This is a genomic window from Streptomyces mutabilis, from assembly GCF_046628145.1.
Taxonomy (GTDB): domain Bacteria; phylum Actinomycetota; class Actinomycetes; order Streptomycetales; family Streptomycetaceae; genus Streptomyces; species Streptomyces mutabilis.
The window spans coordinates 3,584,364-3,692,768 of record NZ_CP176874.1 but is presented as its reverse complement, the minus strand read 5'-3'; the positions used below and the strand labels follow the sequence as shown (position 1 = coordinate 3,692,768).

The following is a 108,405-nucleotide window of genomic DNA, read 5'->3' as shown; positions in this document are numbered from 1 at the left end:
TGGATGGACGCCGGACGGGTGTTCGCCTTCAGGGCGGTGAGCAGGGCGCCGAAGGCGGTCGGGGTGGCGGTGAGTATGGAGCCGGTGGGGTCGCTGCTTTCGGTGAGATGGACTGCGCCGGGGGTCGCGGCGACGTGGACGCAGGCCTCGCCTTCTCCGCAGTAGGAGGACTTCTGCCAGTCGACGGTGGGCATGTGGTTTCCTCTCACAGTTCCTGATCGATGGCTCGGATGAGCTCGCGGGACTCTCTCGGGGGTAGAGCGATGCCCTCCATGCGGTCCAGGAGGACCCGGTACTTGTCGAGCTGGGCTTCGGCGTCGATGAGCGCGGAGCCGTGGGACTGGTCGAGGTGCACGGTGTCGAGCGGCGGTACTGGCCCGTAGGCGTACAGGATCGACTGGCCCGAGCCGGGGAACGCACCGGCTGCGAACGGGATGACCCGCACGGTGATGTGGCTGCGCTCGCTCATGTTGATGACGTGCTGTAGCTGTCGCCGGGTCACGTGGCGTCCGCCGAACTGCATCCGGAGGGCGGCTTCATGGATGTAAGCCCGATAGGGCGTCGGCGACTCGCTGAACAACACGGCCTGCCGCTTGATGCGGAAGGACAGTCGGTGCTCGATGTCCGGGGGTGACAGCTCCGGTACGACTTGGCGGAACACCTCGCGGGCGTGGTCATGGATCTGAAGCAGTCCCGGGATGTGTGCAGTGATCCCCGCGCGGAGTTGCGTCGCGTGGTGCTCCATTTCGGCGAGGTCCAGCAGAGTGTTGGGGAGCGTCTCGCGGTACTCCTCCCACCACCCGCGTGAGCGCTCGCTGGTCATCTCGCTCAGTGCCTGTACGAGCGACTGGTCGGCACAGTCGTAGTGGCAGGCCAGGGCGCGCACCCGCTCAGGGCTGACGCCCACCCGCCCGGCCTCCATGTTGCTGATCTGGGCCTGCTTGACGCCAAGGAGTTGACCGGCCTCAGTGGCGGTCAGGCCGGCGCGCTCGCGGAGTTTGCGCAGCTCAGCGCCGAAGCGCAACTGGCGACCCGTCGGGTTTCTCACGGGGTGCGGCCTCCTCGCTGTCACCCATGCGGGTGTCAGTGAATGCAATTCCTCGAAACCAGTAAATGCATTCACTACCTTACTTGTGGCGCCCCGCTCAGAAGCGCACCGGTCGACGGACCGGCAGGCCACTGGGCACCCCTGTCCATCGACCAACTGTCCGCACTGACCGGAGACTTCCATGGCCACCGTAAACCCGTCCTGGGGATACACCCTTCATCTCCCGCACGATCCACGCGCACCGGGGATCGCCCGCACAACCCTCCGTGCCGCCCTCGCCGCGCACGGCCTCGGCGAGCTCACGCCCACCGCCGAACTGCTGGCCGCCGAACTCCTCGCCAACGCCCACCTGCACACCAACGGCCCCTATTCGCTCCGCATCATGTCGCGCGAGCCGGGGCGGGTGCGGGTCGGCGTGTGGGACACCGACTGGCGGGTGCCGCCGGGCTTCCGGGACGGGGAACAGACCGTCACCGCGCCCCCGGCGGACGCCGAGAGCGGGCGGGGACTGCAACTGGTGCGGGCCTGCGCGGACGCGGTCGGCGTCTCCTTGCTGCGTGAACTCGGCGCGTCGAAGGGCGGGAAGCTGCTGTGGGCCGAGTGCCGGCGGGACGGCTTCGAAAGCGCACGCGACATGGCTGGAAAGTGTTATTGAACGGCCCGGAGATGGGGGAAAGTTGGGCCATGCGCAAGTTGTGGGTCGGTGCCGGTGTCGCGGTCGCCCTGGGAATGGGCTTCGTGATGCTGCTCGTCGTGGGCGTCTACGTGGTCGCCGGGAACCTGGCCAACGGCATCGGGGGCGGGTCGAAGAAGCTGGCCAAGGGCTCGGTGCCCGCGGCGTACCAGGCGCTGGTGCAGAAGTGGGGCAACCTCTGTCCGGCCATCAACCCCGCGCTGCTCGCCGCCCAGCTCTACCAGGAGAGCGGCTTCAACCCGAAGGCGCAGAGCCACGCGGCGGCGCAGGGGATAGCGCAGTTCATCCCCGGTACGTGGGCCACGCACGGGATCGACGGGGACGGTGACGGCGACCGGGACGTGTGGGACCCGGCGGACGCCATCCCGTCGGCGGCGTCGTACGACTGCACGCTCGCGTCGTACGTGAAGGACGTACCCGGGAATCCGACGGAGAACATGCTGGCCTCCTACAACGCGGGGGCCGGCGCCGTGATCCAGTACCAGGGCGTGCCGCCGTACAAGGAGACCCAGAACTACGTCAAGGTGATCACGACCCTGGAGAAGAGCTTCGCGGCGCCCGAGACCCGGGTCGACCCCTCCGAGCAGGCCGCCGGGGCCATCGCCTACGCGCAGGACAAGCTCGGGACGCCCTATCTGTGGGGCGGGACCGGTACGGCGGGACAGGGCGGGCGCTTCGACTGTTCGGGGCTGACCCAGGCCGCCTACGAGAGCGTGGGGATCAAGCTGCCGCGGGTCGCGAACGACCAGTACAACGCGGGGCCGCACCCGAGCCGGGAGGAACTGCTCCCCGGGGACCTGGTGTTCTTCTCGGACGACCTCACCAATTCGCGGGCCATCCGGCACGTGGGGATCTACGTCGGCGGCGGGTACATGATCGACGCGCCGCGGACGGGGGCCGTGATCCGGTTCGACAAGATCGACACCCCGGACTACTTCGGGGCGACCCGGGTGACGGAAGATGGCGCGAAAGCGCTGCCCACCACGGTGTGAATGCGATGGTTTGAACGCAGCGTGAACCCATGCCCTGAGCTGCGACGACGTGTCTCTCTTCGATAACGTCTGCGTGATCATTCAGTGGAACGTGGAACGTATCAACGTGGGCCGTGCGTTCCTGTTGTCGTGTAGGTGTGCGGGACAGGAAGTGTCGGCATCTACGTCCACGGGGGTGGTGGAGGAAAGGCGTGCGCACGGTGCGCCGCAGGACATGACGAAGGGGCCGCAGCACCATGGCTGGACTCGCCGAATCCGGTTCGAACCCCGACGTCGAGCTGCTCTACGACATCAACGGCCTGGCCAAGGACGCACCGCACTGGTTCGACCGGGTCATGGAGTTCGTGGGTGAGTACGGACTGCTGTTCGCGATCGTGCTGCTGGTGCTCTGGTGCTGGTGGTCCGTGCGGCGGCGGGGCGGCGAGGACGCGGCATCGAGCGTGGCGGCCCTGGTGTGGGCGCCGCTCGCGGCCGGTGTCGCGGTACTGGTCAACGTGCCGATACGGGGTTTCGTCGAGCGGCCCCGGCCGTTCAAGACCCATGACGGGCTGGAAGTACTGGTCGCGGGGAAGGACGACTTCTCCTTCGTGAGCGATCACGCCACCCTCTGCATGGCCATGGCCGCCGCCCTGTTCGTCGCCAACCGGAAGTTCGGGCTCGGCGCGATCGTGCTGGCGCTGTTCGGCGGCTTCATCCGCGTCTACATGGGCGTGCACTATCCGACGGACGTCATCGGCGGGTTCGCGCTCGGTACGGCGGTCGCGCTGCTGCTGTCGCCGGTCGCCATGGCGCTGCTGACGCCGCTGACCCGCGCCGTCGAGCGGTCGCCCAGGGTGGGCCGGCTGGTGCGTGCGCGGGGGCGAGGCGACGCCGCCGGGCGGGGGGCCGTGATTCCGGGCGCGCGCAAGGAGAGCACCGAGGCCGGGGAGCGGGATCTCGCCGCGTAGGGCGGCCCCGTAGCGACCGGAGCGGCGGCCTTCAGGCCGCCGCGTGCGTCTTCGCGTCCGTCCGGGCCTGGCTTCTCGCCCTGCGGGCCGGGCCCCGCCAGCCGCAGCTGCAACGGGCCAGGCAGAAAGGGCCCTGTTCGACCGTCGTCGTGAGGTGTTCCGGTACTTCCCGGGGAGCTTCGAGACCGTCCTGCTGCGCCACGCCGTCAACGTTACCGGGGTCACCTGCCCCTCGTTAACCGGGTCGGCAGGGGCTCCGGAGCGGGCGTGACGGCGGGTAGGTGGCGATGGTCGGGTGGGCGAGGGAGCGGTGGGGCAGGAGGGCGGCCGGCGGTCTCGCCGTCGCCGGGGGCGTGGTCTGCGTGTGGCTGGCCGGGAGCGGGTGCTCCTGGCAGGGGGCCGCCGTCCAGGGGGCGGGGGCCGGTGATCCGGTCGCCGTGCTGCACCGGGCCGCCGACCGGCTGGTGGCCGCCGGGAGCGCCAAGGCGCGCACCGCGATGGAGATGGCCAGCGGCGGGACGCGGGTGACCATCCGGGGCGAGGGCGTCTACGACTTCGAGCGGCGGTTCGGGCGGCTGGAGGTGCGGCTGCCGCAGGACCCGGCGGGCGAGAGCGAGCACCGGCCGATCACCGAGCTGCTCGCGCCGGGGGCCCTGTTCATGAAGAACCGGGGGGCCGGTGTGCCCGACGACAAGTGGGTGCGGGTGGAGACCGCCTCCCTGTCCGACGGGAACCTGGTGACCGGCGGAGCGACGGACCCCTTCGCCGCCGCCGAGGTGCTGCGGGGGACGCGGACCGCGACGTACGTGGGGCGGACCGAGGTCGCGGGGACCGAGGTGCGGCACTACCGGGGGACCGCCGATCTGGCGCGGGCGGCGCGCGGCGCCTCCGACGACAACAGGGCGGTGCTGGCCGCGGCCGCCGACGGCTTCGCCACCGCCGAGGTCCCCTTCGACGCCTACCTCGACGACGAGGGCCGCATCCGCAAGATCCGGCACCGCTTCAGCTTCGTCAACGGGCGGGACGAGGGCACCGTCGACGTCGCCTCGACGACCCTGCTCTACGATTTCGGCGCCGCCGTCCGCGTACGGCTGCCGGAGGAGGAGGACATCTACGCCGGCAAGATCGCCGCGGGGCCGGGCGGCAAGAACTAGCCCTTCCGTGCCATGCGCGGTGTGTAGGCCGCTCCCTACTCTAGGAAGTCGGTGACGGCAGAGACGAGGTGACGCGCGTGGCTCCGGTCGGCGGTACGGCGGTTCAGGACCACGTGGCCCTCGCCGAGATCGAGCTGTGCGGCGAGCTGATCATCGCGGCGTCCGCCGCCCGGGAGCGGCTCAGCCTGGAGAGCATCGACGAGGTGCTGCGGGTGGCCGAGGAGCGCAGGGCGGCCGGCGGCGACCAGTAGAGAGCCGGCCGGGATCAGGTGCGCAGCAGGCGGCCGATCGCCTTCGTCGCCTCCTCCACCTTCGCGTCGATCTCGTCGCCGCCCTTGACGGCCGCGTCGGCGACGCAGTGGCGCAGGTGCTCCTCCAGGAGTTGCAGGGCGAAGGACTGGAGGGCCTTCGTCGAGGCGGAGACCTGGGTGAGTATGTCGATGCAGTAGACGTCCTCGTCGACCATCCGCTGGAGGCCGCGGATCTGGCCCTCGATGCGGCGCAGACGCTTGAGGTGCTCGTCCTTCTGCTTGTGGTAGCCGTGCACGCCCCGGTCGTGGTCGGTCACGATCTCCGTGCCGGCCGTCTCCACCGCGTCCACGGCGGGGGAGGGCGCACCTGCGCCGGCCTCAGTGGTCGTCATCGCGTCCTCCTGTGGGAACCAATGGGAATGATGGGAGTGAGTGGGGCGGAGCGGGCGGACATCGGGCGGATAGCGGACATATACCCCTGGCGGGTATATGGTAACGAACTTTGCGGGGTAAGGGGGCCTTGGGAAGACCCCTGGCGACGGCCCGGGCGTCGCCCCCCTGCTCATCAGTCTTCCCGATGGGCGACACTGGGGGACGGCCCGTTAGCCGTGGCCGGATGATGCGCCTAGCATCAGCCTGACCGAAACCGATGCACCCCGAGGACCCCACGTGCGCTTTCGTCTGACCCCCAGGGAGACGAGCTTCTACGACATGTTCGCCGCATCCGCGGACAACATCGTCACGGGCTCGAAACTCCTGATGGAACTGCTCGGGGCGGACGCATCCGCCCGGGCCGAGATCGCAGAGCGTATGCGGGCCGCCGAACACGCCGGTGACGACGCCACGCACGCGATCTTCCACCAGTTGAACTCTTCGTTCATCACGCCCTTCGACCGCGAGGACATCTACAACCTCGCCTCCTCGCTCGACGACATCATGGACTTCATGGAGGAGGCCGTCGACCTGGTCGTCCTCTACAACATCGAGGAACTGCCCAAGGGCGTCGAGCAGCAGATCGAGGTGCTGGCGCGGGCGGCGGAGCTGACCGCCGAGGCCATGCCCAACCTGCGGACCATGGACAACCTCACCGAGTACTGGATCGAGGTCAACCGGCTCGAGAACCAGGCCGACCAGATCCACCGCAAGCTGCTCGCCCACCTCTTCAACGGCAAGTACGAGGCCATCGAGGTGCTGAAGCTCAAGCAGATCGTCGACGTGCTCGAGGAAGCGGCCGACGCGTTCGAGCACGTGGCGAACACGGTGGAGACCATCGCGGTCAAGGAGTCCTGACCCCTCCATGGACACCTTCGCACTGGTCGTGACCATCGGGGTCGCGCTCTTCTTCACGTACACCAACGGTTTCCACGACTCGGCGAACGCGATCGCGACGTCCGTGTCGACGCGTGCGCTGACGCCCCGGGCGGCGCTCGCGATGGCCGCCGTCATGAACCTCGCCGGCGCGTTCCTCGGCTCCGGGGTCGCCAAGACCGTCAGCGAGGGGCTGATCGAGACACCCGAGGGCTCGAAGGGGATGGGGATCCTCTTCGCGGCGCTCGTGGGCGCGATCGTCTGGAATCTCATCACCTGGTACTTCGGGCTGCCGTCCTCGTCCTCGCACGCGCTGTTCGGCGGCATGGTGGGTGCGGCGCTGGCCGGGAGCACGACCGTGTACTGGCACGGGGTCGTCGACAAGATCGTCATTCCGATGTTCGTGTCGCCGGTGATCGGTCTGATCGCCGGATATCTGGTGATGACGGCCATCATGTGGATCTTCCGGCGGGCCAATCCGCACAAGGCGAAGCGGGGCTTCCGTATCGCGCAGACGGTGTCGGCGGCGGGTATGGCGCTGGGGCACGGTCTGCAGGACGCGCAGAAGACGATGGGCATCGTGGTGATGGCCCTGGTCATCGCCGATGTCGAGGACTACGGCGATCCCATTCCGGTGTGGGTGAAGATCGCGTGCGCGCTGATGCTGTCCGCGGGGACGTACGCGGGTGGCTGGCGGATCATGCGGACGCTGGGGCGGAAGATCATCGAGCTGGACCCGCCGCAGGGGTTCGCGGCGGAGACGACCGGTGCGTCGATCATGTTCGGGTCGGCGTTCCTGTTCCACGCGCCGATCTCGACGACGCATGTCATCACGTCGTCGATCATGGGTGTGGGGGCCACGAAGCGGGTGAACGCCGTGCGGTGGGGGGTCGCGCGGAACATCATCGTGGGGTGGTTCATCACGATGCCGGCGGCTGCGGTGGTGGCCGCGGTGTCGTTCTGGATCGTGAATCTGGCGTTTCTGTAGGGCGGCTTGCCTGCGTCTGTGCGGGGCGGGGGTGGGTGCGCTGCCCGGCGCTGGCCGGGTGCCGCTGCGCCCACCCGTGCCGCCCCAGCGGCACGACTGCCCGCAGCTACGCGGGGCCGAGTGCCCGCAGCTACGCGGGGCCGAGTGCCCGCAGCTACGCGGGGCCGAGTGCCCGCAGCTACGTGGGGTCGAGTGCCCGTAGCTGTGCGGGGCCGCTGCGTGGGGTGGGTGCCCGTAGTTGTGTGTATGTGAGAGGGCCCGCCCCCGACTTCGGGGGCGGGCCCTTTGTGCTCCTCGCGGTGGCACCGCCATGCAGCACCGCGAGGGGATCGGGGGTGGGGCCTAGCCGAAGCGGCCGGAGATGTAGTCCTCCGTGGCCTGGACCGACGGGTTGGAGAAGATGCGCTCCGTCTCGTCGATCTCGATCAGCTTGCCGGGCTGGCCGACGGCCGCCAGGTTGAAGAAGGCCGTACGGTCCGAGACGCGCGCCGCCTGCTGCATGTTGTGCGTCACGATGACGATCGTGAAGCGTTCCTTCAGCTCGCCGATCAGGTCCTCGATGGCGAGGGTGGAGATCGGGTCCAGGGCGGAGCAGGGCTCGTCCATGAGCAGGACGTTCGGCTCGACCGCGATGGCGCGGGCGATGCACAGGCGCTGCTGCTGACCGCCGGAGAGGCCGGAGCCCGGCTTGTTCAGGCGGTCCTTGACCTCGTTCCAGAGGTTGGCGCCGCGCAGGGACTTCTCGACGACGTCGTCCATCTCGGACTTCTTGTACTTGCCGTTGAGCTTCAGGCCGGCCGCGACGTTGTCGTACACCGACATGGTCGGGAACGGGTTCGGGCGCTGGAAGACCATGCCGACCTCGCGGCGCACGGCCACCGGGTCGATGCCGGCGCCGTAGAGGTTCTCGTCGTCCAGCATGACCTTGCCGTCGACCCGGCCGCCGGGCGTGACCTCGTGCATGCGGTTGAGCGTGCGCAGGAAGGTGGACTTGCCGCAGCCGGACGGGCCGATGAAGGCCGTCACGGAGCGGGGCTCGACGGTCATCGAGATGTCCTCGATGGCCAGGAAGGAGCCGTAGTAGGCGTTGAGGCCGCTGACATCGATGCGCTTGGCCATGGGTATCACTGCTTCTTTCGGTCCGAGTCGCTGACTTTTCTTGCGTCGGTCGCGTCAGCGACCCGTCTTCGGGGCCTTCCAGCGGGCGATGCCGCGGGCCACGAGGTTGAGGATCATGATGAAGGCGATGAGCGTGAGGGCCGCCGCCCAGGCACGGTCGTAGGCGGGATCGGAGCCGGCGTTGTACTGGAGGTAGATGTACATCGGCAGCGATTCCTGCGGGTCCTGGAAGGGGTTCGCGTTGATGAAGTCCGTGCCCCAGACCAGCAGCAGCACGGGCGCCGTCTCACCGGTGATGCGGGCGATGGCCAGCATGACGCCGGTGACGATGCCGCCGATCGACGTCGGCAGGACGACCTTCAGGATCGTGCGCCACTTGGGCACGCCGAGCGCCAGCGACGCCTCGCGCAGCTCGTTCGGGACGAGCTTGAGCATCTCCTCGGTGGAGCGGACGACCACGGGGATCATCAGGATGCACAGGGCGAACGAACCGGCGATGCCGGAGGGGCCCATGTCCAGGATGAGGACCCACAGGCTGAGGATGAACAGACCCGCGACGATCGACGGGATGCCCGTCATGACGTCGACGAAGAAGGTGACCGCCTTGGCGAGCCGCCCGCGTCCGTACTCGACGAGGTAGATCGCGGTGAGCACGCCCACCGGCACGGAGAACAGGGTGGCGAGGCCGACCTGCTCCAGGGTGCCGAGGATGGCGTGGTAGATGCCGCCGCCGGGCTCGCTGTCGGCCACGACGCCCATCGAGTGGGTGAGGAAGTAGCCGTCGAGGACCTTCACGCCCTGCCTGACGGTCTCCCAGATCAGGGACAGCAGCGGGATCAGGGCCAGGAGGAAGGCGACCCAGACCATGCTGGTCGCGACCCGGTCCTTGGCCTGCCGCCCGCCCTCGATCCGCGCCGAGATGGCGTATGTCCCGCCGACGAAGAGGACCACGGCGATCAGGGCCCACTGGATGCTGCTGTTCAGCCCGGCCACGGCGCTGATGCCGAGGCCGGCGGCGGTCGCACCGGCCGCGACGGCCCACGGGAACCACTTGGGCAGGGTGGCGCCGCGCAGGGAGCTGCGGCTCTTCGGGGTGAGGGTTGCGTTGCTCATGCGTTGGCCCCCGAGTACTCCTTGCGGCGAGCGATGATCATGCGGGCACCGCCGTTGACCAGCAGCGTGATGACGAACAGCACCAGACCGGAGGCGATCAGCGCGTCCCGGCCCATCACGGTCGCCTCGTTGAACTTGCTGGCGATGTTCTGGGCGAAGGTGCCGCCGCCCGGGTCGAGCAGGCTGGCGTTGATGTCGAAGGTCGGCGAGAGGACCATGGCCACGGCCATCGTCTCGCCGAGCGCGCGCCCGAGGCCGAGCATCGAGGCGGAGATGATGCCGGAGCGGCCGAAGGGGATCACCGACATCCGGATGACCTCCCAGCGCGTGGCGCCGAGGGCCAGGGCGGCCTCCTCGTGCATGCGCGGGACCTGCCGGAAGACCTCACGGCTGACGTTGGTGATGATCGGCAGGATCATGATCGCGAGCAGGATGCCCACGGTGAGCAGCGAGCGAGGCGCTCCGCCGCTCCATTCGAAGATTCCGGTCCAGCCGAGGTACTGGTCCAGCCAGCCGAAGAGCCCGTCCATGTGCGGCACGAGGAAGAGCGCGCCCCACAGGCCGTAGACGATCGAGGGCACGGCGGCGAGCAGGTCGATCACGTACGCGATGGCGCCGCCCAGCTTGCGGGGCGCGTAGTGCGTGATGAACAGGGCGATGCCGACCGAGATCGGGACGGCGATGGCCATCGCGATGACCGACGACACGACGGTGCCGAAGACCAGGACGGCGATGCCGAACTCCGGCGGGATGCCGCTGGGGTTCCACTCGAAGCTGGTGAAGAAGTTGGCCTCGTCCTCGCTGATGGCGAGGGAGGCGCGATAGGTGAGGAAGGCCGCGATGGCGGCCATGATGGCCAGCACCAGGATGCCGGACCCGCGGGAGAGCCCGAGGAAGATCCGGTCGCCGGGGCGGGTGGCGCCGCGTGCGGCGCGCTTGCCGTCCTTGCCGGGGGGCTGGTGCGGTACGGGGGCTGCTGCTGGCTTCTGGGGATCAGTGGTTATGTCCATCGGGTTCTCCGGTCTGCGGAGCCGCCCTGACGGCGGCTCGGGCGGAGCCTCGCGGGCTCCTGGCGGCGGTGCACCGGACGGTGCGGTCCGGCCCCCGGGAGGGGACCGGACCGCACTCGGGTCAGCTCAGGCCCGAGATGGTCTCGCGGACCTTGGTGATGATCTCGGTGGGCATCGGGGCGTAGCCGGCGTCCTTCAGCAGGCCCTGGCCGTCCTCCGACGCGATGTAGTTGAGGAAGGACTTGGTGGCGGGCAGGGTCTCGGCCTTGTTGCCCTTGTCGCAGACGATCTCGTACGTGACGAGGACGATCGGGTAGGCACCGTCGGCGGCCGGCGTGTAGTCCAGCTCCAGCGCGAGGTCCTTGCCGGTGCCGACGACCTTGGCGGCGCCGATGGCGGCGGTGGCGTTCTCGACGGTGGCCTTGACCGGCTCGGCGGCCTCGGTCTTGATGTCGACCGTCTTGATGCCGTCCTTGGCGTACGACAGCTCGAAGTACGAGATGGCGCCCGGCGTCTGCTTCACCTGGCCGGCCAGACCGGAGGAGCCCTGCGCGGACTGGCCGCCCTTGGCCTCCCAGGACTTGCCCGGCTCGTACTTCCAGTCCTTGGGCGCGGCGTCCTTGAGGTACTTGGTGAAGTTGTCCGTGGTGCCGGACTCGTCCGAGCGGTGGAAGGCCTGGATCTTCAGGTCGGGCAGCTTGGCGTCGGGGTTGAGCTTGGCGATCGCCTCGTCGTTCCAGTTGGTGATCTGGCTGTCGAAGATCTTGGCGAGCGTCGGGGCGTCCAGGGCGAGGGTGTCGACGCCCGGGACGTTGAAGCCGACGGCGATGGGGCCGCCGACCATCGGCAGGTCGATGGCCTGGCCGTCCTTGCAGACCTTCTTCGACGCCTCGATCTCGTCGGGCTTCAGCGCGGAGTCCGAGCCGGCGAACGCGGTCTGGCCCTGCGTGAACGCGGTGATGCCCGCGCCGGAGCCGGTCGGGTTGTAGTTGATCTGGACGCCGTTGCAGGCCGCGACGTACTGCTTGACCCAGGCGTCGATCGCGTTCTTCTGCGCGGAGGAGCCGGAGGCCTGGAGCTGGCCCTTGGCGTCCTCGCACTTGATGTTGCTGTTGGCGGCGGCGCTGGCGTCACCGCCGTTGCTGTTGCCGCCGGTGTCGTCGGAGCCGCACGCCGTGAGGGCCAGGGCGCCGGAGACGGCGAGAGCACCGAGAGCGAGGGCCCGCCGGTTCATGCGCTGAAGCTTCACTTGAGGGAGTTCCTTCCAGGAGCCGCCGTCCTGAATTCGGCGGCGTGCGAGGACTGCGATGAACACTGGTGGATACGGACGCGTTTTCGGGATGCGCCCCGTATCGGTAAGGCCGAAATTAGGCAGAACAGGTGAAGCCGCCGATGGGCGTAAATGAACGCGGGGTGAACCCCTGTGGACGGTGCGGTGAGGTCACGGAACGCTTACGTCAAGGACACGGAGTGGTCCCGGGGGGCAGCGCCGTCAGGAGGGCGTCGACCAGGGGCCGGTCCCCGGGACGGGTGAGGCGGGCGCGGGCCTCGGCGGGTGCCAGCCACTGGATGCGATCGACCTCGTCGGAGGGGGTGAACGCGCCGGTGGTGGCCGCCGCCGCCCAGTACCGGACCTCCTTGGGGCGGCCGTCGGCGAGGTAGCGCACGGTGGGCAGTTCGGCGCCCGGCGCGGCGGCGTACCCCGTCTCCTCCGCCACCTCGCGCAGGGCGCCCGCGAGCGGGTCCTCGCCGGGCTTGAGCTTGCCCTTCGGGTGCGACCAGTCGTCGTACCTCGGCCGGTGGACGAGGCAGAGCTCCAGGCCTGGGGAGCGGGGGGAGCGGCGCCACAGGACGCAGCCGGCCGCCCGGACGGTGGCGGGAGCGACCGGGGTGGCGGGGTGGTCGCGGTCGTCGGTGGGCGTGGCGGGGTCCCGGTCGTCGGTGGGTGCGGCCGGGGTGGCGGGGTCCTGGTCGTCGGCGGGGTGCACGGTGGGGCGCGCCTCCTGTCCTGCGCGGCGGCTGCCGCGGTGCGGGCCTACGGCAGCCTGATGGGCTCCTTGCGCCAGCTGTGCTGGAACGCGTACCTCGCCGCCTCCACCTCATGCCGCTGGTCGGCGTGGAGCACCCCGAGCGCGTACGCCGTCGCGGGCGCGATGCGCGGTGTGCGCGCGGCCTGGGCGGCGGCCGCGGCGGCCTCGGAGGCGTCGCGGTGGCGGTCCAGGGCCTCGCCGGCGGCCAGGAGGCGTACGTCCGTGGAGCCGTCGCCCCGGTCGGCGTCCTCGCAGGCCAGCACCTCGAGCGCGTACCGGTGCAGGCGCAGCAGCAGGCGGACCTGGTGCCACTGGGCGTCCTGGGGGTGGGGGGCCGGGTCCGGGGAGAGCCCGTGGACCAGTGCCTGGGCGTTGTACGGGTTGCCCGCGGTGACCAGAGGGAGCGCGGCCACGGCGTCGGTGAGGCGGCCGTGGGCCGCGGCGGCCAGCGGGCGCAGGTCGGTGGTGGACGCCGTGGTGTCCTTCAGCGGGACCTCGCTGGCCAGTAAGGCGACCTTGTCGGCGACGGCGTGGAAGCGGCTGCTGCCCAGCGCCTGGAGGGCCGTGGAGTGCGCCCGGGTGCGGGCCAGGGTCAGCTGGCGGTCGAGCAGCGCGCCCGCCTTCGCCGCGCCCACGGTGAGATTGCCGCGGTCGGCGGGCGCCGGGCGGGCGGCGGAGTGAGCGAGGTGCACGGGAGGTGCGGCGGAGTCCGTGCCGGTGGACGCCGTCGCGGTGGTGCGGCCCGCCTGCTGCTGGCTCGGGAACGCCGCCGATCCCGACAGCCGGTGCAGGGCCTGGAGCAGGCGTTCCAGGCGGGATGCGTACGCGTGTTCGAGTGCCAGGGTGCCGGACAGCCACGCCAGCTCGGGGCGCATGGCCTCCGCCCACTCGGCGTCCAGCAAGGGCTGGAAGGTGTGCAGGGTGCCGCTCAGCCGACGGGCCGCACGGCGCAGGGCGCGGGCCGCGTCTACCGGGCCGCCGGCAGCGGGGTCCCGGTCCGGGCCGTGCGCCCCGTTGCCGTGTGCTCCGGCCCCGTGCGCGCCCGCGCCGGTCTCCCGGTGCAGGCGCAGGGCGCGGAGGAACTCGGTGGCCTGGGCGCGCAGGTAACTCGCGAGGGCGTCACCGCCCGCGGGCACCGGCGGCGGCCCGGCGGCGGCCGTGGGGTCCGTCGGTTCAAGGTGTTGCTGTGCCACGCCGGCGCCTCCGGGCGTCTATGAGCATCTCCTGGACGTTGCGCAGGGGCTGGCCGTCCGGGTCCGTCGCGTGCCGGGTCCACTCGCCGTCCGAGCCCAGGTGCCAGGAGGCGGTGCCGTCGGACATGCCGGTCTCCAGCAGCCGGTTCAGGGCCGCCCGGTGGGCCGGGTCGACGACCCTGACCAGGGCCTCTATCCGGCGGTCGAGGTTGCGGTGCATCATGTCGGCGCTGCCGAACCAGACCTCCGGCTCCCCGCCGTTGCCGAAGGCGAAGACGCGGGAGTGCTCCAGGAAGCGGCCGAGGACCGAACGGACCCGGATGTTCTCCGACAGGCCCGCCACGTCCGGGCGCAGCGCGCAGATGCCGCGCACCCAGATGTCCACCGGGACGCCTGCCTGGGACGCCCGGTAACAGGCGTCGATGACGGCCTCGTCGACCATCGAGTTGACCTTGATGCGGATGTAGGCGGGGCGGCCGGCGCGGTGGTGCTGGATCTCCTTGTGGATGCGGGAGACCAGGCCGTCGCGCAGGGACTTCGGCGCGACCAGGAGGCGGCGGTAGGTCTCGCGCCGGGAGTAGCCGGAGAGGCGGTTGAACAGGTCGGAGAGGTCCGCGCCGACCTGCGGGTCGGCGGTGAGCAGGCCCAGGTCCTCGTAGAGGCGGGCCGTCTTCGGGTGGTAGTTGCCGGTGCCGACGTGGCTGTAGCGGCGCAGGGTCTCGCCCTCCTGGCGGACCACCAGGGACAGCTTGCAGTGGGTCTTCAGGCCGACCAGCCCGTAGACGACGTGGCAGCCGGCCTCCTCCAGCTTGCGGGCCCACTTGATGTTCGCGTGCTCGTCGAAGCGGGCCTTGATCTCGACCAGGACCAGGACCTGCTTGCCGGCCTCGGCGGCCTCGATGAGCGCGTCGACTATCGGGGAGTCGCCCGAGGTCCGGTACAGGGTCTGCTTGATCGCGAGGACGTCCGGGTCGGTGGCCGCCTGCTCCAGGAACGCCTGCACGGAGGTGGAGAAGGAGTCGTACGGGTGGTGGAGGAGGACGTCGCGGCTGCGCAGGGCGGCGAAGACGTCCGGCGCGGAGGCGGACTCGACCTCGGCCAGGTCGCGGTGGGTGCCGGCGACGAACTTCGGGTACTTCAGCTCGGGCCGGTCCAGGCCGTGGATGCGGAAGAGGCCGGTGAGGTCCAGGGGGCCCGGGAGGGGGTACACCTCGGCCTCGCTGACTTTCAGCTCGCGGACCAGGAGGTCCAGGACCTCGCGGTCGATGGACTCCTCGACCTCCAGGCGCACCGGCGGGCCGAAGCGGCGCCGCATCAGTTCCTTCTCCAGCGCCTTGAGGAGGTTCTCGGCGTCGTCCTCCTCGACCTCCAGGTCCTCGTTGCGGGTGACGCGGAAGGCGTGGCTCTCCAGGACCTCCATGCCCGGGAAGAGCTCCTCCAGGTGGGCGGCGATGACGTCCTCGATGGGGACGAAGCGGCCCGGGGAGGCCTCCAGGAAGCGGGAGAGCAGCGGGGGGACCTTGACGCGGGCGAAGTGGCGGTGTCCGGTGACCGGGTTGCGCACGACGACCGCGAGGTTCAGGGAGAGGCCCGAGATGTACGGGAAGGGGTGCGCGGGGTCGACGGCGAGGGGGGTGAGGACCGGGAAGATCTGGTGGCGGAAGAGGGTGAACAGGCGGGCCTGCTCCTTCTCCGCCAGCTCGCTCCAGCGGACCAGGTGGATGCCCTCTTCGGCGAGGGAGGGCGCCACGTCCTCCTGGAAGCAGGCGGCGTGCCGGGCCATCAGCTCGCGCGAGCGCGCCCAGATCATCTCCAGCACCTCGCGGGGCTGGAGGCCGGAGGCGGAGCGGGTGGCGACACCGGCGGCGATGCGGCGCTTCAGGCCGGCGACGCGGACCATGAAGAACTCGTCGAGGTTGCTGGCGAAGATCGCGAGGAAGTTGGCGCGCTCGAGGACGGGAGTGGTCGGGTCCTCGGCGAGTTCGAGGACGCGCTCGTTGAACGCGAGCCAGCTGCGTTCGCGGTCGAGGAAGCGGCCCTGCGGGAGCCTGATGCCGTCCGCCTGGAGCCCCTGGGACTCCTCCGACTCCTCGTACCCGTCGAGGTCGGCGTCGATGTCGGGTTCCAGGTCGGAGACCGTCGCGGCCACGGTGTGCGGGCGGTGCGCGGCGATGGAACCCACGGAGGGCTGCGGGTGCTGCGCGTGCGGCGCGGGCTGTGCCTGCTGCGCGGGCTGCGTGTGCTGCTGGACCTCTGCCTGGGTCTTCGGCTGCCTCATGAACCCATTCTTCCGCGCAGCGCGCAGGACAGGCGCGTCGGAAGGCGCGTGATGCTCTGCTCCTGGTGGCTCTGGCACGGTCGGCTGCATTCGGTGAGGGTCGCAAGGCAGTCTGAATCGATGGTTACGAGGACATGACGTGTGGGATAGCGGGGGGCTTCCGGCGGTGGGTGCGGCCGAGGCGCGTCCGCGGTCCGCAAACCGCCGGCCGCGATCGTGAACCGGACGACCCGCCCCGTGCGATGAGGAGATGTGAGCGAAACGAGAAGCGACGGTGAGCTGCTGCGGGCCGTCGCCGCGGACGGCGACCGGCGTGCCTTCGAGGAGCTGTACCGCCGGTACGCCCCCTGGCTGACCGCCCGGATGCGCGGCCGCTGCGCCGACGCCGGGGTCGTCGACGACGTAGTGCAGGAGACGTTCCTCGCGGTGTGGCGGGGCAGCGCGCGCTACCGGGAGGACGGGGACGTCGCGGGCTGGCTGTGGCGGATCGGGTCCCGGCGGCTGATCGACGTGATGCGGGGCGACGGTGCCCGGGGCCGGCTGCGGCAGGCCCTGGCGCGGCTGCGGCACCGCGACGAGGCGTCTGCGGAGGAGCGGGTGCTCGCCGGGGTCGAGCACGGCGACCTCGCCGGCGCCCTCGTACGGCTCTCGCCGGAGCTGCGCGCGGTGCTCCAGGCCACCGTCATCGACGGGCTGACCACCCGCGAGGCGGCCGTCCTGCTCGGCATCCCGCCGGGCACGGTCAAGACACGGGCGATGCGGGCCCGCCGACAGCTGCGGGAGGCGCTGGCATGACCTGGCACGTTGACGAGGCCGACCTGCGGGCCTACGCCCGGGGCGAGCTGGCGGCGCCCGCGCTGTGGTCCGCCGACACCCACCTGACCGCCTGCGCCCACTGTCGGGGCGTCCTCGCCGGAGTGAGTGACGCCGCAGCCCTGGACGCCGGGTGGGAACGGCTGGACGCCGAGCTGGACGCGCCGCGGCCCGGGTGGTTCGAGGGCCTGCTGGTGCGGTGCGGCGTCGGCGACGGCACCGCGCGACTGCTCGCGGCCACCCCCGTACTGCGCCGCTCCTGGCTCGTCGCGGTCGCCGCCGTGCTGCTGACGGGCTTCGTCGTCGCCGGCGCCGCGAGCGCCGCCGGCACGCCCACGCTCTTCCTCGCCCTCGCCCCGCTGCTGCCGCTGGCCTCGGTGGCGCTCGCGTACGGGCCCGTGCTGGACCCGACGTACGAGATGGCCGTCGTCTCGCCGGTGCACGGCTTCCGGCTGCTGATGATCCGCACGGTCGCCGTGCTGTCCGTCGCGCTGGGGGTGGGCGCGTTGGCGAGTGTGGCCATGGTGGGCTACGGGCTGGGCGCCCTGGCCTGGCTGCTGCCCGGACTCGCCCTGACCGCGACCGGGCTGGCGCTGATGCCCCGGCTGGGACCGGTGGCCGCGCCGTCCGTCGTCGCCGGGGCCTGGGCTGCGGTACTGCTGGCCGCGGACGCGGCCCGGGAGGGCGGGGACGGCCTGTTGGCGCCGTTCACCGCGGCCGGTCAGGGCGTGTCGGGGGTGCTGGCCGTGCTGGGCACCGGACTGCTGTTCCTGCTGCGCGACCGCTTCGACGTGTCCGCACGCGGTGTCGCGTGACCTTCGTACCCCTCTTCGTCTTCTCCTTCTTCCCCTTCTTGTACTCGTACGGGAGTGCCGAATGACCCCCACCGTTTCCGCCTCCGGGCTCAGCCTCTCCTACGGCCGGACCCGCGCCCTCGACGACGTGTCGCTGCGGCTCACCCCGGGCGTCACCGGGCTGCTCGGGCCCAACGGGGCCGGGAAGACCACCCTCCTGCGGGTGCTGGCCACCGCCGTGCCCGCCGACCGGGGCGCGTTCACCGTGCTCGGGCACGACCCGGGGAGCGCGCGCGGGCGGCAGGAGGTGCGGCGGCGGCTCGGCTACCTGCCGCAGACGCCCGGCTTCCACCCGGACTTCACCGCGTTCGAGTTCGTCGACTACGTCGCCGTGCTGAAGGAGATGACGGGCCGTGCCGCCCGCCACCGCGAGGTGCGGCGCGTCCTGGAGGAGGTCGGCCTGGGCGACGTGCGCGGGCGGAAGATCAAGAAGCTGTCCGGCGGGATGCGGCAGCGGGTCGCCCTCGCGGCCGCACTCGTCGGCGACCCCGGGTTCCTCGTGCTCGACGAGCCGACCGTGGGCCTGGACCCGGAGCAGCGGATGCGCTTCCGGGAGCTGATCGCCGGGGCGGGCGAGGGGCGCACCGTGCTGCTGTCCACCCACCAGACCGAGGACGTGGCGATGCTCTGCCACCGGGTGGTCGTCATGGCCGCCGGGGCGGTGCGCTTCGACGGCACCCCGGCCGAGCTGACCGCACGGGCCGCCGGGCGCGTGTGGAGCAGCGGGGCGCGCGACGCGGGGGCGAAGGCCGGGTGGCGGACGGGGGACGGGTCGTTCCGTAACGTGGGCGATCCGCCGGACGGGGTCCAGCTGGTCGAGCCCACGCTCGAGGACGGCTATCTGCTCGCCCTCGACGGTGCCGGCACCGACGCGGAGGTGGCCGCGTGAGCGCCGTACTGACGACGGACGCCCCGGACGCCGTGGACGCCGGTCCCCACGGGACGGGCGTGCGGGCCGTGTTCGCCCTCGCGCGGTTCGAGGCACGCCGGATGCTGACGAGCCTTCCCGTAGCGCTGGTCCTCCTCGGGTACGTCGCCTGGATCGTGTGGCGCGGCCGCAGCGCCTGGGACGGCTACCCGGCCCTCCAGGACGCCGACCGCGCCACCCAGACCATGCCGGTCTTCTTCGGCCTGGCGGTCCTGGTGAGCGCCAACTTCGCGGTGCTGCGGTCCCGGCGACACGGCACCGAGCCGCACTTCGCCGTGCTGGTCATGCCTGCCTGGCACCGTACGGCGGCCCACGCGCTGTCCGTCGTACCGGCCGCCGTGCTCACCGCGGTGTGCGTGGCCGGGCAGTTCACCTGGGAGGCGGTCAAGCCGGGCGCGGTCGGGCACGGTTCGCCCGCCGAACTGGCCGTCGGGCCGCTGGCAGTGCTGCTGCTCGGGACGCTCGGCGTGCTGCTGGCCCGGGTGGTGCGGTCGGCACTCGCGGCGCCGCTGGGGGTGGTGCTGCTGCTGTTCACGCTCGTGCTCGGGACGGGTCCGAGCGGCGCGGACGGCACGTCGTGGCTGGCGCCGGTCGTCGCCGGGATCAGCAGCAACACCCTGCCCTCCGAACTGCTGGGCCGTCCGGCCGCCTGGCACGCCCTGTACCTGACGGGCGCGGCCCTGTTCGCCGCCTTCCTCGCCGTCCTCGTCTCCGGCGGACGGAACCTGGCCGTCCGGGCGGGCACCGCCCTCACCCTCGCGCTCGCCGTGACGGGCGGGGTCCTCCAGGCCCGGGGCGTGGAGCCGTCGCCGGAGCTGACCGCCGCCCGGGAGCGTGCGTCGGTGCGGCCGGAACAGACGTGCGTGGAGCGGGGCGGGTCGACGTACTGCGCCTTCGACGAGTGGGTTCCCCGCGCGGGCACCTGGGCCGAGGTCGTGGAAGGGGTCCAGTCCCTCGCCGGCGGTACCGCGTACGACCGCAAGCTCGTCGTACGGCAGCGGATCGACGCCCGGTACGGGCTGGAGGGCGACGCCGCGATCCCCGCGCTGACCGACGCCGGGCAGGTGACCGTGGGCACCGCCTGGGGCGGCAACCGCGTCCCCGAGTTCTCCAGCGCCGTCGCCGCCGTGCTCGTCGCGGGGACGGAGGCGGCGGGGAGCGAGATCTGCGACGGGCGGATGGTCACCGTCATGTGGCTGTCCCTGGCCTGGCAGGACGACCCGATGGACGCCCTGCGCCGGGTCCGGCTCGACGACAGCGTCGAGGGTTCCGCGATCGTCCTGTCGCCCACCGACCCGCTGACCATGACGGAGGGCCAGACGGACGTCGTACGGCGGCTGCTGGAGAACCCGCCGGCCGGGGTCGGCGAGCGGGTGAAGGAGCACTGGGACGAGCTGACCGAGCCGGGCGTCACCACGGCCCGCGCGGCCGAACTGCTGGGTGTGCGGGGGCCGGAGAAGGCGGACTCGTGCGAGGAGTGACGCGGGCCCTGGTCGCCCCCGTGTGGCGCACGCTGCCGTGGCGGGCCCTGGCCGCAGCCGGGGCGCTCGGCCTGCTGGCCGCCGGCTTTCCGGCCCTGACGGGTGCGGAGCCCGCCCCCTGGCAGACGCTCGTCCTGCTGCGGGGCGTCGCGCTCATCGGCGCGCTCGGCCTGGCCTTCCTCCTGGACGACCCGGCCCGGCACCTCACCACGCCCGTCCCCGTCCGGCGCCCGCTCCGGCAGGCGCTGCGGGTGGCCATGGTCGCCCCGCTCGCCGCCCTGTGGTGGACGGCCGTACTGCTGGTCGCCCCGTCGGCGTCCCGGCCCCCGGCCGGTGACATCACCCTGGAGGCCGCGGTCGTGGGCGCCCTGGCCCTCGCGGGCGCCGCGGCGGCGGTACGGCTGACCGACGAGGCGCGTCCGGGCCCGGCGGTGGTGGCGGCCCTGCTGCTCGCGGCCGTCCTCGCGCCGCTGCTGGAGCCGGATGGCTGGGCGCTGTTCGTCCCGCCCGAGGACCCGCGGTGGCCGCAGGCCCACGACCGGTGGGCGGCGCTGCTGGTGGCGGTGGCCGTGGCGTGGACGGTGTGCGGACCGGAGCCGGTGGGGCGGCGCAGGGGGCGGGGCTGAGGCGCTGCCTCGCGTGGTCGCCCGGGGCGCGAGCCTCGCAGGGCCACCCGAGGCGCGAGCCTCGCACGGTCACCCGAAGCGCGAGCCTCACGTCGTCGACTGCTGCCCGTGCCTCACGTCTCCGTGCGGTACATCAGGTCGGTCTCGTGGGTGACGAACCCGAGGCGCTCGTAGACGGACACCGCCGCCGTGTTGTCGGCGTCGACGTACAGCATCGCCGTGGGCAGCCCCCGCTCCGCCAGGTGCCGCAGACCGATGGTGGTCAGGGCCTTGCCCAGGCCACCCCCCTGGGCGTCCGGCCGGATGCCGAGGACGTACACCTCTCCGAGCCGCTCCTCGGCGTGCTCCTTGGTCCAGTGGAAGCCGATCAGCTCGCCGTCCCGCTCGGCGAGGAAGAACCCCGCCGGGTCGAACCACGCCTCGGCCTTGCGGTCGTCGAGGTCCCGCTGGGTGAGCGAGCCCTGCTCGGGGTGGTGGGCGAAGGCGGCGGCGTTCACCGCGAGCCAGGCCTCGTCGTCCCGGCCGGGCACGAAGGTCCGCACGTTCACGCCCTCGGGCAGGCGCGGATCCGCCAGGTCCAGGCCGGCCAAGGGGCGCCGCATCTGGCGCAGTTCGCGGAAGAGGGTCAGCCCCAGCACCTGCGCGAGATGCCGGGCGGCGGAGTGGCCGCCGTGCGCCCAGATCCGCAGCCGCTTGCCGGACGCGGCGAGCAGCGCCGAGCCCAGCGCGCGCCCGTGGCCCTGCCCCCGGTGCGAGGGGTGGACGACCAGCTCGGCGGCCGGGGGCTCGATCGGGTCGGTGCCCTCCAGTTGGGCGTAGCCGACGGGCGCGCCGCCGTCGACGGTGAGCAGCAGGTGCGAGACGCCCTCCCGCGCCGGGCCGCGCAGTTGCAGCCGGCCCTGCTCGGAGACGGCCTGCTGACCGTCGTTGCGGGCGGCCTCGGCGAGCAGGGCGAGGACGGCGTCGGTCTGCTCCGGGGTGAGTTCGGAGAGGGTCTCGATCGAGCGGGAGCGGCCGGGCCGCACGGTGTCGTCGCTGGTCATGCGTACGAGGGTAAAGGGCAGGCGCGGCAAAGCGGCGGTAGTCGGGGGAGAGGGGCCGGTGACGAGGTACACCAGGATGTAACCCGGAACCCCCTGTCGCGCTACGCGCGTTGACTCTAGGCTGTCGCGCCGGCGGGCCGTCTCCTCAGCGGCTCGCGTCACGCACACCCACAGGGGGGCGCATGCCAGCCACAGCACAGTCGCACCATCCGCGCCGCAGACGCCGTACGACCCGTCTCCTCGCCGCTGCCGCCACCGTCGTCACCGCCGGGGCGCTCGCCGCGGCGGCACTGCCGGCGTCGGCGAACGCGGGCGAGGGCAACCGGGGCCACGGCGGCCACGGTCACGGCCGCTACCAGGACGTACAGCTCCTCTCCTTCAACGACCTGCACGGCAACCTGGAACCGCCCGCCGGTTCCTCCGGCCGGGTCACGGAGCACCAGCCGGACGGGACGACGAAGACGATCGACGCGGGCGGCATCGAGTACCTGGCCACCCACCTGCGCGAGGCGCGCAAGGGCAACCGCTACTCCATCACCGCGGCCGGCGGCGACATGGTCGGCGCGTCCCCCCTCCTCTCCGGCCTCTTCCACGACGAGCCGACCATCGAGGCGCTGAACAAGCTGGACCTCGATGTGACGAGCGTCGGCAACCACGAGTTCGACGAGGGCGCCAAGGAACTGGCCCGCCTCCAGAACGGCGGCTGCCACCCCACCGAGGGCTGCTACACGGACGAGGAGTTCGAGGGCGCCGACTTCCCGTACCTGGCGGCGAACGTCCTCGACGAGAAGACCGGCAAGCCCATCCTCAAGCCCTACTGGGTCTGGAAGCACAAGGGCGTCAAGGTCGGCTTCATCGGCGTGACCCTGGAGGGCACCCCGGACATCGTCTCGGCGGAGGGTGTCAAGGGCCTGACCTTCAAGGACGAGGTAGAGACGATCGACAAGTACGCCAAGGTGCTCCAGCGCCAGGGCGTGAAGTCCATCGTCGCCCTGGTCCACGAGGGCGGCTTCCCCGCCTCCTCCTCGTACAACTACGACTGCGACTCCCCGGGCGCCGGCGACGGCATCTCCGGCCCGATCGCCGACATCGCCAAGAACGTCACGCCCCAGGTGGACGCGCTGGTCACCGGCCACACCCACGCGGCGTACGTCTGCACGATCCCCGACCCGGCGGGCAAGCCCCGCATGGTCACCTCGGCCTCGTCCTTCGGCCGCCTCTACACCGACACGACGCTGACCTACGACCGCGCCACGGGTGACATCGCCCGTACGGCCGTGAAGTCGGCGAACCACGTCGTCACGCGGGACGTCCCGAAGGCGCCGGACATGACCCGCCTGATCGACAAGTGGAGCACCCTGGCCGCCCCGATCGGCAACCGCGCCATCGGCTACGTCTCCGGCGACATCGACCGCAACGGCACCGAGTCCCCGCTGGGCGACCTGATCGCCGACGCGCAGTTGGCATACGGCAGGTCCCAGGACCCCGAGACCGACCTGGCCCTGATGAACCCGGGCGGCATCCGCGCGCCCCTGACCTACGCGGCTTCGGGCAGCGAGGGCGACGGCGTCGTCACGTACGCCGAGGGCTTCACGGTCCAGCCCTTCGCCAACACCGTGAACCTGAAGGACTACACGGGCGCGCAGCTGATCCAGGTCCTCAAGGAACAGGTGAGCGGCCCGAACGAGGCGGCCCCGAAGATCCTCCAGATCTCCTCCGGCCTGACGTACACGCTGGACCTGACGAAGACGGGCGCCGAGCGCGTCGTCACCGACTCCATCCGCCTCAACGGCGCGCCGATCGACGAGAACGCCACCTACCGCGTCGCCTCCAACAGCTTCCTCGCGGGCGGCGGCGACGGCTTCCCGACCCTGAACGAGGGCACGAACGAACTGGTCGGCGCGGACGACCTGACGGCCCTGGAGCAGTACCTGACGGCCAACTCGTCGGCCGGCGACCCGATCGCCCCGCCGGCGGCGGACCGGATCACGGTCGTGCAGTAGGCGCTGCGCGTTGTTCCTGAGAGGGGCCCTAGGCGTCGCACCCGGTGCGGACGCCTCGGGCCCCTCTCCCGTTGCCCTGCGACTGCCCCGCCCTACGACGCCGTGGGCACCCAGCCGCCCAGCCAGTCGCGGACCTCCTGGCCGGCGGCCTGGGAGTCGGTCAGGTGGGGGCGGTCAGGGCCCGCCGCGCCCGCGCCGGGGCCCGAGTTCCGGTATTCGGCGAAGCGGTCGTCCTTCCAGGAGAAGCCGCCCATGTCGGACCACGGTGCGGACTTGATCGCGGTGCTGAGCTCGGTGTCGCGGACCGTGGTCTGTGGGTCGAGGGTCGCGTCGCCGCCCGCGTGCCAGGTGCGGCCGAGGTGGAAGGAGCCGGCCGCGACGTCGCCGTTGACGACGGAGCGGTTGATCAGGAAGCCCTTGCGGTCGGCCGGGGTGCTGGGGGCGGTGACATAGCCGGCCGAGGTGCCGTCCCAGCGCTTTTTGAGGGTGATGACCGAGCGGTCGATCACGGCGGAGGCGCGGCCGAAGATGAAGTCGACGTTGCCGACGACGTAGGAGTTGCTCATGTAGACGCGGCCGAGTCTGTCCTTGGCGGCCGTGTCCAGCAGGAGGGTGTCCTGGTCGCCGGTGACGATCACACTGTCCAGGAACACCTTGTCAGCGGCGGTGCGCAGCGCCACTGCCTGGTGGCCGTTCAGGGACTGATTGGCGGCCTCGTCGAAGTCGTTGGCGATGGTGAGGTTGCGGGCCTGGAAGTCGTCGGCCTCGACGGCGACGGTCGCGCTGCCGGAGGTGCCGTAGGTGCCGGAGCCGTCGGGCTTGGGTGTCCCGGCCGCGTTGTCGTAGGCGATCACGGTCTGCTTGCGGCTGCTGCCCGTGCCCTGGATGGTGACGTGCGGCTTGTTGGAGGGCACCTTCACCGTCTCGCGGTACGTCCCCGGTTTCACGGCGATGACGACCCGGGAGGCGTTGTCCGCCGGCACGGCGTCCACGGCGGCCTGGACGGACTTGTACTGCGCGGTGCCGTCCTTGGCGACCGTGAGCGTGGTCGCGGCCTTCGTGGCCGCGCCGCCCTGCCCGCTGTCCGCGACCCCGATCGACGTGCGCGGGCCCGCGCCGGCCAGCAGCAGCCTCGGCACGTCCGCGGCCTCGTCGAGCGTGTAGGCGTAGAACTCCTTCGGGTCGAAAGCCGTTCCGCCGCTCTCGTTGCGGCCCGAGGTGCCGGAGAAGACGTTGCCGCGCTGGACGAGGGAGGCGGTGGCGTCCTTGATGACGGGGTTGTTCACGCCCTGGAAGTAGCTGTTCTCCAGGACCATCGACGTCCGGCCGCGCGCGTAGTTGCCGTAGGAGGAGGTGATGTCGGTGTCCGGTACGTCCTCCAGGTAGTTGTTGTAGAGGTGCGCGTGCGCGGCGTTGTCGGTGGAGGGATTGCGCTGCTCGGTCTCGCGGAACCAGTTGTGGTGGACCGTGATGTCCGTGGTGACGTTTTCCGTCCAGCCGATGCCGAAGGTCTTGTTGTTGTCGCTCAGCCTGTTCCAGGAGACCGTCACGAACGTGCTGTCCTTGCGGACGTCGATCAGGCCGTCCGCCATGTGCCGCAGGTCGTTGTGGTCGATCCACACGTGGTGCGCGCCGTCCATCTGGATCGCGTCGAAGTCGTGCTCCTTGTCGTTCCAGACGCCCTGGTAGGAGTCCCGGATCGTCAAGTTGCGGATGATCACGTTGTGCACACCGGTGCCGAGGAAGAAGCCGCCGCCGACTATCTGCCCGGAGGTGCCGGCGCCGACGATCGTCTTGTCCGAGCGGACCTTGATCTCCTTGCCGACGGGCGCCATCCCGATCGTCCCGGCGACGACGATGACGTACGGCTCCTCGGCCGTCGCGTACTTCTCCAGCTCGGCCTGCGTGCGCACGGTCACGGTCTCGCCCTCCCGGCCGCCGTAGGTGCCCTTCTGGCCGAGGGCGTCGACGGAGGCGAAGCCGTCGGCGGTGGCGGTGGCCCACGCGGGGGCGGTGTAGCCGACCGCGGACGCCTCACTGGCCGAACCGGAGCCGAAGAAGCCGGTGTCCGGGCCGTAGGCCAGCGCGCCGGCAGCGACCAGGGCCAGGGGGACGCCCACGGCCAGGGCCCTTCTTGTCCTGCGGTGGCGGGCCTTGGCGCGGGTGCGGGTACGGGTCTCGCTCACGGCTGACTTCCGTTCAGGTGGGGACTGGATCACCTGTCGGTCGCCGCCCGGCCGTCGGAAGGTTGCCGCGCGGTCAGAAGTCGGCGACCTCAAGGCGTGCGCCCCGGCTGACCGCGATCCGCAGCACGTCCTGCAGCGCCTCGGTCGCCCTGACCACCGCGCACCGCACCGCCCGCTCCCCGGCTCGCCGGTCCCCGAGCACCGCCCTGGCCGTGGCTATGGTGGAGCCATGGCGGAGCACACGACCATTCAGGTGTCGCGCCAGGCCCGCGCACGTCCGGTGACCTGCTCCGCGTTCCCGCCCTGTGCCTCATGCGGGCCGAGTCGGAGGCACTCCCCCGGCATGCTCGGCTGTACCTGACCTCAGTCGGCCGCGCCGGTCTCCGGCGGCGGTACCGGCGCCCCCGGCAGGCGTACGGTCGCCGTCGTGCCGCCTCCCTCGCCCGGGGTCAGGGTCACGGTGCCCCCGGCCTGCTGCACCGTGCGGGCCACGATGGACAGGCCCAGGCCCGAGCCGGGCAGGGCGCGGGCGGACGGGGAGCGCCAGAAGCGGTCGAAGACGTGGGGGAGTTCGTCGGCGGGGATGCCGGGGCCGTGGTCGCGGACGGTGAGGACGCCGTCGGCGAGGCGGACGTCCACGGTGCCGGACTCGGGGCTGAACTTCACCGCGTTGTCCAGGATGTTGACCACCGCGCGTTCCAGCGCGGCCGGTTCCGCGCGCACGTACCAGGGCCGCACGTCGGCCGTGATGGTCAGTTCCGGGCCGCGCAGGCGGGCGCGGCGCAGGGCGGACTCGACGACGTCGTGCCAGGCGAGGATGCGGGTCTTGCCGGCGTGCTGGCCGGTGTCGGGGCGGGAGAGTTCCTGGAGGTCGCCGATCAGCGCCGCCAGTTCGGTCATCTGGGCCTTCACCGAGGCGAGCAGGGCCTTGCGGTCGGCCTCGGGGATCGGGCGGCCGGTCTCCTCGCTGCGGGTGAGGAGTTCGACGTTGGTGCGCAGGGAGGTGAGGGGGGTGCGCAGTTCGTGGCCGGCATCGGCGATCAGTTGTTGTTGCAGGTCGCGGGAGCTGGCCAGGGACGAGGTCATGGAATTGAAGGAGCGGGACAGGCGGGCGATCTCGTCGTCGCTGTCGTCCTCGACGGGGATGCGGACCGTGAGGTCCTCGGTGCGGGCCACGTGCTCCACGGCCCGCGTCAGTTCGTCGACGGGCCGCAGGGCGGTCCGGGCCACCCAGAGACCGGCGGCGCCCGCGCCGAGGACACCCGCGCCCGCGACGAAGACGAGCACCAGCGCGAGGTTGCTGAGGGAGCTGTTCACCTCGTCCAGCGGGCGGGCGGCGGAGACGGCGACGCCCAGCTCGGGCAGGACGCTGTAGGTGTAGACGCGGTACTGCGTGCCGTCCGGGCCCGTGGCGTCGTGCAGGGCGTCCTTGGTGCTGCCCTCGGCCACGGCACGGTCGGTGTCGGTGAGCGGGACCTTCTCCATGCCGATGATCAGGCAGCTCCCGCCCGTGCCGTCCACGAGCTGTACGGACGAGCCGAAGGGGTTCTGCTCGTGCGTGACGGGATCGTGGGCGCACTCGCCGGTGCGCAGGTTGACGTACTGGCTCACCTGCTGCCTGCTCATGCGGTTCGCCTTGAGGGCCTCGTCGAGTGAGCTGACCAGCACGCTCTTCACCACGAACCAGCACGCCACCGCAGCCGCCGCCACCGCGAGGGCCACCGCCGCCGCCACCAGCAGCGACAGCCTGGCCCGGATGGGCAGCGCGCGGACACGGCGGGCCAGGCTTCTCACTCCGCGCCGCCCTGCCGCAGGACGTAGCCGACGCCGCGCACGGTGTGGACGAGGCGCGGCTCGCCGGCCGCCTCGGTCTTGCGGCGCAGGTACATGACGTACACGTCGAGGGAGTTGGAGGAGGGCTCGAAGTCGAAGCCCCAGACGGCCTTGAGGATCTGCTCGCGGGTGAGGACCTGGCGCGGGTGGGCCATGAACATCTCCAGGAGCGTGAACTCCGTGCGGGTCAGCTCGACCGGGCGCCCGGCCCGGACGACCTCCCGCGTCGACAGGTCCATGGTCAGGTCGGCGAAGGTCAGGGTGTCGTCGTCCTCGGCGGTGGCCTCGAGGGCCGCCGCGTAGGAGCTGCGGCGCAGCAGCGCGCGGATGCGGGCGAAGAGTTCGTCGAGTTCGAAGGGCTTGACGAGGTAGTCGTCGGCGCCGGCGTCCAGGCCGGTCACCCGGTCGCCGACCGTGTCGCGGGCCGTGAGCATGAGGACGGGTGTCGTGTCACCCGCGCCGCGGATGCGGCGGGCGGCGGTCAGGCCGTCCATGCGGGGCATCTGGATGTCGAGGACGATCAGGTCGGGGCGGTAGGCCGTCGCCTTCTCCAGCGCGTCGGCGCCGTCGACGGCGACCTCGGTGTCGTAGCCCTCGAAGGCGAGGCTGCGCTGGAGGGCTTCGCGGACCGCCGGCTCGTCGTCGACGATCAGGATGCGCTGGACTTCACGGTCGCGGTCGCCGTCTGCGGGGCTCATGGGCTCGGGTTCCTCGGATGCGGTGTCGGGTGCGGCTGCCAACGTCATCAGCCTCGCATGTCCGCGGCGGCCTCGGGCAGCCGCGGGGGACGCCCGCTCAGCCGTCGGCACCCGCGCGCAGCTTGGCCAGGTCGGCCTTGACGGTGTTGATCGGGATGGCGAAGCCGAGGCCGACGCTGCCCGCACTGGCGGAGGACTCGGCCGACGAGTACATCGCGGAGTTGATGCCGATGATGTTGCCGTTCATGTCGATCAGCGCACCGCCGGAGTTGCCCGGGTTGAGGGACGCGTCGGTCTGGATCGCCTTGTACGTCGTCGTGGACGAGCCGGTGTCGCCGTTGAACTCCCGGCCACCGAACTCGAACGGCCAGCCGCCGCCCTGGCGCTGCTGCTGTTGCTGCTGCCCCTCGTCGGTCGAGACGGTCACGTCGCGGTCCAGGGCGGAGACGATGCCGCTGGTGACCGTGCCGGTCAGGCCCTCGGGGGAGCCGATCGCCACGACCTGCTGGCCGACCTGCACGGCGTCGGAGTCGCCGAGGGCCGCGGCCTTCAGTCCGGAGGCGTTCTCCAGCTTGATCAGCGCGAGGTCCTTGCTGCTGTCCGTGCCGACGACCTCGGCCGTGTACTGCTTGCCGTCGCTGGTCGTCACCTTGACGGACGAGGCACCGGACACCACGTGGTTGTTGGTGATGATCTCGCCGTCACTGGTGATGATCACACCGGAACCGGTGGAGGAGCCCGCGGCCGAGGTGGCGCTGATCTCGACGATGCTCGGGCTGACCGCCTGGGCGACCCCGGAGACCGTGCCCTTCTGGCTGGACGGCACCACGTTGGTGCTGCCGGTGCTCGCGGCGACGGTGTCGCTGCCGGTCAGCTCCTGGATGCCGAACGCGGTGCCGCCGCCGACGGCCGCCGCGACGATCGCCACGGCGGCGAGGAGGGCGACGGGGCCGCGCCGGGTGCCGCGCTTCTTGTGGGGCTGCTCGGGCTGCCCGTCCGGGAAGGCGGCGGCGGGCGGCTGGGCCGGCGGGGGAGGCCACTCCGGGTCGACGGGAGAGGAGGCGTGCTGGGTTCCCTGGTACGGGTTCCCGTACGGGTTCTCCTGGGCGTGCTCGTACTCGCCGCTGCGGCGGAGGCTCTCGGTCATGTTCATGAGCTTCCCGCCCCCGTATGAGAGCGGCCTGAGGGCTGCCTGAGAAGCCCGGCAGAACCTCGTATGCCCGATGTAAAGAACCCGGCGCGAGGTCGGGACGCCAGGACGCAGGGGCGCCGGGGCGCGGGGGCGGCTGGGCACGGGGGCGCCGGGGCGCCGGGGCGCGGGGGCTATTCGCAGCCGCAGGACTGCCGGACCACCAGCCGCGACGGGAAGACCTTCAGCCGCTCGCGCCGGGAGCCCGCCACGCGCAGACCGTCGTCCAGGACCAGGTCAACGGCCGCCCGCGCCATCGCCGAGCGGTCGGAGGCGACCGTGGTCAGCGGCGGATCGGCCAGGTCCGCCTCCTTGATGTCGTCGAATCCGGCCACCGCCAGCTCGCCCGGCACGTCGATGCGCAGCTCGCGGGCGGCGCGCAGCAGGCCGATCGCCTGGTCGTCGGTGGAGCAGAAGATCGCGGGCGGGCGCCGCGGGCCGGAGAGCAGCTCCAGGGCCACGCGGTACGCGTCGTAGCGGTTGTACGGCGCCTCGAAGAGCCGGCCCTCGGTGGAGAGCCCGGCCTCCTTCATCGCCCGCCGCCAGCCCTCGACGTGGTCGGAGACCGGGTCGCCGACGGACGGGGTCTCGGCGGTGCCGCCCATGCAGGCGACGTACTCGTACCCGTGCTCCAGCAGGTGGCGCACGGCGAGCTGGGCACCACCGAGGTCGTCGGTGACGACGGCCACGTCGTCGATGGCCTCGGGGCGCTCGTGCAGCAGGACGACCCGGGCGTCCCAGGCCTCGATCTCGGCGGCGGCCAGGTCGTTCAGGGCGTGGCTGACCAGGATCAGACCGGAGACCCGCATCCCGAGGAAGGCGCGCAGGTAGTGGACCTCGCGCTCGCCGACGTAGTCGGAGTTGCCGACGAGGACCATCTTCCCGCGCTCGGACGCGGCCTGTTCGACCGCGTGCGCCATCTCCCCGAAGAAGGGCTGGCGCGCGTCCGGCACGATCAGTCCTATGAGGTCCGTGCGCCGCGACGCCATCGCCTGGGCGACCCGGTCCGGGCGGTACCCCAGTTCCTTGATCGCGGCGAGGACACGCTCGCGCGTGGCCGGGGCGACCGGCCGGGGTCCGTTGTTGATGACATAGCTGACGACGGCGGTGGAAGTCCCCGCCAGTCGCGCCACGTCATCCCGAGTCACCTTGGCCACGCGCGGAGTCTACGCGGATGGATCCGCCCTGGGCAGGGCGTGTCACACCTTGGTCGACGTCGCCTCGGCCGCGGTGTCCGCCCGCGCTTCCGTCCGGGCCCCGGCCTTCGCCTTGGCGTCCTCCGCGCGCTCGCCCTTCTCGGGCTTCTCCGGCGTGACGAAGCGGTAGCCGACGTTGCGGACGGTCCCGATCAGCGACTCGTGCTCGGGGCCGAGCTTGGCGCGCAGCCGCCGTACGTGCACGTCGACGGTGCGGGTGCCGCCGAAGTAGTCGTAGCCCCAGACCTCCTGGAGCAGCTGCGCGCGGGTGAAGACCCGGCCCGGGTGCTGGGCGAGGTACTTCAGCAGCTCGAACTCCTTGAAGGTCAGGTCCAGGACCCGGCCCTTGAGCTTCGCGGAGTACGTCGCCTCGTCCACCGAGAGGTCGCCGTTGCGGATCTCCATCGGGGAGTCGTCGCCGACGATCTGCTGACGGCCCATGGCGAGGCGCAGCCGGGCCTCGACCTCCGCCGGGCCCGCCGTGTCCAGCAGTACGTCGTCGATGCCCCAGTCGGCCGTGACGGCGGCGAGGCCGCCCTCGGTGACGACCAGGACCAGCGGGCAGCTCAGGCCCGTGGAGCGCAGCAGCTGGCACAGGCTGCGGACCTGGGGGAGGTCGCGGCGCCCGTCGACGAGGATCACGTCGGCGCCGGGGGTGTCGACGAGGGCGGGGCCCTCGGCGGGGGCGACGCGGACGTTGTGCAGCAGCAGGCCGAGGGCGGGAAGCACCTCCGTCGACGGCTGGAGGGCGTTGGTCAGGAGCAGCAGAGAACTCATCGCGCCCCACCTGCCTGGGTCGTCCTGCGGTCGTGCCCGGTTCGCTCGCCCATAACGTCTGGTTCCTCCTGGGTCCCTGCGAGGACGTTTGCGGCACTGCTTCTTACAGGTGGCGGGACCCGTGCCCGTGGGGCCCGCCGCGTGTCCGGGAGGTGAACGCCCGGCGCCCGCCCGGCATCGCTCCCGAAAGCACAAAAGGACCCGGGGGCTACGTTGCCCGAGTCCTCTGCCCAGCAGAATAGCCGACATGAGCAACCGTCGGTCAGGTCATGTGGCGCGTTCCACCTTTCGTCCGCATCCCGAGACGCCCGGAAAGACGCCTCAAAGGAGCCCGCGCCGCACGCCGGCCCGCACCTTCCTCCGCACGTCCGACGGGGTGCCGATCGACGCCGTGTACGAGCCCGGCGCGACCGCCCACGACGTATCTGACCTGGTGTTCGTCGTCGCCCACGGGTTCACGGGCGACGCCGACCGGCCGCACGTACGACGCATCGCCGAGGCGTTCGCGCGGCACGGCGCGGTGGTCACGTTCTCCTTCCGGGGGCACGGCGCGTCCGGTGGACGGTCCACCGTCGGCGACCGCGAGGTGCTGGACCTGGCGGCGGCGGTCACCTGGGCGCGCGGATTCGGACACGCGCGCGTGGTGACCGTCGGCTTCTCCATGGGCGGCTCGGTGGTGCTGCGGCACGCCGCGCTGTACGCCGACGACCGCGAGGCCGGCACGGACGCCGTGGTGTCGGTGAGCGCGCCGGCCCGCTGGTACTACCGGGGTACGGCACCCATGCGCCGGCTGCACTGGCTGGTGATGCGCCCCGCCGGGCGCCTGGTGGGCCGCTACGGCATGCGCACCCGTATCCATCACCGGGACTGGGACCCGGTGCCGCTGTCGCCGGTGGAGGCGGTGCCCCGGATCGCGCCGAGGCCGCTGCTCGTCGTGCACGGCGACCGGGACGGCTACTTTCCCCTCGACCACCCCCGGATGCTGGCCGAGGCGGCCGGTGACCACGGGGAGCTCTGGCTGGAGCCCGGCATGGGCCACGCCGAGCACGCGTCCGGCGAGGGGCTGCTGCACCGGATCGGCGACTGGGCGGTGGCGCGGGCGGGCTAGCCTGACGTTGTTCACCGCCGGTCGGCACCGACGCCGACCGGCACCGGCGACGAAGGATCCAGATGGCAAAGGTCACGGTGCGCTACTGGGCCGCCGCGAAGGCCGCGGCGGGGGTGGCCGAGGAGGCGTACGACGCGGCCACGCTCGGCGAGGCGCTCGGCGCGGTGCGCGAGCGGCACCCCGGCGAACTCACGCGCGTGCTGCTGCGCTGCTCGTTCCTCGTCGACGGCGACCCCGTGGGCACGCGCGAGCACGAGACGGTACGACTGGCCGACGGCGGCACGGTCGAGGTGCTCCCGCCGTTCGCGGGAGGGTGACCATGACCGACCAGCCGGACCGTCCGTACGGACAGAACCAGCCGTACGAGGGATACGACGCCCAGGCGTGGCCGTCCGGGCAGCAGGCGTACCAGGGCCACCACGGTTACGAGGACCCGAACGCCGCGCAGTACACGCAGCAGTGGCAGGGGCAGACCTGGGAGACCCAGGTGCAGCCGCCGGTCCCGGCGGAGGAGACGGCGTACCTGCCGCCCCAGCAGCCGCAGGCCCCGCAGGCGTACCAGGAGCCGGCGAGTCCGGCGTACGGATCGCACGGCGGCTACGCGCCCCAGCAGCAGCCTCAGCAGCCGTATCAGCCACAGGCGTACGCACAGCAGCCTCAGCCACAGGCCTTCGCACAGCAGCCGCGGCCGGAGGTGTACGCCCCGCAGCCGGAGGCGTACGAGCCGCAGCCCCAGGCGTACGCACAGCAGCCGCAGCCCCACCAGCAGCGGACCGCCCCCGACCCGGCCCCCACCGACGAGCCCGACTACGGCCCCGCGACCCTCGCCGGGAACACGCGGATAACGGACGCCCAGCGTGCCCGTGCCGAGGGGCGTTCGCCGATCATCGACCCCGGCATGCAGCCGGCGGGGCTCACCGCTCTGCTCGGTCTGCTGCTCGCCGGTGGGGCGGCGCTCGGCACCTACGCCCTGCTCGTCCCGCTCGTCGTCCTCCAGGCGGTCACCGCGGCGGGCTGGTTCCGGCTGAACGGCATGTGGCCCGCCCGGCAGGGCATCGCACTGGGCTTCGCCGCCGCGCTCGCCGCCGACGCGGCGATGCTGGTGTCGGACCGCTCACCTGCGGCGATCCTCGGCACGCTCGGGGTGTGGGTGCTGCTCTCCCTCGTGCTGCAACTGCGCTCGCACGCCGACCCCGACGAGCGGATGTACGGCCTGATGGCGACCGTCGTCGCGGCGGCCCTGGCCGTCGTCGCGGGCGGGTACCTGGCCGCCGACGCGGACGCCGTGACGGTCGGCGCGATCGCGGTGGCCGTCGCCGTCGTGGCGCGAGCCCTGCCGCTGCCGACCGCGGCGTCCCCGGTCGTGGCGCTGCTCGCGGCGGCCGGGGCGGGGATCGCGGCCGGCGCGATGACGGACTTCGGTACGTCGGGGGCGCTGCTCGGCGCGGGCGCCGCGGTGTGCGCGCTGATCGGCCACCGGGTCGCGGCCTACGACTACCCCTCCCGCTTCGTCCACTTCACGGCGGGCGTGGCCCTGCCGCTGGCGGCCGCGGCGCCGGCCGTCTACCTGCTGGGCCGGGCGCTCGGCTGAAACCGGCCGCCGGGGGGCGCCGAGCCCACCGCCCCCCCGGCGTCCGCCCCTCCTGCCTTCCTGCCCGCCTGCCCGCCTGTCACAGGTGATCGACAAAATGCCGGCGCCCCCTGTCCGCCGCGTTACCCTCGCGCTGGACGGCCGCCGGTCGTCGGGGGACCGCCGTCGTTGACCACCCGGGGTGGGAGAACACCGCATGCGTGCACTGCGAATACTGTTGATCGTCGTCGTGATCCTGGGCGGTCTCTTCGTGATCGCGGACCGTGTGGCGGTCAACTTCGCCGAGGGCGAGGCGGCCGACCAGCTGCGCAGCAGCGAGAACCTGGCCTCGACGCCCGACGTCTCCATCAACGGCTTCCCCTTCCTCACCCAGGTCGTCGGCGGCGAGCTGGACGACGTCGAGGTCGGCATCGACGGCTACGAGGCGTCCACCGGCGACGGCGCCGAGAAGATCCGCATCGACCACCTGCGCGCGAACATGAAGGGCGTCGGATTCTCGAGCGACTTCAGCTCCGCCACCGCGGCCACCGCCACCGGTACCGCGACCATCGCCTACGACGAGCTGATGAAGGCCGCCAAGTCCGAGCCCACGGAGGTCGCGCCGGGCGTCACCGCGAAGGTCATCGGCCTCTCCGACGGCGGCAACGGCAAGATCAAGGTCTCCCTCCAGGCCACGGCGTTCGGCGTCGAGCTGCCCCAGCCGGTCGACGTGCTCAGCTCGGTCACGGTCAAGGACAACGACGTCGAGGTCGTCGCCGACGGGCTGCCGGAGATCGGCGGCAAGCAGCTCGCCGAGTCCCGCATCCGGGCCATCACCGACTTCCAGCAGACCATCGACGAGCTGCCCGGCGGCATCGAGCTGGACAAGGTCGAGGCCGCGAAGGACGGCGTCGAGATCACGGTGAAGGGTTCGAACGTCGAGCTGGCCGGGTAGGACGACGGCGGCCTGCCGCCCGCGGAGGCGCGCGCCCGGCGGCGAGCGAGCGGCGTCCGAGCGGCGACCGCGTGTCGGCAGAGTGGCGACCGCGTGGTCGCCGAGCGGCGGCTGTGTAGTCCGATGGGTGAGACGCCGCCGTCCGCAGCGCAGATGCGAGATCGGCACACCCGGGCCGGCGGGCCGTTCCGCGATGCGCGCGGCGAGCGCCCGTCCCGCATTCCGGACAATCCCGTCTCATAATCCGACACGCCGGTGACACGCACCGCTGTCCGTCCCTACGATCGGGCCTTATGAAGCGACAGGCGGATCTCACGAAGCGGCGGGCAGTCGACCTGTGCCGCGTCGCCGCCATGCTCTGTCGCACCGTCTGAGCGGGCGGCGACGCCGCCGTCCGTATCCCCTCGCCCGCCCTGCCCAGGGCACCCGCGCGCCGCCCCGGCCCGAGCGCGCACACCCTCTCACCGCACGCCCCGCCGCAACTGCCCCGGAGGAGAAATCATGAGCCGCAGCGACGTCCTGGTCGACGCCGACTGGCTGCAGGACCACCTGGACGACCCGACCATCGCGATCGTCGAGGTGGACGAGGACACGTCCGCGTACGACAAGAACCACATCAAGAACGCGATCCGGATCGACTGGACCCAGGACCTCCAGGACCCGGTCCGCCGCGACTTCGTCGACCAGGAGGGCTTCGAGAAGCTCCTGTCGAAGAAGGGCATCTCCAACGACCACACCGTGGTCCTCTACGGCGGCAACAACAACTGGTTCGCGTCCTACGCCTACTGGTACTTCAAGCTGTACGGCCACGACAGCGTCAAGCTCCTCGACGGCGGCCGCAAGAAGTGGGAGCTGGACGCCCGCGAGCTGGTCGACGGCACCGAGGTGCCCGAGCGCCCGGCGACCGACTACAAGGCCAAGCCGCAGGACACGTCCATCCGCGCCTTCCGCGACGACGTCGTCAAGGCGATCGGCGCGCAGAACCTGGTCGACGTCCGCTCGCCCGACGAGTTCTCCGGCAAGCTGCTCGCCCCGGCCCACCTCCCGCAGGAGCAGTCGCAGCGCCCGGGCCACGTCCCGTCCGCCCGCAACATCCCGTGGTCGAAGAACGCCAACGACGACGGCACCTTCAAGTCGGACGAGGAGCTGAAGCAGCTCTACACCGACGAGCAGGTCGACCTGGCGAAGGACACCATCGCCTACTGCCGCATCGGCGAGCGCTCGGCCCTGACCTGGTTCGTCCTGCACGAGCTGCTGGGCGTGGAGAACGTCAAGAACTACGACGGCTCCTGGACCGAGTACGGCTCCCTCGTCGGCGTGCCGATCGAGCTCGGCGCCAACAAGTAAGCCCGCCCCCTCTCAACCCCTCAGGAGTACGACATGTGCGGAGCGAAGGCCGGCGGCCCCGACGCCTCGACGATCAAGCCCGGTGAGACGACCATCCAGGGTCAGGTGACCCGCGACGGCGAGCCGGTGACGGGCTACGTCCGTCTGCTGGACGCCACCGGCGAGTTCACGGCGGAGGTCCCGACCTCCGCGACGGGCCAGTTCCGCTTCTACGCGGCCGAGGGCACCTGGACCGTCCGCGCGCTCGTCCCCGGCGGCAGCGCCGACCGCACGGTCGTCGCCCAGCAGGGCGGCCTCGCGGAGGTCGCGATCGCCGTCTGACGGCAGCTTCGGCGGTGAGGGGCCGCACCCCACGGGTTGGACTCCCGGGGTGCGGCCCCTCGGCATGTCCGGGGCGCGTGCGCGGACCTACGCTGGAACCATGTACGCGCGGCGGCGGCACCGCTACTTCGTGATGATGGGCACCTGCATCGCGCTGTTCGTCCTGGCCTGGGGTGTCGTCCGGCTCTGGTCGGTCCCCGCGGCCGTCGCCATGTGCGTGGTCGCCATGGTCATCCCGCCGCTCGCGGCCGTCGTCGCCAACCGCCGCGGACCCGACGACCGCTGGTGGGACGACCCCTCCGGCGACCCGAAGTCCGACGAGTGGTGGGACGAGCTGGACGGCAAGAAGGGGCGGCACTAGACAGACGCCCCTGTCTGACGCCCGGTGCTCGGCGCCCTCGCGGCCGGCCCCCGGGCCCTTGCCCGGTGAACGGCCCCCCGCGGCCGGCGCCCCCCGGGCCCGTGTCTGGTGATCGGCACCCCTGCGGCCCGCGCCCTCCCCGGAGGTCGTACGCCCCTCGACGCTCCCTCGGCGGCTTCCCCTAGCCCCGGTCCAGCCCCCCGACGAGCCTTTCCAGGCAGCGCACCGCCAGCTCGGCCGGAGAACCCGGCCCCTCGGCCCCCGCCTCCGTGCCGGCCCACGTCTCCATGGCGATCCGGATGGAGTCGGTGGCGGCGGCGGCCACCAGTCGCACCTCCAGCGGATCGGCGGCGCCGTCCGTCAGGCGCGCGATCACCGGGACCAGCCGCTCCTCCGACTCCTGGTTCACGCGGTACCACACGGCGCGCAGCGCCGGATCGTCCTGAGCTGCCCGCAGCAGCCCGCGCGTGCGCAGCATCGCCTCGGCGGCCCGGGCGTCCGGTACCGCCAGCGCCTCCTCGGCCGCGGTCCGCAGTGCGGGGCCGAGCGGGGCGCCCGGTTCCGTGTCGGCCAGCAGCCCCCGCCAGCGGTCGGCGCCGACCGTGAGCAGCGGACCGACCGCGTCCTGCTTGGAGCGGAAGTACCGGTAGAAGGTGCGCAGCGCGACCCCGGCGCGCCGGGCGATCTCCTCGGCCGTCGTGGCGTGCGGGCCCTGGGTGCCGAACAGCTCGGCCGCCGCGTGCGCGATGTCGAGCTGGGTGGCGGCCTTGCGGCGCTCGGTCAGGGACGGGGTCGGCGGCTCGGTGCTCACCCCAGAAGCGTACGTCCCGCGACCACTCGACGGCATGACGTGACGTAGTGGCAAAATGTGCCACTCAGGCGTAACGTGAAGTGGAATTCGGGCGTCGCGGGAAAGAGAGCGGGCGCCGCAGAGAACCGGCCGACGGACCACGGCGAGCCGGGTGGGAGCACACATGAACCAGATGAACCGCTACGAAGGCCGTCGTGCCCTGGTCACCGGCGCCGGCTCGGGCATAGGCCAGGCCACCGTGCTGCGGCTGCTCGCGGAGGGCGGCACCGTCGTGGCCGCGGACGTCAGCGAGACGGGCCTGAAGGACACCTTCGAGAAGGCGGCCGGCCACACGGACCGGCTCACCACCCTCGTCGTCGACATCGCCGACGAGACCTCGGTGCGCGAGGGCGTCAAGGCCGCGACGGAGACGCTGGGCGGGCTGGACGTCCTGGTCAACGCGGCCGGCATCCTGCGCTCCTCGCACACCGAGCGGACCAGCGTCGCGGACTTCACCCGCGTCCTGACGGTGAACCTGGTCGGCACCTTCCTGGTGATCCGCGAGGCGATCCCGGCGCTCCTGGAGGGCCGGGACGCGGCCGTGGTCAACTTCAGCTCCACCTCGGCGGCGTTCGCCCACCCGTACATGGCGGCCTACGCGGCGAGCAAGGGCGGCATCCAGTCCATGACCCACGCCCTGGCCAGTGAGTACGCGGGGCGCGGCATCCGCTTCACCGCCGTCCAGCCGGGATCGATCTCCTCCGGCATGACGGACGGCAGCGGGGCCAGCGGGCAGAGCGCCGGGCCCGGGCTGCCCGAGGACGCCGACATGAGCCTGTTCGCGAAGCTCTCGCCCGCGCTCGGCCAGGGGTTCGCCGGCCCGGAGACCGTGGCGTCCGTGGTCGCGATGCTCGGGTCCGAGGACGGCCGCTTCATCACCGGCACCGAGATCCGGATCGACGGCGGCACCCACTTCTGACCTGCCCGCCCCTGGAGAGGAGCCCGACCGTGCACGACCTGACCGGCAAGAACCTGATCATCACCGGCGGCGCCCGGGGACTCGGCGCGGAGGCGGCCCGGCAGGCGGTCGCCGCCGGCGCGCACGTCCTGATCACCGACGTCCTGGACGACGAGGGCGAGGCCACCGCCCGGGAACTGGGCGCCCGTGCCCGCTTCCTGCACCACGACGTGACCTCCGAGGAGGACTGGCGGCGGGCCGCCGACCTGGCCGTCACCGCGTTCGGGTCGCTGCACGGCCTGGTGAACAACGCCGGCATCTCCACCGGCACCCTGCTGGAGTCCGAGTCCGTCGAGCACTTCCGCAAGGTGCTCGACATCAACCTCACGGGCGTCTTCATCGGCATGAAGACCGTGATCCCCGCGCTGAAGGAGGCCGGCGGCGGATCGATCGTCAACATCTCGTCCGCCGCGGGCCTGATGGGCCTCGCCCTCACCGCGGGCTACGGCGCCTCCAAGTGGGGCGTGCGCGGACTGACGAAGATCGGCGCCGTGGAACTGGGCACCGCCCGCATCCGCGTGAACTCCGTGCACCCGGGGATGACGTACACCCCGATGACCGCGGCCGTCGGCATCGAGCAGGGCGAGGGCAAGTACCCCAACACGCCCATGGGCCGGGTGGGCGAGGCCCACGAGATCGCCGGCGCGGTCGTCTTCCTGCTCTCGGACGCCGCGTCCTACGTCACCGGCGCGGAAATCGCGGTGGACGGCGGCTGGACCACCGGCCCGACCGTGGCATACGTCATGGGGCGGTGAGCGGCGGTCGCGGGCGCCGGTGGTGCTGCGAAGCCGCGCAGGCGGTGCGGCGGAGGTGCCCTTCCAGCAGACTGTGGCCCCGACGGACCCGACTGCTTCTCTGAAGACGAGCGTGAGCACTTCGCCCTCTGCTGTCATCGGGACGCTCGAATGAGCGCCCCGATGACACTTTTCCCTGGAGTGCTCACGCTTTCGGGATGGGTCAGTAGACGAGCGCCTGGGTGTCGTCGGCCAGTGCCTCCTGCACGAAGACCTGGGCGCCCGCGATCCGCACGCCCTCGATGACGTCCTTCTCGGTCAGGTCGCGCCGGGCGGCGCACTGGGTGCACAGCGTCACCCGGCCGCCCGCCAGCAGCGAGTCGAGCAGGTCGGGCAGCGGCGCGGCGTGCGGCAGCTCGAACTCGGCCGCGCGTCCCGGCACCGCGAACCAGGCGGACTCCCCGGTCAGCCACAGCGACACGTCGACCCCGCTGGCCACGGCCACCGCCGCCACCGTGAACGCCTGAGAACACCGCTCGGGCGCGTCCGCCCCCGCCGTCACCTTGATCACGAGCTTCTTCGCCATGCCGGAAGCGTAGCCCGCGCGGGCGGCGTCGCGGCGCGAGCCGCTGTGCCCGCCGGGACTCCTCGTAGGGCAGTCCGCCGTCGTCCCTCATGCCTCGTGCTCCTCGCCCCCGTGCCGGCGCAGCAGGGCGTCCGCGTCCGTCACCGCGCTGTGGTCGAACACCGCCCGCGCGGTCTCCCGCCGGTCGGCCGGCCAGGCGCGGACGTCACCCCCGGGGACCGGCCGGCAGGGGCGGCCGGCCAAGGCGCAGGGGGCCGGCGGCATGGCGAGGGCGTGCTCGTGCCGTCCGCGACAGCAAGGACCTCCCGCGCAGCGCTCCTGTTCACCGTGCCCGCGTGGGCCGCCTTCGTGGGCGGAGTCCGGCGGGAAGCGGCCGGAAGGGCCGCGTAAGCTGGGGGCGGCCCTGTCGTATGCCCCCCGCTCAAGGAGCACCCCGTGGAGATCTTCTTCGAAGCCCTGCTGGTCCTGGTCTGCGTCGGCGTCCTCGCCTTCGCCGGTCTGACCGTGAAGAAGCTGTACCAGGGCCAGCGCTGATCACCGACGCCAGGAAGTACCCCTCATGATCGAGATCCCGTCCGACCTCCACAAGGACCTCGTGCCCCTCGCCTTCCTGCTCGGCAACTGGTCCGGGGCGGGCGTGCACGACTTCCCCGGCGCCGAGAAGTGCAACTTCGGCCAGGAGGTCTCCTTCACCCACGACGGCCGCGACTTCCTGGAGTACCAGTCCCACACCTGGGTCCTGGACCAGGAGGGCAACAAGGTCCGTCCGCTCGAGTCCGAGCACGGCTTCTGGCGCATCGACCCGAACCGCAAGGTCGAGGTCACGATGGTCCGCGACGACGGCGTCATCGAGATCTGGTACGGCGAGATGGCCGACCAGAAGCCCCAGATCGACCTGGTGACGGACGCGGTGGCCCGCACGGCCGCCTCCCAGCCCTACACCGGCGGCAAGCGCCTCTACGGCTACGTCAAGAGCGACCTGATGTGGGTCGGCGAGAAGCAGACCCCCGAGGTCGAGCTGCGCCCCTACATGTCGGCGCACCTGAAGAAGGTCGTCACCCCGGAGGACGTGGAGCGCTGGGCCAAGGCCCTCCCGGACGACATGCCGGACGACGGGATCGCCTTCTTCAAGTAGTCCTAGACTCAAGGGTGTGGTGAGCACCGACTGGAAGAGCGACCTCAGACAGCGCGGCTACCGGCTGACCCCGCAGCGGCAGCTGGTGCTCGAAGCCGTCGACACCCTGGAACACGCGACCCCCGACGACATCCTCGGTGAAGTGCGGAAGACGGCGTCGGGGGTCAACATCTCCACCGTGTACCGCACGCTGGAGCTTCTGGAGGAGCTGGGGCTGGTCAGCCACGCCCACCTGGGGCACGGTGCGCCCACCTACCACCTGGCCGACCGGCACCACCACATCCACCTGGTGTGCCGGGACTGCACCAACGTGATCGAGGCCGATCTGTCGGTGGCCGCCGAGTTCACCGCCAAGCTGCGACAGCAGTTCGGCTTCGACACCGACCTGAAGCACTTCGCGATCTTCGGCCGGTGCGAGGACTGCTCCCTGAAGGGCTCAACTACCGAGTCGTAGGCTAGGGCGTATGAAGAGCCCTCTGCTGTCCCTGCCCGGCGCCGTTCCCGCCGAGGGCGTGGACGAAGGCGTCGCCGCGCACTACGGCGACCTGTTCCGCGAGCAGCGTGCCCTCGCCGACGGCACCGGCTTCGTCGACCTCTCCCACCGCGGTGTCGTCACCGTCACCGGCGAGGACCGGCTGAGCTGGCTGCACCTGCTGCTCACCCAGCACGTCAGCGAACTGCCCACCGGACAGGCCACCGAGGCGCTGATCCTTTCCGCCAACGGCCACATCGAGCACGCCCTGTACCTCGTCGACGACGGCACGACGACCTGGGCGCACGTCGAACCCGGCACCCAGGAGGCGCTGATCGCCTACCTGGAGTCGATGAAGTTCTTCTACCGGGTCGAGGTCGCCGACCGCACCGCCGACACCGCGGTCGTGTATCTGCCCGCCGGTTCGATCGCCGAGGCCCCCGAGGGCGCGGTCGTCCGCGAGACGCCCTACGGCCGTGACCTCTTCCTGCCGAGGGAGGGGCTGGAGGCCTTCGTTGCGCAGGCCGGACCGCCGGCCGGGATCCTCGCCCACGAGGCCCTGCGGGTCGAGCAGCACCGGCCGCGGCTCGGCTTCGAGACCGACCACCGCACCATCCCGCACGAGCTGGGCTGGATCGGTACCGCCGTGCACCTGCAGAAGGGCTGCTACCGGGGGCAGGAGACCGTCGCCCGGGTGCAGAACCTGGGCAAGCCGCCGCGCCGGCTGGTCTTCCTGCACCTGGACGGCAGCGAGGTCCACCTGCCGCCGAGCGGCGCCGAGGTCCGCCTCGCGGACGACGGACCCGACGGCCGGAAGATCGGCTTCGTCACCACGTCCGTGCGCCACCACGAGCTGGGCCCGGTCGCCCTCGCCCTGGTGAAGCGGAACGTGCCGGTGGACGCCCGGCTGGTGGCCGAGGACACGGCGGCGGCCCAGGAGACGGTCGTCGAGCCGTAGGACGCCGGATCGGATGCCGTAGGACGCCGGATCGGACGTCGTAGAACGCCGGCTCGGACGCTGTAGGACGTCGGATCGGGTGTCGTGGGTCGTCGGCTCGGATGCCGTACGACGCCGCGGCTCAGACCTCGACGAGGACCGTGAACGGGCCGTCGTTCGTCAGCGACACCCGCATCTGCGCCCCGAAGCGGCCCATGGCCACCGTCGCGCCCAGCGCGCGCAGTCGCGCGACGACCTCGTCGACGAGGGGTTCGGCCACGTCACCGGGCGCGGCGGCGTTCCAGGTGGGGCGGCGGCCCTTGCGGGCGTCGCCGTAAAGGGTGAACTGGCTGATCACCAGGAGCGGTGCGTCGATGTCGCTGCACGACTTCTCGTCGTGCAGCACGCGCAGCGACCAGAGCTTGCGGGCGAGCCGCTCCGCCTTCTCCTTCGTGTCGTCGTGGGTGACGCCGACCAGGACGCACAGGCCCTCGCCCTCGATCGCCCCCACGGTCTCGCCGTCCACGACGACGCTCGCGCCGTCCACCCGCTGTACCACTGCACGCATCCCGTCATGATGCCGTGCGCCCCCAGGGGGCGGGCACGCGGGCCCGTACGGGGTTTCTTTTCGCTCCCTAACCCCCCATCTGGGGCCGATCGGGTCCGATCGTGGGCACTCGGTCACATAGCGGCCACTTGGGGTGGCACGATGCTCCCAGACGCCGGTCGAGGGGACGGTAGAGGCACATGAGCACAACGAGTACGGGGCAGTCGCTCGGCGCTGTCGCGTTGACATACCCGGGCGGCCTGGAGGCACCCCGGCCGCCCGTGCAGCGCACGGACAGTCCGGAGCTGCCGGCCGACCCACCGGGGCAGGAGCTGACCGCGCTGAGCCTGCCCGAGCTGCGCACACTGCGCCGGGACGCCCAGCGCGAGGAGGCGGATCTCAGTTACGTACGACGGCTGTTGCAGGGGCGGATCGACATCCTGCGCGCGGAGCTGGCGCGGCGCGGCCCGGCGTCGTCGTCCGTGGTGACCACCGCGGCGACGGGGTCGGTGGTGGAACGGCTGTCGGAGATCCTGGCGGACGCACCGGCCCGCCAGCGTTCCTCGGCCCGCCATGTGACGCTGGCCACCCCGCGCAGCGAGGAGTGCCGGCGGCTGGCCGCGGAGATGCTCGGCGAGGTGGAGCTGTCCGACCTGACGGCCCGCACCGACACCGAGCTGACCGTCGGGATGGGCCGGCTGGTCCGCTACGAGCAGCAGATCTCCCGGCGCAGGCAGCGGCTCCAGCGGACCGCGGACGACTGCAGCGCCGAGATCGCACGCCGGTACCGTGAAGGGGAAGCACAAGTCGACGACCTGCTCGTGTGACGCGAGGGGCGGCTCTCCCGGGCCGCCCTCCCGAGGCCCGGTGATCCCGGACCGTCGCCGCGGTGGGTCACCCGTCCGGAAGGCCACCGCCCGATGTCCGCGCCCCAGCCGCCCCAGTCCGCCCCCACGTCCGCCCTTTCACCCGTCGTGCCGCCCGTCCTCGCCGAGGTCGTCCGGTCCGGCTTCGTCGAAGGGCGGCACCGGGGTGACCTGGTCGTCCTGGCCGCGGACGGAGCCGTGGAGCTGGCGCTGGGGGAGGTGACGGCGCCGGTCTTCCCGCGTTCCGCCAACAAGCCGATGCAGGCGGCCGGCGTCCTGCGGGCCGGCCTGGACCTCGCGGGGGAGCGGCTGGCCCTGGCTGCCGCGAGCCATTCCGGAGAATCGTTTCACCGTGACCTGGTCCGCAAGATGCTGGACGAGTACGGACTGGACCCGGCCCAGCTCCAGTGCCCGGCCGACCTGCCGCTGGACCCCGAGGAGCGGGACACCTACCTGGCCTCCGGAGCGGTCGCCGACCCCATCACGATGAACTGCTCCGGCAAGCACACCGCGATGCTGGCGGTCTGCGCGCAGCGGGGCTGGCCGCTGGAGACGTACCTCGACCCGGAGCACCCGCTCCAGCGGATCATCCACAGGGTTGTGGAGGACGCGGCGGGCGAGCCGGTCTCCGCCGTCGGCACGGACGGGTGCGGGGCGCCGCTGATGGCGATCAGCCTGGTCGGGCTGGCCCGCGCCTTCCGGACCTTCGCCGGCGCCGAGCCCGGCACGCCGGAGCGCCGGGTCGCCGACGCGATGCGCGCGCACCCCGAGTACGTCGCCGGCACCCGGCGCCCCGACACCTGGCTGATGCGCGAGGTGCCCGGCACCCTCTCCAAGATGGGCGCGGAGGCCGTCCAGGCGGTGGCCCTGCCGGACGGCCGCGCCCTGGCCTTCAAGGTCGAGGACGGCGCGACCCGCGCCCTCGGCCCGGTGCTGGCCCGCGCCCTGACGCTGCTGGGCGTGGAGGGCCCCGTGGTCGACCGCATCGGCCGTGCGCCCCTGCTGGGCGGCGGGCGCGAGGTGGGGGAGATCCGGGCGGCCTTCTGACCGGCCGGTCCCGCGAAATCCCCGCGACGCCGCCACCCGCGTCGACCTACCGTGAGCGCATGACCCGCCGCACCGACATCGACGTCCGTCCCGTCACCGAGGCCGAGTTCCCCGACTGGAACCGGGCCCTGAACACCGGATTCCTCCAGCCGCCCGCGGTCGCAGCGGAGCAGTTGGAGGCCCGGCGCCTCCAGTTCGTTCCCGGCAGGCTCCTCGGCGCCTTCGACGGCGACCGCTGCGTGGCGACCTTCCGGTCCTTCGACCAGGAGATCACCGCCGTCGGCGGCGCCCTCGTCCAGGCCGACGCGATCTCCAACGTCACCGTCACCGCGACCCACCGCCGCCGCGGTCTGCTCACCCGGATGATGGCGCGGGACCTGGCCGCCGCGAAGGACCGCGGGGACGTCGTCGCCACCCTGATCGCCGCCGAGTACCCGATCTACGGCCGGTACGGCTTTGGACCCGCGACCACGATGACCGAGTGGACCGTCGACGTGCCCCGGGCCCGCCTCGACCCGCGCTGGGCCGCCCCGGAGGACGGTGGACGGATCGACCTCGTGGACGGAGAGGACGTCCGCAAGCTCGGCCCCGAACTGCACGAGCGGCTGCGCCGGGCCCAGCCGGGTGCGGTGAGCCGCGCCGACCTGTGGTGGCAGGCCCGGACCGGCGCCGTCAACCTGTCCGGCCTCCCGTGGACCGAGCCCTGCTACGCCCTGTACCGCTCGGCGGACGGCCAGGTGGAGGGCCTGGCCTCGTACCGGGCGGACGACCACTGGGGCGACGCCAAGCAGCCGCTGAACACGGCGACGGTCGACTGGCTGCTGGCCGTCACACCGGGCGCCGAGCGCGCCCTGTGGCGCTACCTGTGCTCGATCGACTGGGTCCAGACCGTGAAGAGCGGCTGGCGCGCCCCCGACGACCTGCTCCCGCACCTCCTGCCGGACCCGCGCGCGGCCAGGATCACCACGCAGGCGGACTGGCTGTGGGTGCGCATCCTGGACGTCGTACGGGCGCTGGAGTCGCGCGCGTACGAGGGGCGGGGGTCGCTGGTGATGGAGGTCGTGGACCGGGGAGGGCCGGCCGGCGGGCGGTGGCGGCTGGAGGCCGGGCCGGACGGGGCGTCCTGCGCGCCGACCACCGAGAGCGCCCACCTGGTGCTCGACGTGGGCGAGTTGGCGACGCTGTGGCTCGGCGACGAGTCGGCCGTGCGGCTGGCCGCGCTCGGGCGGGTCCGGGAAGAACGAGCGGGCGCCGCCCGTGTGGCCGACGCCCTGCTGCGTACGTCCAGGCGGCCTTGGTGCCCGGACATGTTCTGAGGCTGCTCCCTTCTGCCGGTGGCGGTGGGTGTGCGCATCCGTAGCGCGTGCTCTTCGGTTGTGGTTGTTGTGCCGCTGTTCGGTTGTGGTCGTGCCGGTCGTGCGTGGTGCTGACTGACCGTCCCGGCCCCCGGCTCCCCTCCGGAACGGGGGCCCGGACAGCAGTACGTCGGCTCAGCCGGACTGTGCGAGCAGCATCACGAGGATCACCGCGCCCACACCGCCGATCATGGTGTTCTTCGCCTTGATGCCGATGGACAGCGCGACGAACGCGATGATGCCCATCGTCCCGTACTTCGATTGCACGAGCTGCTCGAACCCGATGGCCAGAGCGGCGACGGCGATGGCGATGAGCGGCATGGTGGACCCCCTGTTCACCGTGGTGGCCAACCCCCGAGAGGTTCGACCACGTTGCTCAAGTTGGCTGCCAACTTCACTGTACTTATCTCCGCTTGGGCGCGTCTCATAACCACCTTCCGGCGAACTGCCCAAAGATGGCGGGAAGTTGTAGGGTTTGGTCGTGGAGCCGGAACACACCCTCGTCGACGGCCGGAAGAGACCGCAGCGGCCTCAGCGGACCCATCGCGAGGTGGCCGACGAGCTGCGCGCCCGGATCAGGTCCGGTCGGCTGCGGCCGGGCCAGCGCATGCCCACGCAGGCCCAGTTGGCCGACGAGTTCGGCGTCGAGCGCGGCACCGTCCGGCAGGCCCTGCGCATCCTGCAGTCCGAACGGCTGCTCACCAATGTGTCCAAGGGGAGTCCGGCGACCGTCGCACCGGACCCCGGCACGGCCCTGACCGGGCCCGTCGCCCCGCCCGCGCCCACCACGGCGGCCCTCGCCCCCCGGATCACGGAAGCCTTCGCGTCCCCGCACGTGGAGATCGACGCCCTGTGCCTGACCTCGGTCTCCCTCACGCTCGCCCTCGGCGAACCGCTGCGCCAGATCCACGCGGGGCGGAGCAAACCGGCCAAGATCGACGTACGCGTGCTGCTGCCGGGCCGGAACATCGACCTGGCGTTCCCGGTGGCGGTGGACGGCGGCGGGGGCGGCGAGGCGGTGCACGACCGGTGGCTGGCCATGCGCAACGCCCAGGGCCAGGTGCTCCGGCACAACCTGCTGAGCCTGCGGGCCACGCACGGCATCGATGTGCGCGTCTCCTTCCGCGCGCTGCCCTTCACGCCTCCGGTGAAGCTGTACCTGCTCAACGGCACGGAGGCCCTCTTCGCGTACTACACCCTCAGCCGGCGCGAGCAGGAGATCGACCACGAGCCGATGGAGATGTACGACGTGGAGGGCATCCGTTCGACGCTGTTCGCCTTCGGGCAGGCCGGGGACCTGCGCGACGGGGCGTTCGTGAAGCAGTCGCGGCTGTGGTTCGACGCGCTGTGGGAGACCATCAGTTCGGATCTCGTGCTCACCACGTGAGCCCCCTCGCGGTCACAGGGCGGGGCCCGCGACCAGGAGGGCCAGCACCACCGCTCCGACCGAGCTGACGGACGGGCTCTTGGCCTTGATGCCCACGGTGAGCAGGACCAGACCGACGATGCCGGTGGCGCCGTACTTCCACTGGACGACCTGCTCGAAGGTGATGACGAAGATCGAGGAGACGAAAGCGAGGACGGGCACGGTCTTTCCCCCTTCGGAGGTTCGGGAAGATGAACTTCCGCCAACTGGCAAAAGTTGGCAACCAACTCCACCTAGGTTGTCCCCACTTGGCAGCTACCTATAAACAAGTTTCAAACAACTCCCTATAGGTAGGTCGAAGTTGTAGCGTTTGGTCGTGACTCAGGAGAACGTGTCCGTGAACGGCAGCAGAAGGCTCTCGTCCCAGGAGATCGCCGACATCCTGCGGGAGCGGATCCGCGTGGGAGACCTGAAGGCGGGCGACCGCCTGCCCACCCAGGCCGAGCTGGCCGACGAGTTCGGGGTGGAGCGCGGCACCGTCCGCCAGGCGCTGCGCGCCCTCCAGGAGGACGGCCTGCTCACCAACGTCAGCAAGGGCAGTCCGCCACGCATCGCCGAGCCCGCCACGCCCCTGGGCGAGCCGCAGCCGACCATGGTGGCACTCGGGCCCCGGCTGTCGGAGGCCTTCTCGGCACCGCACGTACGGGTCGACGTCGTCTGCCACACCTCCGAGACGCTGATGCTCGCCCTCAGCGAGCCGCTCCGCCTCATCCACGAGGGCCGCATCCGCCCCGAGTCCATCGACTTCCGTGTCCTGATGCCGTCGCGCGACATCGAGCTGGCCTTCCCCGTGCTGGTGCAGGAGGAGGACGACGACCCGGTCCACCAGCGCTGGCTCCAGATGCGCAACGCCCAGGCCCGCGTCCTCCAGCACAACCTGCACGCCGTGCGCTCCACCCACCGCATCGACGTGCACATCGCCTTCCGCGCACTGCCCTTCACCCCGCCGACGAAGCTCTACCTGCTCAACGGCGAGGAGGCGCTGCTCGGCTACTACCTGCTGACCCGGCGCGAGGAGGAGTACGAGAGCCGGACGCTGGAGATGTACGACGCCCTGGGATCCCAGTCGTTGCTCTTCTCCTTCCTGAAGCGGGCGGGTCACCGGGACGCGGTGTTCGTGGAGGAATCCCAGAAGTGGTTCGACGCCCTCTGGGAAACCATCACCTCGGACATGACACTCTCCTAGTGACTTCTGATACGACGCGGACCGGGCCGGGGCCGGCCACGGACAACCTCGGACGGCTGGTGAGCGGCGCCCGCTTCGTGCTGTGGGACTTCGACGGGCCGATCTGCCGTCTGTTCGCGGGGCACCGGGCGGAGCGGGTGGCGGCCGATCTGGTCGACTGGCTGGAGCACCGCGGACTGCGCGGGGTGCTGACGGACGAGGAACGGGAGTCCCCGGACCCGCACGCGGTGCTGCGCGGGGTCGACCGCCGGTGCCCCCGCAGCGACCTGGTCGAGGAACTGGAGGAACGCCTCACCCAGGAGGAGCTGCGGGCGACCGCCTCCGCCATGCCGACCGCGTACGCCGATCCGCTGATCCGGACCTGGACGGCCTTGGGCGTGAGGCTGGCCGTCGCCACCAACAACTCCCCCCGCGTGGTGCACACCTATCTCTCCGGGCGGGGCCTGCTGCCGAGCTTCGCCCCGCACATCTACGGCCGCACCGAGGAACTGCGGCTGCTCAAGCCTGATCCGCACACGCTGGTCCAGGCCCTCAACGCGCTGGGGGCCGTACCCTCCGCCTCGCTGTTCATCGGCGACTCCCCGTCCGACTGCGAAGCGGCCCGGCGGGCCGGAGTCCCCTTCCTCGGCTACGGGCGCGACGGGCGGAAGACGAGACTCCTCGCCGATGCCGGCGCCGACACGGTGGTCGGCTCCTTCGAGCCGCTGCTGGAACTGCTGCGCCACCGGACCCGGTAGGCTCCGCCGACACCTGGGGCGCCCGGTCCGCCCGAGAGGCCGGGAGCGCTACTCTCCGGCCATGCACCGTCTGCACCACCGAGCGCGCACAGCGCTCGTGCAACAGCTCGTGGAGTCGCGCAGGCTCCGTGGCAGGGGTGAGGTGGTGCGCGGACACCACAACATCAACTACGTGCGGCGCTCGGGCCTGGTGCTGGCGCTGCTGCTGGGCGCCGTACCCTTCACCCGGTTCAAGTACCGCGTCCCGCTGCCGGCGGTGGAGGTGGTGCCGCGCATCTGGCCGAGGGAGGCGGAGGTGCTCGGCGTCGTCTGCCGGTACCTCCGGGAGGTGCCGCGCTGCCTCGCCGACCTGGGGGAGGGATCGGTCCACCGGTACCGGACCGGCCGGACGCTCGGCGACGGCGGCGTGACGGCGACCGTGGGCGAGGAACTCATGCGCTCCTTCGCGTCGTTCTTCGTCCGCACCGCTCGGGTTCCCGTGGCGGAACTGCCCGCCCGCCCCGACGACTGGCCGCGGGACGGCGACAGCCAGGGGTTCCTGGACTGGCTGGTCCGCTTCACGCAGGAGCGCGTGCACCTCCCGAACCGGGACCGCTTCGGCGCCCTCTTCGACGCCGTCGGTGTCCCCGAGGACGCGATGGCGCGGTTCGCCGTCCTGCACCGCTGCCGGGCCTCCCGCCCGTTCCGGCTCCTGCACACGGACGTGCACCGGGCCAACGTCGTCGTGCGGGGCCGGCGGCTCGCGGTCATCGACTGGGAACTGGCGATATTCGGCGACCCACTGCACGACCTCGCGACCCATCTGGTGCGCATGGGGTACGGCAAGGAGGAGCAGGAGCGCATGACGGAGCTGTGGGCCGGGGCCATGACGGAGGCAGGGCTGACCGAGCTGACCGCGGGCCTGCACGAGGACCTTCCCGTCTTCATCGCCTTCGAACACGCGCAGTCGGTCTTCCCGACGTCATGCGGGCGGCCCTCGACCTGCCCGAGGGCGCGGACACGGGCCGCTTCGACGCCGCCGCCGACCGGATCGAGCGGGCGACACGGCGGGCCCGCGAGCCGCTGCGGCTGGTCGACGTGCCGGGCCGGGACCGGATCGTGGAAGCCCTGCGGGAGTGGCACGGCACGCGGGCCTGAGGCGCGTCGCCCCCTTCCTGTCCGCCGCCGCGGCGGGCACCATTGGCTGGCTCGCTCCAACCGGTGCGCCAATGGGGGAACTTGGTGTCTGAGGGAAGACCGTCGCTGGGCGGCAGAATGGCGGCGCGGTGGAGTCGTGCCGAGGCGACGGTGACCAAAGGGCTGCTCCTGGCCGTCTTCTGCGTCGGCCTGGTGGCCCAGTTCGTCAAACCGGTCGGCGACGCCTTGCAGGGCAAGACCTATATCGGCGGAGCGCTGCTCAGCATCGTCGGCTACGTGCTCTACGCCGAGGTGCTGCGGCTGAACACGGCGCACGACGCCCAGCGGGAGGGGGCGCGGCACCTGCACGAGACCGTCCGGCAGCTGAGCGAGGAGGTCAGGGAGCTGACCGCGCGGCTGCGTCCGCAGTCGGGCGAGGACGTCAGCGCGGACCGGCTGATGGAGGAGTGCGCGCAGGCGCTCCGGCGGGGCGGTGAGATCGAGCTGTGGGGCATGTGCTTCACCGGGGAGACCTTCGTCGAGCCGCTGCGGAGAGTGCTGGAGGACCTGCCGCCCGACCCCTCGAGGTCCGTGTCGGTCCGCATCCTGGTCCCGGACTTCACCCGTCCCATCGAGGTTCCCGGCCTCGTGCGGGAGGCGGACGGCAGGCTGGCGGACGCCCCGGGATTCCGCCGGTACCTGGTCGAGAAGATCGCCGGGTACGAGCGCGGGCTGCGGACGATGCGCGCCAGGATGGCCCGCAAGGCCCAGGGCGCGCTGACCGTCGAGTTCCGCACGGTGCACATGTCGCCCTTCCTCAAGCTGTACGTCGTCGGCGACGAGGTGGTGTTCGAGGGGATCTACGACAAGCTCGACGTCCGGCCGGACGAGTACCGGTCGCCGGGTACCGCGCCGTCGGGTCCGGGCACCGAGGGCGACCAACTGCTCGACCTCATCGGACACGGTTCGCTGCTGACCCGCTGGAGCCGGTACGACGGTGAGCTGGCGCGCGAGGTCGTCGCGCGCAGGCGCGCGTTCTTCGGCACGCTCTGGGACGCGGCGTGCCCCCTGAGCCGTGGGCCGCACGCGGCGGGAGGTGCGTAGGCTCGACCCATGAGTGAGCCCGGTCTGCGTGAGCGCAAGAGACAGCGGACGTTCCAGGTGCTGTCGGACGTCGCGATCGGGCTCTTCGTGGAGAAGGGCTTCGACGCGGTGTCCGTCGCGGAGGTCGCCGCCGCGGCCGAGGTGTCCAAGCCGACGCTCTTCCGGTACTTCCCGGCCAAGGAGGACCTGGTCCTGCACCGCATCGCCGACCACGAGGGCGAGCCGGCACGGGTGGCGGGGGAGGGGCCCACGCCGCTGGCGGCGCTGCGGCGGCACTTCCTGGCGGGGCTGGAGAAGTGCGACCCGGTGACCGGGCTCAACGACGATCCCGAGGTACTGGCCTTCCACACGCTGCTGTACGGGACGCCCGCGCTCGTGGCCCGGTTGCACACGCACCTGGAGCGGTCGGAGGCCGCGCTCGCCGAGGCCCTCGGCGATGACCTGGACGCCAGGCTGGCGGCCGGGCAGATCACCGCCGTGCAGCGGGTGCTCGCGCTGGAGAACTGGCGGCGGATCGCGGCCGGGGAGCGGGTGGCGGATGTACGGGAGGACGCGGTGGCGGGGGCGGAGCGGGCGTTCGGCGTGCTGGCGGCGGGGTTGCCGTGGCTCGCGTGACGGCCGCCAGTTGCGAGAGTCGGTAATAAATTTAACTCAGTAACGAAATGTGGGTACGCTCGCTGGAATGAGCTCACCCGACCCCGCCCTCCGGCACGCCCTCGCCCGCGAACGCGCCCACCACGACCACTGCCGCACCGCCCTCTCCGCCATGGTCGACGGCGCCCGGGAGCACGTCGTCACCGGCGAGGACGTCTCCGCCTCCGGGGCCGACGCCGAAGTGCTCGGGTACCGGCTGCGCAGCCGGGCCAGGGAACTGCGCGAACTGCCCGAGGGGCCCCTGTTCTTCGGACGGCTGGACTTCGCCGGGCCGGAGACGGGGAGTGCCTTCGCGGGGGGCGACCACGCGGGGCAGACGTACCACCTCGGCCGGCTGCGGATCACCGAGGACCCCGCCGCACCGCCCCTCGTCGTCGACTGGCGCGCCCCCGTCTCCCGCGCCTTCTACCAGGCCACCGCCGCCGACCCGCGCGGCGTCGCCGTCCGCCGGCGCTTCGGCTGGGCGCCCGGCAGCCGCGGGGACTCCGCCGACCTCACGGGCATGGAGGACGAGCACCTCGGCCGGGGCGAGTCCCGCGCGAGCGACATCGTCGCCCGGGAGATCGAACGGCCCCGCGTCGGACCCATGCGGGACATCGCCGCCACCATCCAGCCCGAGCAGGACGACCTCGTCCGCGCCGACCTCACCGCCACGGTGTGCGTCCAGGGCGCCCCGGGGACGGGGAAGACCGCCGTCGGTCTCCACCGGGCCGCCTACCTGCTCTACACCCACCCGCAGCGCATCGCCCGCGGCGGCCTGCTGATCCTCGGCCCCAACCCCACCTTCCTCGCCTACATCGCCGAGGTGCTGCCCGCCCTCGGCGAGACCGGCGTACGGCAGTCCACCCTCTCCCGGGAGATCGCCCGGCACCCGGTCACCGCCGTGGACGACGAGCGGGCCGCGGCCGTGAAGCACGACGCCCGGACGGCGGAGGTGCTGCGCCGCGCCCTGTACGCGCGCGTGGCCGCGGACGCCGCCGACTCCCTCTCCGTCCCGGACGGCTCGTCCCGCCGGCGGGTCCCCGCCGACGAGCTGGCCCGGATCGTGGCGGACGTACGGGAGGAGGAACCGCCGTACGCCGTGGGCCGGGAACGGGTGCGCGCCCGGATCGTGCGGTACGTCCAGGACCTGGCCGAGCGGCGGAGCGGGCCGCGGACGGCCGCCTGGACGCGCCGGATCGAACGCGCCCGGCCCGTCACCGCGTACCTCGACGCGGCCTGGCCCCGGGTGCGCCCCGAGGAGGTCGTCGCCGGACTCCTCGGCGACCCGGACGCCCTGGCGCGGGCCGCGGACGGGCTGCTGGACGGCGACGAGCAGCGGGCGGTGCTGTGGCCGGCGACCGGCGCGCGGCGGTCGTGGCGGTCGGCCCGCTGGTCCGCCGCCGACCTGGTCCTCCTCGACGAGGTCGCCGGGCTGCTCGAACACCCCGAGGGCTACGGGCACATCGTCGTCGACGAGGCCCAGGACCTCTCCCCGATGGAGTGCCGGGCCATCGCCCGCCGGGCCGCCTTCGGCTCGCTCACCGTCCTCGGCGACCTGGCCCAGGGCACCACGCCGTGGGCCGCGCGGTCGTGGCGGACGAGCCTCGCCCACCTGGGCCGCCCGGACGCGCCCGTCGTACCGCTGACCACCGGCTTCCGGGTGCCGCAGGCGGTCGTCGGCCTCGCCAACCGGCTGCTGGCGCGGCTCGGCGTGGACGTGCCGGAGGCCCGCTCGCTGCGCACGGACGGGGAACTGACGGTCCGTCCCGCCGCCCCCGGCGGCGTCGTGGACGCGGTCGTCGACGCCGTGCGGGCCGCCCTCGCGCGGGACGGCTCCGTCGGTGTCGTCGCCGCCGACGCGGACGTACCCGGGCTGCGGGCCGCCCTCGACGCGGCCGGAATCCCGGCCGGGGGACCCGAGGAGCTGGGCGCCCGCGTGACCGTGGCGCCGGCGAGCGTCGTCAAGGGGCTGGAGTACGACCACGTCGTCGCCGTCGAACCCGCGGCGATCGCGGAGGCCGAGGGGGCCGGCGGGCGGGGGCTGCACCGGCTGTACGTGGTGCTCACCCGCGCGGTGTCCCGGCTGGACGTGGTGCACGGGCGGCCCCTGCCCTTCTGACACCCGCCGCCCGGGTCAGCGCCCGGTGAGCACGTCGGCGACCCGCGTGTACCCGTCCGCGCCGTGCCCGCGCGCGATGACCCGCCGGGCCTGCCCCTCGACGACCCGCATCAGGCTCGCGTCGATGCCGTGCGCCTCGGAGGCGTGGACGACGTGGGCCATCGTCGAGGCGGCCGAGGTGATCGGGTTCAGCTCGCCCGAGTAGGTGCCCGCGTCGGTGTCGGCGGCGAACTCGGTGAACAGCGGCGGCAGGATCGCGGCGATGCCGTGCGCGAACGGCGCGAGTTCCGCGCCGGTGACGCCCTCCGCGCGGGCCACGGTGAGGGCGTGGACGTACCCCGCCATCGCCGTCCAGAAGATGTCGAGCAGCGCGATGTCGTAGGCCGCGGCCCGCCCGGTGTCCTCGCCGAGGTGGGTGTGCGTGCCGCCGAGCGCCGCCAGCACCGGCCGGTGCTCCCGGTACAGCTCCTCGGGGCCGCTGTGCAGGAACACGGCGTCGTCCGTGCCGATGGTCGGGGTCGGGGTCATGATCGCGCCGTCCAGGTAGCGGATGCCGTGGCGGTCGGCCCACTCGGCCGTGTCCCGGGCCCGTGCGGGGGTGTCGGCGCTCAAATTCACGACCGTGCGGCCCTTGAGGGCGGCGGTGACGGCGTCCCGGCGCAGTACGGCGTCCGAGGCGTCGTAGTTCACCACGCAGACGACGGTCAGCGGGGCGGCGGCGACCGCCTCCTCGGCGGAGGACGCCGGGACCGCGCCCCGCGCGACCAGGTCGGTGTCCCGGCCGGGCGTGCGGTTCCAGACGGTGGTGCGCAGCCCGGCGTCCAGGAAGGCGGCGGCCAGCGCCCGGCCCATCGGGCCCAGCCCGAGGACGGTGACGTCGGCGGGCTGGTCGGTGTGTGCGGACATGCTTCAACTCCCGTAACGTGAATGATGTTTGCTGATGAATGGGGGACGACATGGCACACCGGCGCCACGATCCGAACGTCTGCGGAGTGACCGCCGCGATCGCCGTGATCGAGGGCAAGTGGAAGACCACGCTGCTGTGGCTGCTGGAGTCCGGCCCGCACCGGCCGGCCGAACTGCGCCGGAAGGTGCCGGGCCTCACCGAGAAGGTGCTGACCCAGGCGCTGCGCGAGATGGAGGCGGACGGACTCGTGGACCGGCGGGTGTACGACGTGCTGCCGCTGCGGACCGAGTACTCCCTGACTCCGTTCGGCCGCGACCTCGCCGAGGCCCTCTCCCCCCTCTCCGACTGGGGCCACCGCCGCCTGGACCGGCTGGCCGGACCGGAGGCCGCCACCCGCACGGCCTCCTGACGTCCGCCTGCCCCCTCAGTCTCGGACGGGCGCGGCGCCTTGCCCAGTACGCACAAAAAAGTGGGTACGGAGACCGGGCCCGTCGGTCAGTTCCGCCGCACCCCTCCCGGCCGCCGCCGGGAGGGGTGCTCACGCGTTCGGCCGGGCGGCCGTCGTGGGCGTTTCGGCCGGGGACCCGGGACCGGCGTCGGATCCGCCGTGCGGTGACCGGCCGGCCGACTCCCGCGGTCGCGGCGCGCCGCCGGGCGCCGGGCGATGCGGCAGGCGAGGCAGTCGAAGCGGCCACGGTCCGCGGGGTACGTGCAGGGGGATCACGCTCCCGTGGTGGAGCCGGGGCGGACGATCATCAGGACGACGACGATCGCCCAGATGAGGTTGAAGACGCCGGTGAGCATGGTCAGCCGTGTCGCCGCGGGACGTGGATCGTCCTGGGCGGGTGAGCCCTGGGCCGACTCGAGCAGGCGCCGCTGGCCGGGCAGGACGGCCGTGGCGAGGAGGGTCGCGGCGGCCACGGTCAGCACGAGCGACGCGATCAGCCAGGCGTCGGTGAGGACGCCGAGCGCGGCAGCGGTGGCGAGCCCGAAGGCCGGCACGGCGATACCGGCGAGGGCGTAGCCGCGGCAGATCCGGTGCAGGAGGGCGGCGATCGAGGCGGCTCGGGCGTCCGGATCCCGGCCGCCGGCCGCCCGCAGCGCGTAGCGGGGGAACATCGAAGCGGCCACGGTGACCGACCCGACCGTCAGGATCGCCACGAGGACGTGTATGGACAGCAGCACCTTGGCCACTTGGGGCGCCTCCGATTCGGACCAGGAATCTATATGTTGGCTGCCAATACATACACTGCCTACGGCTCCTTTGGGTAGGCTGCCTACTCATGAGGGCAGACGCGGTGCGAGGGCACCTGGACGGACTGTTGCTGGCCGTGCTCGAACCGGGCCCGCTGCACGGCTACGCGATCATCGCGGCGGTCCAGCAGCGCAGCGGGGGCGCACTGGAACTGCGCACGGGCACGATCTACCCGGCCCTGAACCGGCTGGAGCGGCTCGGCCTGCTGAGCAGCAGCTGGCAGTCCTCCGGCGAACGGCGACGGCGGTGCTACGAACTCACCGACGCGGGTCGGCAGACCCTGGCCGGCGAGCGGACCGCGTGGAACGAGTTCACCGCGGCGATCGGCTCGGTCCTGAACCCGCCCGCACCGCCCGGGCTTCCCGCGTGAGCGCCGTGAGCCGGCGGGCCGACCCCGTCGAGGACTACGTCGCCGCCCTGACGGCGGCCCTGCACGGTCCGGCCCGGGCCAAGGCCCGGATGATCGAGGAGATACGCGACGGCCTCGCGGACACGGTGGCGGCGTACACCGGCGGCGGCGTGCCCTACCGGCGCGCCGCTCACCAGGCGGTGCGGGAGTTCGGGACCCCCGAGGAGCTCGTGGAAAGCTGCCAACGGGAACTGACCATCGCCCAGGCCCGGCACACCGCCCGGGCCGTCGCCCTCACCGCCCCCCTCCTGATCACCTGCTGGTACCTGGCCCGGACCGCCCACCGCGGCGACGCCTGGCAACTGCCGCACACGGCCCAGCTGTTGGCCGTCCACCTGGTCGGCATCGCGACCGTCGCCGCGCTGCTCGCCGCCGCGACGCTGGCCGCCACCGGCTCCCTGGCCCGCCGGCTGCCCACGCCCCGCCGGCTCCCCCTGGCGGTCGCCTGGGCCGGTACCACCGCGAGCGTGGCCATGGCGGTCGCGACGCTCGCCCTCGCCACCGCCTCCGTCCTGGCCGTGAACTGGCCGCTGCTCGCGTTCGCCGGCGTGCTCGCGGCCTCGTCCCACGCCGCGGTGGCGGCCTCGGCCCGCGCCTGCCGCCGGTGCGCGCGCATACCGGCGGCGCGTCCCGCCCTTTCCGGGCTGCGCGCCTGACGCGCCCGGGGGTGAACCGGAAGGGGCGGACGCGCCGCGTGGAGCTGTCCGGTCTCGCCGAGGATGAGGCAGGTTGATGCTCTGACCTGGGGTGCCTCAAATCGAGTGAGACGCTTCTGGAGATTCCGTCTCGGTCAGGATGAGGTGTCCGGCCTTGAATCAGGGGGCGTGTTGGCCGACTCGGCCGGCGGGTGGTGCGCTTCGTGGGCGTCGATGAGTTCGTCCAGGTGTGCCTCTGCCCAGGTGCGTGCCGCGTCGAGCAGGTCAAGGAGACTCCGGCCGAGCGAAGTGAGTTCGTATTCGACGTGGCGGGCGGGTCGGGCGTGGACCGTTCGGACGATGAAGCCGTCACGTTCCAGCGCCCGAAGAGACTGTGTGAGCACCTTGGACGTGATGTTCCGCAGTGGGACCCGTAGTTCGGAGAACCGGCGAGGGCCGGCCTCGAGGCACTGGATGATCATCCCGGCCCATTTGTCCCCCACTCGGAACGGCACCAGGTCAGAGGGGCAGAGAGGGTCGAACATCTCTGGGTCCAGGGGCTCGGTCACAGCGCCACCGTAGTGCGGTATCCAGGAGGTAACCATGAGTGTGGCTACCTTGCTCGGGCATGTCAGCGGACAGATCTTTTCGAGACGCGAGCGAGGTAATCCATGGGCAAGGTCCTTGTTTTCGGGGCAGGCGGGCGAGTCGGACGGGCGGCTGTCGGTGAGGCTTGCCGCCGGGGACACCACGTCACCGCAGTCGTCCGGAACGCCTCCAGGTACCCGGACATGGAAGGTGCGGGAGTCCGTCTGGTGAGCGGTGATGTCACTGACGCAGACGCTGTCGCCGATCTCGCGGCCGGGCACGATGCCGCGATCATGGCCGCCTACGATGCCGGCGCCCAGCCGGACGTCTTCTTCACGGCCGCGGCTCGCGCTCTCCTTGATGGGCTGGCGCGTGCGGGGGTCGGCCGGTTGGTCGCTGTCGGCTTGGCGGCAACACTGGAGACCGGCGCGGGGACGGCTCTGATGGACACTCCTGGCTTTCCGCAGGAGTACAGGCCCTTCTGCCTTGGTCATGCGGCCGGGACGGCTGTGCTGCGTGCCTCGGTGACTTCTCTGGACTGGCTGATCATCAGCCCGGCTGGTGACTTCGATCATGCCGGGGCGGGATCTGGCCGCTACTCCACTTCAGACGTCAACATGGCCAGTCGCATTTCCCACGGCGACTTCGCGATGGCCCTGCTCGACGAGATCGATGCGCCTCGTCACCACCGCACGCATGTCGGTGTCGAAGGGGCCTGATCCAGCGGATGCTCCCGACAAGCGAGGACGCGTCGGCAAGGGCGTTCTGCTCGGCTGCGGCCTGGACGCCGTGCGCGATGACGCTGACGTCCTGGTCCGGGTTGCCGGTCCTGCGGGCGACGCAGCGGCGGCAGGCCCACCGGATGGTCGCGGCGAAAAGGCCTGCACGGAGACGGGACAGGACGCGCCGCGTGAAGCGCCCGGCGGGCGGCTCCGGCGGTCGGGGCGCACTATTGCAAGCGCGTGCTTGCAATAGTTAGCGGGCTGGTGCATGGTGGAGGCATGGCCTCGCTCAACGTCGGCAATCTCGGCAATCTCGGTGAGTACCTGCGCGAGCAGCGGCGCAACGCGCAGCTGTCGCTGCGGCAGCTCGCCGACGCCGCGGGCGTGTCCAACCCGTACCTGAGTCAGATCGAGCGCGGGCTGCGCAAGCCGAGCGCGGAGGTGCTCCAGCAGGTCGCCAAGGCACTGCGGATCTCCGCCGAGACGCTCTACGTGCGGGCCGGGATCCTGGACGCGGAGCGTGACCGGGACGACGTGGAGACGCGTGCGGTGCTCCTCGCCGACCCCTCGCTCAACGAGCGGCAGAAGCAGGTGCTGCTCCAGATCTACGAGTCCTTCCGCAAGGAGAACGGGTTCGGGGCAGACGCAGACGCAGACGCAGTCGCCGCCGATGACGGCGAGGCGCGGGCCCAGGACGCGACGGCGGGCGACGCCGCCGGAGGCGCGGACTCCATACCGGGCCCCGAACCCCGTACGACCGGCGGCAGCGACGCCGGCCCGCGGCGGACGGCCGGATAGCGGCAGCGAGCAGCCGGCCGGGCGCGGGACCACCACAAAACCCTCAGCCGAACGCAATTCCGGAGGACCAGACACCATGGCCATCACCGACGACCTGCGCAAGACCTTCAGCGACCCCACCCCGCTCTACTTCGCCGCGGGCACCGCCGACCTGGCCTTCCAGCAGGCCAAGAAGGTGCCGGTGCTGGTGGACCAGCTGCGCGCCGAGGCCCCGGCGCGGATCGAGGCCGTGCGCAACACCGACCCGAAGGCCGTCCAGGAGAAGGCGACGGCCCGCGTCAAGGAGACCCAGGGCACCCTCCAGGCCAAGGCCAACGAGCTCTTCGGCTCCCTCGACGCCGACTTCAAGAAGCTCGGCGAGACCGCCCAGGACCTCGCACTGCGCTCGGTCGGCGTCGCCGCCGAGTACGCCGTCAAGGCCCGGGAGACCTACGAGAAGGTCGCCGAGCGCGGCGAGCAGGCCGTGCGCACCTGGCGCGGCCAGGCCGCCGAGGGCATCGAGGACGTCGCCGAGGAGGTGGAGGAGCTCGCCGTGGCCGTCGAGCCGGCCAAGCCCGCCACGGCCGAGCCGGTCGAGGTCACCGAGGACAAGTCCGCCGCGGCGAAGAAGACCCCGGCTCCGCGCAAGGCCCCGGCCAAGAAGAGCCCCGCCGCCAAGAAGGCGACGCCGCCCGCCAAGTAGGCGGCACCCGCCCGCCGACCGGGCGGCGTCCGCCCTCCGGGCAGGTGGCACCGGAGCGCCGGTCCGGCGCTCCGGAGCCGGGCCGCGGACACCGGGCCGGGCACCTCTGGGGTGTCCGGCCCGTTCTGCGGGTACGGTGACCGCGTAAGAACGATCCGACTCGGGTGGTGGACGTTGTGCTGATGCAGGGGTTCGCAGGCTTCATGTGGCTGCTGAGCATCGCCCTGATCCTTTTCAGCGGCTTCGCGTTGATCGACGCCGCCACGCGCCGTGAGGACGCCTACCGCGCGGCCGACAAGAAGACCAAGCCGTTCTGGCTGATCATCCTCGGGCTCGCCTTCGTGGTGAACCTGATCTTCAACATCCTGTCGTTCCTGCCGATCATCGGGCTCATCGCGACGATCGTGTACATGGTCGACGTACGGCCCGCGCTGCGCGGCCTGCCGGGCGGCGGACGCAGCAGCCGCCGCGGCTCCAGCAGCGACGGCCCCTACGGTCCCTACAACGGCGGCCGCTGATCCCCGGGGCGGGACTCCGCCCCGGGACCGGGCGGCTCAGGGCGTCCGGTCCAGCAGGACCACGGCCACGTCGTCGGCCAGCTCGCCGCCGTTCAGCTCACGGACCTCGTTGACGGTCGCCCGCAGCAACTGCTCGCCCTGCAACCCCTCGGCGAACTGCCGGCGGACCATCTCCACCATGCCGTCCTGGCCGAGCCGCTCCCGGCCCTCGCCGACGTGGCCCTCGATCAGGCCGTCGGTGTAGAGCATCAGGCTCCACTCGGCGCCCAGCTCCACCTGCATGCGCGGCCAGCGGGCGCCCGGCAGCAGGCCGAGCGCCGGGCCGTTGTTGTCGTAGGGCAGCAGCCTCGCGGGCGTGCCGGGGCCGGCGATCAGCGGCGCCGGGTGCCCGGCCAGGCACAGGCCGGCGCGGCGGCCGTCCGGGGCTATGTCCACGGCGCACAGGGTCGCGAAGATCTCGTCGTGCGCCCGCTCGTGCTCCAGCACCTGCTGGAGCGTGCCCAGCAGCTGGTCGCCGCAGAGCCCCGCGAGGGTCAGCGCGCGCCACGCGATCCGCAGCTCCACGCCGAGCGCCGCCTCGTCCGGGCCGTGCCCGCAGACGTCGCCGATCATGGCGTGCACGGTGCCGTCCGGGGTGCGCACGACGTCGTAGAAGTCGCCGCCGAGCAGGGCGCGGGAGCGGCCCGGCCGGTAGCGGGCGGCGAAGCGCAGCGGCGAGCCCTCCAGGAGCGGGGTCGGCAGCAGACCGCGCTCCAGGCGACGGTTCTCCTGCGCCCGCAGCCGGCCCTCGGCCAGGCGCCGCTCCGCCGAGTCGGACCGCTTGCGCTCGACGGCGTAGCGGATCGCGCGGCTCAGCAGCCGTCCGTCGAGTTCGTCGCGGAACAGGTAGTCCTGGGCGCCGACGGCCACCGCCTCCGCGCCGCGCTCGGCGTCGCTGGAGGAGGTGAGCGCGAGCACCGCGTGCCGGGGCGCGAGCTCCAGCACGTGCCGCAGCACCGCCAGCTCGTCGTGTCCGTCCGCGTCCCCGTCGCCGCCGTCGTCGGCGCTCGCGCGGGCCGGCGCGGGGGACGGCAGGGCGAGGTCCAGCAGGATGCAGTGGACGTCGTCGGTCAGCAGCCGGCCGGCCTCGGTGAGGTTGCGGGCCGTGCGGACGCGGATCGGCTTGCCGGACTGGTCGAGCAGGTCGGGCACGATCGGGGAGCCGCCCGGGTCGTCCTCGATCAGCAGCACCGTCAGGTTCGTGGGGACGGCACTCTCACGCTGGTCCGTGCTCTGGCCCGGGGTCCGGTCCGTGCTCCGGTTCGGGGTGTTCTCGCGGTTCTCCGTGGTCTTCTCGCGCTTCTGCGTGGGGTTCTCCGGCCGGCCGGAGAGGTTCTCGGCCGGGGGCGTCCCGGGCGGGGCCTGTTCCTTGGAAGGGCCGCGGTCCTGGGACGCGGCGGGCGCCTGACCACACTCCACGGCCGGGATCGCCCTTGGCCGCGGTACGGGTACGGGCATCGTCTTGGTTTCCTTCCCTCCCCCCGAGGGCATGGCGGGGCGAGGGACCTCGACCCACCGACGGGGACCATAGCGGGTGACGCCGCCGCTGCGGAATGGTCCAGAACACGCCGGGCGGCCGTCGGCCACTGTCATATGCCGCGTTATGTACCGCAGTTGGACACGTCGACCGGTGCCCCGGGATGACGAACGTCACGCGGGCCGGGGCGCCGGTCGTGGACTGGGTCACGTGGCCCGGTTCACGTTCCCGGCGGACCCGGTCACTCCTGGGCGGATGCGCCGGTGTCGGGGCGTACCACCCCGAGTATGGGCATCGAGCCCGCCCCCGCGATCGTGATCGAGCGTCCCGGGCGGGGCGCGTGCACGACGGAACCGTCGCCGATGTACATGCCGACGTGGCTGGCGTCGTCGAAGTAGATGATCAGGTCGCCGGGGCGCATGTCCTCGGTGTCCACGCGCGTCAGCTGCTTCCACTGCTGCTGGGAGGTGCGCGGTATCGCCGTGCCGGCCGCGACCCAGGCCTGTGAGGTCAGGCCGGAGCAGTCGTAGGCCTTCGGGCCCTCGGCGCCCCACTGGTACGGCTTTCCGACCTGGGCGGTGGCGTACTCGACCGCCTTGCGGCCCTGCTCGGTCGCCCCGCTGTCGAGGTCCTTCAGGATGCCGGAGCCGAGCCAGGCGGTCTGCGCCTTCTCCTGGGCCTCCCGCTCCAGCCGGGCCAGGCGCTCCTTCTCCTCCTGCTCCAGCTCGGACTCCAGCTTCTCGGCCGCCTTGATCTGCTTCTCGACCTTCTTCCGGGCGGTGGCCTTGGCCTTGCGGTTCGCCTCCAGCTTCTCGAACTGGGCCGAGGCGTCCGCCGCGTAGGCCTTCAGGTCCTCCTGGGTGCGCGTCATCTCGCCGAGCAGGCCCTTGGTGGCGCGCTGGCCCTGGACGACGCGGCCGGTGCCGTCGAGGAAGTCCTCGGGATCGTCGCTCAGCATCAGCTTGGCCTCGTCGGGCAGGCCGCCGGTGCGGTACTGGGAGCGGGCCGCCGCGCCCGCGCGGTCCTTGAGGCCGTCCAGCTTCTCCTGGCCCTTGACGATCTTCTTGGCCAGCTCGACGATCTCGGCCGACTGCTTGTCCGCCTTCTCCTCGGCGGCGTTGTACTCGTCCGTGGCCGAGGCCGCCGCGCGGTAGAGCTCGTCGAGCTTCTTGCGTACGGCTTCCAGGTCCTTGCCCGGGGTGGCGGCGGGGGCGGTGGACGAGGCGCCGGGTGTGCCGGACGACGGTGAGGGCCCGGGGTCCGCGAACGCCGTGCCCGGTGCCGCCAGCACGGTGACCGCACAGACCACGGTCACGGCAGCGGTCGTCCAGCCATGCTTCCCCGTGCGCATACCTCGCCCCCACAACTGATTAACCGTCAGTAACATACGTCGCCTGGGGGATCGTGCCATGCCGGCGCGGAAAGCGACAGAGGTCGCGCTTCCCTCCTGCATCCCCCCTTGTGCCGCGCCGTACGACGATTCCCCCGCTGTGTGACGAACGCCGCACGGAGATCGTTCCTGCCCTGCCCCGCCCTGCCGCGGAGATCGTTCTTGCCCTGCCCCGCCCTGCCCCGCCGCACCCGGCGGGCCGCCGTCCGGCTCAATCGCGCGGCGCCAGCGCCTCCCACCGCACCGTCACCTCGCCCTGGCGCCAGCGCGCCGGGCCGTCCGTCACCGGCCAGTGCGCCGTCAGCTCCCGCACCGCCCGCATCCAGCGCTGGCGGGCGCCGTAGGAGGCGTAGGGCGCGGCGGCGGCCCAGGCGCGGTCGAAGTCGCGCAGGAAGGCGTGCACGGGCTCACCCGGGACGTTGCGGTGGATCAGCGCCTTCGGCAGCCGTTCCGCCAGGTCGGAGGGCCGGTCGAGGGAGCCCAGCCGGGTGGCGAGGGTGACCGTGCGCGGCCCCTCGGGCCCGAGCGCCACCCACACGTGCCGGCGCCCGATCTCGTCACAGGTCCCCTCGACCAGCAGCCCGCCGCGCGAGTGCTCCGACGCGGGCGCGAGCCGCGCGCACAGCCGCTGCCAGACCGCGGCCACCTGGCCCTCGTCGTACTGCCGCAGCACGTTCGCCGCGCGGATGAGCAGCGGACGGCGGGAGCCGGGTCCGAGGGGGACCTCGAAGCCGCCGTGCCGGAAGTCGAGGCCCTCGCGGGCGTACGGCTCGGCCGCCGCCACCCGCGCCGGGTCGATCTCGACGCCCACCACGCGCGTGTGCGGCGCGACCGTGCGCAGGCGGTGCAGCAGCTCGACCGCCGTCCAGGGGGCCGCGCCGTAACCGAGGTCCACGGCGACGGGGTCGGCGGCGCGGCGCAGCTCGGCGCCGTGGGTGGCGGCGATCCAGCGGTCCATGCGGCGCAGCCGGTTGGGATTCGTCGTCCCGCGCGTGACCGTGCCCACGGGGGCCGTGCGGGCGGTGGCGCGGGAGGGCATGCGTACGAGGGTATGCGGCCGGGGCCGCCGACTCGGACGCGTCCGCCCCTGGCGATCTTGACGCAGCCGCCCATCGAACGGTTGAGCGATCTGCGGTAATGATTCGGCAAAGGCCGGGAATCCGGAAATGGAGCACCCTGGTCCGGTGTTCCCACTCCTTGGAGGGTGGCGCTCGTCCTCCGTCCGGCACGCCCGCAGCGAGGAGGAACGGCTCGTGAGCCAGTACGTCAGCAGGCTCGGACGTCGCTCACCGGCGGCCTCACCGCGGCTGCGGCTGCACCGCAGGCCCCGACGCGTCGCCATGCTCTCCGTGCACACCTCACCGCTCCACCAGCCCGGCACCGGCGACGCCGGCGGCATGAACGTCTACATCGTCGAACTCGCGCAGCGCCTGGCCGCGATCAACATCGAGGTCGAGATCTTCACGCGCGCGACGGCCGGGGGACTCCCGCCCTCCGTCCAGCTCGCGCCCGGCGTCCTCGTCCGCCACGTCGACGCCGGCCCCTACGAAGGGCTGGCGAAGGAAGAGCTCCCCGCCCAACTGTGCGCCTTCACGCACGGCGTGATGCAGGCCTGGGCCGGCCACCGCCCCGGTCACTACGACCTGGTCCACTCCCACTACTGGCTCTCCGGCCACGTCGGCTGGCTCGCCGCCCAGCGCTGGGGCGCCCCCCTGGTGCACGCCATGCACACCATGGCCAAGGTCAAGAACGCCAACCTGGCCGAGGGCGACACCCCCGAGCCCGCCGCCCGCGTCATCGGCGAGACCCAGATCGTCGCCGCCTCCGACCGGCTGATCGCCAACACCGCCGAGGAGGCCGGCGAACTCGTCCGGCACTACGCCGCCGACCCGGCGAAGGTCGCCGTCGTCCACCCCGGCGTGAACCTCGACCGCTTCCGCCCCTTCCCCAAGGGCGCCGAGCCCGGCCCCGGCGAGAGCGCGAACGCCCGCGCCGCCGCCCGCGCCCGCCTCGGCCTGCCCCAGGACGCGCTGATCCCCCTCTTCGCCGGCCGCATACAGCCCCTCAAGGCCCCCGACATCCTGCTCCGCGCCGTCGCCGTCCTCCTCGACGAACGCCCCGAGCTGCGCTCCCGCATCCTCGTCCCCGTCGTCGGCGGCCCCAGCGGCAGCGGCCTCGCCAAGCCGGAGGGCCTGCAGAAACTCGCCGCGCGGCTCGGCATCGCCGACGTCGTACGCTTCCGCCCGCCCGTCGGGCAGGAGCAGCTCGCCGACTGGTTCCGGGCCGCGTCCGTCCTCGTCATGCCCTCCTACAGCGAGTCCTTCGGCCTGGTCGCCATAGAGGCCCAGGCGGCCGGCACCCCGGTCCTCGCCGCCGCGGTCGGCGGCCTCCCGGTCGCCGTGCGCGACGGACACACCGGCCGCCTCGTCGAGGGGCACGATCCCGCCGCGTACGCGCGCGTGCTGCGCGATTTCGCCGACAACCCGGAGCTGGTGCCCCGGATGGGCGACGCCGCCGCCCGGCACGCCCAGTCCTTCGGCTGGGACAGCGCCGCCGCCGCGACCGCCGACGTCTACACGGCCGCGATCCACGACCACCGCCGTCGCGTACGCTCCCACCATGGCTGAGGCAGCGCAGAAGGCAGCACAGGTCGTCGAGGACGCCCTGAAGGACGCCGAGCTGGAGTGGGAGAGCCCCGAGCCCGGCAACTACGTCGTGAAGCTCCCGGGCACCCGCAAGCTCTCCACCACGGTCTCCCTCCTCGTCGGCCGGCACTCCCTCTCCCTCAACGCCTTCGTCGTCCGCCACCCCGACGAGAACGAACCGGCCGTCCACCGCTGGCTCCTGGAGCGCAACCTCAAGCTGTACGGCGTGAGTTACGCCGTCGACCGCCTCGGCGACGTCTACGTCACCGCGAAGCTCCCGCTTGCCGCCGTCACGCCCGACGAGATCGACCGCCTCCTCGGCCAGGTCCTTGAGGCCGCCGACGGCGCCTTCAACACCCTGCTGGAGCTGGGCTTCGCGACCGCCATCCGCAAGGAGTACGAGTGGCGGACCGCGCGCGGGGAGTCGACGCGGAACCTGGAGGCGTTCCAGCGCCTGATCGAGCGCACGGAGGACTGACGCCCGGTCAGCGCGGGGCGGGGCTCGTGCGGTAGCGCCCCGGAGTGACGCCCACCAATCGCTTGAAGTGCCGGGTCAGGTGGGCCTGGTCGTAGAAGCCGGTGGCCCCGGCCACCTCCGCGGGGGAGTGCCCCGCCAGCAGCAGCCGCCGGGCCCGGTCGACGCGCCGGGACGTCAGGTACTGGTGCGGCGCGATGCCGTAGGCGTCGCTGAACGCCCGTACCAGGTGGGCCGGGTGGGCGGGCACCAGCCCGGTGGCCTCGTCGAGGGTGACCCCCTGGACGACCCGCTCGTCCAGCAACTCCCGCAGCCGGCGCGCCAGCACGGGATCCCGGCGCGCCCGGTCCCGGGGCTCCCGGGGCCGCAGATGGGCGTGCAGCCGCTCCCCGATCAACGTCAGCCGGCTCTCCGCCTCCAGCTCCTCCCCGGGCAGCGCGAGCGCCGCGTGCAACTGACCGACCCGCCGCCGCAGCACGGGGTCCCGCAGGTCGGGGGCGTCGACGGCCGGTCCGATCAGCTCGTCGCCGAGCCGGGAGGCGTCCAGGTACAGGACGCGCTTGCGGAAGCCGTCCGGGGTCGCGGGGGAGCCGTTGTGCGGCACGTGCGGCGGCAGCAGCGACACGGTGTCGTGCGGGGTGCCGTGCTCGTGCCGGTCCAGGTCGTACCGTACGGCGCCGTCGTCGACGATGAGCAGCGTCCAGGCCTCGTGGACGTGCATCGGGTAGGCGTACTCGGTGTAGTGGGCGTGGAAGACCTCGACGACACCCGGGACGCGGGGTCGCCAGGCGGAGACGGTGTGCGTCCGCTGGTCGGCGGCCATGCAAAGAACGTACAAGACCCGTCCGCACGCGGACCGGCAGTCTCACCGTATGAACACGACGCACGCCACGGCCCCCGCGACCCCCGACGCCCCCGTCCGCTTCGACACCAAGATCGCCGTCCTGCTGCGCGAGGACCTGGAGACCTGGCAGCGCCTCAACGTCACCGCCTTCCTGGTCAGCGGCCTGGGCACGCAGTGCCCCGAGGTGATCGGCGAGCCGTACGAGGACGCGGACGCGGTCGGCTATCTGCCGATGTTCCGGCAGCCGGTGCTGGTCTTCGAGGGCGCCAAGGAGACGCTGACCGACGCCCACGCGCGCGTGCTCTCCCGGGCCCTGCCCCGCGCGGTGTTCACGTCCGACCTCTTCACCACGGGCAACGACCGGGACAACCGGGCGGCGGTCCGGGCCGTGCCCACCGCGGAACTGGACCTGGTGGGCCTCGCGGTGTACGGCCCGAAGAACGCCGTGGACAAGGTGCTGAAGGGCGCGCGGATGCACCCCTGAGCGGGGCGGCCTCCGGCGGCGGCGGTCAGGCTTTGGTGACCTCGGGCGCGGCGGGCGCGGTGGGCTCGGACGTGGACGTGGACGCGGACGTGGGCGTGGACGCGTCGGGGACCGTCTTCGCGACCGCGTCGTCTTCCCGCGGCATCCCCCGCATGAGCGCCCAGTACCCGGCCGCCGCCACCGTCCCGACGACGGCGCACACGCCCCACAGCCACTCGGCGCCCCAGCGGTCGATGACCAACCCGGACATCAGCGGCGCGACCAGGGAGGCGACCGCCCAGGACATGGTGTACATCCCCTGGTACCGCCCGCGCCCGTGCACGGGGGAGAGCCGGACGACGATCCCGGTCTGGGTGGGCGCGTTGACGATCTCGGCCAGCGTCCACACGCACACGGTGAGGGCGAACACGGCGACCGACCCGGCGAAGGCGGTGAGCCCGAAACCGTACCCGGCCAGCAGCGCCGAGCCGACCAGCAGCAGCCGCGGATCGCGGTGCTCGATGAACCGCGTGACGGGAATCTGCAGTACGACGATCAGCACACCGTTGACGGCGATCGCCATGCCGAAGTCGGCCGGCGTGAACCCCGCCTCACCCATGGCCACCGGCAGCCCGACATAGGCCTGCTGGAAGATCAGCGCGATGAGGAAGGACAGCCCGACCACACCCATGTACCGCCCGTCGCGCAGCACGGTCACGAGCGAGACGGGCGCCGCGTCCCCGGCGCCGGACGCCCCGCCGGCGTCCTCCTTCGGCCGCGACTCGGGCAGCTTCACGAAGACGAGCACGGCGCACGCGAGCGTCATCCCGGCCTCGATCAGGAACCCGGCGAGGTAGCTGACCTCGGCGATGAAACCGGCCGCCATGGAGGAGACCGCGAAACCCAGGTTGATGGCCCAGTAGTTGAGCGAGAAGGCCCGGATACGGTCCTCGGGCCGCACGATGTCCGCCATCATCGCCTGCACCGCCGGCCGGGAGGCGTTGCTCGCCATGCCGACCAGGAAGGCGACGGCCGCGATCGCGACCGGGTCCCGCACGAAGCCGAGCAGCGCGACGGACAGCGCGGTGGAGACCTGCGCGACGAGCAGCGTGGGCCGCCGCCCGAGCCGGTCGGCCATCACCCCGCCGCCCAGCGACGACAGCACTCCGCCCAGCCCGTGCAGGGCGGCGACCAGACCGGCGTACGAGGCGGAGTAGCCGCGGTCGATGGTCAGGTACAGCGCCATGAAGGTGGCGACGAAGGCGCCGAGCCGGTTGACCAGGGTGCTGGTCCACAGCCACCAGAACTCGCGGGGGAGCCCGGACACGGACTCCCGCACGGCACGCCTGACACCGGTGACGGACATGGGACCCCCGAGAAGACTGTGAGCGCGGGACGCTGTACCTGGCTGTAAGTGGCCGAAGCCATGAGCACAACTTACGAACGCGAGGGCCCGCGGGCCATTCAATTAACACTTCCCGTCAACCGTCCGCGCTTCGGGCGCCCCGCGCGGCCGGTGCGAGGGTTCGATTAGGCTCGGACGCATGGCCGACGCACCGTACAAGCTGATCCTCCTCCGCCACGGCGAGAGCGAGTGGAACGAGAAGAACCTGTTCACCGGCTGGGTGGACGTCAACCTCACCCCCAAGGGCGAGAAGGAGGCGACGCGCGGCGGCGAGCTGCTCAAGGACGCCGGCCTGCTGCCCGACGTGGTCCACACGTCCGTCCAGAAGCGCGCGATCCGCACGGCCCAGCTCGCGCTGGAGGCCGCCGACCGCCACTGGATCCCGGTCCACCGCCACTGGCGCCTCAACGAGCGCCACTACGGCGCCCTCCAGGGCAAGGACAAGGCCCAGACGCTCGCCGAGTTCGGCGAGGAGCAGTTCATGCTGTGGCGCCGCTCCTACGACACCCCGCCGCCGCCGCTGGACCGCGACGCCGAGTACTCCCAGTTCTCCGACGCCCGCTACGCGATGCTCCCGCCGGAGCTGCGCCCGCAGACGGAGTGCCTGAAGGACGTCGTCGGCCGCATGCTGCCGTACTGGTTCGACAGCATCGTCCCCGACCTCCTCACCGGCCGCACGGTCCTGGTCGCCGCCCACGGCAACAGCCTGCGCGCCCTCGTGAAACACCTCGACGGCATCTCCGACGCCGACATCGCGGGCCTGAACATCCCGACGGGCATCCCGCTGTCGTACGAACTGGACGCCGAGTTCAAGCCCCTGAACCCGGGCGGCACCTACCTGGACCCGGACGCGGCCGCGGCGGCCATCGAGGCGGTCAAGAACCAGGGCAAGAAGAAGTAAGCGGTACCGATCAAGCCCCCTGCCTGCGGGTTTCCCGTGGGCAGGGGGCTTGTTTCTGCGCTGGGGCCGTCGCTGGGCCGTGAAAGTAATTCGGGGCCGCTGTCAAGCGTTCCCGTGTGCCTCGGTGAATGGCGGTGTGCCCGGTATGCTGTTCGCGCCTCACCTGAACCTCCCCTGAACTCCGCGTAGAAGTGCGTGAGTTCCACCGCTCCGGCCCGAGCGTCGGGCCGGCTGGAGGAGAAGGGAGGCGGTAGAGGTGAGCCTTGAGAAGGACGAGCCTTGTAGGTGGACCAGCGCCGAGAGGTGGCAGGTCTGGCTTACGGGGGCAGGCCTCGTGGTGGCCATCGCTACCGGCGTGATGCAGTTCGCTCGATGAGCGAGTCACGCGCGAGGACGGTCGCGACCGGGAGCTGTACATGCAGCGAGCCCGGTCTGCTGATAGGCGACCGGGCTCGTTGACTGCGAGAGGGCCTGGGTCTGGTTGCCGCCGGATCCAGGTCCTCGGTCGTCCGAGTGTGACACTCAGACATTGCAATGCAATGTCTCACGACGCTGCTAATTCCATCAAGTTTTGTGACCTGATCCAGAGCCGCGATGACCCCTCTTCGCCGTCGCCGAGCTGGTCAAGTTGACTGAGAAGAGGTCTGTCACCTGCGGTCGAAGACGGACGCCACTGCCTTGCGAGTACGTTCCTGACTCGAAGGCATGAGATGTGCGTACACGCGGAGCGTCAGGCCTGGGTCCGAGTGGCCCAGGTACTCGGCGAGAGCCTTGATGTTCTCGCCCGCGTCGAGGAGCACCGAGGCGTAGAAGTGCCGCAGGGCGTGCATGCCGTTCTCGCGGGACTCGGCGTACGACCCGCCCGGCTTCCGCTCTGGGATCACCCCAGCTGAGGCGAGGGCCCTTTTCCACACCTCCTCGTTGAGCGACGTACGCCAGACGTGCCCACCGCGCGGCCCAGTGAAGACGAGCCGCTTGGTCACCGGAGGACCGTCGGCGACCTTCCACGGCAAGGTGATCTCGACTGGCGGGAACCGCTTCATGTGCGCTCGGAGAGCGTCGGCTACGGGGCCGGGAAGCGGCACGTCCCGCAGCTTGCCGCCCTTCGGCGGCGCGAACACGGCCTTGCTGCGACTCAGCTTCAGTTGCTGGACCACGTGGAGCGTGTCCGAGTCGAAGTCGATGGCGTCGACAGCCACGCCCAGAATCTCGCCCTGGCGGAGCCCGCATCCGCCGCCCAGGTCGACCATGGCTTGGTAGCGCTCGGGCATGGCGGCCCGGACGGCGAAGACCCGCTCAGGCGTCCAGGGCACGACGCGCTTGTTGTCGACGGTCGGCGGCCGGACGGACCGGGCGGCACACGGGTTGCGGGGAAGGTGGCCGTCATCCACGGCCGCGCTGAGCGCCGCGCGCACGTTGGAGTAGATCGTCCGGGCGTACGACCCCCGGACGCCGTTCTCCTGCAACTGCCGCACCCAGTCCCGGATGTGCGCCGGCTGGAAGGAGCCGAGCGGACGTGAGCCGACGTAGGGAAAGGCGTGCAGCCGTAACTGCGACTCCATCGAAGCTTGGGTGTTCGGGTCGGCGCCCTGTGTGGCGACCCAGCGTTCGGCGTACTGCTGGAAGGTGATCCGGGCGGCGCGCGGGTCGATGTACTGCCCGCGCGCCATGTCCGCCTCGACGTGCGCAAGCCACTGATCAGCGAGCCGCTTCTGACGGTCGGGGAAGCTCTTGGACTTCTCCGTGCCGTCCGGCCCGACGTAGCGAGCGCGGTAGCGCAGGCCGGACCCGTAGCGCTCGGTCTTGACCTTGCGCACCTTCCCGTCCGGGCCGGTATCGGTCCGGTACCAACGGTCCTGGATGTGCCCGGCCATCAGGCGGCAGCCCCTTCCCGCAGGGACTCGACCCAGGCTTGGACGTCCGCAGGGTCGTAGCGCAGGTGCCGGCCGACCCGGAAGCCGCGGGGGCCGGTGCGCTTGCGGCGCCACTGGTAGACCGTCTCGACGCTGGGCAGGTCGAACATCGCCACCAGGTCGTCAGGAGTCAGGTACCGCGACGGCAGACCGCGCGGCTCGAAGTCCGCTTCCGCGACGGCGAGGCGACGACTACCCATGAGTGGGCTCTCCTTCCGTGCCAGGGGCAGGTACGAGTGACGCGGCAAGCCAGGCTTCGGCGTGGGAGAGGCCGGTCCCGGCGAAGACCCAGTGGGCGAGCACGAGAGTGGTTTCTCCGTCCTGCGGGACGGGCGAAGCCGCTTGGGCACGTCGCCAGTCGGCGCGAGCGTCGCGGAGGGCGCCGAGGGTGGTCGAGTAGCGGCGGGACTTGGTGGAGAAGTGGCCGCGGAAGCCGAGCATGTGAGCCCAGGCCCGTAAGCGCAGGTCTGCCAGCTCGGGGCGAGCGCCCAAGGTCCATGCGGTGCGAATCATTCGGCGGGCGTGCTCGGTGATCCGGGCCTGTGCCAGCTCGGCCAGGAAGCGGATGGGCCGGTCCAGGGTTCCCGTGGCCGTCTCGGCCCCCTTGGTGGCGTACTTGGCGATGTACGCGGCGACGGCCCGATCGGTCAGCGCCTGGCCGCCGTCGAAGTCGGCAGACCCGATCGTGCGGACGTCGAGCTGCCGTCCGAAGGTGAAGGTGTGGGGCCGCCCGTCGACCTCTGGACCCTCAACGCGAGCGGCGACGGCAGCGACCTGGATGGCGTCGGTCAGCAGCTCGGCCGTGGCCCAGGCAGGAGGCGGCGATTCGCCACCCTCGGGGCCGTCGATGCGGATGACGGCATGGAAGTGGACAGCACCGCGCTTCTGATACTCGGCCACTTTCGCGAAGGAGACCCGGGCGTGGTCCCGAAAGGCCCGTTGGGTGAGCCCGGCGCGCTTGGCGACCTCTCGGCGGAGGTAGATCGAGAAGCGTCGCCAGAGGGCACCAGCGTGCGCGTTCCACAGCACGGCCGCTTCGTAGTCGTAGGTGTCGGCGTCGAGGGGCGTGCCCAGGACCACGGCGCCTTCGTCATGCCGGACGCCGCAGCGGCAACGCCGACCGCCCGACGGGCGGTTGTGGACCGGGCCGAAGCTGGGCGCGGTGAAGGTGGCGAAGACGCGCGGATGCGTTGCGACCTGTTGAGGCGTGCCCTTGCCACCGCGGAGTCCGGCGGTGATCAGGTGGTAGGTGTCGCGACGGTACGTCTCTGCGCAGGCCGCGCACCGGGTCGCACGACGGTTGTTGCAGCGAACGAGGAGTTGGCCGGCGGGCAGGGCCGAGGAGTCCAGGTGGTGCAGGACGCGGCCGATCTCGCCGGTTGTCCGGTCCACCGCGTGTTTGGTGCGATGGCCGTCGAGGCGCACGGGGTGCGTGCAGCCGCCGAGGCCGGACAGCTGACGGGCCAGCTCGGGCATGGTTCCGAGGGAGGCCAGCATGGAGAGTTCCGCCAGCGGCGGAGTCTGCCGGGTGATGATGGGAGTTCCTTTCGGCTGTTGCGACGGTCGGGAGAGACGGCCCCGGGGCGGCGGGATGCTTGGCGGCTTGTTGCCGCCCCGGCGGCCGGTCATCGCTTGTTCGCGCTGCTGACGAGGGAGCGCAGGACCACCGCGGCGATGGCCACGGACACGGCCGAGACGGCGACCGCCGCCAGGAGCGCGGTAAGGACGATCCCGACGACGACCACGGCGGCCACCGCTCCGGCGCCGATGCCCACGTACGGGACGACGGGGCGACCGGTCGAGGGAAACGGAGCCCGCGAGTGCTGGGGTGGGGGCGTGACGGTCGTCGTCGGCACAGTCGGGATGTCGGGCAGCTTGGGGCGGAACATGGCGGATCTCCTTGTCATTCGTCGGTGCCGTTGACGACGTCGACCCCGGAGCGGGTGCCGGACTCGATGGCGGGCGCGAGGATGGTGTGCGAGAGCCAGAAGCCGAACAGGGCGATCACGACGGCGACCCAGAGCCGGACGCCGAGGAACTTGATCGCGGCCCAGGCGATGACGCCCAGGACGAAGACGAGCGGCAGCGAGACGGTCATGGGAGCTCCCTCAGTGGACGGCGCAGCGGTGGGTACGGGCGGCCAGCTCGGCGGCGGCGCGGCTGTCGTAGTCCGTGGCGAAGCCGCAGCGCGGAGCGGTGCAGGCGGCGGTGTGCTTCTCGCGGCCCCGGCCGTCGTAGTAGGTGGCGACCTGTACGGGGCCGATGCGGACTACGCGGCGGAAACGGCGGTTGGCGGTCATCAACAGCTCTCCTCGGGTTCTTCGCCGGTGAAGTCGGTGACGTGGTCGGCCAGCCATCGCAAGATCTCGTCGCCCTCGTAGCTGTCGGCGGCGAGGATGACGGGCTCGGCGATGAGCACGGCTTCGGTAAGGCGGTTCTGTCGGGTCAGCTCGGCGGCGCGCTTCAGCGCGCGGAGCGTGGACGGGCGCACGGGGGCAGGTCCTCCGGGTCAGGTCAGGTGGGCGGAGATGGCTTCGGCCAGCGGCAGCGGGACGCCGAGCCGGGCGCGAAGGGTCGAGGTGTCGATGGGCGTGCCGGTCCGGGCGTGGTGCTCGTCGGCGACCTTGCGCGCGAGCGCGACAAGTGCCGGCGGAGCTGGGGGCAGCCGTTCCGGTCTCGGCCGCGGGCAGCTCGGGGGCAGAGGTGGAGGCTTCGGATGTTGAAGAGCGGGGAGCCGACCCGTCGCTGGTCGTGCGGGCGTCCGTGGCTTCTCCGTGAGCGAGCAGAGTCCCGCCGAGGAAGGCGACCGCAGGCCACCCGGCGACGAGGATGCGCAGCCAGTCAGGTACGGCTTCGAGGTCGAGCAGGCCGGCCGTGGCGACGTTGGCGCCAAGAGAGGCGGTCAGGGCGATGACGAACCAACACCAACCGGCCACTTTGGCTTGGCCGGTACGCAGCCTCCGCCAAGCCGCGACCAGCAGGAGATCGACCGAGACCGGGTAGGCCCACGCCTTCCAGCCGTCCTGCCCGGCGGCAAGCGCCAGGTCGTGGAGGTGGGCGAAAGACAGCGCTGCGGCGATCAGTGCTTGGACGAGTACCGCGTCGATACGGACGGGCAAGGCGCCCACGGCGTAACTCCTTCCGGTGCCAGACATGGAGGGGGTAGGGACTTGGCACGGACCGGCCGTGCCGGTCGCGAGGTGGTGGGCCTACTCGGTGGCAGGCTGAACCGGGGCTGCGGGGCCAGGTGCCGCCGTCGGCATCGGTGAGAGGCGGGGCCTGAAGGGAGCGAGCGTCGGTACGTCGGGGGCGAGGCCCGCCGTGGCACGGCAGGTGGCCGCAGCGTCGGCGAGGGAGAGGTAGGGGGTACGGATGCGGGACCAGCCGCCGGAGGTGTCGCCGACGACGGCCAGGCCGGGCAGTTCGGCGGGGACAGCGCAGGCCGCCGACACGGCTTCAGGGGCGATGTCTCCGAGCGCCATCTTCGCGGAAGCCTCGTCGTTCACGCGGTGGCAGACGCGACCGGTCAGTTGAGCGCGAAGCATGGTCGCGCCCTTGCCCAGCTCGGCACCGAAGCGCTGTCCGCAGACTTCGAGGTAGATCCCCGCGGCCCGTCCGAGCTGGGCGAGGCGGATGAGGTGGGTCACCATTTCGTCGCGGCGTTCTTCCTCCTTTCTTGTGGCGACGAGGAAGAGTTCCGCCACCTCGTCGATGAAGAGCACGATCGGAGCTGGGCGTTCGTTGTCCGGCAGACCCCAGACGTCCGAGGTGATCAGCTCCTCCGGGGTGCCGGGAGCGATGCCCTGCCGGGCCTTGATCAGGTCGTAGCGGTCCTCCATCTCCTTCACGAGTGCGGGAAGCAAGTCGGCCGCTTGGTCGGGGTCCGTTGCCAGGGCGGAGAGCCGGGGCGCGAAGGGCTCCAGTTCGACTCCACGCTTGCAGTCGATGCCGGCCAGGACCACCGGTTGAGCGGCGAGCCCGACCAGCAGGTTCCGCAGGTACATGGACTTGCCCGAGAGCGTGGCGCCGAGCACCAGCTCATGGGGCACGGCCCGGTAGTCCCGCAGGAACGCGGTCGCGTCCTCTCGTAACGCCACCGGTACTCGAAGCGGACCGCCGTCGAGCCGACGAGGCATGCGCACCCTCTTCAGCACATCGAAGCCGACGAGCCGCAACTCCACGACCCCGGGCCTGATGTCACGGACGTAGACGGCGTGCACACCCCAGGCATGCCGAAGTCGTTCGGCGGAGGCGGCCACGTCCGCCGGCTCCTGTCCCGGGGCCAACCGCAACCGCATACGCAGACCGGTCGTCGTGGGCCGGATGACGCCTCGCCGAGGGGGAACGGGCCGCACCTCACGGCGAGTGGCAGCCCGGACGGCCAGCGCCCTCCACCTGGGCGGTTCGACGGTCAGGCCGCAAGCGTCCATGGTCGAGGAGTACGAGGCCAGCAGCCGGGCCACCGAGAGTGGAAGCCCGACCGTGGACCAGTACGCCGCCGGGTGGGAGTGCCGGGCGTACGCCGCGCCACCTATCGCAGCGAGCGAACCGCCCAGTTCGGCCCACGTGACCAGGTCCGTCACGGCGATCAGCCCGCCTGCGTCATCGGGAAGGCGCCCGGAGCGATGGCCGTCGCACGGTAGGCGATGCCGTGGCGCTCCTTGCCGTTGAAGACGCTCTCCCACGGCCGTGCAACCAGGCCCGGAAGCGACACCGGCGCACCTACCGTCAGGCCCTCGGACACTCCCGTCTCCGGGACGGTGACCTGGAAGAGCGACGATTCGCCCTCGTCGATGTAAACGACACCGACGGTCATCAGTGCCTCACCGGTCAGCGCATCCTTCGCGATCTCACCGGTCTGCCGGTCGCGCACCTTGGGTGCGGGAGCCTCGGTGAGCAGGATCGTGGCGGTCGAGGCGTCAACGCGGATCACACGCACAGGGGTTGCTCCTTCTGGGAATCGACCAACCTGCCAACCTGACAGGTTGACTTAGCAAGCCCGAAGTTAGAGATGCCAGGTTGACTTGTCAAGTGACTTGGGTGGCGGTCGGTCTTCCGACGAGGCAAGGCCCCCGCTCGTGGAGACAGCGAGCGCGAGAGGGCGCGACTCACACAGAAAGACCGCGCTCAAGAGCCATGCGCGCAGGCTTGTGCTCCGCGAGGTCACGCATCAGGGAGTGATGTAGTCGCCCCATCCGAAGGTGGCGACATAGGCCCGCCGAACCGCAACCCTGCCGCTTCCGCCCCTAATGAGGATGACGGTCAGCGCGACGATGAACCAGGCGGCGAAGCACCCCACGGTGATCAAAGTCCAGCGGGGACCGGAGAAGCTGGCGACGACGATCAGCGCAATGATGGTCACCGCCAGCCCGATGTGACCGCCGACCACATCCGGGTAGGAACTGCGCCCCTCTGCCATGAGCCCCCTCCAACCTGAGATCACTCAGTCCTGCGTCAGAGCAGATTATGAGGATCCGCCGACCGCGTCAGCGCCGCCCCCTGCCTGCTCAGCTCAGCCGGTAGCTGTCTTCGAGCTCCTGCCGGTCAGCAGGAAGCATCACCTCGGAGACCTGCAACGCCTGCCCGGACGCATCACATGCGACGACCAGGACGCTGAGGACCGGAACACCGTCTGGGACGTCGAGAAGCTCACCCTCGGCCGGCCCAGGCAGCCGCGCCGAGATTCGTTCCTGAACGTGGTCGAAGCGAACCTTCTTCCGAGCCTCCAGGTGCTCCCGGGTACTGCCACTCAGCGCTTCGGCGCTCTCCAGATCGGTGCCCTCGACCATGCCGGCAGGGAAGTAGGACGAGACCAGCTCGAATGGTTCACCCTCGTCCTCCACCAAGAAGCGGCGCATGAGGACCTTGGCTCGCTTGGGCAACCCCAGCACTGAGGCGACTCGCTTCGGGACGGGCACGTACCCCACCTCGACCAGCCGCCCGGGGGCACGCGACTCATCACGGCTGAGTGCCTGCTGTCCCCGGCGGTCCTGGTCCTCTGCAGCGGTCGGCCGTCCCCGCACGATCGTGCCGTACCCCTGGCGAGACTCCAGCCATCCATCCCGCTTCAGCAGCTCCAGGGCGCGCACGACGGTCGGGCGGGACATACCGAAGGTCTGCACGAGCTGGTTCTCGCTCGGCACCCGAACCCCTGGCGCATAGGTGCCGTCCTCGATGCGGCGCTGGAGCGTCTGCGCAAGGCGCAGGTACTTCGGTGGCTCCACTTCATACGCCATGAACGCCGCCTGTCGAGATTGGCCAAGTCAACTGGTCAACCAGCCTAGCGACACTTTCACACCGGCAGAAGAAGAGGTGAGCTATCCCATCACGCCGGCCAGGCATCAGCGACCACGAACGAGACGACCGTACCGCCGAGGTGACTGGGGCCGGAGTGCCAGGAATCCGCGATGGAATCGACGAGGAGCAGTCCTCGGCCGTGGGCATCGTTCGCGTCCGGATGCCGCAGCCGTACGCTCGCCGGGAAGCCGGGGTTGTGCACCTCGACGCGGAGCGAGGTCCCCTGACGGAACCACTCGACCCGCACCACCCATGGATCCTCCGACGCGCCATAGCAGATGGCGTTCGTGACCAGCTCAGAGATCAGCAGTGCGCAGTCGTCGATCGAGCAGGCCGGGTTGTACGGAGCGATGAACTTACGGAACCAGCGCCGCGCACGGGAGACGGACTCAGGCTCCGGGTGCAAGGTCATCGCCCCAAGCCGCGGCGAGTCCTCACAGGGGTGTCGGTCGATCGTGTAAGCCATGCGTGCTCACTCCTTGCCGCTGCCGTCGCAGTCGAGGCAGCGCCGCTTCGACGTGGCACGGTTGCGGTCGTCGGCCGCGGAGAACGTCAGCGCCGCTCGGGAACCGACGCGCTTCCATCCACGCCCCCGACACCCCCGGCAAGCTAATCGCGCGTCCTGCTTCGGCCGCCGACTCGTCACGTCGTGCCCCCCTTCATCTCCAAGTGGCCTTAGCCACTTTGTGGATAGTGGCATTGGCCACTTGCAGAGCGCAAGCGATACGACGGAACTGGCGCGCCGTCAGGTGAGCGGGTAGCCCTGCTCGAACGCCCAGCGGTGCGGCGGATACGTGGCTTCGGCGAACTCCAGAGGCCGGTCCTGGAGGTCGAAGACGACGTGGTGAACGATGAGGACGGCGCTCTCGGGCTCCAGCTCCAGGTCGGCAGCCTCCTCCTCCGTGGCCGAACGAGCGCACATGCGGTCCTCGGCGTAACTGCCTTGACGCCCTGTCATGCGCTCGACGTACATGAGCGTCCCTTCCTGGATGCGTCCAGGGTCGGTGAGCTTGGGCGCACGCTGGCCGACGTCCGGAGCGAACCAGGAGGTTGACAGGGTGATCGGGCCGTCCTGGTTGTTCGTGACGCGCCGGCGGTGCACGGCCCGCCGATCCCTCGCCAAGCCCAGGGCCTCAGCAACGTGGTCCGGGGCATCCAGCCAGCCGGCCGACGTGATCACGGCATACTCGCCGGGCGTATAGATCTTCCCGGTCTGCCGAGCCCGCCCGTACAACTCCCTCGCACGGCGATTCACTTCGAGACTGCGCACGTACGTGCCGGAGCCCTGCCGCTTCTCGACCAGGCCCTGATGGCTCAGCGCCTCAAGCGACCGCGCAGCCGTAGGCCGGGACACCTTCCAATCCGCAGCGAGCTGCCGCTCAGAGGGCACCTCATCCCCAGGCCGCAGGTCACCCCGAAGGATCTGGTCGCGGATGAAGTGAGCGATCTGAAGGTACTTGGGTTGAGCCTCCTCGATCTGAGGCATGTCCCCTCCTTGTCCAAGTGGCTATAGCCTTTGGCCACTATAGGCTGAGTGGCCAATCTGGGAACCCGTAGGCTGATCGCATGACGCGGTTGATCGTCGCAGCAGGAGGAGGGGGCGACGCAGTCGCCGCCGCCATGCTTCACGCCGCCCTCTACGGCGACGAGGACCAGGCGGTGATCCTGACCTACGCCTGGGACCGCCTCCTGATCGACCCCCTACCGGGCCCGCGGCGCCCCGCCGACTTCACCGGCCTGGAACGCATCACGCCAGACGTCTGGTCCGTGCCGGCACAGGCCCGCCCAATCGAACCCGCAGGCTCCACCCTCCCCAGACTGGCAGCGGAGCTCCCAGCCACCTTCGCACTGCTCGACCCACACCAGGGGGCCGCGGGCCTTACCCGGCAACTCGATTCACTCGTCGACCACGTACAGCCCGCATCAATCGATCTCTTGGACGTGGGCGGAGACATCCTCGCGCAGGGCGACGAGCCGACACTGAAGAGCCCGCTGGCCGACGCGCTGACGCTGGCGGCATGCTGCCAGTTGAACGCACCCGTGCGGCTCCTCGTAGCAGGACCGAGCCTGGACGGCGAACTCCCGCCGCAGGCTATGACCAGCGCGCTGGGCCCCGTGGTCCACACCCTCACCGCGGAGGAAACGGCCGCCATCAGCGCCGTCCTTGAGTGGCACCCGTCCGAAGCGACGGGCCTCCTCGCGGCCGCAGCCCGAGGCGTACGCGGCACATGCGAAATCCGAGACGCGGGACTCCCCGTACTACTCACGGACGAGAGCCCGGCCGTGCACGAAGTCGACTTGGACGATGCTCTGAGCCGCAACCGGTTGGCCCGAGCGATCATGTCCACTACCGACCTGGACGAGGCCGAGGCGTACAGCCGCGAAGTCTGCGGCTACTCAGAGATCGACTATGAGCGCAACAAAGCTCTCTGGCTTAACGAGCAGCAGCCGACGAATCTGGACCCGGCCGCGATCCTGTCGCAACTAGCCCAGTTCGAGGCTGAAGCACGCACCCGCGGAGCCACCCACACAACGTTTCGCCGCATCACCGAAGCCCTGAGTCTCAGTGGTGCACAGCGCGACGAGTTGCGGCAGCTCCTCATTGCCAGCCGCCCGAAGCAGTACGAGGCGCCGCTGTGGCGTATCGACGCAGGCGAATCCTGAGTTACAACCTTCTTCACGGGTTCAAGGCGGCTCGCTCCGCTCACCGCGCGCGGCCCGGCCCCCGGCCGGGCCTGCGCTCCTGTCTCCGCCCCGCTCCAGCCCGGCCGGCGCCCGTGCCGCGCGCACAGCAATCAGCCGCCTGACGTCAGAGAAGGGGTTCGTCGTGGCTGGGGCGGTCGGTTCCGCGGCTTTACGGAGCCACTTTGGCGCGAGCCTCGAAGATCATGGCCCCAACGTCGTGCTTTACCGGGCAGGTCCACTACCTGCCCGACGCGCCGGAAGCTTATGGGGCCATGATCACTCGCGCCAAAGCAGCGCCACCCCAAAGCCGCTCCACCGCCCTGGGCGGCGCACGGAAGCACTCCCGCATTTCCGTTGCTCAAAAACGGTCATGCAAGGACTCGCTTCCGTATGGTTTCGGTCTTTTTCGATGTGTGGGACGGTGCGGGAACTTCCCGGCCGGTGGTGGTCGTCTGCGCGGGTGCACCCTCTGGTGCGGACAGTGGTCTGTGTGACAGCGGAAAGGGAGGGGCCGGGGATGGCTGAAGAGATCGGGATTGCGGAGGCTGTGAAGCATCTGCGGGCGGAGTTGGTGGCCGCTGCGGCAGGCGGTAGAAGTGGTCCGCGGTTCGAGGTGGGGCCGGTGGAGCTGGAGTTTTCGGTGGAGATGCGCAAGGAGGGCAAGGCCGGGGTGAAGGCGTGGGTGGTGTCGGCTGGTGCGGGGACGTCGAAGGCCTCGGTGCACCGGGTGAAGCTGGTGCTGACGCCGGAGGGCGCCACGCCCGGCAGCGCGTACCACGTGAACACCGACCGGCCGGATGAGACGGGTGAGGTGCTGGGGTCCCGGTTCGGCGAGTAACCGGGCGGCATCCGCGCAGTGGTCGGCTCGCGCCTGGATCGGGGGCGGGGCCTAAAAGGGCAGGAATCGGGGAGGTAGGGCGGGGTGGACAGGGCGCGGGTGGCGGTGGTGCGGTCCGGTGAGGCTCGGGGGTCGGGGTATGTGCTGGGCGGTCGGCTGGTGCTGACGGCCGCGCACGTGCTCAAGGACCGCGGGCTGGTGTCGGTGCAACTGCCCGGCCGTGCCGGGCGGGTGCCGTGCCGGGTGGTGTGGGAACGGTTGGAGGACGGCCCGCAGGGGTGGGATGCGGCGCTGCTGCTGGCCGGGGAGGATCTGTCGGACAGGCCTTTGCCCGGGGTGCGGTGGGGGCGGTTGGTGACCATGCAGGCCTGTCCCGCCCAGTGCCTGGGATATCCGGTGGTGGGGCAGGCCGGTGCCGATGCGGTGTCGCTGGTGCAGGCTGACGGGCGGGTGCTGCCGGAAAGCGGCCGGGACAGGGACCGGTACGTCCTGGTCGGTGAGGCGGGAGCCGAGCTGTATCAGGGTGCTTCGCCGTGGGGCGGGATGTCGGGGGCGGCGTTGTGGTGCGGCAGCGCATCGGGGATGGCGCCACTGCTGACCGGGGTGGTGGCCGGTGATCCGCCCGGCTGGAGCCACACCCGGCTGGAGGCCATGCCGGCCTATGTCCTGGCGTCGGATCCAGTGGTGCGGGAGCTGGTCGAGGAGCACACCGGGCGGGCGATGCTGCTGGAGCCCGCAGACCTGCAACACCTCGCCGACCGCACCGCCATCCCCCGGCCGCCCCGCTCCCCGGCCGATCTGCTGCGCCCGGAACAGGCGACGGTGTCCTTCATGGGCCGCGAAGACCTGCTCGAGAAGGATCTGATCCCTTGGTGCGAGCCGCCTTCCAGCCAGGTGCAGTCCGCCCCTCACGATGAGCCTGCCAGCGCATGGGGGTGGGGGCAGAGTCTGGTGCAGGCTCGGTTGCTGACCGGGCCTGGTGGTGCGGGAAAGACCCGGTTGGCGGCCGAACTCGCCACCCGGATGACGAGCCGGGGCTGGACTGCGATCCGCCTGACCACCGATACCGGGGTGCCGCTGGACGTGCTGTCCCAGGTGCGCCGGCCTGTGCTGATCGTCGTCGACTACACCGAGACCCGCGTCCCGCAACTGCATGCTCTGCTGGAGGCGGTCGACCACGACCAGGTCACCAGCCCCGTGCGGGTGCTGGCCCTGGCCCGTGCCGCGGGCGACTGGTGGACCCGGGCCACCGAACATCCCCACGGCCAGGCCCTGGCCACCGCCCCAGTCACACCGGTCCCGGCCCTGCACCACACCTCCCAGGACCGCACCGCCGCCTACCGGCAGGCCCTGGGCGACTTCAGCACCCGACTGCGCCGGCTCTTCCCTGCCACCGACTGGGCGGCCCTCCTGCCTGCCCTCGCCGCCGTGGACGCGATGCCCGCCCTGGCCGGCGCCGAGTTCGACACACCCTTGTCGGTGCACATGGCCGCACTCCTCGCCCTCCTCGACGCCACCGGCATCCCGCAGACCCCAGGCCGGGCCACCGTGTTGGAAGGCAGGCTGCTGGGACACGAACGCAAGTACTGGGACGAGACCGCCAACAGCCTTGAGCGGGGCCTGACCGGGGAGCGCAGCGGGACCGAGACCCGTGCTCTCGCCGTCGCTGTAGCCTGCCTGGTCCCCGCAACTGACCGTGATCACGCCAGGGCGCTTCTGGCCCGGCTTCCCGGTCTGGCCGACGACAGCGCGGCCGCTGTCCGCGGGGCGCTGGCCACCTGGCTCGCGGATCTCTACCCGAACCCGGCAGGCTCCGTATGGGGCAGCCTCCAACCCGACCGCATCGCCGAGTACCACATCGGCACCCAGCTCAGCCGCGAACCCGCCCTGTTCACCCGCATCCTGACCACCCTTACCGGCACACCTGCCGAGCAGGCCCTGACCGTGCTGGCCCGCACCGCCCAGCACCCCCACCACCACGACGTAATCAACGGCATCCTGCGTGACGCCCTCATCACGGCCCCGACCGAGCTGGGACCGGCCGCCCTGACCACAGCAACCCGCGCCTCCCAGCCCTCGCCCTTGATCGCCGCTCTGACTCACCTGACCCGCACTACGCAGGACATCACCCTGCTGCACCACCTCAACGACCAGCTACCGGAATCCACCCTGGCCCTCAGCGAGTGGGCAGCCGACCTCAGCACAGCCCTGGTCGAACACCACGACACACACGAACCCCACCTGCCCAGCCTTGCCATGTCGCTGAACAACCAGTCCAACCGTCTGGCGGCCCTGGGACGGCACGAAGAAGCCCTGACCGCCATCACTCGCGCCGTCGAGACCTACCAGACACTGGCGAAACAGCAACCCGACGCCTTCCTCCCCAACCTCGCCATGGCGCTAAGCAACCAGTCCAGCCATCTAGCGAATTTGAGGCGGCACGAAGAAGCCCTGACCGCCATCACCCGCGCCATCAAAATTCGCGAAACCCTGGCGAAAAAGCGACCCGACGCCTTCCTCCCCCACCTCGCTGGTTCGCTGAACAACCAGTCCAACTGTCTAGCGAACTTGAGGAGGCGAAAGGAAGCCTTGACCGTCATCACCCGCGTCGTCGAGACCTACCAGACACTGGCGAAACAGCAACCCGACGCCTTCCTCCCCAACCTCGCCATGGCGCTAAACAACCAGTCCAGCCATCTAGCTAACTTGGGGCGGCGAAAGGAAGCCTTGACCGTCATCACCCGCGTCGTCGAGACCTACCAGACACTGGCGAAGCAGCGACCCGACGCCTTCCTCCCCGACCTTGCCATGTCACTGAACGGCCAGTCCGCCTGCCTGGCGGGCTTGGGACGGCACGAAGAGGCCCTGACCGCTATCACCCCCGCCGTCAAAATCAGCGAAACCCTGGCGAAGCAGCGACCCGACGCCTTCCTCCCCGACCTCGCTGGTATGTTGAACGGTCAGTCCGCCTGCCTGGCGGGCTTGGGACGGCACGAAGAAGCCCTGACCGCCATCACCCGCGCCGTCAAAATCCGTGAAACCCTGGCGAAGCAGCGACCCGACGCCTTCCTCCCCGACCTCGCCATGTCACTGAACGACCAGTCCGTTCGTCTGGCGGGCTTGGGACGGCACGAAGAAGCCCTGACCGCCATCACCCGCGCCGTCAAAATCCGCGAAACCCTGGCGAAGCAGCGACCCGACGCCTTCCTCCCCGACCTCGCCATGTCACTGAAAAACCAGTCCATCTGTCTAACGAACCTGGGACGGCACGAAGAAGCCCTGACCGCCATCACCCGCGCCATCAAAATCCGCGAAACCCTGACGAAATAGCAGCCCAGAGCATTCACGGAAACACGCTAAAGAGAAGCTTCCAGCTACGCGAGTTCCTGGAAAGAGCTCCAGAGGGAGTGATTCACGGCCGATCCCGTTTCGGCCGCCGTTCCACGTCCTCACCACAACCGCACCAGATCGAGCGGGGAATCACGGCGAAAGCCGACCAGCCTGAGAAGGCGACAACCGGGGCGTACTCCCAGGTCATATCCCAGACAGGCGCCAAATGCCCGCAGCTTCCCAAGCTAAGAGCACGTACGTCGGCTATCCAACCGACAGGCATGGGCATAAAGGCAAAAATCACGTGCCCAAGCTGTTCAGATGCGGGCGTGCAACCGTAGCAAACTCCTCGCGCGCCCGCCACACTGTAGATGGATCTGCGTTCCAGTCGAACTGAGGAGTACCTGAATCCCTCACCCATCCTTCAGCACACATAGTCAGAGTAACGCATGCTCTTTCCACTCTGTGCGCGGCGTTGGAAACCTCGTCCGGACCGTACATTTCGATCACCGCGAGAGTGGCTCGCATCTTCCTAAGAGTTTCATGGATGGCGATTCTAATCTCTGCTTCGGCCCGCCGAGAGCGCATTCTGCGCCAAAATCCTCGTCCACCCAGCGGCTCTCTCATAGAGTGCAGATTAAACGCCTGATCTTTCACTTCCAAAGTCAGGGCTAGGAATTCAAAGAACGCAGAGCTTCTACCACCGCGTACCCACTGCATATGAGCGGTTTCCGCCTGGTGCCTGGCTGCTGCGCGGGAGGCGTCGGCCTGTGCTCGGGCACTGCGGGCTTGTGCAAGCGCTCCTGCAAACGCGAACCCTCCGCCGATCGCGGCTCCTGCTAACGCCGCTATGAACTCGTTCATGTTGAACGATGTTGCCGCATCCAGTGCCACCAACGAGCACGGTTCGGCACGAGTCATCCTGACGCTGCCATCTTCGGTGAACACCGAACGTCTCGACGTCGTCGGCCTCACCGCGCGCCACGGACTGAGCCGCTATCAGCTCACGGGCAAGTGGCGGAAGTGGTAAGGCCCCTCACCGACCCGGCCCGCTGAACAGCACAGCACTCCGCACCACAAGCGCACCAGATCGAGCGGGGAACAGCGGGGAACCACGGTGAAGACCGGCGAGGCCGACAAGGCGGCACCCGGACCGTTCACACAGGTCAGCGGTCGATTCGGTCGCAAATGATCGCAGCTTCCCAAGCTGATGGCTCAGGCAGTGTGCTCACGGGCCGGGCGTCCTGGGTGCCTCCGGTCGACGACACCTCGACAGCGTGGCTGAGGGCAGTAGGGGTGCAGCGAGGCACACGCGCGCCTGATCGGTCGGCAAACCCGCCATCGTGGCTGACTGTCGTGGGTTGAGATGCAGACGACTTGAGCCAACGGTGCACCGTGCGGTCCGGCTGAGGTGACGTCCCTGCTGGGCGTGATTCTGCGATGTGGAAGGGGAATGCAGCCCTGTGGCGGAGTAGGGCCAGGGGAGGGGCAAACAGGTGGCGCAACAGGGCAGCGGCCGAGGCAACGACTATCAGCGGCGACAGCAAGCTTTACGACGTGCCCAGGAGCAACGGGCACGACAAGCGGAGCGGGAACGCAAGGCTGCTGAGACGGCCAGCAAGCGGCAGGAACGCGAGCGGAAGGCCGCGTATCAGGAGCAGCAGGCCGAGCAGGCGCGGGTTCGCACGATCGGGGTCGAGCACGAGGTCGAGCAGCTTGGGCAGTTGCTCCGTGACGCGCTGGTTGGGGATCCGCCGACGACCTTTGAGCGCCGGCGGAGGACTCACACACCGAGGAAGTTAGACGAGCGTCCTTGGTCTCGTCCGGAGCCTTCCCCGCGCTGGGAGGAGTTCGCACCACCGGAACCCGGTGGTCTGGCTGCTGTCCTGGGTCTTGGCAGGAAGCGCTATGAGGCTGAGGTTGCCGAGGCGCGTGTGCGGTTCGGCGAAGCACAGGATCGCCACAGGCGGGCGGAAGAGAAGCGGCTGGCAACGCTGGAGCGAAAGCGTGCCGAGCACCGCCAGGCCGAAGCGAAGGCCCTTGATGAGGTGGCGACCTTCAACGGGAAATTGGATGAAGAGCGCGAGGCATACAGGGCAGGGGAGCCCGCGGCGGTCGAGGCTCATCTAGGGGCTGTTCTGGATGCGTCGGTGTACCCAGTGGGCTTCCCGCACGAGCATCGAATCGCCTTTCGCCCTGCCACCGGTGACGTACTCGTTGAGATCCATTTGCCTCCGGAGGCGATCGTTCCTACCGCGCGGGGCTACCGGTACGTGAAAAGCCGAGACGAGACGACCGTGCTGCCTCGTCCCGAGAAGGAGCGCAAGGAGATCTACGCCGCAGTCCTGGCGCAAGTCGCTCTGAGGACAGTCCACGAGGTCCTGACGAGCGATCCGGACCGGGTCGTCAATGGCGTGATCCTGAACGGCCATGTGAGAACCATCGACCGGGCTACCGGTCAGGAGGTCTCACCCTGTTTGGTGACGCTCAGCGCCAGCAGGGAGCAGTTCGGGAAGCTCCGTCTCAGTCAGGTTGATCCAGCGCAGTGCCTCAGGGGACTCAACGCTCTGGTGTCTCCCAACCCCTACGATCTCGAACCGATTCGCCCCATCGTCGAGTTCGACCTGTCGAAGTACCGGCTCATGGACAGCATGGATGTAGTCGCTGGCTTGGACAGCAGGCCCGTGCTGGTGAAGCTGACACCCACCGAGTTCGAGCACTTGATTCGCCAACTGTTCGAGGCGATCGGCATGGAGGCCTGGAACACCCAGGCGTCCAAAGACGAGGGCGTTGACGCGGTGGCCGTCAGCAAGGACCCCGTCTTCAACGGTGAGTGCATCATTCAGGCGAAGCGCTACAGCAAGCTCGTGGGTGTTGAGTCCGTCCAGGCGCTCGCCGGAGTGGTCGAGCACAAGCGTGCCGCCAAGGGGGTCCTGATCACCACATCCTGGTTCGGCAGGGCCAGCCACGACTTTGCCCGCCAACATGGCCGGCTCCAGCTCATCGAAGGGCCGGAACTCAAGTACCTGATCAAGGAACACCTTGGCAAGGACGTGATCCCGGGCCCAGTCCCCCCGAAGAGGCGCCCCTCGCGCTGAGGTCGGTGGCCCTCCCAGTCAGACCGAGGAGCTGGGCCGTCCCTGGGCCGTCCGAGGCCGCTCGATGGTGGCCAAGGATGACCAACGACGACCACCAGGAGCACGAGCCCACCTCTCCTGACCAGCAAAAACCCAGCTCACCAAGATCCCCGGCGAGACCCAGGGCAAGAAGAAGTAAGAACGTCTCAGGAAGCCCCCTGCCTGCGGTTCCTCCGCCGGGAGGGGGCTTTTCGCTGCTCTTTCCGGGCCGCCTCCGGGCCGGTCACGGCGAAGGTGCCGTGCCCTCCCCGGGCTCCGGCTCCTGCCTCCACTCCGCTGTCGCTCCGGCGCGTCGCAGCACGGCGACAGCGGACTGGGCCCTGTCCGCAGACAGCCCCCCGAGGAGGGTGACGGGCGCTCGGCGCGCCAGGACTCGGCTGTGCCAGAGGCTCTGCCCGGTCACCGTGCGCACAACCAGGACCACATCCATCTCGCGGGGCCCACAGTCGACGAGCACCACCTCGTGGGACGGATCGTCGCACAGCAGCGTGAAGTACTCGGTGGGCTCTTCGTCGGACATCTCGCCGTCCTCCTGCCTCAGCGCACGGGAGCGTATACGCCCTTGAAGACGCCAGCCACGGCTTTTCGGCCCTGGCAGATCTCACTCTCGGCCATCGACGAAGCCCGGCCGTCGGTCGGGTCCCGGGTGGTCCCGGGCCGCCCCTGGGCTGAATGGGGTGAGCTGCGGTCGGGCGGTCGACTCCGCGGCTTTCACGACCGGCGGCACTCTCACAGTGGCCAGGCGCCGGCCATCTCGAAAGAGACCACCGTCCCGCCGAAACGGCTGGGCCCGGAGTGCCACGAGTCGGCGATGGCGTCGACCAGGAGCAGCCCACGCCCGTGTGCGTCGTCGGAGTCGGGGCGCCTCAGCCTCACGTCCTCAGGGAGCCCCGGATTGTGAACCTCGACCCGGAGGGCGGTCCCCTTGCGGAACCACTCCACCCGCACGACCCATGGCTCGTCGTCCGACCTGCCGTGAAGGACGGCGTTGGTCACCAGCTCCGAGACCAGCAGTACGCAGTCGTCGACGGAGCAGGCCGGCTCGTAGTGAGCGATGAACTTCCGGAACCAGCGCCGGGCCCGAGGCACGGACTCAGCGACGGGGTGCAGGGTCATCGCGCCGAGACGCGGCGATTCCTCGCAGGGATAGCGGTCGATCATGTAGGCCATCAGCGCTCAGCACCTCTCGCTTCAGAGGCCCCGAGTGACCTCTCTATACATCTCACTCTAGGTGAGGATCTCTAGAGATGTCAGGCCGATTCGCGGAAGAGGTCGCCGACCGGAAGTGACGGTTACGCGTAGCGAGCGAAGGTCCGACCTGTGGCCTAAGGTGTCTAGAGAAGAGCGGGAGGAGACCTGCGGGATGGCCCACACCGAAGACGGCCCTCGGCCCAAGTACCAGCGGATCGCGGACGCTCTGCGCGAAGCGATCCAGTCGGGTCAGTACGGTCCCGGTGATCGGCTTCCGGGGGAGAACGACCTCATGGCCACGCACGGTGTGGCCCGTATGACGGCACGCCAGGCGCTGGGTGTTCTGCGGGACGAAGGCATCGCCGAAGCCCGCAAGGGAGCCGGTGTGTTCGTCCGCACCTTCCGCCCGCTCCGGCGTCGCGGCATTCAGCGGCTGGCCGGGCAGCAGTGGGGCAACGGCCGTTCCGTCTGGTCGGCGGACATCGAGAACCGGTCCCTCGAGGTGGACCGGATCACCGTGTCCGAGGAGCCCGCGCCCGATCGCGTCGGCGCGGTCCTCGGCTTGGCCGGCGAGGAGCCGGTGTGCGTGAGGCGGCGGCGCTTTGTCCTGGACGGCAAGCCCGTCCTGCTTGCGACGAGCTACCTGCCCATGTCGCTGGTCGCAGGATCCGCGATCACCCAGGAGCACACCGGGGAGGGCGGGACGTACGCCCGGCTCGCCGAACTCGGCCACAAGCCGGTGCACTTCCGCGAGGAGATCCGCTCGCGCATGCCCACGAAGGACGAGGCGGCCCAGCTGAGGATGTCCGCGGGCACCCCGGTCATGCTCATCTGCCGCACCGCGTACACGGGCGACGGTCGCTCCGTCGAGGTCAACGAAATGACGCTGGACGCCGCCTCGTACGTCTTGGAGTACGACTTCGACGCGTGAGGCGAGCCGGCCTGGCCTGCGTGTCGGGTGCCGCTGACGCGCCGGGCTCAGCTGGTGCCGGGGCAGTCGCGGATGGCGCCCGCCTGGGCCGGGGTGGCGGCTGTCATCATCGTGTGATGGCAGGCGGACGGCTACCGGCGGGGTGGACCCTGGAGAAGGTCCGCGAGGTCTCCGGAGACGGGCGGGCCGCCGCCCTCGGCGCCGATCGCGTCGTGAGGTGGGTGGGTGGCTCGGGAGGAGACGAACGGCTTCACCCCGAGACCATCCTCGGATTTCACAGGCTGTGCCTGGTGCAGCCGGTCGGCGACGAGGACTGGTACATGGGCAGCCTGAACGACGACGGCAGCGTCGACTGCTGGAGTGCCTACGGAGACCTCTACGAGGCGCTTCGCGGTCTGTAGCTCCGCCGAGGGCCCCGCCTCCCCCCCGGCACCCGAGCCGTCAGCCCATGCTCTTCGCGCCGTCCAGGGTCTCCCGGATGATGTCGGCGTGACCGGCGTGCTGGGCGGTCTCGGCGATGATGTGCATCAGCACCCGGCGGGCCGACCACTGTGCGTCGGCCTCGAACCACGGGGCCTTCGGCAGCGGCCACGATGCGTCGAGGTCGGGGAGGGTGGCGACCAGGTCGTCGGTGCGGCGGGCGACCTCGGCGTAGGCGGCCAGTACGCCGTCCAGCGTCTCACCGGGCAGCATGCGGAACTCGGCGTCCCGCTCGGCCCAGTCGGCCTCGGTCATGGCCGTGAAGTCGCCCATCGCGGACGGGCCCTCCAGGATGAAGTCGACCCAGCCCCGCTCGACCGACGTCACGTGCTTGATCAGACCGCCCAGGCACAGCTCGCTGGCGGTGGGCCGGAGGCCGGCCTGCTCGTCGGTGAGGTCGCGGGTGGTGAAGCGCAGGAAGTGCCGGTGCTTGGCCAGCATCTCCAGCAGGTCGGCGCGCTCGCCGGTGGCTGCCGTCGCCGTGGCCGCTTCGCGGGTGGTCTGCTCGTTGGAGGTCATGGTGTCCGCCTTCCGGGGTTCCTGCTCCGTCGGTGTAGGACCACGCTATGAGGCATCGAGGTCAGATCGTGTCCTACTTCGCGCAGGACACCCGCGAATCCCGCGCGACCGTCCCGCCCTCGGCCGTTACGATCGCGGCCGAGGGCGGGACGTAGCGCAGTGGTCGACGCGAGCGGTCTCCAGAACCGCGAGGACGCCGGTTCGAATCCGGTCGTCCCGCCCTCTTCGAGGGACTTACGCGGGCTCCACCGGGAGCCACAGTTCGCAGGTCGCCGTCGAGAAGTCCTCCGCGCGGTCGAGGACGGCGACGATCGAGGGGCCCGGGCGCAGTCGCCACGGGTTGGACGGGAACCATTCCGAGGCGGTGGCCGCCCAGGTCGCCTGGAGGGTTTCCGGGTACGGGCCCGCGCTGCGGAAGACCACCCACCGGCCGGCCGGCACCTCGATGGCGTCGAGGTCGTCGGGGGCCGGGGTGTCCCGGGTGACGGCGACCCCGTGCAGGTAGGTCAGTTCGCTGCCCTCGGGGCTGTCGGGGGCCAGGTCGTCGCAGACCTGGAGCAGGCCCGCCGGGTCGGTGTCGCCGAGGGACTTCAGGCGGGCGTGCTCCTGCTGCGGCAGCGCGGCGATGTGCTGCTGGATGTGCGGGTTGACGCCCTCGTGGATGAGCGGGACGCGGGTGGCGTGGCCGATCAGGCGGAAGGCGGGGCGGTCGGCGAAGCGGGTGTCCATGGGGGTGCTCCCTTCGACGGTCAGGCGGAACCTGAGCTGCGGTTGTGTCTGAAGGGGGCCTCCGTCACGGCGTACGTCACGCGGAGCGGCGCCGTGGACCGCCCGGAACGCACGTCCGAACGCCTCCGTGGAGCCGTATCCGTGACGTACGGCGATGCTCAGCAGGTCGTCCTCACCGCGTACGACGTCGGCGGCGGCGACCGTCATGCGGCGCCGGCGCACGTACTCCGACAGCGGCATGCCCGCCAGCGACGAGAACATCCGGCGCAGGTGGTACTCGGTGGTGCCGAGCGTTCCGGCCAGTGCGGGGACGTCGAGTTCCTCGGTGAGGTGTTCCTCGACGAGGTCGATGAGCTTGTTGAGTGCCGAGATCACGAGGCCTCCTTTCGACATCCACCGTGGCAGGGGGCGGGGGTGCGCTTCCCGATCGTTGGGGTCCGGTTCGGTCGGGTGGGGGAGGGCGCGGGTCCCGGATTCTGGCGTGCCGCTCGGTGCGCGGGGTCCTCCTGCGGGCTCCCCGCTTACAGGGGCACGTTTATGTAAAACGTGCCCCTATGAGTTGCGGTTGCCCGACCATGAGGTTCGGCCGCGGCTCAGCCCGCCGTCGTCAGCCGCCCCCGCCGCCGGCCTCGCAGCCCCTCCCACGCCGCCCCCAGCGCCAGTGACTGGACCAGCGCCGACAGCACGATGCCGCCGACGAGGAACCACGCCGGGGCGTCGCCGCCCCAGCCCGCCTCGCCGAGCCACGCCACGAAGCCGAAGGCCGGGAAGGTGAACAGGGCCGGCCAGACCCAGATGAGGGAGGCGTCCGGGGTGTTCGCGAACAGGGGTTCCAGGGCCGCGACGGCCATCGCGCCGCCGACCAGGGCCAGGTAGACGGCCGAAGCGCGGTTGGCGACGGTCAGGCGGGTGAGCGTGCGTATCCGGGTGCTGGTCTTCATCGGGTCTCGGTCTCCCCGGGGTCGTCTTCGTCCTCTTCCTGTTCCAGGGTGGGACGCGGCACGCCGGGGAGCCTGAGTACCCGTACTCAAAGCGGGGCCCGGGCCTAGACCGTCAGCGAGACCTCGTGGATCTCGTCCGCCCTGTGGCCCGCGCGTTCGTGGACGCGCTGGACCGCGTCGGCCGACGGGGCCTCGGAGAGGCAGTAGACGGTGCCGGAGCCCGGGTCCGCCCACGCGTGTTCGAAGTGGACGTTCTCGTCCTTCTCCAGGGCGAGGTCCGCCTGGTGGGCCTCGTGGAGCTGGTCCGCGGTGATGCCGTGCATGCCGTGGTGCACGTCCATGAAGTGAGCCATGGCCTCGCACCCCCTTCAGGGTCTTTCTTCCAGGGTGCGCGCCTACGGCGGCCGGGGCGAACCGGCCGCCGTTCCTTCGCTCGGTCGGCGCTGACGCTACGAGCGGGTCAGCCGCACTGGCAGGGGTTTCCCGACTGGCAGCCGCAGCCGCAGCCCGAGCCGCAGCCGCAGGCCGCGATCAGGGGCAGGGCGCGGATCTCCGGGGGCCGCTCGGTGCGGCGTTCCCGGGTGGGGTCGGGCTGCTTCGTGCCGGGCGTGCTGGGGGAATCGGCCATGGTTCCTCCTGGAGGCTGGTGTGCCTCGGTCCATTGCACGCCCGCAGCGGCCGTCGCATCAACGGCGCACTGGGGTGACCACGTGCGCCCCCAGGAGGCCCGAGCGGTCTCAGGCGCCCTCGACCTGCGTCGTCGGCTGGATGTCCGGCTGGAGCTCGTCCGCGTGCTCGCCGGTGACCAGGTAGACCACGCGCTTGGCGACCGCGACGGCGTGGTCGGCGTAGCGCTCGTAGTAGCGGCCCAGGAGGGTGACGTCGACGGCCGTCTCGATGCCGTGCTTCCAGCGGTCGTCCATCAGGTGCTGGAAGAGGGTCCGGTGCAGGAGGTCCATCGCGTCGTCGTCCTGCTCCAGCTGGAGGGCCAGGTCGACGTCCTTCGTGGTGATCACCTCGGCCGCCTTCGCCATCAGGCGCTGCGCGAGCTGGCCCATCTCCAGGATGGTCGCGTGCAGGTCGTGCGGCACCGCGCGGTCCGGGTAGCGCAGCCGGGCCAGCTTGGCCACGTGCTGGGCCAGGTCGCCCGAGCGCTCCAGGTCGGCCGACATCCGCAGCGAGGTGACGACGATGCGCAGGTCGGTGGCGACCGGCTGCTGCCGGGCCAGCAGGGTTATCGCCCGGGCCTCCAGCTCGTGCTGGAGTTCGTCGACCTTCTGGTCGGCCTCGATGACGGCCTCGGCCAGCTTCAGGTCGGAGTCGAGGATCGCGGTCGTGGCGCGTCCGATCGCCGACCCGACCAGCCGGGCCATCTCCACCAGACCGTCGCCGATCGAATCCAGTTCCTCGTGGTACGCGTCCCGCATCAGGGTTCCCTCTCGTACGTCCGTTTAGGAGGCTCGCGCCGGTTCGCATCGGCTCGCACCCCTTGCCGTGCCCCCACGCTTACACGTTCCGGCCTGTACGCGTCCGTTTCCGGCACCCCAAATGAACCATCCCTGGCTCCAAGGTGAACTCTGGGCGACGAGTGTTCGAGGTCGCAGTCGGATGGCTGGGGCGGGGCCGTTCGCCGTGCCTAACCTGGAGGCATGGACGTGAACGCGGCGGTCGCCGCAGCGGCAGCGATCGCCGGAGTGCTCACCGGCGTCATCGCCATGCTGGCGTTCCGCTGGAGCGAGCGGGAGCAGAAGCGCCCCACGCGCACCTCGCTCCACACGGACCCGGTGCTCCCGCCCGGCGTCGACACCGTGCTGTCGGTGCTGCGCTCCTCCGCCGTCGTCCTCGACGAGGCCGACGTGGTGGTCAAGGCCAGCTCGGCGGCGTACGCCCTCGGACTGGTCCGGGGCGGCAAGCTCGCCGTCGAGCCGATGCTCCAGATGGCCCGGGACACCCGCCGCGACGGCGAGATACGGCAGGTCGAGCTGGACCTGCCGAGGCGCGGGAACGGGCGGGGGGAGGCCCTCGCCGTCTCCGCGCGCGTCGCGCCGCTCGGGTCGCGGCTGGTGCTGCTGCTGGTCGAGGACCTCACCGAGGCCCGTCGCATCGAGGCCGTACGGCGCGACTTCGTCGCCAATGTGAGCCACGAGCTGAAGACGCCGGTGGGCGCGCTCTCGCTGCTGTCCGAGGCTGTCATGGACGCCTCCGACGATCCGGAGGCCGTGGAGCGGTTCGCCGGGCGGATGCAGATCGAGGCCACCCGGCTCACCAACCTGGTGCAGGAGCTCATCGACCTGTCCCGGGTCCAGAACGACGACCCCCTCGACGACGCCGAGCCCGTCCGCGTGGACGAGCTGGTCGCCGAGGCCATCGACCGCTGCCGGCAGGCGGCCGGCACCAAGCAGATCACCATGGCCGCCGGAGGAACGGCGGATCTGCACGTGCGCGGCAACCGCGGCCAGCTCGCCGCCGCGCTCGGCAACCTCGTCGAGAACGCCGTCAACTACTCGCCCGCCCGCACCCGCGTCGGCATAGCCGCCCGACGCGTGAACGCTCCCGGCGGCGACCTGATCGAGATCGCCGTGACCGACCAGGGCATCGGCATCTCGGAGAAGGACAAGGAGCGCGTCTTCGAGCGCTTCTACCGCGTGGACCCCGCCCGCTCCCGGGCCACCGGAGGCACCGGTCTGGGTCTCGCGATCGTCAAGCACGTGGTCGCCTCGCACGGCGGGGAGGTCACGGTGTGGAGCGCCGAAGGCCAGGGCTCCACCTTCACGCTGCGACTGCCGGAGTCGGGCCCCGCCCGCGACCGCGCACAGCGGCGACCCGACCGCACCGGACTCAGCGCCGAGCACGAGCGGTCCCCCTCATCCCCCCATACTTCCCCGTACGAAACGCTTCCCGCCCCGGAGGTCCTTCCGTGACCCGTGTGCTCGTCGTCGAGGACGAGGAGTCCTTCTCCGACGTCCTGTCGTACATGCTCCGCAAGGAGGGCTTCGAGGTCGCCGTCGCGACCACCGGCCCCGACGGACTCGACGAGTTCGAGCGCAACGGCGCCGACCTCGTCCTCCTCGACCTGATGCTGCCCGGTCTGCCGGGCACCGAGGTCTGCCGCCAGCTGCGCGGCCGATCGAACGTTCCCGTGATCATGGTGACCGCCAAGGACAGCGAGATCGACAAGGTCGTCGGGCTGGAGATAGGGGCCGACGACTACGTCACCAAGCCCTTCTCCTCCCGCGAGCTGGTCGCCCGCATCCGTGCCGTACTGCGCCGGCGCGGCGAGCCGGAGGAGGTCGCCCCGGCCGCCCTGGAGGCCGGTCCCGTCCGCATGGACGTCGACCGGCACGTGGTGACCGTGGGCGGCACCAAGGTCGACCTGCCGCTCAAGGAGTTCGACCTGCTGGAGATGCTGCTGCGCAACGCCGGCCGCGTGCTGACCCGCATGCAGCTGATCGACCGGGTGTGGGGCGCCGACTACGTCGGTGACACCAAGACCCTCGACGTCCACGTCAAGCGGCTGCGCGCCAAGATCGAGCCCGACCCGGGCGCGCCGCGGTACCTGGTGACGGTGCGCGGGCTCGGGTACAAGTTCGAGCCATAGAGCGGCCGGCGCTTCCGGGCGCCCACGCGACGTACGACGAAGGGCGGGGCCTCCGGAGAGGTCCCGCCCTTCGTCGTACCCGCGGTGCTCAGTGGCCGGCTTCGGCGCCGGTCCCCTCGGAGGCGCCGTCCGTGGCCGCTCCGGTCTCGTCCGCCTCGCCGGAGGGGGCGCCGGCGGACTCGCCGTCGGTCGGGGCGCCGGAGGTCTCGCCGTCGGACGGACGGCCGGACTCGCCCTGGGACGGCTGCGCCGACGCGCCGGGCGCCGCCGGGACGTCGCTAGGGCCCCACTCGGAGAAGTAGCTCTCGGCCGGGACGACGAAGGCCTCCAGGCTCACCTCGCCGGTCTTGCTGAAGGTGAAGGTGATCTTCTGCGCGTTGCCGTCCTGGACGGCCTCGCGGCTGCTCGGCAGGACGGCGGAGGCGTTGCCCTGGCCACCGAGGATCAGGGAACCGCCCGCCGGGACGGTGAGGCCGCCGTCGGCGCCCTTCTGGCCCTTGGCGGGCTTCAGCTCGGCGGACTTGTCGGTGCCGTCCACGGTGATGGACTCGAGGGTCTGGTCCGTCCTGCCGTTGTTGAAGAAGGTGGCGGAGACCACGGCGGGGCCGGTCGACTCCAGGTCGGGCTGCGTGATGACGACCGCGTTCTGGATCTGGATGTCACCGACCGTCGTCGCAGCGTTGTCCGGCTTGATCTCCAGCGACTGGGCGTTGTGACCGGCACCGCACGCGGCGAGCGAGGCGATCGAGAACGCGATGGCGGCGGCGGCGAGGGCGCCGCGTCGAAGGCTGCTGCTCACGGCGGCGGCAACTCCTTGGACTCGAGCGAGGCGGCGGCAACGGATAAAGCCGCCCTAAGTGACTGTCAGCGGCCTTAGGCTACCGAGCCGTTCCCGGGCGGCCGCACCCGACCCTCCCCCGAAGGGGTTCCGCTTCGCCCGGCAGGCGGTAGGACGGGCCGCGCGGCCCGCTCCCGTCCGGTCGCTTCCGGGTGTGCGGCGGGTCGCCGGCGGACTGCTCCGCGGCTCGTTTTGCGGCCCGTACTCGTCCGCCATTCGCATAAGAAGCCCCCCGTCATACGGGCCGCCGATCGCTGCGCGAATTTTCCGTGAAGGAATGCGCGGACGGACAGGAAATTGATCATCCGAGCGCCGGCCGGGGTGGCTGGTGATCAATTCCGGAATCGGCCGGAACCCCGTCCCGGCCACCGAACGGAGTAGCGGAAGTCGCACGCCTGGAACCGGACATATGGGGTTCTTCGGACAGGTGAGACGGCCTCCGGATGTGTGTGACGTGCGTGTTTCGCCCCGCCTGAAGAGCCGCTCCGACCTGCGAATACTTTCTTCCGCTCGCCCGCCGCAGCACGTTCATGTTGCTGTTGTCAAGCCCCGAGATATGCCCTGACCTGCGAAAACGCCATTCAGAAGACGCCGTATCCGTGTTACCCTGGATAGCCACGGAAGGGGTACCTGTCACATGACGTTCAAGGTTGGCGACACCGTGGTCTATCCCCATCACGGGGCCGCGCTGATCGAGGCTATCGAAACTCGCCAGATCAAAGGCGTGGACAAGACCTACTTGGTGCTGAAGGTCGCCCAGGGCGATCTGACGGTACGTGTGCCAGCGGACAATGCGGAGTTCGTCGGCGTGCGTGATGTGGTCGGTCAGGACGGACTGGACCGGGTCTTCGAGGTGCTGCGCGCGCCGTACGCCGAGGAGCCCACGAACTGGTCGCGTCGTTACAAGGCAAACCTGGAGAAGCTCGCCTCCGGCGACGTCATCAAGGTCGCGGAAGTCGTCCGCGATCTGTGGCGCCGCGAGCGCGAGCGCGGACTCTCCGCAGGTGAGAAGCGCATGCTCGCCAAGGCCCGCCAGATCCTGGTGAGCGAGCTGGCTCTCGCGGAGAACACCAACGAGGACAAGGCGGAGGCCCTGCTCGACGAGGTGCTCGCCTCCTGACACGCCTCCCGAGGCGAGACGCAGGCCGCTGCCCGCTCGGTTCAGCGCACTGAAATGCCGCGGTGCCCGATGACATCTTTGCTGTCGCCGGGCGCTGCGGCATGTTCGTACCCGGACCAGGTCCTCGTACGATCACCCGGGAGACTTCCCCCGTCCTGGCGTGCCGGGCCCGGGCTGCTGGCTCGACCAGGGTCACGGAAGGGTCCGGTCAAGGCGTCGCGCCCGGCACGGTGAGGCCATACCCAACTAGGTCGAGCACACAAACCTGACAGGAACCGATGTCTGACGAATCGCGTCACTCGCCCGCCGAGATGCCCACCGACACCCGTGCCAACACACGGACCGCGGCCGTCATTCCGGCCGCCGGCCGGGGCGTACGGCTCGGACCGGGCGCCCCGAAAGCACTCCGCGCGCTGGGCGGCACGCCCATGCTCATCCACGCGGTGCGGGCGATGGCCGCCTCCCGCCGGGTCTCCCTCGTCGTGGTCGTCGCCCCGCCCGACGGCGCTGCCGAGGTCAAGAGCCTGCTCGACGCGCACGCGCTGCCGGAGTGGACGGACTTCCTCGTCGTCCCCGGCGGTGAGTCGCGGCAGGAGTCCGTGCGGCTCGGTCTGGACGCGCTGCCGCCCGAGTACGACATCGTCCTCGTGCACGACGCGGCCCGGCCGCTGGTGCCGGTGGACACCGTGGACACCGTGATCGAGGCCGTGCGCGAGGGGGCGCCCGCCGTGGTGCCGGCGCTGCCGCCGGCCGACACGGTCAAGCAGGTCGAGCCGGCCGCGGTGCCGGGCGAGCCGGAGCCGGTGGTGGCGACGCCGGAGCGGGCGCGGCTGCGTGCGGTGCAGACGCCGCAGGGCTTCGACCGGGAGACGCTGGTGCGGGCCCACGGGACGGTGACCGAGAACGTCACCGACGACGCGAGCATGGTCGAGCAGCTCGGGCTGACCGTGGTGGTCGTGCCGGGGCACGAGGAGGCGTTCAAGGTGACGCGGCCCCTCGACCTGGTGCTCGCGGAGGCGGTGCTGGCGCGCAGGAGGCTGAACGATGGGTTCTGAGGCGGACGGTTCCGGGTTCGTGGTGCTGCCGCAGGTCGGGATCGGGACGGACATCCACGCCTTCGAGGACGGGCGTGAGCTGTGGTGCGCCGGGCTGAAGTGGGAGGGCGAGGGGGCCGGGCTGGCCGGGCACTCCGACGCGGACGTCGTCGCGCACGCCGCGTGCAACGCGTTGTTCTCCGCGGCGGGGCTCGGTGACCTCGGGCAGCACTTCGGCACCGGCCGCCCGGAGTGGTCCGGGGCGTCCGGGGTGACGCTGCTGACGGAGGCGGCGCGGATCGTGCGGGCGGCGGGGTTCCGGATCGGGAACGTGGCGGTGCAGGTGGTCGGGCCGAGGCCGAAGATCGGCAAGCGGCGGGACGAGGCGCAGAAGGTCCTGTCGGAGGCCGTGGGGGCGCCGGTGTCCGTGTCCGGCGCGACCACGGACGGGCTGGGCTTCCCCGGGCGGGGGGAAGGGCTGATGGCGGTGGCCACGGCGTTGGTCGTACGGGTGGATTGAGCGGGGCGTGAGCGAGGGGGGCGCTGACCCGGCGTCGGGTGGGTGCCGGTGTCGGGTGTGCCGCGCGAGGCTCCTCCCCGCACCCCGCCAGGGGCTCCGCCCCTGGACCCCGACCTGTGCCCACCCGACCACCCGGCTCGGTCGGCCAGGAGGCGGGCGTCGCCTGCGGGCCCGGTCGGCCGAGGGGCGGAAGCCGGCTTCGGTGACAAGGGGTCTGTGTGCCCGTGGCACTGCCCCGCGCCCACTACCCTGGAGTCGTGACTATTCGCCTGTACGACACCAGCGCCCGGCAGATCCGTGACTTCGCCCCCCTCACGCCGGGCTGCGTCTCGATCTACCTGTGCGGTGCCACCGTGCAGGCCGCCCCGCACATCGGGCACATCCGGTCCGGGCTGAACTTCGACATCATGCGCCGCTGGTTCGCGTACCGCGGCTACGACGTCACGTTCGTCCGCAACGTCACCGACATCGACGACAAGATCATCAGGAAGGCCGCGGACCAGAACCGCCCCTGGTGGTCCATCGGGTACGAGAACGAGCGGGCGTTCAACGACGCCTACGACGCCCTCGGCTGCCTGCCGCCCACCTACGAGCCCCGCGCCACCGGTCACATCACCGAGATGGTCGAGATGATGCGCGGCCTCATCGAGCGCGGCCACGCCTACGAGGCCGAGGGCAACGTCTACTTCGACGTACGGTCCCTGCCCGGGTACCTGTCGCTGTCCAACCAGGACCTCGACGAGCTGCGCCAGCCCTCCGGGGAGGGCGAGACCGGCAAGCGGGACCCGCGGGACTTCGCCATGTGGAAGGCGGCCAAGCCCGGGGAGCCGAGCTGGGAGACGCCGTGGGGACGGGGGCGGCCCGGCTGGCACCTGGAGTGCTCCGCCATGGCGCACAAGTACCTGGGCGAGGAGTTCGACATCCACGGCGGCGGGATCGACCTGATCTTCCCGCACCACGAGAACGAGATCGCCCAGGCCGAGGGCTTCGGCGACGCCTTCGCCCGGTACTGGGTGCACAACGCCTGGGTCACCATGAGCGGCGAGAAGATGTCGAAGTCGCTCGGCAACAGCGTGCTCGTGAGCGAGATGGTGAAGAAGTGGCGGCCGGTCGTGCTGCGGTACTACCTGGGCACCCCGCACTACCGCTCCACCATCGAGTACAGCGAGGAGTCCCTGCGCGAGGCCGAGTCGGCGTACGCGCGGATCGAGGGCTTCGTGCAGCGCGTCACCGAGCTGGCCGGCCACGCCGTCGAGCCCGCCGCCGAGGTGCCGCCCGCCTTCGCCGAGGCGATGGACGACGACCTGGGCGTGCCGGGGGCCCTCGCGGTCGTGCACACCACCGTCCGGCAGGGCAACAGCGCGCTGGCCGCCGACGACAAGGAGGCCGCCGTCGGGCGCCTCGCCGAGGTGCGGGCCATGCTCGGTGTGCTCGGACTCGACCCGCTGGCCCCGCAGTGGGCGGGGGAGCAGGAGCAGGGCGAGGACCTGCGGCACGTCGTCGACAGCCTCGTACGGCTCGTCCTCGACCAGCGGGAGTCCGCGCGGGCCCGCAAGGACTGGGCCACCGCCGACGCCATCCGCGACGAGCTGGGCCGGTCCGGGCTGGTCATCGAGGACGGCCCGCAGGGGCCCCGCTGGAGCCTCGGCTCCCGCTGATCCGGCCGGGTGCCGGAGGCCGGACCCGTAGATCGATTGTGCCGCCCGGCCCTCCGGGCGGCACACTGCACAAGACGCACGTACGACGCACACTCCCGTAGAGAGCGGAGACAGGTAACTCATGGCCGCGAACAACCGCCGCATGTCCGGCAAGAAGGGCGCGCAGGTCGGCAGCGGCGGCAAGCGGCGCCGGGGCCTGGAAGGCAAGGGGCCGACGCCTCCCGCCGAGATGCGCAAGGGGCACGCCAAGCAGCGCGCCGCCAACGCCAAGGCGCGCCGCGCCACGGGACGCACCCAGCAGCGGCGCGGCGGCGGCCGGTCGACGTCCGAGCTCGTCGTCGGCCGCAACCCCGTCTACGAGGCCCTGCGCGACGGCGTGCCCGCCTCGACGCTCTACGTCCAGCAGTTCATCGACAACGACGAGCGGGTGCGCGAGGCGCTCCAGCTCGCGGCCGAGCGCGGCGGCATCAACCTCATGGAGGCGCCGCGCCCCGAGCTGGACCGGATGACCAACGGGCTCAACCACCAGGGCCTCGTCCTCCAAGTCCCGCCGTACGAGTACGCGCACCCCGAGGACCTGGTCGCCGCCGCCCACGACGAGGGCGCGGACCCGCTGATCGTCGCCCTCGACGGCGTGACCGACCCGCGCAACCTCGGTGCCGTCGTCCGCTCCGTCTCCGCCTTCGGCGGCCACGGCGTGGTCGTGCCCGAGCGGCGCGCGGCCGGCATGACGGCGGGTGCCTGGAAGACGTCCGCCGGTACGGCCGCCCGCACGCCGGTGGCCCGCGCGACCAACCTCACCCGGGCGCTGGAGCAGTACCAGAAGGCCGGGATCACGGTCGTCGGTCTCGCCGCCGACGGTGAGGCCGAACTCGGTGACCTGGAGGCCCTGGACGGGCCCGTGGTCATCGTGGTCGGCAGCGAGGGCAAGGGGCTGTCCCGGCTCGTCGGGGAGACCTGCGACTTCCGGGTGCGGATCCCGATGCCCGGCGGCGCGGAGTCCCTGAACGCCGGTGTGGCGGCGGGCATCGTGCTGTACGAGGCGGCACGGCGGCGCTCCTGAACGGGCGTTCGGCGGCGTAACCCGTACGGGGTGTTCCGGGGGATTCGGGCAGGTTTGACGCGGTCCGGACAGATCTGGACGGTCAAGGCAGTGTCCTAACCACACGTCACTCGGTTAGATGAGTGTGGACACCAGAACACCCCGCACACCCACGGGGGACCGCTCGTCGGGATACGACGACGCTCCCGCGCTGAGCATGGTGAAGGTGCCGAGCGATCCGGCCCAGGTCATCGTCAATCACGCGAGCTTCCGCGTGCAGCTCGGTGCCTCCGCCGGGCGGACCCGGTCCCCGCGGATCGCGCGGCACTTGAGCGCCACCCAGGACACCGCCCGCATGCCCGTGACGGGCACCGCACCGGCCGCCGCCCGCCGCCGCGCCGTCGTCTGGAGCGGGCGGTCCGACCCCGACGACACCGGCGCCCACCGCCTGCTCCAGGCGGTGCGGGCCGGCGCCGGCCGCCACGCCGAGGACCCGGCCGCCGACACCTCCGCCGACGCCGGAGCCACCCAGGTCATCCCCCGCGTCGGCGTCGACGGCGGCGCCCCGGGCCACGACGGCTACGACGGCTACGACGACGGGCCCGCCACCGAGACCATCGAGACCCCCTTCGTCGGCGCCCAGCGCGGCCCCGTCCCCGAGGGCACCCGGCTGCTGCCCGCCATGCGCACCGTCGGCAGCGCCTACGACGAACCCGCCTACACCGGCGAGGACTTCACCACCGGACCCGGACAGTACGACGACGGGTACGGCTACGACGAGGGCACGGAAGAGCCCGAGCCGCGCACCCGGCGGCACGCCGACGACGACGCACGGCACGCCTACTTCCCGGGCCGCCGCATGAACCTCGGCGTCGTGCTGCTCCCGCTGCGCGTCTTCCTCGGCTTCATCTCCATCTACGCCGGCATGGGCAAGCTCTGCGACCCCGTCTACTTCGACGGCGGCGAACGCGGCTCCATGGTCAAGTGGCTCAACACCCTGCACCCCTGGGACGTCGCCGAGCCGCTGCGCCAGTTCGCCCTCGCCCACCCCGTCGGCGCCGGGCTGGTGATCGCCTTCCTCCAGGTGCTCGTGGGCGTCCTGACCGTCCTGGGCTGCTGGCAGCGCGTCGCCGCCGTCATCGGCGCCGGCCTGTCCGCCGCGCTGCTCGTCACCGTCAGCTGGAAGAGCGTCCCGGTCTACGACGCGCCCGACATCATCTACCTCGCCGCCTGGTCCCCGCTGATCATCGCCGGCGCGCCCGTCTACTCCGTGGACGGCAGGCTCGCCGGCAGCGCCTGGCGACGCCTCGGCCCCCGCGCCGACATCTGGGACCTGCGCCGCTACGTACTGCGCCGCGGCGCCCTCGTCACCTTCCTCGTCGCCGGTGTCACCCTCCTGGTCGGCTCGCTGCTCGGCGGAGCCGTCCGGGACGCCGACCGGGTGGTCGTCCCCGGGCCCGGCGAGGCCCCGCGCAACGAACTGCCCGGCTCCCCGCTCCCGCAGGAGCCCGGCACCCGCGAGCCGAAGACCTCACCCGAGGCCTCCGCCTCGCCCACCCGGGGCGCCACCGGTGACGCGGCCACCCCCTCCGAGGACGCCGCGACCACGTCCGGAGCGACCCGCGACAGCGGCAGCGCCACCGCCGGCACCACGCCCAGCCAGACCCAGGGCACCACGGGCCAGGCCCCGCCCCGGCAGTCCACCCCGGCCGACCGGGCACCGAGCACCACGGCCGGGCCGACCGCGGGCGGCACCACGACGGGCGGCGGCAGCGGCTCCGGCGGCGGCGCGAGCGACAGCGACGGCGGCGGCTCCTCCTCCACCGGAGAGCCGGGCAGCCGCCTCGTGGGCGGCCTCCTGGGCTAGCCACCACCAGCGCCGCCCACGCGGCCGTACGTACGCCGAAGGGGCCCCGCACATGAGGTGTGCGGGGCCCCTTCGGCGTACGTACGGCGAACCACCGGCTGCCCGGACCGCCCGAAGGCTCAGCGGCCGGCCAGCGCCGCCAGCTCCCGTGCCGCCTCCGTCAGGTCCTTCGCGGTGTCGATGGCACGCCAGTAGGAGCCCTGCGGGATCGGGAAACCGGCCAGCCGGCGCTCGCGGGCCAGCCTCGGGAACGTCGTCCGCTCGTGGTCACCGCGCTCCGGGAGCATCGCGGCGAACGCCGACGAGAAGACGTACACGCCGGCGTTGATCTCGAAGGTCGACGGCGGCGCCTCGATGAAGTCGGTGATGTGGCCGAAGCCGTCCGTCTGCACGGCGCCCCACGGCAGCCGCGGACGGGCCAGGGCGAGGGTCGCGACGGCGTCCCGCTCGGCGTGGAAGTCGGCCATGTCGCGCAGCGAGAAACGGGTCCAGATGTCACCGTTCGTGGCGTACCAGGGCCGGTCCGGGTGGGGCAGGTGCGCGGCGGCGTACTTGAGGCCGCCGCCGCGGCCCAGCGGCTCGGTCTCGACGACGGTCGTGACGGAGAGCGGCAGGTCGGCGGCCTCCAGCCACTTCTGCAGCACCTCGGCGAGATGGCCGCAGGAGACCACGACGTCCGTCACGCCCTCCTCGGCGAGCCAGGCGAGCTGATGGCCGATGATCGGGGTCCCCGTGCCCGGGATCTCCACCATCGGCTTGGGCCGGTCGTCGGTGTACGGGCGCAGCCGGGAACCCTGACCGCCGGCCAGGACGACGGCTTGAACGGGGCGGCGGGACGCGGCGTTCGGATCGGTCATGCCCGAACTGTACGCGGCGCCCCGCGGGCCCGAGCGGAGTCCTCGGCGCACGACCTCGTCAGCAGCGCACGGCCTCTGGGTTCATCGGCGCCTCAGCGGACGGCGTCCGGGCACGGCACCTCAGCTGTGGGCGGCCAGCACGCCCGAGGCGAAGGCGGTGTCGCAGACGGGGCGCGCGTACGACTGGGCGCGCGTGGGGCCGTACACCTTGACCGCGGCGCGGCCGAGGGCGCGGGCGATGGAGGCGCAGTGCCCCGCCAGCGACGGACGCTCGTTCACCGCCTGCTGGAGGTGGGTCAGGGCCACGCCCGGGTCCTCCTCCTGCAGTTCGGTCAGCAGCCGGTCGCGCAGCACCTCGTGCGGGGCGCGCTCGGCGGCCCGGGCGGAGGCGGCCTTGGCGGCGGAGGCCTCCGACGCGGCGAGCACCGAGTCCGAGGGGTCCCCCGACCAGTTGACTCGGGTGACCGCGAGGGTCCCGGAGAGCACCAGGACGACGGGCAGGACGAAGGCGAGAGAGCGGCCGATCCGGTGGGCGGGGCCCCGGCCGCGTCGCGTCTGTCGGGTGGTGGAGTGCTTCACGGAGTGCTTCACGCGAGTGAGGGTAGCGCCCGGTAATGATTTGGCGACATTTAGTCACCCTTTCAGGGGATGAGGAGCGGCGTCGAAATGGGTAAGGGGTTGACGCACACTGCTCGAAACGTCCGTTGTGCCGGGGTATTTGTCGACAACGAAAAGAGCCCCGCAGCAGGCTGCGGGGCTCTTTTCGTCAACGCGGGTGAATTCACCCGGCCGCGTGGTTTCCGCGTGCTCCGGTTTGCCGGCGAGCGCGGAGCCGGGCGCGGCCCGGTGAGGTGTCAGTCGGAGAGGCGCTCACCCGTGGAGGACGAGAAGACGTGGCTCTCGCCCGGCCGCGGCACGACGTGGACGGTCGCGCCCTTCTCCGGCACCGCACGGCTGCTGACGCGGACCACGAGGTCCTTCGACTCGCCACCGACCTCGACCGTGCCGTAGATGTAGCCGTCGGCGCCGGTCTCCTCGACGACGTTCACGGAGACCGCGAGACCCGCCGGGGCGTCCTCGGAGTCCTTCGACAGGGTCTTGGCCGCGCCGCCGTTCAGCTCCACCACGTCGAAGTGCTCGGGGCGGACGCCGACGGTGACCGTGCGGTCGCCCTTGTCGGAGGCGGCCTTGAGGGCCTCCCGGCTGACCGGGACGACGCTGTTGCCGAACTTCACGCCGCCGTCGGTGATCGGGACCTCGATCAGGTTCATCGCCGGGGAGCCGATGAAGCCGGCGACGAAGAGGTTGGCGGGCTTGTCGTACATGTTGCGCGGGCTGTCGACCTGCTGGAGCAGACCGTCCTTGAGCACCGCCACGCGGTCGCCCATCGTCATGGCCTCGACCTGGTCGTGGGTGACGTAGACGGTGGTGATGCCCAGGCGGCGCTGGAGCGAGGCGATCTGCGTGCGGGTGGAGACGCGGAGCTTGGCGTCCAGGTTGGA

The 108,405-nt window shown here is 71.3% G+C and carries 117 protein-coding genes, 1 tRNA gene and 1 pseudogene (2 of these 119 running past the window's edge); 61 read left to right on the top strand and 58 right to left on the bottom strand.

The window, feature by feature from the left end; all coding sequences use genetic code 11:
• Nucleotides 1-194 carry the 5' end (the start) of a DUF397 domain-containing protein gene (locus ACLIN4_RS16510; protein WP_381993542.1) on the bottom strand. Its footprint begins 199 nt before the window's first position, so only the first 194 of its 393 coding nucleotides appear in the window; the start codon lies at nucleotides 192-194; the stop codon falls past the left edge of the window.
• Nucleotides 195-205: 11 nt separating this feature from the next.
• Nucleotides 206-1,048 carry a helix-turn-helix domain-containing protein gene (locus ACLIN4_RS16505; RefSeq protein ID WP_289908034.1) on the bottom strand — a complete coding sequence of 281 codons (843 nt, stop codon included), beginning with the start codon at nucleotides 1,046-1,048 and terminating at the stop codon, nucleotides 206-208.
• Nucleotides 1,049-1,229: 181 nt separating this feature from the next.
• Between ACLIN4_RS16505 and ACLIN4_RS16500 the strand changes: the two genes are divergently transcribed.
• The 5 genes from ACLIN4_RS16500 (at nucleotide 1,230) to ACLIN4_RS16480 (ending at nucleotide 5,086) form a co-directional block, all read left to right on the top strand.
• Nucleotides 1,230-1,703, top strand: a complete 474-nt coding sequence (locus ACLIN4_RS16500; RefSeq protein WP_411575950.1) for an ATP-binding protein — start codon at nucleotides 1,230-1,232, stop codon at nucleotides 1,701-1,703.
• Nucleotides 1,704-1,714: 11 nt separating this feature from the next.
• Nucleotides 1,715-2,734: an NlpC/P60 family protein gene (locus ACLIN4_RS16495; protein WP_107478713.1), complete on the top strand. Its 1,020-nt coding sequence runs from the start codon at nucleotides 1,715-1,717 to the stop codon at nucleotides 2,732-2,734.
• A 236-nt stretch (nucleotides 2,735-2,970) separates the two neighbouring features.
• Nucleotides 2,971-3,681, top strand: coding sequence for a phosphatase PAP2 family protein (locus tag ACLIN4_RS16490; protein WP_411575949.1), 711 nt, complete (start codon nucleotides 2,971-2,973; stop codon nucleotides 3,679-3,681).
• 287 nt (nucleotides 3,682-3,968) lie between these two features.
• The gene (locus tag ACLIN4_RS16485) at nucleotides 3,969-4,835 is read left to right on the top strand and encodes a hypothetical protein (RefSeq protein ID WP_107478701.1); all 867 of its coding nucleotides are present in this window, start codon (nucleotides 3,969-3,971) and stop codon (nucleotides 4,833-4,835) included.
• A 68-nt stretch (nucleotides 4,836-4,903) separates the two neighbouring features.
• A complete protein-coding gene (locus ACLIN4_RS16480; RefSeq protein WP_179342561.1) occupies nucleotides 4,904-5,086 on the top strand; it encodes a hypothetical protein in 183 nt (60 codons plus the stop codon).
• 14 nt (nucleotides 5,087-5,100) lie between these two features.
• On the opposite strand, the gene ACLIN4_RS16475 is transcribed toward ACLIN4_RS16480, so the two are convergent.
• Nucleotides 5,101-5,478 carry a metal-sensitive transcriptional regulator gene (locus ACLIN4_RS16475; protein WP_411575948.1) on the bottom strand — a complete coding sequence of 126 codons (378 nt, stop codon included), beginning with the start codon at nucleotides 5,476-5,478 and terminating at the stop codon, nucleotides 5,101-5,103.
• 277 nt (nucleotides 5,479-5,755) lie between these two features.
• On the opposite strand from ACLIN4_RS16475, the gene ACLIN4_RS16470 reads away from it, so the two are divergent.
• Nucleotides 5,756-6,376: a DUF47 domain-containing protein gene (locus ACLIN4_RS16470; protein ID WP_030403626.1), complete on the top strand. Its 621-nt coding sequence runs from the start codon at nucleotides 5,756-5,758 to the stop codon at nucleotides 6,374-6,376.
• A gap of 7 nt (nucleotides 6,377-6,383) precedes the next feature.
• Complete coding sequence (gene pitH / locus ACLIN4_RS16465) at nucleotides 6,384-7,382, top strand: low-affinity phosphate transporter PitH (protein WP_107478700.1); 999 nt, start codon at nucleotides 6,384-6,386, stop codon at nucleotides 7,380-7,382.
• Nucleotides 7,383-7,724: 342 nt separating this feature from the next.
• On the opposite strand, the gene pstB is transcribed toward pitH, so the two are convergent.
• The 7 genes from pstB to ACLIN4_RS16430 form a co-directional block, all read right to left on the bottom strand.
• Nucleotides 7,725-8,501, bottom strand: a complete 777-nt coding sequence (gene pstB / locus ACLIN4_RS16460; RefSeq protein ID WP_100046999.1) for a phosphate ABC transporter ATP-binding protein PstB — start codon at nucleotides 8,499-8,501, stop codon at nucleotides 7,725-7,727.
• A 54-nt stretch (nucleotides 8,502-8,555) separates the two neighbouring features.
• Nucleotides 8,556-9,614: a phosphate ABC transporter permease PstA gene (gene pstA, locus ACLIN4_RS16455; RefSeq protein WP_382051936.1), complete on the bottom strand. Its 1,059-nt coding sequence runs from the start codon at nucleotides 9,612-9,614 to the stop codon at nucleotides 8,556-8,558.
• Nucleotides 9,611-10,624: a phosphate ABC transporter permease subunit PstC gene (gene pstC, locus ACLIN4_RS16450; protein WP_411575947.1), complete on the bottom strand. Its 1,014-nt coding sequence runs from the start codon at nucleotides 10,622-10,624 to the stop codon at nucleotides 9,611-9,613. The genes pstA and pstC overlap by 4 nt, the downstream gene beginning before the upstream one ends.
• Before the next feature lie 121 nt (nucleotides 10,625-10,745).
• Nucleotides 10,746-11,873, bottom strand: a complete 1,128-nt coding sequence (pstS, locus tag ACLIN4_RS16445) for a phosphate ABC transporter substrate-binding protein PstS (protein WP_179350384.1) — start codon at nucleotides 11,871-11,873, stop codon at nucleotides 10,746-10,748.
• Nucleotides 11,874-12,081: 208 nt separating this feature from the next.
• Complete coding sequence (locus ACLIN4_RS16440; RefSeq protein WP_107478711.1) at nucleotides 12,082-12,474, bottom strand: NUDIX hydrolase; 393 nt, start codon at nucleotides 12,472-12,474, stop codon at nucleotides 12,082-12,084.
• A 185-nt stretch (nucleotides 12,475-12,659) separates the two neighbouring features.
• Nucleotides 12,660-13,847 carry a CHAD domain-containing protein gene (locus ACLIN4_RS16435; protein ID WP_289908036.1) on the bottom strand — a complete coding sequence of 396 codons (1,188 nt, stop codon included), beginning with the start codon at nucleotides 13,845-13,847 and terminating at the stop codon, nucleotides 12,660-12,662.
• Entirely contained in the window at nucleotides 13,828-16,125 is a 2,298-nt protein-coding gene (locus tag ACLIN4_RS16430; protein WP_373420254.1) for an RNA degradosome polyphosphate kinase, read from the bottom strand. The genes ACLIN4_RS16435 and ACLIN4_RS16430 overlap by 20 nt, the downstream gene beginning before the upstream one ends.
• Before the next feature lie 252 nt (nucleotides 16,126-16,377).
• Here ACLIN4_RS16430 and ACLIN4_RS16425 point away from each other — a divergent pair, with 252 nt between their 5' ends.
• From ACLIN4_RS16425 to ACLIN4_RS16405, 5 genes are all read left to right on the top strand, one after another.
• The gene (locus ACLIN4_RS16425; RefSeq protein ID WP_107476128.1) at nucleotides 16,378-16,920 is read left to right on the top strand and encodes an RNA polymerase sigma factor; all 543 of its coding nucleotides are present in this window, start codon (nucleotides 16,378-16,380) and stop codon (nucleotides 16,918-16,920) included.
• Complete coding sequence (locus ACLIN4_RS16420) at nucleotides 16,917-17,753, top strand: zf-HC2 domain-containing protein (protein ID WP_307652580.1); 837 nt, start codon at nucleotides 16,917-16,919, stop codon at nucleotides 17,751-17,753. Before ACLIN4_RS16425 ends, ACLIN4_RS16420 begins: the two co-directional genes overlap by 4 nt.
• A gap of 61 nt (nucleotides 17,754-17,814) precedes the next feature.
• Nucleotides 17,815-18,681 carry an ABC transporter ATP-binding protein gene (locus ACLIN4_RS16415; protein WP_289908038.1) on the top strand — a complete coding sequence of 289 codons (867 nt, stop codon included), beginning with the start codon at nucleotides 17,815-17,817 and terminating at the stop codon, nucleotides 18,679-18,681.
• Complete coding sequence (locus tag ACLIN4_RS16410) at nucleotides 18,678-20,201, top strand: ABC transporter permease (protein WP_411575946.1); 1,524 nt, start codon at nucleotides 18,678-18,680, stop codon at nucleotides 20,199-20,201. The genes ACLIN4_RS16415 and ACLIN4_RS16410 overlap by 4 nt, the downstream gene beginning before the upstream one ends.
• The gene (locus ACLIN4_RS16405) at nucleotides 20,189-20,827 is read left to right on the top strand and encodes an ABC transporter (RefSeq protein WP_289908040.1); all 639 of its coding nucleotides are present in this window, start codon (nucleotides 20,189-20,191) and stop codon (nucleotides 20,825-20,827) included. Before ACLIN4_RS16410 ends, ACLIN4_RS16405 begins: the two co-directional genes overlap by 13 nt.
• 113 nt (nucleotides 20,828-20,940) lie before the next feature.
• On the opposite strand, the gene mshD is transcribed toward ACLIN4_RS16405, so the two are convergent.
• Nucleotides 20,941-21,870 (bottom strand): mycothiol synthase, encoded by a 930-nt coding sequence (gene mshD / locus ACLIN4_RS16400; protein WP_411575945.1) that lies wholly within the window; start codon nucleotides 21,868-21,870, stop codon nucleotides 20,941-20,943.
• A gap of 182 nt (nucleotides 21,871-22,052) precedes the next feature.
• Between mshD and ACLIN4_RS16395 the strand changes: the two genes are divergently transcribed.
• Entirely contained in the window at nucleotides 22,053-23,873 is a 1,821-nt protein-coding gene (locus ACLIN4_RS16395; RefSeq protein WP_411575944.1) for a bifunctional metallophosphatase/5'-nucleotidase, read from the top strand.
• 92 nt (nucleotides 23,874-23,965) lie between these two features.
• On the opposite strand, the gene ACLIN4_RS16390 is transcribed toward ACLIN4_RS16395, so the two are convergent.
• From ACLIN4_RS16390 to ACLIN4_RS16360, 7 genes are all read right to left on the bottom strand, one after another.
• A complete protein-coding gene (locus ACLIN4_RS16390) occupies nucleotides 23,966-26,059 on the bottom strand; it encodes a pectinesterase family protein (protein ID WP_107476123.1) in 2,094 nt (697 codons plus the stop codon).
• A 73-nt stretch (nucleotides 26,060-26,132) separates the two neighbouring features.
• Nucleotides 26,133-26,300, bottom strand: a complete 168-nt coding sequence (locus ACLIN4_RS16385; protein ID WP_179342231.1) for a hypothetical protein — start codon at nucleotides 26,298-26,300, stop codon at nucleotides 26,133-26,135.
• A gap of 122 nt (nucleotides 26,301-26,422) precedes the next feature.
• Complete coding sequence (locus ACLIN4_RS16380; protein WP_107476122.1) at nucleotides 26,423-27,853, bottom strand: sensor histidine kinase; 1,431 nt, start codon at nucleotides 27,851-27,853, stop codon at nucleotides 26,423-26,425.
• Nucleotides 27,850-28,590: a response regulator transcription factor gene (locus ACLIN4_RS16375; RefSeq protein ID WP_107476121.1), complete on the bottom strand. Its 741-nt coding sequence runs from the start codon at nucleotides 28,588-28,590 to the stop codon at nucleotides 27,850-27,852. Before ACLIN4_RS16375 ends, ACLIN4_RS16380 begins: the two co-directional genes overlap by 4 nt.
• A gap of 97 nt (nucleotides 28,591-28,687) precedes the next feature.
• Nucleotides 28,688-29,743: a S1C family serine protease gene (locus ACLIN4_RS16370; RefSeq protein WP_107476120.1), complete on the bottom strand. Its 1,056-nt coding sequence runs from the start codon at nucleotides 29,741-29,743 to the stop codon at nucleotides 28,688-28,690.
• 170 nt (nucleotides 29,744-29,913) lie between these two features.
• Complete coding sequence (locus tag ACLIN4_RS16365; RefSeq protein ID WP_100048739.1) at nucleotides 29,914-30,936, bottom strand: LacI family DNA-binding transcriptional regulator; 1,023 nt, start codon at nucleotides 30,934-30,936, stop codon at nucleotides 29,914-29,916.
• 42 nt (nucleotides 30,937-30,978) lie between these two features.
• A complete protein-coding gene (locus tag ACLIN4_RS16360) occupies nucleotides 30,979-31,752 on the bottom strand; it encodes a winged helix-turn-helix transcriptional regulator (protein ID WP_289908044.1) in 774 nt (257 codons plus the stop codon).
• Nucleotides 31,753-31,999: 247 nt separating this feature from the next.
• Here ACLIN4_RS16360 and ACLIN4_RS16355 point away from each other — a divergent pair, with 247 nt between their 5' ends.
• From ACLIN4_RS16355 to ACLIN4_RS16325, 7 genes are all read left to right on the top strand, one after another.
• Entirely contained in the window at nucleotides 32,000-32,860 is an 861-nt protein-coding gene (locus ACLIN4_RS16355; RefSeq protein WP_179342238.1) for an alpha/beta hydrolase, read from the top strand.
• Nucleotides 32,861-32,922: 62 nt separating this feature from the next.
• On the top strand, nucleotides 32,923-33,177 hold the full coding sequence (locus tag ACLIN4_RS16350; protein WP_107476118.1) for a MoaD/ThiS family protein: 255 nt from the start codon (nucleotides 32,923-32,925) through the stop codon (nucleotides 33,175-33,177).
• A gap of 2 nt (nucleotides 33,178-33,179) precedes the next feature.
• Nucleotides 33,180-34,451: a hypothetical protein gene (locus ACLIN4_RS16345; protein ID WP_411575943.1), complete on the top strand. Its 1,272-nt coding sequence runs from the start codon at nucleotides 33,180-33,182 to the stop codon at nucleotides 34,449-34,451.
• 196 nt (nucleotides 34,452-34,647) lie between these two features.
• Entirely contained in the window at nucleotides 34,648-35,385 is a 738-nt protein-coding gene (locus tag ACLIN4_RS16340) for a DUF2993 domain-containing protein (protein ID WP_100048743.1), read from the top strand.
• A gap of 501 nt (nucleotides 35,386-35,886) precedes the next feature.
• A complete protein-coding gene (locus ACLIN4_RS16335; RefSeq protein WP_100048745.1) occupies nucleotides 35,887-36,732 on the top strand; it encodes a sulfurtransferase in 846 nt (281 codons plus the stop codon).
• A gap of 33 nt (nucleotides 36,733-36,765) precedes the next feature.
• Nucleotides 36,766-37,053 carry a DUF1416 domain-containing protein gene (locus ACLIN4_RS16330; protein WP_100048746.1) on the top strand — a complete coding sequence of 96 codons (288 nt, stop codon included), beginning with the start codon at nucleotides 36,766-36,768 and terminating at the stop codon, nucleotides 37,051-37,053.
• Nucleotides 37,054-37,153: 100 nt separating this feature from the next.
• Nucleotides 37,154-37,414, top strand: coding sequence for a DUF3099 domain-containing protein (locus ACLIN4_RS16325; RefSeq protein WP_289908046.1), 261 nt, complete (start codon nucleotides 37,154-37,156; stop codon nucleotides 37,412-37,414).
• 181 nt (nucleotides 37,415-37,595) lie between these two features.
• On the opposite strand, the gene ACLIN4_RS16320 is transcribed toward ACLIN4_RS16325, so the two are convergent.
• On the bottom strand, nucleotides 37,596-38,225 hold the full coding sequence (locus ACLIN4_RS16320) for a TetR family transcriptional regulator (protein WP_179350541.1): 630 nt from the start codon (nucleotides 38,223-38,225) through the stop codon (nucleotides 37,596-37,598).
• Between the two features lie 172 nt (nucleotides 38,226-38,397).
• On the opposite strand from ACLIN4_RS16320, the gene ACLIN4_RS16315 reads away from it, so the two are divergent.
• Nucleotides 38,398-39,183 (top strand): SDR family NAD(P)-dependent oxidoreductase, encoded by a 786-nt coding sequence (locus ACLIN4_RS16315; RefSeq protein WP_107476131.1) that lies wholly within the window; start codon nucleotides 38,398-38,400, stop codon nucleotides 39,181-39,183.
• A 29-nt stretch (nucleotides 39,184-39,212) separates the two neighbouring features.
• On the top strand, nucleotides 39,213-39,977 hold the full coding sequence (locus ACLIN4_RS16310) for a glucose 1-dehydrogenase (RefSeq protein WP_107476117.1): 765 nt from the start codon (nucleotides 39,213-39,215) through the stop codon (nucleotides 39,975-39,977).
• A 202-nt stretch (nucleotides 39,978-40,179) separates the two neighbouring features.
• Here the strand turns inward: ACLIN4_RS16310 and ACLIN4_RS16305 are convergent, their stop codons facing one another.
• Together ACLIN4_RS16305 and ACLIN4_RS16300 are read right to left on the bottom strand one after the other, a co-directional pair.
• Complete coding sequence (locus ACLIN4_RS16305; RefSeq protein WP_003974797.1) at nucleotides 40,180-40,542, bottom strand: DsrE family protein; 363 nt, start codon at nucleotides 40,540-40,542, stop codon at nucleotides 40,180-40,182.
• Nucleotides 40,543-40,629: 87 nt separating this feature from the next.
• Complete coding sequence (locus tag ACLIN4_RS16300) at nucleotides 40,630-40,806, bottom strand: hypothetical protein (protein ID WP_179342235.1); 177 nt, start codon at nucleotides 40,804-40,806, stop codon at nucleotides 40,630-40,632.
• A 295-nt stretch (nucleotides 40,807-41,101) separates the two neighbouring features.
• Between ACLIN4_RS16300 and ACLIN4_RS16295 the strand changes: the two genes are divergently transcribed.
• Genes ACLIN4_RS16295 through ACLIN4_RS16285 form a run of 3 tightly spaced genes read left to right on the top strand, consistent with a single transcriptional unit; the run spans nucleotide 41,102 to nucleotide 43,107 of the window.
• Nucleotides 41,102-41,677: an FABP family protein gene (locus ACLIN4_RS16295; protein ID WP_100048751.1), complete on the top strand. Its 576-nt coding sequence runs from the start codon at nucleotides 41,102-41,104 to the stop codon at nucleotides 41,675-41,677.
• A gap of 16 nt (nucleotides 41,678-41,693) precedes the next feature.
• Nucleotides 41,694-42,131 carry a Fur family transcriptional regulator gene (locus ACLIN4_RS16290; RefSeq protein ID WP_100048752.1) on the top strand — a complete coding sequence of 146 codons (438 nt, stop codon included), beginning with the start codon at nucleotides 41,694-41,696 and terminating at the stop codon, nucleotides 42,129-42,131.
• A 10-nt stretch (nucleotides 42,132-42,141) separates the two neighbouring features.
• Nucleotides 42,142-43,107 (top strand): YgfZ/GcvT domain-containing protein, encoded by a 966-nt coding sequence (locus tag ACLIN4_RS16285; protein WP_382051945.1) that lies wholly within the window; start codon nucleotides 42,142-42,144, stop codon nucleotides 43,105-43,107.
• 121 nt (nucleotides 43,108-43,228) lie between these two features.
• Here the strand turns inward: ACLIN4_RS16285 and dtd are convergent, their stop codons facing one another.
• Nucleotides 43,229-43,654: a D-aminoacyl-tRNA deacylase gene (gene dtd / locus ACLIN4_RS16280; protein ID WP_381915068.1), complete on the bottom strand. Its 426-nt coding sequence runs from the start codon at nucleotides 43,652-43,654 to the stop codon at nucleotides 43,229-43,231.
• Between the two features lie 179 nt (nucleotides 43,655-43,833).
• On the opposite strand from dtd, the gene ACLIN4_RS16275 reads away from it, so the two are divergent.
• From ACLIN4_RS16275 to ACLIN4_RS16265, 3 genes are all read left to right on the top strand, one after another.
• The gene (locus tag ACLIN4_RS16275) at nucleotides 43,834-44,460 is read left to right on the top strand and encodes an aerial mycelium formation protein (RefSeq protein WP_411575942.1); all 627 of its coding nucleotides are present in this window, start codon (nucleotides 43,834-43,836) and stop codon (nucleotides 44,458-44,460) included.
• 93 nt (nucleotides 44,461-44,553) lie between these two features.
• Nucleotides 44,554-45,546, top strand: coding sequence for an asparaginase (locus ACLIN4_RS16270; protein WP_382087477.1), 993 nt, complete (start codon nucleotides 44,554-44,556; stop codon nucleotides 45,544-45,546).
• Between the two features lie 59 nt (nucleotides 45,547-45,605).
• Nucleotides 45,606-46,862: a GNAT family N-acetyltransferase gene (locus tag ACLIN4_RS16265; protein ID WP_411575941.1), complete on the top strand. Its 1,257-nt coding sequence runs from the start codon at nucleotides 45,606-45,608 to the stop codon at nucleotides 46,860-46,862.
• Nucleotides 46,863-47,036: 174 nt separating this feature from the next.
• Here the strand turns inward: ACLIN4_RS16265 and ACLIN4_RS16260 are convergent, their stop codons facing one another.
• On the bottom strand, nucleotides 47,037-47,222 hold the full coding sequence (locus tag ACLIN4_RS16260; protein ID WP_100048655.1) for a hypothetical protein: 186 nt from the start codon (nucleotides 47,220-47,222) through the stop codon (nucleotides 47,037-47,039).
• 154 nt (nucleotides 47,223-47,376) lie between these two features.
• Between ACLIN4_RS16260 and ACLIN4_RS16255 the strand changes: the two genes are divergently transcribed.
• On the top strand, nucleotides 47,377-48,288 hold the full coding sequence (locus ACLIN4_RS16255; protein ID WP_290012462.1) for a FadR/GntR family transcriptional regulator: 912 nt from the start codon (nucleotides 47,377-47,379) through the stop codon (nucleotides 48,286-48,288).
• Nucleotides 48,289-48,300: 12 nt separating this feature from the next.
• On the opposite strand, the gene ACLIN4_RS16250 is transcribed toward ACLIN4_RS16255, so the two are convergent.
• Complete coding sequence (locus ACLIN4_RS16250) at nucleotides 48,301-48,489, bottom strand: hypothetical protein (RefSeq protein ID WP_107476111.1); 189 nt, start codon at nucleotides 48,487-48,489, stop codon at nucleotides 48,301-48,303.
• Between the two features lie 148 nt (nucleotides 48,490-48,637).
• Here ACLIN4_RS16250 and ACLIN4_RS16245 point away from each other — a divergent pair, with 148 nt between their 5' ends.
• The 6 genes from ACLIN4_RS16245 (at nucleotide 48,638) to ACLIN4_RS16220 (ending at nucleotide 55,225) form a co-directional block, all read left to right on the top strand.
• The gene (locus ACLIN4_RS16245; protein WP_107476110.1) at nucleotides 48,638-49,513 is read left to right on the top strand and encodes a winged helix-turn-helix domain-containing protein; all 876 of its coding nucleotides are present in this window, start codon (nucleotides 48,638-48,640) and stop codon (nucleotides 49,511-49,513) included.
• Nucleotides 49,513-50,250 (top strand): HAD family hydrolase, encoded by a 738-nt coding sequence (locus tag ACLIN4_RS16240; protein ID WP_257101386.1) that lies wholly within the window; start codon nucleotides 49,513-49,515, stop codon nucleotides 50,248-50,250. Before ACLIN4_RS16245 ends, ACLIN4_RS16240 begins: the two co-directional genes overlap by 1 nt.
• Before the next feature lie 61 nt (nucleotides 50,251-50,311).
• A complete protein-coding gene (locus ACLIN4_RS16235) occupies nucleotides 50,312-51,541 on the top strand; it encodes a phosphotransferase family protein (protein ID WP_411575940.1) in 1,230 nt (409 codons plus the stop codon).
• The gene (locus ACLIN4_RS16230) at nucleotides 51,538-52,470 is read left to right on the top strand and encodes an ATP/GTP-binding protein (RefSeq protein ID WP_411575939.1); all 933 of its coding nucleotides are present in this window, start codon (nucleotides 51,538-51,540) and stop codon (nucleotides 52,468-52,470) included. Before ACLIN4_RS16235 ends, ACLIN4_RS16230 begins: the two co-directional genes overlap by 4 nt.
• Before the next feature lie 9 nt (nucleotides 52,471-52,479).
• Complete coding sequence (locus ACLIN4_RS16225; protein WP_107476108.1) at nucleotides 52,480-53,085, top strand: TetR family transcriptional regulator; 606 nt, start codon at nucleotides 52,480-52,482, stop codon at nucleotides 53,083-53,085.
• A gap of 67 nt (nucleotides 53,086-53,152) precedes the next feature.
• The gene (locus ACLIN4_RS16220; RefSeq protein ID WP_411575938.1) at nucleotides 53,153-55,225 is read left to right on the top strand and encodes a HelD family protein; all 2,073 of its coding nucleotides are present in this window, start codon (nucleotides 53,153-53,155) and stop codon (nucleotides 55,223-55,225) included.
• Between the two features lie 15 nt (nucleotides 55,226-55,240).
• Here ACLIN4_RS16220 and ACLIN4_RS16215 read toward each other — a convergent pair whose 3' ends face one another.
• A complete protein-coding gene (locus tag ACLIN4_RS16215; protein ID WP_307652588.1) occupies nucleotides 55,241-56,131 on the bottom strand; it encodes an NAD(P)-dependent oxidoreductase in 891 nt (296 codons plus the stop codon).
• A gap of 50 nt (nucleotides 56,132-56,181) precedes the next feature.
• On the opposite strand from ACLIN4_RS16215, the gene ACLIN4_RS16210 reads away from it, so the two are divergent.
• Entirely contained in the window at nucleotides 56,182-56,541 is a 360-nt protein-coding gene (locus tag ACLIN4_RS16210; RefSeq protein WP_100048659.1) for a winged helix-turn-helix transcriptional regulator, read from the top strand.
• Nucleotides 56,542-56,852: 311 nt separating this feature from the next.
• Here ACLIN4_RS16210 and ACLIN4_RS16205 read toward each other — a convergent pair whose 3' ends face one another.
• The gene (locus tag ACLIN4_RS16205; RefSeq protein ID WP_269956561.1) at nucleotides 56,853-57,326 is read right to left on the bottom strand and encodes a DUF2269 family protein; all 474 of its coding nucleotides are present in this window, start codon (nucleotides 57,324-57,326) and stop codon (nucleotides 56,853-56,855) included.
• An 89-nt stretch (nucleotides 57,327-57,415) separates the two neighbouring features.
• Between ACLIN4_RS16205 and ACLIN4_RS16200 the strand changes: the two genes are divergently transcribed.
• Together ACLIN4_RS16200 and ACLIN4_RS16195 are read left to right on the top strand one after the other, a co-directional pair.
• Entirely contained in the window at nucleotides 57,416-57,757 is a 342-nt protein-coding gene (locus ACLIN4_RS16200) for a PadR family transcriptional regulator (RefSeq protein WP_107476106.1), read from the top strand.
• Nucleotides 57,754-58,452 carry a permease prefix domain 1-containing protein gene (locus ACLIN4_RS16195; RefSeq protein ID WP_411575937.1) on the top strand — a complete coding sequence of 233 codons (699 nt, stop codon included), beginning with the start codon at nucleotides 57,754-57,756 and terminating at the stop codon, nucleotides 58,450-58,452. The genes ACLIN4_RS16200 and ACLIN4_RS16195 overlap by 4 nt, the downstream gene beginning before the upstream one ends.
• A 134-nt stretch (nucleotides 58,453-58,586) precedes the next feature.
• Here ACLIN4_RS16195 and ACLIN4_RS16190 read toward each other — a convergent pair whose 3' ends face one another.
• Nucleotides 58,587-59,000, bottom strand: coding sequence for a winged helix-turn-helix transcriptional regulator (locus ACLIN4_RS16190; protein ID WP_179342234.1), 414 nt, complete (start codon nucleotides 58,998-59,000; stop codon nucleotides 58,587-58,589).
• Nucleotides 59,001-59,102: 102 nt separating this feature from the next.
• On the opposite strand from ACLIN4_RS16190, the gene ACLIN4_RS16185 reads away from it, so the two are divergent.
• The 4 genes from ACLIN4_RS16185 (at nucleotide 59,103) to ACLIN4_RS16170 (ending at nucleotide 61,739) form a co-directional block, all read left to right on the top strand.
• The gene (locus ACLIN4_RS16185; RefSeq protein ID WP_107476104.1) at nucleotides 59,103-59,738 is read left to right on the top strand and encodes an NAD(P)-dependent oxidoreductase; all 636 of its coding nucleotides are present in this window, start codon (nucleotides 59,103-59,105) and stop codon (nucleotides 59,736-59,738) included.
• A 282-nt stretch (nucleotides 59,739-60,020) separates the two neighbouring features.
• Nucleotides 60,021-60,539, top strand: a complete 519-nt coding sequence (locus ACLIN4_RS16180; RefSeq protein ID WP_289908068.1) for a helix-turn-helix domain-containing protein — start codon at nucleotides 60,021-60,023, stop codon at nucleotides 60,537-60,539.
• 76 nt (nucleotides 60,540-60,615) lie between these two features.
• A complete protein-coding gene (locus tag ACLIN4_RS16175; protein ID WP_100047565.1) occupies nucleotides 60,616-61,221 on the top strand; it encodes a hypothetical protein in 606 nt (201 codons plus the stop codon).
• Nucleotides 61,222-61,403: 182 nt separating this feature from the next.
• Entirely contained in the window at nucleotides 61,404-61,739 is a 336-nt protein-coding gene (locus ACLIN4_RS16170) for a DUF2516 family protein (RefSeq protein ID WP_161329821.1), read from the top strand.
• Between the two features lie 36 nt (nucleotides 61,740-61,775).
• On the opposite strand, the gene ACLIN4_RS16165 is transcribed toward ACLIN4_RS16170, so the two are convergent.
• The 3 genes from ACLIN4_RS16165 to ACLIN4_RS16155 all read right to left on the bottom strand — a co-directional run bounded on the left by ACLIN4_RS16165 (nucleotide 61,776) and on the right by ACLIN4_RS16155 (nucleotide 65,684).
• Complete coding sequence (locus ACLIN4_RS16165; protein WP_289908069.1) at nucleotides 61,776-63,236, bottom strand: PP2C family protein-serine/threonine phosphatase; 1,461 nt, start codon at nucleotides 63,234-63,236, stop codon at nucleotides 61,776-61,778.
• A 260-nt stretch (nucleotides 63,237-63,496) separates the two neighbouring features.
• Entirely contained in the window at nucleotides 63,497-64,606 is a 1,110-nt protein-coding gene (locus tag ACLIN4_RS16160) for a C40 family peptidase (protein ID WP_381944203.1), read from the bottom strand.
• A 250-nt stretch (nucleotides 64,607-64,856) separates the two neighbouring features.
• Nucleotides 64,857-65,684, bottom strand: coding sequence for an SAM-dependent methyltransferase (locus tag ACLIN4_RS16155; RefSeq protein ID WP_100047563.1), 828 nt, complete (start codon nucleotides 65,682-65,684; stop codon nucleotides 64,857-64,859).
• A 214-nt stretch (nucleotides 65,685-65,898) separates the two neighbouring features.
• Between ACLIN4_RS16155 and mshA the strand changes: the two genes are divergently transcribed.
• Together mshA and ACLIN4_RS16145 are read left to right on the top strand one after the other, a co-directional pair.
• Nucleotides 65,899-67,272 (top strand): D-inositol-3-phosphate glycosyltransferase, encoded by a 1,374-nt coding sequence (gene mshA, locus ACLIN4_RS16150; RefSeq protein WP_269956569.1) that lies wholly within the window; start codon nucleotides 65,899-65,901, stop codon nucleotides 67,270-67,272.
• A complete protein-coding gene (locus tag ACLIN4_RS16145; RefSeq protein ID WP_100047561.1) occupies nucleotides 67,265-67,768 on the top strand; it encodes a YbjN domain-containing protein in 504 nt (167 codons plus the stop codon). Before mshA ends, ACLIN4_RS16145 begins: the two co-directional genes overlap by 8 nt.
• Nucleotides 67,769-67,775: 7 nt before the next feature.
• Here ACLIN4_RS16145 and ACLIN4_RS16140 read toward each other — a convergent pair whose 3' ends face one another.
• Nucleotides 67,776-68,588 carry an AraC family transcriptional regulator gene (locus tag ACLIN4_RS16140; protein ID WP_107476100.1) on the bottom strand — a complete coding sequence of 271 codons (813 nt, stop codon included), beginning with the start codon at nucleotides 68,586-68,588 and terminating at the stop codon, nucleotides 67,776-67,778.
• Between the two features lie 49 nt (nucleotides 68,589-68,637).
• Between ACLIN4_RS16140 and ACLIN4_RS16135 the strand changes: the two genes are divergently transcribed.
• The gene (locus ACLIN4_RS16135) at nucleotides 68,638-69,093 is read left to right on the top strand and encodes a DUF2000 family protein (RefSeq protein ID WP_411575936.1); all 456 of its coding nucleotides are present in this window, start codon (nucleotides 68,638-68,640) and stop codon (nucleotides 69,091-69,093) included.
• Nucleotides 69,094-69,118: 25 nt separating this feature from the next.
• On the opposite strand, the gene ACLIN4_RS16130 is transcribed toward ACLIN4_RS16135, so the two are convergent.
• Nucleotides 69,119-70,438, bottom strand: coding sequence for an MDR family MFS transporter (locus tag ACLIN4_RS16130; protein ID WP_381915049.1), 1,320 nt, complete (start codon nucleotides 70,436-70,438; stop codon nucleotides 69,119-69,121).
• 178 nt (nucleotides 70,439-70,616) lie between these two features.
• Here ACLIN4_RS16130 and ACLIN4_RS16125 point away from each other — a divergent pair, with 178 nt between their 5' ends.
• Complete coding sequence (locus ACLIN4_RS16125) at nucleotides 70,617-71,378, top strand: phosphoglyceromutase (protein WP_043381926.1); 762 nt, start codon at nucleotides 70,617-70,619, stop codon at nucleotides 71,376-71,378.
• Between the two features lie 647 nt (nucleotides 71,379-72,025).
• Here the strand turns inward: ACLIN4_RS16125 and ACLIN4_RS16120 are convergent.
• The 14 genes and pseudogenes from ACLIN4_RS16120 to ACLIN4_RS16055 all read right to left on the bottom strand — a co-directional run bounded on the left by ACLIN4_RS16120 (nucleotide 72,026) and on the right by ACLIN4_RS16055 (nucleotide 81,074).
• Nucleotides 72,026-73,252: a tyrosine-type recombinase/integrase gene (locus ACLIN4_RS16120; RefSeq protein ID WP_411575935.1), complete on the bottom strand. Its 1,227-nt coding sequence runs from the start codon at nucleotides 73,250-73,252 to the stop codon at nucleotides 72,026-72,028.
• Nucleotides 73,252-73,491 (bottom strand): helix-turn-helix transcriptional regulator, encoded by a 240-nt coding sequence (locus ACLIN4_RS16115; protein WP_383140074.1) that lies wholly within the window; start codon nucleotides 73,489-73,491, stop codon nucleotides 73,252-73,254. The genes ACLIN4_RS16120 and ACLIN4_RS16115 overlap by 1 nt, the downstream gene beginning before the upstream one ends.
• Nucleotides 73,484-74,788, bottom strand: a complete 1,305-nt coding sequence (locus tag ACLIN4_RS16110; RefSeq protein ID WP_411576758.1) for a replication initiator — start codon at nucleotides 74,786-74,788, stop codon at nucleotides 73,484-73,486. Before ACLIN4_RS16110 ends, ACLIN4_RS16115 begins: the two co-directional genes overlap by 8 nt.
• 128 nt (nucleotides 74,789-74,916) lie before the next feature.
• The gene (locus ACLIN4_RS16105; RefSeq protein ID WP_411575934.1) at nucleotides 74,917-75,180 is read right to left on the bottom strand and encodes a SpdD protein; all 264 of its coding nucleotides are present in this window, start codon (nucleotides 75,178-75,180) and stop codon (nucleotides 74,917-74,919) included.
• 14 nt (nucleotides 75,181-75,194) lie between these two features.
• Nucleotides 75,195-75,389, bottom strand: coding sequence for a hypothetical protein (locus tag ACLIN4_RS16100; RefSeq protein ID WP_114528487.1), 195 nt, complete (start codon nucleotides 75,387-75,389; stop codon nucleotides 75,195-75,197).
• A 10-nt stretch (nucleotides 75,390-75,399) separates the two neighbouring features.
• Nucleotides 75,400-75,591: a mobile element transfer protein gene (locus ACLIN4_RS16095; protein ID WP_411575933.1), complete on the bottom strand. Its 192-nt coding sequence runs from the start codon at nucleotides 75,589-75,591 to the stop codon at nucleotides 75,400-75,402.
• Entirely contained in the window at nucleotides 75,591-75,782 is a 192-nt protein-coding gene (locus ACLIN4_RS16090) for a hypothetical protein (RefSeq protein WP_411575932.1), read from the bottom strand. Before ACLIN4_RS16090 ends, ACLIN4_RS16095 begins: the two co-directional genes overlap by 1 nt.
• Before the next feature lie 18 nt (nucleotides 75,783-75,800).
• Nucleotides 75,801-76,446 (bottom strand): annotated as a pseudogene (locus ACLIN4_RS16085) (DUF2637 domain-containing protein).
• A 54-nt stretch (nucleotides 76,447-76,500) separates the two neighbouring features.
• A complete protein-coding gene (locus ACLIN4_RS16080; RefSeq protein WP_411575931.1) occupies nucleotides 76,501-77,874 on the bottom strand; it encodes an FtsK/SpoIIIE domain-containing protein in 1,374 nt (457 codons plus the stop codon).
• A gap of 5 nt (nucleotides 77,875-77,879) precedes the next feature.
• Nucleotides 77,880-78,230 (bottom strand): hypothetical protein, encoded by a 351-nt coding sequence (locus ACLIN4_RS16075; RefSeq protein WP_114528483.1) that lies wholly within the window; start codon nucleotides 78,228-78,230, stop codon nucleotides 77,880-77,882.
• 231 nt (nucleotides 78,231-78,461) lie between these two features.
• Complete coding sequence (locus tag ACLIN4_RS16070) at nucleotides 78,462-78,710, bottom strand: hypothetical protein (protein ID WP_364748268.1); 249 nt, start codon at nucleotides 78,708-78,710, stop codon at nucleotides 78,462-78,464.
• A gap of 88 nt (nucleotides 78,711-78,798) precedes the next feature.
• The gene (locus ACLIN4_RS16065; RefSeq protein ID WP_411575930.1) at nucleotides 78,799-79,527 is read right to left on the bottom strand and encodes a GntR family transcriptional regulator; all 729 of its coding nucleotides are present in this window, start codon (nucleotides 79,525-79,527) and stop codon (nucleotides 78,799-78,801) included.
• An 89-nt stretch (nucleotides 79,528-79,616) separates the two neighbouring features.
• Nucleotides 79,617-80,054 carry an ATP-binding protein gene (locus tag ACLIN4_RS16060; RefSeq protein WP_411575929.1) on the bottom strand — a complete coding sequence of 146 codons (438 nt, stop codon included), beginning with the start codon at nucleotides 80,052-80,054 and terminating at the stop codon, nucleotides 79,617-79,619.
• Between the two features lie 279 nt (nucleotides 80,055-80,333).
• Complete coding sequence (locus ACLIN4_RS16055; RefSeq protein ID WP_411575928.1) at nucleotides 80,334-81,074, bottom strand: GntR family transcriptional regulator; 741 nt, start codon at nucleotides 81,072-81,074, stop codon at nucleotides 80,334-80,336.
• An 80-nt stretch (nucleotides 81,075-81,154) separates the two neighbouring features.
• On the opposite strand from ACLIN4_RS16055, the gene ACLIN4_RS16050 reads away from it, so the two are divergent.
• From ACLIN4_RS16050 to ACLIN4_RS16035, 4 genes are all read left to right on the top strand, one after another.
• On the top strand, nucleotides 81,155-82,252 hold the full coding sequence (locus ACLIN4_RS16050; RefSeq protein ID WP_411575927.1) for a DUF1152 domain-containing protein: 1,098 nt from the start codon (nucleotides 81,155-81,157) through the stop codon (nucleotides 82,250-82,252).
• A 538-nt stretch (nucleotides 82,253-82,790) separates the two neighbouring features.
• Entirely contained in the window at nucleotides 82,791-83,111 is a 321-nt protein-coding gene (locus ACLIN4_RS16045; protein ID WP_411575926.1) for a trypco2 family protein, read from the top strand.
• 84 nt (nucleotides 83,112-83,195) lie between these two features.
• A complete protein-coding gene (locus tag ACLIN4_RS16040) occupies nucleotides 83,196-86,441 on the top strand; it encodes a tetratricopeptide repeat protein (protein WP_411575925.1) in 3,246 nt (1,081 codons plus the stop codon).
• Between the two features lie 1,496 nt (nucleotides 86,442-87,937).
• Nucleotides 87,938-89,539 carry a restriction endonuclease gene (locus ACLIN4_RS16035; protein WP_411575924.1) on the top strand — a complete coding sequence of 534 codons (1,602 nt, stop codon included), beginning with the start codon at nucleotides 87,938-87,940 and terminating at the stop codon, nucleotides 89,537-89,539.
• A 262-nt stretch (nucleotides 89,540-89,801) separates the two neighbouring features.
• Here ACLIN4_RS16035 and ACLIN4_RS16030 read toward each other — a convergent pair whose 3' ends face one another.
• Complete coding sequence (locus ACLIN4_RS16030; RefSeq protein WP_289908072.1) at nucleotides 89,802-90,098, bottom strand: ribosomal protein L7/L12; 297 nt, start codon at nucleotides 90,096-90,098, stop codon at nucleotides 89,802-89,804.
• A gap of 209 nt (nucleotides 90,099-90,307) precedes the next feature.
• Entirely contained in the window at nucleotides 90,308-90,748 is a 441-nt protein-coding gene (locus tag ACLIN4_RS16025; protein ID WP_107476096.1) for an ATP-binding protein, read from the bottom strand.
• 193 nt (nucleotides 90,749-90,941) lie between these two features.
• Between ACLIN4_RS16025 and ACLIN4_RS16020 the strand changes: the two genes are divergently transcribed.
• Nucleotides 90,942-91,700, top strand: a complete 759-nt coding sequence (locus tag ACLIN4_RS16020; protein ID WP_290012473.1) for a GntR family transcriptional regulator — start codon at nucleotides 90,942-90,944, stop codon at nucleotides 91,698-91,700.
• A gap of 116 nt (nucleotides 91,701-91,816) precedes the next feature.
• Complete coding sequence (locus ACLIN4_RS16015) at nucleotides 91,817-92,101, top strand: hypothetical protein (protein ID WP_107476094.1); 285 nt, start codon at nucleotides 91,817-91,819, stop codon at nucleotides 92,099-92,101.
• Nucleotides 92,102-92,141: 40 nt separating this feature from the next.
• On the opposite strand, the gene ACLIN4_RS16010 is transcribed toward ACLIN4_RS16015, so the two are convergent.
• Nucleotides 92,142-92,699, bottom strand: coding sequence for a DinB family protein (locus tag ACLIN4_RS16010; protein WP_411575923.1), 558 nt, complete (start codon nucleotides 92,697-92,699; stop codon nucleotides 92,142-92,144).
• Between the two features lie 145 nt (nucleotides 92,700-92,844).
• On the opposite strand from ACLIN4_RS16010, the gene ACLIN4_RS16005 reads away from it, so the two are divergent.
• Nucleotides 92,845-92,919 (top strand) — tRNA-Trp (locus ACLIN4_RS16005).
• Nucleotides 92,920-92,933: 14 nt separating this feature from the next.
• On the opposite strand, the gene ACLIN4_RS16000 is transcribed toward ACLIN4_RS16005, so the two are convergent.
• From ACLIN4_RS16000 to phoU, 5 genes are all read right to left on the bottom strand, one after another.
• Nucleotides 92,934-93,803 (bottom strand): AraC family transcriptional regulator, encoded by an 870-nt coding sequence (locus ACLIN4_RS16000; protein ID WP_289908075.1) that lies wholly within the window; start codon nucleotides 93,801-93,803, stop codon nucleotides 92,934-92,936.
• Nucleotides 93,804-94,021: 218 nt separating this feature from the next.
• On the bottom strand, nucleotides 94,022-94,369 hold the full coding sequence (locus ACLIN4_RS15995; protein WP_107476092.1) for an SCO4225 family membrane protein: 348 nt from the start codon (nucleotides 94,367-94,369) through the stop codon (nucleotides 94,022-94,024).
• Between the two features lie 104 nt (nucleotides 94,370-94,473).
• Nucleotides 94,474-94,722 (bottom strand): SCO4226 family nickel-binding protein, encoded by a 249-nt coding sequence (locus ACLIN4_RS15990; RefSeq protein ID WP_381915028.1) that lies wholly within the window; start codon nucleotides 94,720-94,722, stop codon nucleotides 94,474-94,476.
• Between the two features lie 107 nt (nucleotides 94,723-94,829).
• The gene (locus ACLIN4_RS15985; RefSeq protein ID WP_107489139.1) at nucleotides 94,830-94,997 is read right to left on the bottom strand and encodes a hypothetical protein; all 168 of its coding nucleotides are present in this window, start codon (nucleotides 94,995-94,997) and stop codon (nucleotides 94,830-94,832) included.
• A gap of 109 nt (nucleotides 94,998-95,106) precedes the next feature.
• Nucleotides 95,107-95,796: a phosphate signaling complex protein PhoU gene (gene phoU / locus ACLIN4_RS15980; RefSeq protein WP_100047552.1), complete on the bottom strand. Its 690-nt coding sequence runs from the start codon at nucleotides 95,794-95,796 to the stop codon at nucleotides 95,107-95,109.
• A 222-nt stretch (nucleotides 95,797-96,018) separates the two neighbouring features.
• On the opposite strand from phoU, the gene ACLIN4_RS15975 reads away from it, so the two are divergent.
• Nucleotides 96,019-97,290, top strand: a complete 1,272-nt coding sequence (locus ACLIN4_RS15975) for a sensor histidine kinase (RefSeq protein ID WP_411575922.1) — start codon at nucleotides 96,019-96,021, stop codon at nucleotides 97,288-97,290.
• Entirely contained in the window at nucleotides 97,287-97,967 is a 681-nt protein-coding gene (locus ACLIN4_RS15970) for a response regulator transcription factor (RefSeq protein WP_043381903.1), read from the top strand. Before ACLIN4_RS15975 ends, ACLIN4_RS15970 begins: the two co-directional genes overlap by 4 nt.
• A gap of 88 nt (nucleotides 97,968-98,055) precedes the next feature.
• Here ACLIN4_RS15970 and ACLIN4_RS15965 read toward each other — a convergent pair whose 3' ends face one another.
• Nucleotides 98,056-98,766 (bottom strand): DUF461 domain-containing protein, encoded by a 711-nt coding sequence (locus tag ACLIN4_RS15965; RefSeq protein WP_289908078.1) that lies wholly within the window; start codon nucleotides 98,764-98,766, stop codon nucleotides 98,056-98,058.
• Between the two features lie 676 nt (nucleotides 98,767-99,442).
• Between ACLIN4_RS15965 and ACLIN4_RS15960 the strand changes: the two genes are divergently transcribed.
• From ACLIN4_RS15960 to ACLIN4_RS15935, 6 genes are all read left to right on the top strand, one after another.
• Nucleotides 99,443-99,925 (top strand): CarD family transcriptional regulator, encoded by a 483-nt coding sequence (locus ACLIN4_RS15960; protein WP_003953493.1) that lies wholly within the window; start codon nucleotides 99,443-99,445, stop codon nucleotides 99,923-99,925.
• Nucleotides 99,926-100,203: 278 nt separating this feature from the next.
• Complete coding sequence (gene ispD / locus ACLIN4_RS15955) at nucleotides 100,204-100,980, top strand: 2-C-methyl-D-erythritol 4-phosphate cytidylyltransferase (RefSeq protein ID WP_107476090.1); 777 nt, start codon at nucleotides 100,204-100,206, stop codon at nucleotides 100,978-100,980.
• Nucleotides 100,970-101,479 carry a 2-C-methyl-D-erythritol 2,4-cyclodiphosphate synthase gene (gene ispF, locus ACLIN4_RS15950; RefSeq protein ID WP_107476089.1) on the top strand — a complete coding sequence of 170 codons (510 nt, stop codon included), beginning with the start codon at nucleotides 100,970-100,972 and terminating at the stop codon, nucleotides 101,477-101,479. Before ispD ends, ispF begins: the two co-directional genes overlap by 11 nt.
• Before the next feature lie 257 nt (nucleotides 101,480-101,736).
• Complete coding sequence (cysS, locus tag ACLIN4_RS15945) at nucleotides 101,737-103,137, top strand: cysteine--tRNA ligase (RefSeq protein WP_269956581.1); 1,401 nt, start codon at nucleotides 101,737-101,739, stop codon at nucleotides 103,135-103,137.
• Nucleotides 103,138-103,258: 121 nt separating this feature from the next.
• A complete protein-coding gene (gene rlmB, locus ACLIN4_RS15940; protein WP_043381893.1) occupies nucleotides 103,259-104,200 on the top strand; it encodes a 23S rRNA (guanosine(2251)-2'-O)-methyltransferase RlmB in 942 nt (313 codons plus the stop codon).
• A gap of 118 nt (nucleotides 104,201-104,318) precedes the next feature.
• Nucleotides 104,319-106,046: a DoxX family protein gene (locus ACLIN4_RS15935; RefSeq protein WP_289908083.1), complete on the top strand. Its 1,728-nt coding sequence runs from the start codon at nucleotides 104,319-104,321 to the stop codon at nucleotides 106,044-106,046.
• 119 nt (nucleotides 106,047-106,165) lie between these two features.
• Here the strand turns inward: ACLIN4_RS15935 and ACLIN4_RS15930 are convergent, their stop codons facing one another.
• From ACLIN4_RS15930 to msiK, 3 genes are all read right to left on the bottom strand, one after another.
• Complete coding sequence (locus ACLIN4_RS15930; protein WP_307652595.1) at nucleotides 106,166-106,903, bottom strand: nucleotidyltransferase family protein; 738 nt, start codon at nucleotides 106,901-106,903, stop codon at nucleotides 106,166-106,168.
• Between the two features lie 120 nt (nucleotides 106,904-107,023).
• A complete protein-coding gene (locus ACLIN4_RS15925) occupies nucleotides 107,024-107,482 on the bottom strand; it encodes a hypothetical protein (RefSeq protein ID WP_100049811.1) in 459 nt (152 codons plus the stop codon).
• A gap of 275 nt (nucleotides 107,483-107,757) precedes the next feature.
• Nucleotides 107,758-108,405, bottom strand: partial view of a diacetylchitobiose ABC transporter ATP-binding protein MsiK gene (msiK, locus tag ACLIN4_RS15920; protein ID WP_100049706.1) — the 3' portion only. 489 nt of this gene lie beyond the right edge of the window; 648 of the gene's 1,137 nt are visible here — the last part of the coding sequence; the start codon falls outside the window, past its right edge; the stop codon is at nucleotides 107,758-107,760.

Excerpts from the sequence above, each read along its gene's own strand:
- ACLIN4_RS16500 (WP_411575950.1), top strand. The coding sequence starts at position 1,230 with ATGGCCACCGTAAACCCGTCCTGGGGATACACCCTTCATCTCCCGCAC.
- ACLIN4_RS16495 (WP_107478713.1), top strand. The coding sequence starts at position 1,715 with ATGGGGGAAAGTTGGGCCATGCGCAAGTTGTGGGTCGGTGCCGGTGTC.
- ACLIN4_RS16490 (WP_411575949.1), top strand. The coding sequence starts at position 2,971 with ATGGCTGGACTCGCCGAATCCGGTTCGAACCCCGACGTCGAGCTGCTC.
- ACLIN4_RS16485 (WP_107478701.1), top strand. The coding sequence starts at position 3,969 with ATGGTCGGGTGGGCGAGGGAGCGGTGGGGCAGGAGGGCGGCCGGCGGT.
- ACLIN4_RS16475 (WP_411575948.1), bottom strand. The coding sequence starts at position 5,478 with ATGACGACCACTGAGGCCGGCGCAGGTGCGCCCTCCCCCGCCGTGGAC.
- pitH (WP_107478700.1), top strand. The coding sequence starts at position 6,384 with ATGGACACCTTCGCACTGGTCGTGACCATCGGGGTCGCGCTCTTCTTC.
- pstB (WP_100046999.1), bottom strand. The coding sequence starts at position 8,501 with ATGGCCAAGCGCATCGATGTCAGCGGCCTCAACGCCTACTACGGCTCC.
- pstA (WP_382051936.1), bottom strand. The coding sequence starts at position 9,614 with ATGAGCAACGCAACCCTCACCCCGAAGAGCCGCAGCTCCCTGCGCGGC.
- pstC (WP_411575947.1), bottom strand. The coding sequence starts at position 10,624 with ATGGACATAACCACTGATCCCCAGAAGCCAGCAGCAGCCCCCGTACCG.
- ACLIN4_RS16430 (WP_373420254.1), bottom strand. The coding sequence starts at position 16,125 with ATGAGGCAGCCGAAGACCCAGGCAGAGGTCCAGCAGCACACGCAGCCC.
- ACLIN4_RS16420 (WP_307652580.1), top strand. The coding sequence starts at position 16,917 with ATGACCTGGCACGTTGACGAGGCCGACCTGCGGGCCTACGCCCGGGGC.
- ACLIN4_RS16415 (WP_289908038.1), top strand. The coding sequence starts at position 17,815 with ATGACCCCCACCGTTTCCGCCTCCGGGCTCAGCCTCTCCTACGGCCGG.
- mshD (WP_411575945.1), bottom strand. The coding sequence starts at position 21,870 with ATGACCAGCGACGACACCGTGCGGCCCGGCCGCTCCCGCTCGATCGAG.
- ACLIN4_RS16395 (WP_411575944.1), top strand. The coding sequence starts at position 22,053 with ATGCCAGCCACAGCACAGTCGCACCATCCGCGCCGCAGACGCCGTACG.
- ACLIN4_RS16375 (WP_107476121.1), bottom strand. The coding sequence starts at position 28,590 with ATGAGCCCCGCAGACGGCGACCGCGACCGTGAAGTCCAGCGCATCCTG.
- ACLIN4_RS16370 (WP_107476120.1), bottom strand. The coding sequence starts at position 29,743 with ATGAACATGACCGAGAGCCTCCGCCGCAGCGGCGAGTACGAGCACGCC.
- ACLIN4_RS16360 (WP_289908044.1), bottom strand. The coding sequence starts at position 31,752 with ATGAGTTCTCTGCTGCTCCTGACCAACGCCCTCCAGCCGTCGACGGAG.
- ACLIN4_RS16355 (WP_179342238.1), top strand. The coding sequence starts at position 32,000 with ATGAGCAACCGTCGGTCAGGTCATGTGGCGCGTTCCACCTTTCGTCCG.
- ACLIN4_RS16350 (WP_107476118.1), top strand. The coding sequence starts at position 32,923 with ATGGCAAAGGTCACGGTGCGCTACTGGGCCGCCGCGAAGGCCGCGGCG.
- ACLIN4_RS16345 (WP_411575943.1), top strand. The coding sequence starts at position 33,180 with ATGACCGACCAGCCGGACCGTCCGTACGGACAGAACCAGCCGTACGAG.
- ACLIN4_RS16340 (WP_100048743.1), top strand. The coding sequence starts at position 34,648 with ATGCGTGCACTGCGAATACTGTTGATCGTCGTCGTGATCCTGGGCGGT.
- ACLIN4_RS16335 (WP_100048745.1), top strand. The coding sequence starts at position 35,887 with ATGAGCCGCAGCGACGTCCTGGTCGACGCCGACTGGCTGCAGGACCAC.
- ACLIN4_RS16330 (WP_100048746.1), top strand. The coding sequence starts at position 36,766 with ATGTGCGGAGCGAAGGCCGGCGGCCCCGACGCCTCGACGATCAAGCCC.
- ACLIN4_RS16325 (WP_289908046.1), top strand. The coding sequence starts at position 37,154 with ATGTACGCGCGGCGGCGGCACCGCTACTTCGTGATGATGGGCACCTGC.
- ACLIN4_RS16315 (WP_107476131.1), top strand. The coding sequence starts at position 38,398 with ATGAACCGCTACGAAGGCCGTCGTGCCCTGGTCACCGGCGCCGGCTCG.
- ACLIN4_RS16305 (WP_003974797.1), bottom strand. The coding sequence starts at position 40,542 with ATGGCGAAGAAGCTCGTGATCAAGGTGACGGCGGGGGCGGACGCGCCC.
- ACLIN4_RS16300 (WP_179342235.1), bottom strand. The coding sequence starts at position 40,806 with ATGCCGCCGGCCCCCTGCGCCTTGGCCGGCCGCCCCTGCCGGCCGGTC.
- ACLIN4_RS16295 (WP_100048751.1), top strand. The coding sequence starts at position 41,102 with ATGATCGAGATCCCGTCCGACCTCCACAAGGACCTCGTGCCCCTCGCC.
- ACLIN4_RS16285 (WP_382051945.1), top strand. The coding sequence starts at position 42,142 with ATGAAGAGCCCTCTGCTGTCCCTGCCCGGCGCCGTTCCCGCCGAGGGC.
- dtd (WP_381915068.1), bottom strand. The coding sequence starts at position 43,654 with ATGCGTGCAGTGGTACAGCGGGTGGACGGCGCGAGCGTCGTCGTGGAC.
- ACLIN4_RS16275 (WP_411575942.1), top strand. The coding sequence starts at position 43,834 with ATGAGCACAACGAGTACGGGGCAGTCGCTCGGCGCTGTCGCGTTGACA.
- ACLIN4_RS16270 (WP_382087477.1), top strand. The coding sequence starts at position 44,554 with ATGTCCGCGCCCCAGCCGCCCCAGTCCGCCCCCACGTCCGCCCTTTCA.
- ACLIN4_RS16265 (WP_411575941.1), top strand. The coding sequence starts at position 45,606 with ATGACCCGCCGCACCGACATCGACGTCCGTCCCGTCACCGAGGCCGAG.
- ACLIN4_RS16260 (WP_100048655.1), bottom strand. The coding sequence starts at position 47,222 with ATGCCGCTCATCGCCATCGCCGTCGCCGCTCTGGCCATCGGGTTCGAG.
- ACLIN4_RS16235 (WP_411575940.1), top strand. The coding sequence starts at position 50,312 with ATGCACCGTCTGCACCACCGAGCGCGCACAGCGCTCGTGCAACAGCTC.
- ACLIN4_RS16225 (WP_107476108.1), top strand. The coding sequence starts at position 52,480 with ATGAGTGAGCCCGGTCTGCGTGAGCGCAAGAGACAGCGGACGTTCCAG.
- ACLIN4_RS16220 (WP_411575938.1), top strand. The coding sequence starts at position 53,153 with ATGAGCTCACCCGACCCCGCCCTCCGGCACGCCCTCGCCCGCGAACGC.
- ACLIN4_RS16215 (WP_307652588.1), bottom strand. The coding sequence starts at position 56,131 with ATGTCCGCACACACCGACCAGCCCGCCGACGTCACCGTCCTCGGGCTG.
- ACLIN4_RS16210 (WP_100048659.1), top strand. The coding sequence starts at position 56,182 with ATGGCACACCGGCGCCACGATCCGAACGTCTGCGGAGTGACCGCCGCG.
- ACLIN4_RS16200 (WP_107476106.1), top strand. The coding sequence starts at position 57,416 with ATGAGGGCAGACGCGGTGCGAGGGCACCTGGACGGACTGTTGCTGGCC.
- ACLIN4_RS16185 (WP_107476104.1), top strand. The coding sequence starts at position 59,103 with ATGGGCAAGGTCCTTGTTTTCGGGGCAGGCGGGCGAGTCGGACGGGCG.
- ACLIN4_RS16180 (WP_289908068.1), top strand. The coding sequence starts at position 60,021 with ATGGCCTCGCTCAACGTCGGCAATCTCGGCAATCTCGGTGAGTACCTG.
- ACLIN4_RS16175 (WP_100047565.1), top strand. The coding sequence starts at position 60,616 with ATGGCCATCACCGACGACCTGCGCAAGACCTTCAGCGACCCCACCCCG.
- ACLIN4_RS16170 (WP_161329821.1), top strand. The coding sequence starts at position 61,404 with ATGCAGGGGTTCGCAGGCTTCATGTGGCTGCTGAGCATCGCCCTGATC.
- ACLIN4_RS16165 (WP_289908069.1), bottom strand. The coding sequence starts at position 63,236 with ATGCCCGTACCCGTACCGCGGCCAAGGGCGATCCCGGCCGTGGAGTGT.
- ACLIN4_RS16160 (WP_381944203.1), bottom strand. The coding sequence starts at position 64,606 with ATGCGCACGGGGAAGCATGGCTGGACGACCGCTGCCGTGACCGTGGTC.
- ACLIN4_RS16155 (WP_100047563.1), bottom strand. The coding sequence starts at position 65,684 with ATGCCCTCCCGCGCCACCGCCCGCACGGCCCCCGTGGGCACGGTCACG.
- ACLIN4_RS16145 (WP_100047561.1), top strand. The coding sequence starts at position 67,265 with ATGGCTGAGGCAGCGCAGAAGGCAGCACAGGTCGTCGAGGACGCCCTG.
- ACLIN4_RS16140 (WP_107476100.1), bottom strand. The coding sequence starts at position 68,588 with ATGGCCGCCGACCAGCGGACGCACACCGTCTCCGCCTGGCGACCCCGC.
- ACLIN4_RS16135 (WP_411575936.1), top strand. The coding sequence starts at position 68,638 with ATGAACACGACGCACGCCACGGCCCCCGCGACCCCCGACGCCCCCGTC.
- ACLIN4_RS16130 (WP_381915049.1), bottom strand. The coding sequence starts at position 70,438 with ATGTCCGTCACCGGTGTCAGGCGTGCCGTGCGGGAGTCCGTGTCCGGG.
- ACLIN4_RS16125 (WP_043381926.1), top strand. The coding sequence starts at position 70,617 with ATGGCCGACGCACCGTACAAGCTGATCCTCCTCCGCCACGGCGAGAGC.
- ACLIN4_RS16120 (WP_411575935.1), bottom strand. The coding sequence starts at position 73,252 with ATGGCCGGGCACATCCAGGACCGTTGGTACCGGACCGATACCGGCCCG.
- ACLIN4_RS16115 (WP_383140074.1), bottom strand. The coding sequence starts at position 73,491 with ATGGGTAGTCGTCGCCTCGCCGTCGCGGAAGCGGACTTCGAGCCGCGC.
- ACLIN4_RS16110 (WP_411576758.1), bottom strand. The coding sequence starts at position 74,788 with ATGCTGGCCTCCCTCGGAACCATGCCCGAGCTGGCCCGTCAGCTGTCC.
- ACLIN4_RS16105 (WP_411575934.1), bottom strand. The coding sequence starts at position 75,180 with ATGTTCCGCCCCAAGCTGCCCGACATCCCGACTGTGCCGACGACGACC.
- ACLIN4_RS16100 (WP_114528487.1), bottom strand. The coding sequence starts at position 75,389 with ATGACCGTCTCGCTGCCGCTCGTCTTCGTCCTGGGCGTCATCGCCTGG.
- ACLIN4_RS16095 (WP_411575933.1), bottom strand. The coding sequence starts at position 75,591 with ATGACCGCCAACCGCCGTTTCCGCCGCGTAGTCCGCATCGGCCCCGTA.
- ACLIN4_RS16070 (WP_364748268.1), bottom strand. The coding sequence starts at position 78,710 with ATGGCAGAGGGGCGCAGTTCCTACCCGGATGTGGTCGGCGGTCACATC.
- ACLIN4_RS16065 (WP_411575930.1), bottom strand. The coding sequence starts at position 79,527 with ATGGCGTATGAAGTGGAGCCACCGAAGTACCTGCGCCTTGCGCAGACG.
- ACLIN4_RS16060 (WP_411575929.1), bottom strand. The coding sequence starts at position 80,054 with ATGGCTTACACGATCGACCGACACCCCTGTGAGGACTCGCCGCGGCTT.
- ACLIN4_RS16055 (WP_411575928.1), bottom strand. The coding sequence starts at position 81,074 with ATGCCTCAGATCGAGGAGGCTCAACCCAAGTACCTTCAGATCGCTCAC.
- ACLIN4_RS16050 (WP_411575927.1), top strand. The coding sequence starts at position 81,155 with ATGACGCGGTTGATCGTCGCAGCAGGAGGAGGGGGCGACGCAGTCGCC.
- ACLIN4_RS16045 (WP_411575926.1), top strand. The coding sequence starts at position 82,791 with ATGGCTGAAGAGATCGGGATTGCGGAGGCTGTGAAGCATCTGCGGGCG.
- ACLIN4_RS16030 (WP_289908072.1), bottom strand. The coding sequence starts at position 90,098 with ATGTCCGACGAAGAGCCCACCGAGTACTTCACGCTGCTGTGCGACGAT.
- ACLIN4_RS16025 (WP_107476096.1), bottom strand. The coding sequence starts at position 90,748 with ATGGCCTACATGATCGACCGCTATCCCTGCGAGGAATCGCCGCGTCTC.
- ACLIN4_RS16020 (WP_290012473.1), top strand. The coding sequence starts at position 90,942 with ATGGCCCACACCGAAGACGGCCCTCGGCCCAAGTACCAGCGGATCGCG.
- ACLIN4_RS16015 (WP_107476094.1), top strand. The coding sequence starts at position 91,817 with ATGGCAGGCGGACGGCTACCGGCGGGGTGGACCCTGGAGAAGGTCCGC.
- ACLIN4_RS16010 (WP_411575923.1), bottom strand. The coding sequence starts at position 92,699 with ATGACCTCCAACGAGCAGACCACCCGCGAAGCGGCCACGGCGACGGCA.
- ACLIN4_RS15995 (WP_107476092.1), bottom strand. The coding sequence starts at position 94,369 with ATGAAGACCAGCACCCGGATACGCACGCTCACCCGCCTGACCGTCGCC.
- ACLIN4_RS15990 (WP_381915028.1), bottom strand. The coding sequence starts at position 94,722 with ATGGCTCACTTCATGGACGTGCACCACGGCATGCACGGCATCACCGCG.
- ACLIN4_RS15985 (WP_107489139.1), bottom strand. The coding sequence starts at position 94,997 with ATGGCCGATTCCCCCAGCACGCCCGGCACGAAGCAGCCCGACCCCACC.
- phoU (WP_100047552.1), bottom strand. The coding sequence starts at position 95,796 with ATGCGGGACGCGTACCACGAGGAACTGGATTCGATCGGCGACGGTCTG.
- ACLIN4_RS15975 (WP_411575922.1), top strand. The coding sequence starts at position 96,019 with ATGGACGTGAACGCGGCGGTCGCCGCAGCGGCAGCGATCGCCGGAGTG.
- ACLIN4_RS15960 (WP_003953493.1), top strand. The coding sequence starts at position 99,443 with ATGACGTTCAAGGTTGGCGACACCGTGGTCTATCCCCATCACGGGGCC.
- ispD (WP_107476090.1), top strand. The coding sequence starts at position 100,204 with ATGTCTGACGAATCGCGTCACTCGCCCGCCGAGATGCCCACCGACACC.
- ispF (WP_107476089.1), top strand. The coding sequence starts at position 100,970 with ATGGGTTCTGAGGCGGACGGTTCCGGGTTCGTGGTGCTGCCGCAGGTC.
- rlmB (WP_043381893.1), top strand. The coding sequence starts at position 103,259 with ATGGCCGCGAACAACCGCCGCATGTCCGGCAAGAAGGGCGCGCAGGTC.
- ACLIN4_RS15935 (WP_289908083.1), top strand. The coding sequence starts at position 104,319 with ATGAGTGTGGACACCAGAACACCCCGCACACCCACGGGGGACCGCTCG.
- ACLIN4_RS15930 (WP_307652595.1), bottom strand. The coding sequence starts at position 106,903 with ATGACCGATCCGAACGCCGCGTCCCGCCGCCCCGTTCAAGCCGTCGTC.